The sequence below is a fragment of the Acinetobacter sp. F9 genome (genome assembly GCF_019195275.1).
Taxonomy (GTDB): domain Bacteria; phylum Pseudomonadota; class Gammaproteobacteria; order Pseudomonadales; family Moraxellaceae; genus Acinetobacter; species Acinetobacter pseudolwoffii.
The window spans coordinates 826,572-941,914 of record NZ_CP078068.1; the positions used below are offsets into that span (position 1 = coordinate 826,572).

The 115,343-nt window shown below is 43.4% G+C and carries 103 protein-coding genes, 10 tRNA genes, 1 other RNA gene and 2 pseudogenes (1 of these 116 only partly in view); 58 read left to right on the forward strand and 58 right to left on the reverse strand.

From position 1 onward, the window contains the following. Positions 1-316: 316 nt before the first annotated feature. The 7 genes and pseudogenes from KT990_RS13590 to KT990_RS04065 all read left to right on the forward strand — a co-directional run. Positions 317-745 (forward strand): annotated as a pseudogene (locus KT990_RS13590) (transposase); the annotation flags it as partial. A 104-nt stretch (positions 746-849) separates the two neighbouring features. Further along, positions 850-1,139: pseudogene (locus KT990_RS13655) on the forward strand (transposase); the annotation flags it as partial. Between the two features lie 307 nt (positions 1,140-1,446). Continuing rightward, positions 1,447-1,932 carry an NUDIX hydrolase gene (locus KT990_RS04045; RefSeq protein ID WP_218209203.1) on the forward strand — a complete coding sequence of 162 codons (486 nt, stop codon included), beginning with the start codon at positions 1,447-1,449 and terminating at the stop codon, positions 1,930-1,932. A 4-nt stretch (positions 1,933-1,936) separates the two neighbouring features. After that, positions 1,937-3,076, forward strand: a complete 1,140-nt coding sequence (gene mnmA, locus KT990_RS04050) for a tRNA 2-thiouridine(34) synthase MnmA (protein ID WP_085064280.1) — start codon at positions 1,937-1,939, stop codon at positions 3,074-3,076. A 7-nt stretch (positions 3,077-3,083) separates the two neighbouring features. Beyond that, on the forward strand, positions 3,084-3,815 hold the full coding sequence (gene hflD / locus KT990_RS04055) for a high frequency lysogenization protein HflD (protein ID WP_005107369.1): 732 nt from the start codon (positions 3,084-3,086) through the stop codon (positions 3,813-3,815). A gap of 54 nt (positions 3,816-3,869) precedes the next feature. Continuing rightward, complete coding sequence (gene purB / locus KT990_RS04060; RefSeq protein WP_218209204.1) at positions 3,870-5,258, forward strand: adenylosuccinate lyase; 1,389 nt, start codon at positions 3,870-3,872, stop codon at positions 5,256-5,258. Positions 5,259-5,347: 89 nt separating this feature from the next. Further along, complete coding sequence (locus KT990_RS04065; protein WP_180050035.1) at positions 5,348-5,980, forward strand: DUF2238 domain-containing protein; 633 nt, start codon at positions 5,348-5,350, stop codon at positions 5,978-5,980. Positions 5,981-6,045: 65 nt separating this feature from the next. Here KT990_RS04065 and KT990_RS04070 read toward each other — a convergent pair whose 3' ends face one another. The 10 genes from KT990_RS04070 to KT990_RS04115 form a co-directional block, all read right to left on the reverse strand. After that, complete coding sequence (locus KT990_RS04070) at positions 6,046-6,282, reverse strand: hypothetical protein (RefSeq protein ID WP_218209205.1); 237 nt, start codon at positions 6,280-6,282, stop codon at positions 6,046-6,048. Between the two features lie 27 nt (positions 6,283-6,309). After that, positions 6,310-6,771, reverse strand: coding sequence for a hypothetical protein (locus tag KT990_RS04075; RefSeq protein WP_005096462.1), 462 nt, complete (start codon positions 6,769-6,771; stop codon positions 6,310-6,312). A 109-nt stretch (positions 6,772-6,880) separates the two neighbouring features. Beyond that, on the reverse strand, positions 6,881-7,843 hold the full coding sequence (gene sohB / locus KT990_RS04080; protein ID WP_218209206.1) for a protease SohB: 963 nt from the start codon (positions 7,841-7,843) through the stop codon (positions 6,881-6,883). Positions 7,844-7,962: 119 nt separating this feature from the next. After that, positions 7,963-8,568, reverse strand: a complete 606-nt coding sequence (locus tag KT990_RS04085) for a hypothetical protein (RefSeq protein WP_218209207.1) — start codon at positions 8,566-8,568, stop codon at positions 7,963-7,965. Positions 8,569-8,654: 86 nt separating this feature from the next. After that, a complete protein-coding gene (gene pstB, locus KT990_RS04090) occupies positions 8,655-9,569 on the reverse strand; it encodes a phosphate ABC transporter ATP-binding protein PstB (protein WP_218209208.1) in 915 nt (304 codons plus the stop codon). 13 nt (positions 9,570-9,582) lie between these two features. Then, entirely contained in the window at positions 9,583-10,974 is a 1,392-nt protein-coding gene (gene pstA, locus KT990_RS04095) for a phosphate ABC transporter permease PstA (protein ID WP_005096458.1), read from the reverse strand. Then, positions 10,974-12,353 carry a phosphate ABC transporter permease subunit PstC gene (pstC, locus tag KT990_RS04100; protein WP_218209209.1) on the reverse strand — a complete coding sequence of 460 codons (1,380 nt, stop codon included), beginning with the start codon at positions 12,351-12,353 and terminating at the stop codon, positions 10,974-10,976. Before pstC ends, pstA begins: the two co-directional genes overlap by 1 nt. A 104-nt stretch (positions 12,354-12,457) precedes the next feature. Continuing rightward, positions 12,458-13,489: a substrate-binding domain-containing protein gene (locus KT990_RS04105; protein ID WP_005171700.1), complete on the reverse strand. Its 1,032-nt coding sequence runs from the start codon at positions 13,487-13,489 to the stop codon at positions 12,458-12,460. 429 nt (positions 13,490-13,918) lie between these two features. After that, on the reverse strand, positions 13,919-15,451 hold the full coding sequence (locus KT990_RS04110; protein WP_005096455.1) for a pyridoxal phosphate-dependent decarboxylase family protein: 1,533 nt from the start codon (positions 15,449-15,451) through the stop codon (positions 13,919-13,921). A gap of 3 nt (positions 15,452-15,454) precedes the next feature. Further along, complete coding sequence (locus tag KT990_RS04115; RefSeq protein ID WP_218209210.1) at positions 15,455-16,828, reverse strand: diaminobutyrate--2-oxoglutarate transaminase; 1,374 nt, start codon at positions 16,826-16,828, stop codon at positions 15,455-15,457. 476 nt (positions 16,829-17,304) lie between these two features. Between KT990_RS04115 and KT990_RS04120 the strand changes: the two genes are divergently transcribed. Together KT990_RS04120 and KT990_RS04125 are read left to right on the forward strand one after the other, a co-directional pair. Continuing rightward, the gene (locus KT990_RS04120) at positions 17,305-18,009 is read left to right on the forward strand and encodes an SIMPL domain-containing protein (RefSeq protein ID WP_159515942.1); all 705 of its coding nucleotides are present in this window, start codon (positions 17,305-17,307) and stop codon (positions 18,007-18,009) included. A 164-nt stretch (positions 18,010-18,173) separates the two neighbouring features. Next, positions 18,174-18,770: a phosphatase PAP2 family protein gene (locus KT990_RS04125; protein ID WP_005096450.1), complete on the forward strand. Its 597-nt coding sequence runs from the start codon at positions 18,174-18,176 to the stop codon at positions 18,768-18,770. A gap of 75 nt (positions 18,771-18,845) precedes the next feature. On the opposite strand, the gene proB is transcribed toward KT990_RS04125, so the two are convergent. Together proB and cgtA are read right to left on the reverse strand one after the other, a co-directional pair. Next, positions 18,846-19,979 (reverse strand): glutamate 5-kinase, encoded by a 1,134-nt coding sequence (proB, locus tag KT990_RS04130; RefSeq protein WP_074383013.1) that lies wholly within the window; start codon positions 19,977-19,979, stop codon positions 18,846-18,848. Positions 19,980-20,006: 27 nt separating this feature from the next. Next, positions 20,007-21,224, reverse strand: a complete 1,218-nt coding sequence (gene cgtA / locus KT990_RS04135) for an Obg family GTPase CgtA (protein WP_180000441.1) — start codon at positions 21,222-21,224, stop codon at positions 20,007-20,009. 265 nt (positions 21,225-21,489) lie between these two features. Between cgtA and KT990_RS04140 the strand changes: the two genes are divergently transcribed. After that, on the forward strand, positions 21,490-22,683 hold the full coding sequence (locus KT990_RS04140) for an MFS transporter (RefSeq protein WP_074383014.1): 1,194 nt from the start codon (positions 21,490-21,492) through the stop codon (positions 22,681-22,683). A gap of 122 nt (positions 22,684-22,805) precedes the next feature. Here KT990_RS04140 and KT990_RS04145 read toward each other — a convergent pair whose 3' ends face one another. The 7 genes from KT990_RS04145 to uvrB form a co-directional block, all read right to left on the reverse strand. Next, positions 22,806-23,012: a hypothetical protein gene (locus KT990_RS04145; RefSeq protein ID WP_180077293.1), complete on the reverse strand. Its 207-nt coding sequence runs from the start codon at positions 23,010-23,012 to the stop codon at positions 22,806-22,808. A 120-nt stretch (positions 23,013-23,132) separates the two neighbouring features. Continuing rightward, on the reverse strand, positions 23,133-23,321 hold the full coding sequence (locus tag KT990_RS04150; protein ID WP_228730814.1) for a hypothetical protein: 189 nt from the start codon (positions 23,319-23,321) through the stop codon (positions 23,133-23,135). 29 nt (positions 23,322-23,350) lie between these two features. Beyond that, positions 23,351-23,725, reverse strand: coding sequence for a winged helix-turn-helix transcriptional regulator (locus KT990_RS04155; RefSeq protein WP_005171768.1), 375 nt, complete (start codon positions 23,723-23,725; stop codon positions 23,351-23,353). Positions 23,726-23,912: 187 nt separating this feature from the next. Beyond that, complete coding sequence (locus KT990_RS04160) at positions 23,913-25,370, reverse strand: glyceraldehyde-3-phosphate dehydrogenase (protein WP_005096443.1); 1,458 nt, start codon at positions 25,368-25,370, stop codon at positions 23,913-23,915. A gap of 251 nt (positions 25,371-25,621) precedes the next feature. Next, positions 25,622-26,554, reverse strand: a complete 933-nt coding sequence (gene rarD, locus KT990_RS04165; RefSeq protein ID WP_218209211.1) for an EamA family transporter RarD — start codon at positions 26,552-26,554, stop codon at positions 25,622-25,624. Between the two features lie 163 nt (positions 26,555-26,717). Further along, on the reverse strand, positions 26,718-27,305 hold the full coding sequence (locus KT990_RS04170; RefSeq protein ID WP_180000024.1) for a lipocalin family protein: 588 nt from the start codon (positions 27,303-27,305) through the stop codon (positions 26,718-26,720). A gap of 145 nt (positions 27,306-27,450) precedes the next feature. Beyond that, positions 27,451-29,472 carry an excinuclease ABC subunit UvrB gene (gene uvrB / locus KT990_RS04175; protein ID WP_005096439.1) on the reverse strand — a complete coding sequence of 674 codons (2,022 nt, stop codon included), beginning with the start codon at positions 29,470-29,472 and terminating at the stop codon, positions 27,451-27,453. Positions 29,473-29,705: 233 nt separating this feature from the next. Here uvrB and KT990_RS04180 point away from each other — a divergent pair, with 233 nt between their 5' ends. Continuing rightward, on the forward strand, positions 29,706-30,494 hold the full coding sequence (locus KT990_RS04180; protein ID WP_218209212.1) for a hypothetical protein: 789 nt from the start codon (positions 29,706-29,708) through the stop codon (positions 30,492-30,494). A 296-nt stretch (positions 30,495-30,790) separates the two neighbouring features. Here KT990_RS04180 and KT990_RS04185 read toward each other — a convergent pair whose 3' ends face one another. After that, complete coding sequence (locus KT990_RS04185) at positions 30,791-30,970, reverse strand: hypothetical protein (RefSeq protein WP_004646507.1); 180 nt, start codon at positions 30,968-30,970, stop codon at positions 30,791-30,793. A gap of 446 nt (positions 30,971-31,416) precedes the next feature. Between KT990_RS04185 and KT990_RS04190 the strand changes: the two genes are divergently transcribed. The 4 genes from KT990_RS04190 (at position 31,417) to KT990_RS04200 (ending at position 34,852) form a co-directional block, all read left to right on the forward strand. After that, positions 31,417-32,469, forward strand: a complete 1,053-nt coding sequence (locus KT990_RS04190; protein WP_218209213.1) for an OmpW/AlkL family protein — start codon at positions 31,417-31,419, stop codon at positions 32,467-32,469. A gap of 154 nt (positions 32,470-32,623) precedes the next feature. Then, entirely contained in the window at positions 32,624-33,838 is a 1,215-nt protein-coding gene (locus tag KT990_RS04195; protein WP_180000824.1) for an MFS transporter, read from the forward strand. Next, entirely contained in the window at positions 33,831-33,965 is a 135-nt protein-coding gene (locus KT990_RS13600; protein ID WP_005096435.1) for a hypothetical protein, read from the forward strand. The genes KT990_RS04195 and KT990_RS13600 overlap by 8 nt, the downstream gene beginning before the upstream one ends. 557 nt (positions 33,966-34,522) lie before the next feature. Beyond that, positions 34,523-34,852, forward strand: coding sequence for a four-helix bundle copper-binding protein (locus tag KT990_RS04200; RefSeq protein ID WP_100534368.1), 330 nt, complete (start codon positions 34,523-34,525; stop codon positions 34,850-34,852). 139 nt (positions 34,853-34,991) lie between these two features. Here KT990_RS04200 and sthA read toward each other — a convergent pair whose 3' ends face one another. Further along, entirely contained in the window at positions 34,992-36,407 is a 1,416-nt protein-coding gene (gene sthA, locus KT990_RS04205; RefSeq protein ID WP_005096431.1) for a Si-specific NAD(P)(+) transhydrogenase, read from the reverse strand. Between the two features lie 213 nt (positions 36,408-36,620). Between sthA and lipA the strand changes: the two genes are divergently transcribed. The 3 genes from lipA (at position 36,621) to KT990_RS04220 (ending at position 41,405) form a co-directional block, all read left to right on the forward strand. Beyond that, the gene (gene lipA / locus KT990_RS04210; RefSeq protein ID WP_005096430.1) at positions 36,621-37,634 is read left to right on the forward strand and encodes a lipoyl synthase; all 1,014 of its coding nucleotides are present in this window, start codon (positions 36,621-36,623) and stop codon (positions 37,632-37,634) included. Positions 37,635-38,342: 708 nt separating this feature from the next. After that, positions 38,343-40,847 carry an acyl-CoA dehydrogenase gene (locus KT990_RS04215; protein WP_218209214.1) on the forward strand — a complete coding sequence of 835 codons (2,505 nt, stop codon included), beginning with the start codon at positions 38,343-38,345 and terminating at the stop codon, positions 40,845-40,847. Between the two features lie 168 nt (positions 40,848-41,015). Further along, entirely contained in the window at positions 41,016-41,405 is a 390-nt protein-coding gene (locus KT990_RS04220) for a carboxymuconolactone decarboxylase family protein (protein ID WP_218209215.1), read from the forward strand. A gap of 341 nt (positions 41,406-41,746) precedes the next feature. Here the strand turns inward: KT990_RS04220 and KT990_RS04225 are convergent, their stop codons facing one another. Next, on the reverse strand, positions 41,747-42,004 hold the full coding sequence (locus tag KT990_RS04225) for a hypothetical protein (RefSeq protein WP_005096427.1): 258 nt from the start codon (positions 42,002-42,004) through the stop codon (positions 41,747-41,749). Between the two features lie 137 nt (positions 42,005-42,141). Further along, the gene (locus tag KT990_RS04230) at positions 42,142-43,323 is read right to left on the reverse strand and encodes a trypsin-like peptidase domain-containing protein (RefSeq protein ID WP_218209216.1); all 1,182 of its coding nucleotides are present in this window, start codon (positions 43,321-43,323) and stop codon (positions 42,142-42,144) included. Between the two features lie 170 nt (positions 43,324-43,493). On the opposite strand from KT990_RS04230, the gene KT990_RS04235 reads away from it, so the two are divergent. From KT990_RS04235 to KT990_RS04265, 7 genes are all read left to right on the forward strand, one after another. Next, positions 43,494-44,252 carry a Nif3-like dinuclear metal center hexameric protein gene (locus tag KT990_RS04235; RefSeq protein ID WP_100328761.1) on the forward strand — a complete coding sequence of 253 codons (759 nt, stop codon included), beginning with the start codon at positions 43,494-43,496 and terminating at the stop codon, positions 44,250-44,252. Positions 44,253-44,405: 153 nt separating this feature from the next. Then, positions 44,406-45,032: a superoxide dismutase gene (locus KT990_RS04240; protein WP_180072055.1), complete on the forward strand. Its 627-nt coding sequence runs from the start codon at positions 44,406-44,408 to the stop codon at positions 45,030-45,032. A gap of 147 nt (positions 45,033-45,179) precedes the next feature. Further along, positions 45,180-45,255 (forward strand) — tRNA-Asn (locus tag KT990_RS04245). 5 nt (positions 45,256-45,260) lie between these two features. After that, positions 45,261-45,336: transfer RNA gene (locus tag KT990_RS04250), tRNA-Asn, on the forward strand. Between the two features lie 293 nt (positions 45,337-45,629). Beyond that, a tRNA-Asn gene (locus KT990_RS04255) sits at positions 45,630-45,705 on the forward strand. Between the two features lie 6 nt (positions 45,706-45,711). Next, positions 45,712-45,787 (forward strand) — tRNA-Asn (locus KT990_RS04260). Between the two features lie 62 nt (positions 45,788-45,849). Next, positions 45,850-46,293 carry a DUF2726 domain-containing protein gene (locus tag KT990_RS04265; RefSeq protein WP_005096422.1) on the forward strand — a complete coding sequence of 148 codons (444 nt, stop codon included), beginning with the start codon at positions 45,850-45,852 and terminating at the stop codon, positions 46,291-46,293. Between the two features lies 1 nt (position 46,294). Here KT990_RS04265 and KT990_RS04270 read toward each other — a convergent pair whose 3' ends face one another. The 6 genes from KT990_RS04270 to glnA all read right to left on the reverse strand — a co-directional run bounded on the left by KT990_RS04270 (position 46,295) and on the right by glnA (position 51,215). Further along, complete coding sequence (locus KT990_RS04270; protein ID WP_005096421.1) at positions 46,295-46,552, reverse strand: hypothetical protein; 258 nt, start codon at positions 46,550-46,552, stop codon at positions 46,295-46,297. 135 nt (positions 46,553-46,687) lie between these two features. Then, complete coding sequence (locus tag KT990_RS04275) at positions 46,688-47,926, reverse strand: alpha/beta hydrolase family protein (RefSeq protein WP_218209217.1); 1,239 nt, start codon at positions 47,924-47,926, stop codon at positions 46,688-46,690. Between the two features lie 111 nt (positions 47,927-48,037). Further along, positions 48,038-48,916, reverse strand: coding sequence for a 4-hydroxybenzoate octaprenyltransferase (ubiA, locus tag KT990_RS04280; RefSeq protein ID WP_100357214.1), 879 nt, complete (start codon positions 48,914-48,916; stop codon positions 48,038-48,040). 6 nt (positions 48,917-48,922) lie between these two features. Continuing rightward, positions 48,923-49,390, reverse strand: a complete 468-nt coding sequence (locus tag KT990_RS04285; protein WP_218209218.1) for a chorismate--pyruvate lyase family protein — start codon at positions 49,388-49,390, stop codon at positions 48,923-48,925. A gap of 35 nt (positions 49,391-49,425) precedes the next feature. Further along, positions 49,426-49,704 carry a hypothetical protein gene (locus KT990_RS04290; RefSeq protein ID WP_074383029.1) on the reverse strand — a complete coding sequence of 93 codons (279 nt, stop codon included), beginning with the start codon at positions 49,702-49,704 and terminating at the stop codon, positions 49,426-49,428. 95 nt (positions 49,705-49,799) lie between these two features. Continuing rightward, on the reverse strand, positions 49,800-51,215 hold the full coding sequence (gene glnA, locus KT990_RS04295) for a type I glutamate--ammonia ligase (protein WP_171063330.1): 1,416 nt from the start codon (positions 51,213-51,215) through the stop codon (positions 49,800-49,802). An 811-nt stretch (positions 51,216-52,026) separates the two neighbouring features. Between glnA and KT990_RS04300 the strand changes: the two genes are divergently transcribed. From KT990_RS04300 to KT990_RS04330, 7 genes are all read left to right on the forward strand, one after another. After that, positions 52,027-52,611: an anthranilate synthase component II gene (locus tag KT990_RS04300; protein ID WP_100355236.1), complete on the forward strand. Its 585-nt coding sequence runs from the start codon at positions 52,027-52,029 to the stop codon at positions 52,609-52,611. 9 nt (positions 52,612-52,620) lie between these two features. Continuing rightward, positions 52,621-53,667, forward strand: a complete 1,047-nt coding sequence (gene trpD / locus KT990_RS04305; protein ID WP_005096410.1) for an anthranilate phosphoribosyltransferase — start codon at positions 52,621-52,623, stop codon at positions 53,665-53,667. 20 nt (positions 53,668-53,687) lie between these two features. Further along, complete coding sequence (gene trpC / locus KT990_RS04310; RefSeq protein ID WP_005096409.1) at positions 53,688-54,494, forward strand: indole-3-glycerol phosphate synthase TrpC; 807 nt, start codon at positions 53,688-53,690, stop codon at positions 54,492-54,494. Between the two features lie 195 nt (positions 54,495-54,689). Next, positions 54,690-55,373 (forward strand): Smr/MutS family protein, encoded by a 684-nt coding sequence (locus KT990_RS04315; RefSeq protein ID WP_005096408.1) that lies wholly within the window; start codon positions 54,690-54,692, stop codon positions 55,371-55,373. A gap of 93 nt (positions 55,374-55,466) precedes the next feature. Then, positions 55,467-56,015: a GTP cyclohydrolase I FolE gene (folE, locus tag KT990_RS04320; protein ID WP_005096407.1), complete on the forward strand. Its 549-nt coding sequence runs from the start codon at positions 55,467-55,469 to the stop codon at positions 56,013-56,015. A 283-nt stretch (positions 56,016-56,298) separates the two neighbouring features. Further along, positions 56,299-56,736, forward strand: a complete 438-nt coding sequence (locus KT990_RS04325) for a hypothetical protein (RefSeq protein ID WP_005096405.1) — start codon at positions 56,299-56,301, stop codon at positions 56,734-56,736. A gap of 128 nt (positions 56,737-56,864) precedes the next feature. Continuing rightward, complete coding sequence (locus KT990_RS04330) at positions 56,865-57,425, forward strand: DUF4385 domain-containing protein (RefSeq protein WP_100534373.1); 561 nt, start codon at positions 56,865-56,867, stop codon at positions 57,423-57,425. 19 nt (positions 57,426-57,444) lie between these two features. Here KT990_RS04330 and KT990_RS04335 read toward each other — a convergent pair whose 3' ends face one another. The 5 genes from KT990_RS04335 to hemE all read right to left on the reverse strand — a co-directional run bounded on the left by KT990_RS04335 (position 57,445) and on the right by hemE (position 63,460). Continuing rightward, a complete protein-coding gene (locus KT990_RS04335) occupies positions 57,445-58,833 on the reverse strand; it encodes a diguanylate cyclase (RefSeq protein ID WP_218209219.1) in 1,389 nt (462 codons plus the stop codon). A gap of 163 nt (positions 58,834-58,996) precedes the next feature. Then, positions 58,997-60,883 carry a DUF4105 domain-containing protein gene (locus KT990_RS04340; protein WP_100534374.1) on the reverse strand — a complete coding sequence of 629 codons (1,887 nt, stop codon included), beginning with the start codon at positions 60,881-60,883 and terminating at the stop codon, positions 58,997-58,999. A 78-nt stretch (positions 60,884-60,961) separates the two neighbouring features. Beyond that, complete coding sequence (locus KT990_RS04345; protein WP_005096400.1) at positions 60,962-61,432, reverse strand: DUF3015 family protein; 471 nt, start codon at positions 61,430-61,432, stop codon at positions 60,962-60,964. Between the two features lie 146 nt (positions 61,433-61,578). Beyond that, positions 61,579-62,379, reverse strand: coding sequence for a DUF817 family protein (locus tag KT990_RS04350; protein WP_005096399.1), 801 nt, complete (start codon positions 62,377-62,379; stop codon positions 61,579-61,581). A 10-nt stretch (positions 62,380-62,389) separates the two neighbouring features. Then, positions 62,390-63,460, reverse strand: a complete 1,071-nt coding sequence (gene hemE, locus KT990_RS04355; protein WP_005096398.1) for a uroporphyrinogen decarboxylase — start codon at positions 63,458-63,460, stop codon at positions 62,390-62,392. A gap of 206 nt (positions 63,461-63,666) precedes the next feature. Between hemE and KT990_RS04360 the strand changes: the two genes are divergently transcribed. From KT990_RS04360 to KT990_RS04370, 3 genes are all read left to right on the forward strand, one after another. Further along, positions 63,667-64,887 (forward strand): L,D-transpeptidase family protein, encoded by a 1,221-nt coding sequence (locus tag KT990_RS04360; protein ID WP_218209220.1) that lies wholly within the window; start codon positions 63,667-63,669, stop codon positions 64,885-64,887. Positions 64,888-65,064: 177 nt separating this feature from the next. Beyond that, positions 65,065-65,763, forward strand: coding sequence for a pirin family protein (locus KT990_RS04365; protein ID WP_218209221.1), 699 nt, complete (start codon positions 65,065-65,067; stop codon positions 65,761-65,763). A gap of 301 nt (positions 65,764-66,064) precedes the next feature. Continuing rightward, positions 66,065-67,036, forward strand: coding sequence for a methyltransferase (locus KT990_RS04370; RefSeq protein WP_180085208.1), 972 nt, complete (start codon positions 66,065-66,067; stop codon positions 67,034-67,036). Positions 67,037-67,165: 129 nt separating this feature from the next. Here KT990_RS04370 and KT990_RS04375 read toward each other — a convergent pair. From KT990_RS04375 to KT990_RS04385, 3 genes are all read right to left on the reverse strand, one after another. Next, positions 67,166-67,255: transfer RNA gene (locus KT990_RS04375), tRNA-Ser, on the reverse strand. Positions 67,256-67,342: 87 nt separating this feature from the next. Beyond that, positions 67,343-69,379: an NADPH-dependent 2,4-dienoyl-CoA reductase gene (locus tag KT990_RS04380; RefSeq protein WP_218209222.1), complete on the reverse strand. Its 2,037-nt coding sequence runs from the start codon at positions 69,377-69,379 to the stop codon at positions 67,343-67,345. A 140-nt stretch (positions 69,380-69,519) separates the two neighbouring features. Beyond that, on the reverse strand, positions 69,520-69,873 hold the full coding sequence (locus KT990_RS04385; RefSeq protein WP_100534377.1) for a hypothetical protein: 354 nt from the start codon (positions 69,871-69,873) through the stop codon (positions 69,520-69,522). Positions 69,874-70,121: 248 nt separating this feature from the next. Between KT990_RS04385 and argG the strand changes: the two genes are divergently transcribed. Further along, positions 70,122-71,462 carry an argininosuccinate synthase gene (argG, locus tag KT990_RS04390; RefSeq protein ID WP_218209223.1) on the forward strand — a complete coding sequence of 447 codons (1,341 nt, stop codon included), beginning with the start codon at positions 70,122-70,124 and terminating at the stop codon, positions 71,460-71,462. A 64-nt stretch (positions 71,463-71,526) separates the two neighbouring features. Here argG and KT990_RS04395 read toward each other — a convergent pair whose 3' ends face one another. After that, positions 71,527-72,807 (reverse strand): GGDEF domain-containing protein, encoded by a 1,281-nt coding sequence (locus KT990_RS04395; RefSeq protein ID WP_100328772.1) that lies wholly within the window; start codon positions 72,805-72,807, stop codon positions 71,527-71,529. A gap of 151 nt (positions 72,808-72,958) precedes the next feature. On the opposite strand from KT990_RS04395, the gene pyrC reads away from it, so the two are divergent. The 12 genes from pyrC (at position 72,959) to KT990_RS04455 (ending at position 82,596) form a co-directional block, all read left to right on the forward strand. Next, positions 72,959-73,993, forward strand: coding sequence for a dihydroorotase (gene pyrC, locus KT990_RS04400; RefSeq protein WP_100534379.1), 1,035 nt, complete (start codon positions 72,959-72,961; stop codon positions 73,991-73,993). Beyond that, entirely contained in the window at positions 73,978-74,637 is a 660-nt protein-coding gene (rnt, locus tag KT990_RS04405) for a ribonuclease T (RefSeq protein WP_034608604.1), read from the forward strand. The genes pyrC and rnt overlap by 16 nt, the downstream gene beginning before the upstream one ends. Before the next feature lie 20 nt (positions 74,638-74,657). After that, a tRNA-Glu gene (locus KT990_RS04410) sits at positions 74,658-74,733 on the forward strand. 163 nt (positions 74,734-74,896) lie between these two features. Beyond that, on the forward strand, positions 74,897-77,425 hold the full coding sequence (locus tag KT990_RS04415; protein ID WP_218209224.1) for a TonB-dependent receptor plug domain-containing protein: 2,529 nt from the start codon (positions 74,897-74,899) through the stop codon (positions 77,423-77,425). An 80-nt stretch (positions 77,426-77,505) separates the two neighbouring features. After that, a complete protein-coding gene (locus KT990_RS04420; RefSeq protein ID WP_005096385.1) occupies positions 77,506-77,655 on the forward strand; it encodes a hypothetical protein in 150 nt (49 codons plus the stop codon). Positions 77,656-77,864: 209 nt separating this feature from the next. Further along, positions 77,865-77,940, forward strand: a tRNA-Glu gene (locus tag KT990_RS04425). A 112-nt stretch (positions 77,941-78,052) separates the two neighbouring features. Continuing rightward, positions 78,053-79,465, forward strand: a complete 1,413-nt coding sequence (locus tag KT990_RS04430) for an amino acid permease (RefSeq protein ID WP_100357224.1) — start codon at positions 78,053-78,055, stop codon at positions 79,463-79,465. Positions 79,466-79,546: 81 nt separating this feature from the next. Next, positions 79,547-80,452, forward strand: coding sequence for an alpha/beta fold hydrolase (locus KT990_RS04435; protein ID WP_100355246.1), 906 nt, complete (start codon positions 79,547-79,549; stop codon positions 80,450-80,452). A 131-nt stretch (positions 80,453-80,583) separates the two neighbouring features. Continuing rightward, positions 80,584-80,659: transfer RNA gene (locus KT990_RS04440), tRNA-Glu, on the forward strand. A 24-nt stretch (positions 80,660-80,683) separates the two neighbouring features. After that, positions 80,684-80,759 (forward strand) — tRNA-Glu (locus KT990_RS04445). Positions 80,760-80,805: 46 nt separating this feature from the next. Further along, positions 80,806-80,881: transfer RNA gene (locus KT990_RS04450), tRNA-Glu, on the forward strand. 293 nt (positions 80,882-81,174) lie between these two features. Continuing rightward, the gene (locus tag KT990_RS04455) at positions 81,175-82,596 is read left to right on the forward strand and encodes an iron-containing redox enzyme family protein (protein WP_218209225.1); all 1,422 of its coding nucleotides are present in this window, start codon (positions 81,175-81,177) and stop codon (positions 82,594-82,596) included. 63 nt (positions 82,597-82,659) lie between these two features. Here the strand turns inward: KT990_RS04455 and KT990_RS04460 are convergent, their stop codons facing one another. From KT990_RS04460 to KT990_RS04480, 5 genes are all read right to left on the reverse strand, one after another. Continuing rightward, positions 82,660-83,904 (reverse strand): NADH:flavin oxidoreductase/NADH oxidase family protein, encoded by a 1,245-nt coding sequence (locus tag KT990_RS04460; protein ID WP_218209226.1) that lies wholly within the window; start codon positions 83,902-83,904, stop codon positions 82,660-82,662. Positions 83,905-84,033: 129 nt separating this feature from the next. Then, on the reverse strand, positions 84,034-85,044 hold the full coding sequence (locus KT990_RS04465) for an ABC transporter permease (RefSeq protein ID WP_218209227.1): 1,011 nt from the start codon (positions 85,042-85,044) through the stop codon (positions 84,034-84,036). Then, positions 85,044-86,090 (reverse strand): ABC transporter permease subunit, encoded by a 1,047-nt coding sequence (locus KT990_RS04470; RefSeq protein WP_218209228.1) that lies wholly within the window; start codon positions 86,088-86,090, stop codon positions 85,044-85,046. The genes KT990_RS04465 and KT990_RS04470 overlap by 1 nt, the downstream gene beginning before the upstream one ends. Before the next feature lie 24 nt (positions 86,091-86,114). Continuing rightward, entirely contained in the window at positions 86,115-87,917 is a 1,803-nt protein-coding gene (locus tag KT990_RS04475; protein WP_218209229.1) for an extracellular solute-binding protein, read from the reverse strand. Between the two features lie 40 nt (positions 87,918-87,957). After that, positions 87,958-91,191 carry a LysM peptidoglycan-binding domain-containing protein gene (locus KT990_RS04480; RefSeq protein WP_218209230.1) on the reverse strand — a complete coding sequence of 1,078 codons (3,234 nt, stop codon included), beginning with the start codon at positions 91,189-91,191 and terminating at the stop codon, positions 87,958-87,960. A gap of 208 nt (positions 91,192-91,399) precedes the next feature. Here KT990_RS04480 and dnaQ point away from each other — a divergent pair, with 208 nt between their 5' ends. The 3 genes from dnaQ (at position 91,400) to nudC (ending at position 95,322) form a co-directional block, all read left to right on the forward strand. Further along, a complete protein-coding gene (gene dnaQ / locus KT990_RS04485) occupies positions 91,400-92,776 on the forward strand; it encodes a DNA polymerase III subunit epsilon (RefSeq protein WP_218209231.1) in 1,377 nt (458 codons plus the stop codon). A gap of 126 nt (positions 92,777-92,902) precedes the next feature. Beyond that, positions 92,903-94,546 (forward strand): hypothetical protein, encoded by a 1,644-nt coding sequence (locus KT990_RS04490; RefSeq protein ID WP_005096371.1) that lies wholly within the window; start codon positions 92,903-92,905, stop codon positions 94,544-94,546. Further along, on the forward strand, positions 94,546-95,322 hold the full coding sequence (gene nudC, locus KT990_RS04495; RefSeq protein WP_100357231.1) for an NAD(+) diphosphatase: 777 nt from the start codon (positions 94,546-94,548) through the stop codon (positions 95,320-95,322). Before KT990_RS04490 ends, nudC begins: the two co-directional genes overlap by 1 nt. A gap of 103 nt (positions 95,323-95,425) precedes the next feature. On the opposite strand, the gene KT990_RS04500 is transcribed toward nudC, so the two are convergent. The 4 genes from KT990_RS04500 to KT990_RS04515 form a co-directional block, all read right to left on the reverse strand. Then, positions 95,426-96,313 carry an alpha/beta hydrolase gene (locus KT990_RS04500; protein WP_100328783.1) on the reverse strand — a complete coding sequence of 296 codons (888 nt, stop codon included), beginning with the start codon at positions 96,311-96,313 and terminating at the stop codon, positions 95,426-95,428. Beyond that, a complete protein-coding gene (locus tag KT990_RS04505) occupies positions 96,303-96,989 on the reverse strand; it encodes a BON domain-containing protein (RefSeq protein WP_005096366.1) in 687 nt (228 codons plus the stop codon). Before KT990_RS04505 ends, KT990_RS04500 begins: the two co-directional genes overlap by 11 nt. A gap of 133 nt (positions 96,990-97,122) precedes the next feature. Further along, on the reverse strand, positions 97,123-97,536 hold the full coding sequence (locus KT990_RS04510) for a YraN family protein (RefSeq protein WP_218209232.1): 414 nt from the start codon (positions 97,534-97,536) through the stop codon (positions 97,123-97,125). Positions 97,537-97,551: 15 nt separating this feature from the next. Then, positions 97,552-98,511 (reverse strand): penicillin-binding protein activator, encoded by a 960-nt coding sequence (locus KT990_RS04515; protein WP_005096363.1) that lies wholly within the window; start codon positions 98,509-98,511, stop codon positions 97,552-97,554. A gap of 10 nt (positions 98,512-98,521) precedes the next feature. Here KT990_RS04515 and rsmI point away from each other — a divergent pair, with 10 nt between their 5' ends. Then, positions 98,522-99,364 (forward strand): 16S rRNA (cytidine(1402)-2'-O)-methyltransferase, encoded by an 843-nt coding sequence (rsmI, locus tag KT990_RS04520; RefSeq protein WP_005096362.1) that lies wholly within the window; start codon positions 98,522-98,524, stop codon positions 99,362-99,364. A gap of 87 nt (positions 99,365-99,451) precedes the next feature. On the opposite strand, the gene KT990_RS04525 is transcribed toward rsmI, so the two are convergent. The 7 genes from KT990_RS04525 to KT990_RS04555 all read right to left on the reverse strand — a co-directional run bounded on the left by KT990_RS04525 (position 99,452) and on the right by KT990_RS04555 (position 106,463). Further along, a complete protein-coding gene (locus KT990_RS04525) occupies positions 99,452-99,706 on the reverse strand; it encodes a hypothetical protein (RefSeq protein WP_005171865.1) in 255 nt (84 codons plus the stop codon). 175 nt (positions 99,707-99,881) lie between these two features. Further along, complete coding sequence (locus KT990_RS04530; protein WP_005171867.1) at positions 99,882-101,129, reverse strand: FAD-dependent monooxygenase; 1,248 nt, start codon at positions 101,127-101,129, stop codon at positions 99,882-99,884. Beyond that, on the reverse strand, positions 101,126-102,334 hold the full coding sequence (gene ubiH, locus KT990_RS04535; protein ID WP_005096358.1) for a 2-octaprenyl-6-methoxyphenyl hydroxylase: 1,209 nt from the start codon (positions 102,332-102,334) through the stop codon (positions 101,126-101,128). Before ubiH ends, KT990_RS04530 begins: the two co-directional genes overlap by 4 nt. Positions 102,335-102,451: 117 nt before the next feature. Further along, entirely contained in the window at positions 102,452-103,357 is a 906-nt protein-coding gene (gene yddG, locus KT990_RS04540) for an aromatic amino acid DMT transporter YddG (RefSeq protein WP_074383056.1), read from the reverse strand. Between the two features lie 478 nt (positions 103,358-103,835). Next, entirely contained in the window at positions 103,836-104,075 is a 240-nt protein-coding gene (locus KT990_RS04545) for a DUF378 domain-containing protein (protein WP_005096354.1), read from the reverse strand. A gap of 292 nt (positions 104,076-104,367) precedes the next feature. After that, a complete protein-coding gene (pepP, locus tag KT990_RS04550) occupies positions 104,368-105,702 on the reverse strand; it encodes a Xaa-Pro aminopeptidase (protein ID WP_005096353.1) in 1,335 nt (444 codons plus the stop codon). A 128-nt stretch (positions 105,703-105,830) separates the two neighbouring features. Then, entirely contained in the window at positions 105,831-106,463 is a 633-nt protein-coding gene (locus KT990_RS04555) for a UPF0149 family protein (protein ID WP_005096352.1), read from the reverse strand. A gap of 64 nt (positions 106,464-106,527) precedes the next feature. Here KT990_RS04555 and KT990_RS04560 point away from each other — a divergent pair, with 64 nt between their 5' ends. The 3 genes from KT990_RS04560 to ssrS all read left to right on the forward strand — a co-directional run bounded on the left by KT990_RS04560 (position 106,528) and on the right by ssrS (position 107,647). Next, positions 106,528-107,085 (forward strand): hypothetical protein, encoded by a 558-nt coding sequence (locus tag KT990_RS04560; RefSeq protein ID WP_005096351.1) that lies wholly within the window; start codon positions 106,528-106,530, stop codon positions 107,083-107,085. After that, entirely contained in the window at positions 107,082-107,369 is a 288-nt protein-coding gene (locus KT990_RS04565) for a cell division protein ZapA (RefSeq protein WP_004279505.1), read from the forward strand. The genes KT990_RS04560 and KT990_RS04565 overlap by 4 nt, the downstream gene beginning before the upstream one ends. 97 nt (positions 107,370-107,466) lie before the next feature. After that, a non-coding RNA gene (gene ssrS / locus KT990_RS04570) (6S RNA) lies at positions 107,467-107,647 on the forward strand. 189 nt (positions 107,648-107,836) lie between these two features. Here the strand turns inward: ssrS and KT990_RS13485 are convergent. The 3 genes from KT990_RS13485 to KT990_RS04580 form a co-directional block, all read right to left on the reverse strand. After that, positions 107,837-107,998 (reverse strand): YqaE/Pmp3 family membrane protein, encoded by a 162-nt coding sequence (locus tag KT990_RS13485; protein ID WP_228730815.1) that lies wholly within the window; start codon positions 107,996-107,998, stop codon positions 107,837-107,839. 309 nt (positions 107,999-108,307) lie between these two features. Next, positions 108,308-109,585, reverse strand: a complete 1,278-nt coding sequence (locus KT990_RS04575; protein WP_228730825.1) for a PQQ-dependent sugar dehydrogenase — start codon at positions 109,583-109,585, stop codon at positions 108,308-108,310. Positions 109,586-110,079: 494 nt separating this feature from the next. Next, complete coding sequence (locus tag KT990_RS04580; protein ID WP_218209372.1) at positions 110,080-110,562, reverse strand: VOC family protein; 483 nt, start codon at positions 110,560-110,562, stop codon at positions 110,080-110,082. 419 nt (positions 110,563-110,981) lie between these two features. Here KT990_RS04580 and KT990_RS04585 point away from each other — a divergent pair, with 419 nt between their 5' ends. Together KT990_RS04585 and lon are read left to right on the forward strand one after the other, a co-directional pair. After that, positions 110,982-111,563, forward strand: coding sequence for a 5-formyltetrahydrofolate cyclo-ligase (locus KT990_RS04585; protein WP_218209234.1), 582 nt, complete (start codon positions 110,982-110,984; stop codon positions 111,561-111,563). A gap of 147 nt (positions 111,564-111,710) precedes the next feature. Further along, positions 111,711-114,137, forward strand: coding sequence for an endopeptidase La (lon, locus tag KT990_RS04590; RefSeq protein WP_100328791.1), 2,427 nt, complete (start codon positions 111,711-111,713; stop codon positions 114,135-114,137). A gap of 60 nt (positions 114,138-114,197) precedes the next feature. Here lon and KT990_RS04595 read toward each other — a convergent pair whose 3' ends face one another. After that, complete coding sequence (locus KT990_RS04595; protein WP_180076037.1) at positions 114,198-115,145, reverse strand: M28 family peptidase; 948 nt, start codon at positions 115,143-115,145, stop codon at positions 114,198-114,200. Positions 115,146-115,296: 151 nt separating this feature from the next. On the opposite strand from KT990_RS04595, the gene rlmH reads away from it, so the two are divergent. Next, positions 115,297-115,343: the 5' portion of a 23S rRNA (pseudouridine(1915)-N(3))-methyltransferase RlmH gene (rlmH, locus tag KT990_RS04600; RefSeq protein WP_005096341.1), read on the forward strand. It continues 436 nt past the right edge of the window; only the first 47 of its 483 coding nucleotides appear in the window; its start codon is at positions 115,297-115,299; its stop codon lies off the right edge, out of view.

The following is a 115,343-nucleotide window of genomic DNA, read 5'->3' on the forward strand; positions in this document are numbered from 1 at the left end:
GCATATAAAAGTCTCAAATAGATAAATTCAAAGCCGCTTATTAAGTAGCTACAAACTCATAAATCAAATTAGAAGAGAATGAATTACGTTAAAATCACATAAATAATACAATAAAAGTTAATTAATTAGTATTTTTTATTATAATTCTTGAAAAGTGTGTTCTATTTGTTATTTTTATTCTCATACTGCTAGGTTACCCAAACCTGTCTGTAAAAAGTTTATCTAACCTGATTTTGATATAAAAAAAGAGTAGAAAAAAGCCCTAAATTTATAACATGTTGGTTTTAAAGAAAAAATTGTAAAAAAAAGCTTTTCAATGGCCCATATTACCGAATTATTTTGTATATTGGACGATTTTTGCAAAAAATTTAATGAGTCTTTAGAGAAATTTTTAATTTCTGATCAAAAATCTAGGTTGAAAAAGTCAGCCTTAAGCTTGTCTGAAGCAATGACGATTGTCATTTTATTTCATCAATCCGGGTTTAGATTCTTCAAATATTTTTATTGCCAAATGATCGTTCCATTCTGGAAATCCGCTTTTTCTCAACTTCTTAGCTACAACCGCTTTATTGAAAGCATGCCTCGTTGTTTACAAGCTTTGAATAGTTTCTTCCATCAAGTTAAAAGAAAAGATACAAGGATCAGCATTATTGATTCCACTAAATTGGTTGTTTGCCATAATCTTCGAATTCAAAGACATCGTGTATTTAAAGGCTTAGCGGGTCGTGGGAAAAGTAGTACCGGGTGGTTTTATGGTTCTATGGTTCTATGGTTCTATGGTTCTATGGTTCTATGGTTCTATGGTTCTATGGTTCTATGGTTCTATGGTTCTATGGTTCTATGGTTCTATGGTTCTATGGTTTTAAATTACATCTGATTATCAACAATTTAGGTGAAATTATTAATCCCAAACTTAGATCGGGAAATGTTCACGATGTTGCTGTACTGGAATCTTTAACTCAAGAATTAAAAGGAGTTTTACTCGGAGATAAGGCTATTTGAGCAAAGCTGAAGCTTTAGCAGCCAGAAGACTAAAAATATTGCCCCCATCACGCAGGAATATGAAAAACAAACCCGTTCATACTGAAGAAGAAAAACAATTGCCTTGTAAAAGAGAATTGATTGAAACAGTGAATGATCTGTATTAGCTCAAACCTGAGCTGACAGTTATACATTTTTTTATTGGATCTTTCAGGTTAAATTTGAGCTTTTAATTGATAATTCCCTGCCCCCCACTTCCTTTCTAGTACACTTTTTAAACTCATCCACTTTCTGATAAGCGAAGATCAAAACACATTAATAGCACTGATTCCTACATGGTAGAATCCCATTCATCTTAAAACCTCTAATCACAATCATTTAAACAATCAAAGAAACCCCCTCTCATCATAGCCACACACCCCAAAATTTTATACAATAGTGCATCCTTTTCCATGGTGCTGCTTTATGACCGCTTGGACTGCTCATGTCACTGTCGCAACTGTCGTTGAAAAAGACGGAAAATTCCTGTTTGTAGAAGAACATACAGAAGGTGTGACACACACGGTATTTAATCAGCCAGCAGGTCATGTTGAATGCGGTGAAACCATTATTGAAGCCGCCATTCGTGAAACCATGGAAGAGACCGGACATAGGGTTGAAGTGACTCATCTGTTAGGAATGTATACCTATACCCCACCGATGTTCCCGGATCGTACATATTTTCGTTTCTGCTTTTTAGCCAAATCCATTGACTATGACCCAAATGCCACTTTAGATACAGATATTGTCGGCGCAGTCTGGATGACGCTCGATGAACTGATTGAATCTGCTCGTGCGCGTAGTCCATTGGTGATTAAAGCCGTGCAAGATGCGCTTTCAGGTCAAAAATACCCTTTATCGCTCATTTACGAGCACCAAAATTCTCCCTTAATTTCAAATTTGGATGCCTAATCCTATGCAACAACGTGTCATCGTCGGTATGTCAGGTGGTGTAGATTCATCTGTTTCTGCTGCCCTTTTACTTCAACAAGGTTATCAGGTTGAAGGTCTTTTCATGAAAAACTGGGAAGAAGATGACGGCACAGAATATTGCACGGCGATGGATGACCTTGCCGATGCTCAGGCCGTTTGCGACAAAATCGGCATTAAGCTGCATACTGCAAACTTTGCCATGGAATATTGGGACCGTGTCTTTGAACATTTCCTGGCGGAATATGCGGCTGGCCGTACGCCAAACCCAGACATTTTATGTAATAAAGAAATTAAATTCCGTGCCTTCTTAGATCACGCGATTAACTTGGGTGCAGACTTTATTGCCACAGGTCACTATTGTCGTCGTGGTGAAACCATGACCAACTCACGTGGTGAAGAATATGCACCTTTATTACGTGGTGTGGACAATAACAAAGACCAGACTTACTTCCTGCATGCTGTCCATGGTCGTGAAATTAATAAGACCCTGTTCCCTGTTGGTGAAATTGAAAAGCCACAAGTCCGTAAAATTGCAGAAGAATTAGATCTGGTCACGGCCAAGAAAAAAGATTCGACTGGCATCTGTTTTATTGGTGAGCGCCGATTTAATGACTTTTTAAAGCAATATTTACCTGCTCAACCGGGAAAAATCGTGCTGGAAGATGGTAAAGAGGTTGGTGATCATCACGGCTTAATGTACTATACGCTCGGTCAACGCGGTGGCATTGGTATTGGTGGTATGAAAGGCGTCGCTGAAGGTGCCTGGTTCGTATTACATAAAGATATCGAAGGTAATCGCCTGGTGGTCGGCCAAGGCCATGAACACCCACTCATGCAAAGTACTACACTTTGGAGTGAGGCGATTGACTGGGTCGCAGGTGAGCAGGATATTCCTGAAACAGGTTTCCGTTGCACAGCAAAAACCCGTTACCGTCAGACTGATCAAGCATGTACTGTGTATCAAGATTCAGAATCACTGAATGGTGTTCGTGTTGAGTTTGATGAACCTCAACGTGCAGTGACCCCGGGTCAAAGCGTGGTGTTCTATTCAGGTGAAGTTTGTTTAGGGGGTGGTGTGATTCATCATACCAATGCACCTAAACCTGATTTTATAAAAGGATGAATTCGGCATGACGGAGTTACCATTTCAACCGGCCACAACGTTGAATACTCGTCAAAATCGTGCTTTGGCATTAGCGGGTGTGTTTCAGGCCACCCAGCTGACCCATATGACCGCATTGACGGGTCAGCAAAGCATTGGTGAAAGTGGTAACTTTTATTTTGAACAGTTGATTAGAGCCAGTCTTAATATCCGTCCCGGCAGCAATCAGAATGCCCAGACGCTCGACTTTTTTAATCAACTGGCCGATATTTCCTTAGGTTTAAAAACATTAGAAAGCAGCATTATTCAACCCTTCAATACTTCTCCAAAATCCAGAATTCCAAAACTTTCCAGCACTAAACTTCCCATGAGCTATGCGATGGCACTTCTTCAGTTAGAAAAGAAGGTCTATAGCAATCCCAAATTTGTTGAAATTATTGAACAGTCCCAACAGAAAATTCTCAGACAGCTCTCCTTCTTCGATAATAATTACCTGCACCCCAGCATCATTGCCAATCTCGCTCAAACCTATGTCGATACTGCCGGACAGATTAATCCGCGCATTATGGTGCGTGGTAATGCCGAAGCCTTTAAAGATGCCGGACACACCAACCGGATCCGCGCTTCTTTATTTACCGGTTTGCAAATGGCGCATCTGTGGCGTCAGCTCGGTGGCAGCTCTTGGGGCATGGTATTTGGCAAACGCAAGTTGCTACAAGATATTCAGAATCTGGCGCGTTTACAGTTTCAGGTGGTTTAACTGATGCTGCACGTGTTTCGTTTTACGTTTAATTCCAAAATCTAAGGAATCGATATGAACGCTTTAACTGCACTTTCTCCATTAGATGGACGTTACGCGAGCAAATGTGATGCTCTACGTCCCTTTCTTTCTGAGTTTGGTTTAATCCATGCTCGTGTGACTGTTGAAGTGCGTTGGTTACAAGCGCTTGCAAACCACCCGGAAATTACTGAAGTACCGGCGTTTTCAGGCGAAACTAATGCAGCGCTTGATGCGATTGTGAGCGATTTTTCTGAAAATGATGCTAATCGCATCAAAGAGATCGAACGCACCACCAACCACGACGTTAAAGCGGTTGAATATTTCCTGAAAGAAAAAATCGCCAATATCGATGAACTTAAAAATGCCGGTGAATTTATTCACTTTGCATGTACATCTGAAGATATTAACAACCTGTCGCATGCCTTGATGCTGAAAAGCGGTCGTGATGTACTGGTTGCATCTATGCAGCAAATCATTGATTCAATCGTTGCGCTTTCTGAGAAGCATGCAGACCAGCCAATGTTGTCTCGTACTCATGGCCAAACTGCAAGCCCGACGACTTTGGGTAAAGAAATGGCGAACGTGGCTTACCGCCTTGCACGTCAAATCAAACAGTTCAAAAATGTTGAGCTACTGGGCAAAATCAATGGTGCAGTAGGTAACTACAATGCGCACTACTCTGCTTACCCAGACATCAACTGGCCTGCGCATTCACAAGCATTTGTAGAGTCTTTGGGTCTAGATTTTAACCCGTACACTACTCAGATCGAGCCACACGATTACATGGCAGAACTGTTTGATGCGCTGCGTCGTTTCAACACTATTCTGATCGATTTTAACCGTGACGTTTGGGGCTATATCTCTCTTGGTTTCTTCAAGCAAAAACTGAAAGAAGGTGAAGTCGGTTCTTCAACCATGCCGCATAAAGTTAACCCGATCGACTTCGAAAACTCTGAAGGTAACTTGGGTATTGCAAACGCGGTACTTGCCCACTTAGGTGAAAAACTGCCAATTTCTCGCTGGCAGCGTGACCTTACTGACTCTACTGTGCTTCGCAACATGGGTGTTGGTTTTGCGCAAAGCTTAATTGCTTTTGAAGCTTGCTCTAAAGGTGTTGGCAAACTTGAGTTGAACGCTGCGCGTATCAATGAAGACTTGGACAATGCGCAAGAAGTATTGGCTGAACCAATTCAAACTGTAATGCGTCGTTACAACGTTGAAAAACCATACGAAAAACTAAAAGCCCTGACTCGTGGTCAAGCCATGACTCGCGACATGATGGTTGATTTCGTAAACGGTAACGAGTTAGAAGCGGTTCCAGCTGCTGATCGTGCGCGTCTAGCTGAAATGACACCTGCTTCTTATACAGGTAATGCTGCTGAACAGGCCAAACAAGTGGCTGAGCTGATTGCTAAAATCTAATTTAAAATAAGACCAAAAGGCGAAGCTCAGGCTTCGCCTTTTTATTTATAATGTATTTTATTCTAAAAACGATATTTCATCATAACGACATGATTGAGCAGCGACTTTCCGCCAAGCATTATGCGAGCCTGGGCATTTTAATTCTTGCTATTATATTGGCCAGTATTCATCCTTTAGAACTGGAAGCTTATCTCTTGCATCAGGCCGGTACAGCTTTCATGCTTATCATGCTGCTGGTCTGTCTATATAAAATTGGGCTGCATTTTTTAAGTTTTAATTTATATATCCTTTTCCTGATTGTTCATGTGATTGCTGCACACTATCTGTATTCCTATGTGCCTTATAACCAGTGGATTGAGCAGATTTTTGGCTTTCATCTGAATGAAGCAATGCATTGGTCACGCAATATGTTTGACCGTTTTGTTCATCTGGCCTACGGATTACTCCTTTACCCCATTTTCTATCGCCTGTTTCAGGTCTGGTTGCCGCAGCAAAAACCTGTGGTCATTTTCCTGCTGGTGATTCAGTTTGTGGTGGCCAGTAGCATGATCTATGAATGGCTGGAATGGTTGATCGCGATTGGCTTATCTCCCGAAGAAGCGGAGAACTATAATGGACAGCAAGGTGATAGCTGGGATGCGCATAAAGACATCTTGCTTGCCACATTAGGCGCGATATTTACGGGTAGTCTCATGCTCTTACAAAGAAGCCCACCGAAGTGAGCTTTTAAAATCAAAATCTCATTGAATTAAGGTTTGTACTCAACTATTACATTCATATTCTGCAATTATGGGAGTGGGCAATATTGCATCCAGTCATCTTTCATTTTTTGCAGTTCATTACCCGTCAACATTTCGCTGTAATAAATAAAATAGCTTGCATCAGGATATTGAATTTCATGTCTATACATCATCCCACGTAGAGAAATAGAAAATTCTTCTGGGAAATCATTCAAGTTCAATTCTTCAAACTCGTAATTAAAATAACAGTTTTGTGTTGCAAGATATGCTTCAGCTATAGCCATGTTTCTGCTCTAACAATAAAATATGCTTTATTTTATCCGATTAGCTGTAGGGATGTTTTGCATTTCAGTTGGTTCAATCCATTGAACAAACTTAGATTCTGACAAATGTGGATATTTGAACTTATCTAAATATTCAAAGCAGACCTTTTGAGCTTTCGGCATTTTCTCTAGATGCTGATCGAAGAGTAAATGGCGACTATATTGAGCACCATCAAAGCGAATAATCACACCTTCAAACTCCTTACCACCTCGAGTTTTATGCACCTGATAAGACTGCACCACACCACATGCCTTCGATGGAATAACAGGCGGATCATCTGGCTTTAACACAGCATATAGAATAAAGAGACATGTCCCTGGGATAAAACCCAGCCAAAATAAAAGTTTTTTTTGATCTTCATTTTGTAACTTGGCTTCAGCGTACAATGCACATGCTATCGGACAGATCGCGATAGTCAGAAAACCTAAAACAAGAATAAGGGTGAGCATGCCAGTAAAAGCCGCATTGAATTAGATCTTTTATAGCATACTAACAATAACCTAAGGCATAAAAAAGCTCACCGCAGTGAGCTTTAATATATATTCAATTTTAACTGAATTAGAGTTTAGGATCGCGCATCTGTACCAGATTTGCATTGGCTTTGCTTAAGCTTTCCATGACCTTATTCATTACGGTTGGAATCAATGAATCCGCAATTTGCGCTGCCTGTAAACCCAGCTTTTCACCCAAGGTTGGTTTCTTGCGGGTCTGGATCGAATAAACATCATGTTGCGTCAGCAAGTGCAGTAAATATTCATCTGAAGTTTGCAGTTTATCTACCAGATTTAAATCCAGTGCATCACGACCATACCAATGCTCACCGGTTGCCACTTTTCCCACATTCAGCTGCGGACGGTATTTTTCTACAAAATGTTTGAACAAGGCATGCGTTTGCTGTAACTCTTCTTCAAACTTGGCCTTCCCTTCTTCGGTGTTTTCACCAAACATGGTCACGGTACGTTTGTACTGACCTGCGGTATAGAGTTCAAAGTCGATTTTATTGTCTTTCAGCAGACGGTTAAAGTTAGGCACTTGAGCCACCACCCCAATCGAACCGACAATCGCAAATGGTGCAGACACAACTTCATTTGCGATACACGCCATCATATAACCGCCACTGGCCGCTACTTTATCGACACAGATGGTCAAGTGAAAACCGGCATCACGTAAACGTACCAGTTGAGCAGCGGCCAGACCGTAGCCATGCACCATACCACCCGGGCTTTCTAAACGCACCACAACACGGTCACGGCCCGCTTTAGCCGTGGATAAAATCAGGGTAATTTCTTCACGTAAACTTTCGACCGCAGAAGCGGCCATATCGCCTTTAAAGTCCAAGACATAGATTTTTTGATTGGTTTTCTTGCGTGCACGTGCTTCTTTTGACAGCTGTTGTGACAACTGCAAAAGCTCCAGTTTAGAGCCAGTCGTTTGCGCTATTTTTTTTCGTTGTTCATTGATACGCGCATTTAAATGACTGACACGGATTTCAGCGGGCAGTTTCGGACTATGAAATAACATAAAAAATCTATTCTCTATTTAATTCGGCTTATATCCTTAGATTAGGTCAATTCTGATTTTTTCAACAGCATTTATTGATCTTGTTGCCAAGCATGTCCACGACGAATCAATAATTTATATTAATTCATAATTTCATGAATCGCGAACAAACGAAAATACCAAATAAATAAAAGTGTATAGATTACAGCTATAATCAAAGCATTCATTGGCCACCAGGTTAATATAATAAAACCTCGATGACTTGTCCCCGAAGGGGTCATCAATGAATATACCGCAATAAAAAAAATGATCGTAATAAGCACAAAGAAGTATTCACCAAAACGCGTATGCATTAATGGTTTCTTGCCCTTCTCTTGTACTTTTAGATAACGATGAAATTTAAATTGAGCATGTGCTGTAATATAAACACGCCATTTTTGTTTAACTTCAATATTATATTTTTGATGCTTTAACATATAAAAAATCACAAAGCCCAAGAAAGTATTCACGATCACAAACACGTCATAGAGCCAACGATGATAGTTGGTCATTCCCTGACTTTGTGAAGTAATGAACAAGCCTTCATAAGGGACAATCAAGGCTAATATGATACTGAACAGCACCATCACTAAATCAAAATATTGATGCATATAAGCCGTTCCAAAAAGCACATAGAACATATCTTTCATCGCGATTTGCGTCAGTTTAGCTTTTTCTTTAAATTCAGGGGTCTGTTGCATTGTCATTATAATTTTTAAAAAACTTATAGAACATAACAAAAAAAAACAGAATCCTAAGATTCTGTTTTAAAAGATTTATTTTTAAAATCGTATTAACCAAAACGCCCTGTAATATAAGCTTCAGTCAATTGATGATCTGGTTGGGTAAAGACTTTTTCGGTCGCATTCACCTCAATTAAATCACCCAGATGGAAATACGCAGTACGGTCAGATACACGCGCTGCCTGTTGCATGGAGTGGGTTACAATCGCAATGGTATATTGAGTTGAAAGCTCAGAAATCAGCTCTTCTACTTTTGCTGTTGCAATTGGATCCAGCGCAGAACATGGTTCATCCATCAGAATCACTTCAGGCGAAACTGCGATGGTACGCGCGATACATAAACGTTGCTGCTGACCACCTGACAAACCTGTTCCCGGCTGATTCAAACGGTCTTTTACTTCTTCCCACAAACCGGCTTTACGCAAACTGCCTTCGACAATTTCTTCAAGATCGTATTTATCACGTGCAAGACCATGTAATTTCGGGCCGTAAGAAACGTTGTCAAAAATAGACTTTGGAAACGGGTTGGGCTTCTGGAATACCATACCGACTTGAGCACGTAGCAAGACCACATCCAGGTTTGGATCATAAATGTCCTGATTGTCCAGCATGACTTTACCGGTCACACGACAACTGTCAATGGTGTCATTCATGCGGTTTAGGGTACGCAGAAAGGTTGACTTACCACAGCCTGATGGCCCAATAAAAGCAATCACTTCATTTTCATAAATGTTCAGGTCAATGCCTTTAATCGCTTCCGCTTCACCATAGTACACATGCACATCAGATGTACTCAGTTTCACATTTGTCGACTTTTCATCTTTTTTGCTGCTACTTTGCATATCGAATTGGGAGACAAACGATGTTGCTGGCTTTGGTGTAGCCTCATCATTAGTGAATTGTGTCTGTTGTGGATTCACGGATTGATCCTTTTTTAAGGAGTTTTGAATAACAGTTGTGTTCATGATTCTGCCCCTATTACCAACGGACTTCAAACTTTTTACGTAACCAGATGGCCAGACTGTTCAAGCTGATCATCATGGCCAGAAGTACAATAATTGCTGCTGCGGTACGCCCTTCAAAGAAGTTACGTAACTCATTGCCCTGCCATAAGAAAATCTGCACAGGTAACGCTGTAGACTGATCAAATGGTGTGGCTGGAACGCTGGCAACAAAAGCACTCATCCCGATTAATAACAATGGTGCAGTTTCCCCTAATGCTTGCGCGACCCCGATAATAGCACCAGTTAAAATACCCGGCAAAGCCAATGGCAAGACATGATGAAAAACCGTTTGTAGTCGTGAAGCACCCAAGCCCAACGCTGCCTGACGAATCGAAGGTGGAACCGCTTTAAGCGATGCACGTGTGGTGATGATGACAGTTGGCAAAGTCATCAGACTCAGCACTAGACCACCGACCAGAGGGGCCGATAGCGGTAAATGCATCCAGCCAATAAAGATCGCGGCACCCAGCAAACCAAACACAATCGATGGGACTGCTGCCAGGTTGTTGATGTTGACTTCGACAATATCGGTAATCCAGTTTTTCGGCGCAAACTCTTCCAGATAGATCGCAGATGCCACCCCAATTGGAATCGAGATAAAGATCACGATCATCATCATGAACAGTGAGCCCATGAAAGCGCCTGCCAGACCTGACGTTGCCGGTGAACTACGCGAGTCAGGGCTGGTAAAAATATTAGTATTGAAACTGTTTTCGATTACACCTGAGGCTTTCATCTCGTCCGCCACCTGGCGTACTTCAGGACTGAGTTGTTGCTGTTCTGCTGGTAACGAACGATCAATATTACCCGCCAGCCAGACATCGACATTGGCATCTGCCAGAATTTTAACCTCTGTGCTTTGACCGACCAGACTTGGATCATTCATGACCATGTCACGTAAGCGATAAGCCTCAGAACTGGTATATAAATAACCCAGTTCATCACGCTGACTTTCCAGCTTGCTGTCTCTGGCGATCATGCCGTTGATGATCAGTGCATCCCAGTCCACCATGCCGACATCCATTTGCCAGGCAATCATACGCTCTTCAAACTGCGCCGGAGACTCCCCCGCAGCTGGCTTGGGTTTTGGACCAATCTCTACAATGGCCGGATCGAAATGAATCGGCAAACTCATGCTGCTTTGCCAGAAGGCAGGCAAACCTTTGGATAAAATACTGCCGAAGAGCAATACCACAAAGAACAGACCGGCCAATACCGCAGAGAAACCAAATAGACGGAATGTTTTTTCTTTACGATGACGTCGCCCCAAAGAGCTTTGAATGGTCTTCTTACGCTTTTCACGCAGCTCGGCAGCGACGGATGGATCAACACGCTGATCCACAGGCGTTGTATTTGAAGTACTCATTAGTCGTATTGCTCACGATATTTACGCACGATGATCAGTGCAACAATGTTCAAACCTAGGGTAATCACAAATAAGGTCAGTCCCAGGGCAAAGGCCACAAGTGCTTGCGGACTGGCAAAGTCGGTATCACCTGTTAATTGATTGACGATGGTAATGGTGACCGTAGATACGGCTTCAAGTGGATTGGCATGCAGCTGCGGACTGTTCCCCGCTGCAAGTACCACGATCATGGTTTCACCAATTGCACGGGATGCTGCCAACAGGAACGCACCAATAATACCCGGCAAAGCTGCAGGTAAAACCACCTGACGGATCGTTTCAGATTTGGTTGCACCTAGCCCCAGAGAACCATCACGTAAGGCACGTGGCACCTGGGTAATAATGTCATCGGATAGAGAAGATACGAATGGAATAATCATGATGCCCATCACCAGACCCGCGGTCAGCGCACTGGTGGCATTAATTTCGAGTCCGACCATGGCACCCATGGCTTTAAGAAATGGACCGATGATCATCAAGGCAAAGACACCATAAACAATCGTAGGAATACCCGCCAACACTTCAATCGTAGGTTTTGCCCAAGAGCGGAAGCGCGGTGATGCATATTCTGCCAGATAGATCGCAATCATCAGACCGACCGGTACGGCAACCAAAAGTGCGATCGCACTGACCATGAGCGTACCCCACAGCAGTGGCAATAAACCGTAACTGCCCTCGGCACTGCCAGAAGTACTAAAACCCGGGTTCCATTCGGTACCAAAGAAGAAATCCAGTGGACTGACGAAGCTGAAGAAACGCATCGCCTCGCCAAACATCGACATCACAATTCCGAGAGTAGTCAGAATCGCCACACCTGAACACAGTGCCAAGCCGATATTAATCATTTTTTCGACTTGGTTACGTGCGCGGAATTCCTGGCTAATACGTTTTTTGGCCCAGACCAGTCCGGCCAGTGCAGCCGAAATCACCACTGCGAGCTTGGCAAAAGTGCCGATGGTCGAAAACTTCGCCAGCTGCTCGGCAGCGGCCAGTTCATAGGCTGCAGGTGTATCACTGACACCAAAACCTGATGCAAGTGCCTGAACGCGATCAACCACAACGCCAAGACTTGCCTGATCCAGACTGGCCGAAATATCCTGCGGCAAATGGTTGAGTACCACCTGCTCCAGAAAACTTGGCTCAACCATATTCCAAACAATCAAAATTAAAAACGCAGGGATACCACACCACAGTGCCACCAGTGCACCATAATATCCGGGACGCGAGTGTAAGTTTGCAGAATTGCTTCCCTTACCTGCTAAGTTACGGCTTTTACTTAATCCGATTTGATAGGCTATGGCCATAATGGCCAATAACACACCTATAAGTAGCAGATTCATGTATTCTCCACTGTTTTCTCAATTTTCATGGTTTGAAAAAACTTGTTTATCGCAAAAAGCCGATGGTAGGTTGACCCTACCACCAGCGATTTCAAAATCATCGATTATTTTACAATGACCGCTTTACCAGCCTTGAAATTTGCAAGGACTGCTGCGCGTTCTTTATCAGACATTGAAATCAGACCCGCTTTTTCCAGCTTAGAGCCCTTACCAGATACCTTCTTGTTCAGGAAGTATTCAGTAAACTGTGGTAGGCCTTTGATCGATTTCAAGTGTTCGCCTTTCACGTAGAAGAACAATGGACGTGATACCGGATAAGCACCATTCAAAATCGTTTTTTCAGAAGGCGCTACATTATTCACAGTTGCAACACGTAAGCGGTCACGGTTCTGGTCATAGAAGCCCAGGCCAAACACCCCGACTGCACTTGGAGAAGTTTTCAAACGCGCCAGTGTCTCGGTATAGTCGCCTGCAATTTCAACTACACGGCCATCTTTACGGAATGTGGTACATGCTTTTTTCTTGGCATCTTTATCTAGAGACTTAATTGCAGCATACGATTCACAACCTGCATCCACCATTTTCTCCTGGAACACTTCGCGCGTACCATGATTCGAAGCAGGAATCACCAGCGTGATCGGCTCATTCGGAAGTGCTTTGTCAATTTGGTTCCAGCGTGTATACGGATTGGCGACCATTTTGCCATTTGATGGAAGTTGTGCAGCAAGTGCAGCGAAGACATGCTGTGGACGCAACTTATAAGCAGCCTTGTTAGCATTTGAAGCAAATACGATACCGTCATAACCGATTTTGATTTCTAATACTTGGTTAACGCCGTTCTTTTTACATTCAGCCAGCTCGGTAGATTTGATTTGACGCGAAGAGTTCGCGATATCAATGGTGTTATCACCCACGCCATTACAGAACTGCTTTAAACCACCTGACGAACCGCCAGAACCGACCACTGGTGTTTTGAATTGTGGGAAGGTATTACCGAATTCTTCCGCCACGATACTGGCATATGGAAGTACAGTTGAAGAACCTGCAATTTGAATCGTGTCACGAGCTGCATGTGCAGTCGTTACAGCAGCTGCCCCTGTTAATGCCAATGCTAAAGCTATATTTGTAAAGCGCATTCTAGTATCTCTCTCATTTATACAATTTGGAGTACGCCACTTTTTATTCAGTTTTGTACTTCTTTCGATACCTGCATTTTGATTTTAGAATATGACAGATAAGTTACAGCTTTATTACGATTTAGTGATTTTTAATCTAGCAGTTTTTTCTTGATTAAATTTTTATGGATTTCAATGATTAAGTTCTTTTTGTCATTCACTTCAATAAAAAATTTTAGACCAATGACATGTAACAATTTTTATAAACCTGAACTCAGGATAAATCCTGCTCCCTAGCGTTACATAATTAGATGACGATTTTATAACAGCTTAAAATAATTACAGATATTCGGTATTTTTCTGATGAATCTACCTATAGAAATTGATCATTCTATGACTCAAAAATAAAAAAAGGAGATCTTTCGATCTCCTTTTTTCACACTTAACCGCTTATGCGATTGGCGGTGTATAAGTCCCATCAGCGATTGAATCTTTGATACGATCCGCTTCTGCAAGCACCAGTGCCAGCAAGTTCTTCACGTTATCCAGCGTTGCAACCGGGCTTAAAGTCGTCATTTTCAAGGATTGAACCTGAGCGACTTTCGTCACACCAATATTCGCTTCACCACGTGCAAACAGCTCATCTGCCACGTTCTGGTTCAGTGTATCTAAAAGTTCAACCGGATAGCCCGCTGGAACCACACGGAACAGTACCGAGGCAAATTGCGGCTCAAGCAGAAGCTCCAGACCATCAGTCACTTTAATATAATCTGCCACATCACGCGTCAAACCAACACCGTGATCGATCATTGAACCATAAAGCTCTTCGCCTAATGCTTCAACCGTCATCCACAATTTCAACGCATCAAAACGACGCGTGGTTTGTAGTGACTTCGATACCAGGTTCGGCACACCATGTTCTTCATCATAGGCAGAGTTCAAGTACTCCGCTTCATAATGCATGAAACGATAGTTTGCTTCGTCTTTCAGCAAGAACGCGCCACACGAAATGGTCTGGAAATAATGCTTATGGAAATCGAGCGTAATCGAATCAGATAGCTCGATACCATCTAACATATCGCGATGATCATTAGACAGAATTAAAGCACCACCCCAAGCTGCATCGATGTGCATCCACGCGCCATATTGGTTGGTGATTTCACGGACTTTCTTCAGTGGATCGATTGCACCTGCATCGGTAGTACCCGCAGTTGCCACCACACATGCCACGATTTTGCCTTCGTTTTGAAGGTGCGCCATGGTTTTTTCCAGTGCGTCCATGTCCATGCGCGCATTTTCATCGACAGGAACAGTCACCACTGACTGGAAACCCATGCCCATCATCGCCATGTTCTTTTGCACAGAGAAATGTGCATTTTCAGAACAGATGACTTTGACATTACGCATCGCATCCGCAGGAATACCATCACGCTGAACCGACCACGGCTTACCGTTTTCGTCTTTCCAGTTTTTCGCGATGCAAGCATCACGTGCCAGCAGTACGCCCATCAGGTTAGACTGTGTACCACCAGAGGTGAATACGCCTGCCTGACCTGCGCCATAGCCTACTTTTTGACGTAACCAGTCGATTAACTGAACTTCCATCAATGAACCGGCCGGGCTTTGATCCCATGAGTCCATTGACTGGTTGGTTGCATTAATCAGCACTTCCGCAATCTGGCTGGTCACCATGGTTGGACAGTGAAGATGTGCAAGCGAATGCGGATGATGAACTTTTAAACTTTTATTCAGAAAAAGTTCAACCATACGCTCTAAAGATTTCTCTACACCCAACCCCTGTTTAGAAGGATTAAACGCAATCGCGCTGCGCAGCTCGTTAATGCTGCCACCCGTGTACATTTTGTCATTTTGCAACCATGCTGCAACCGCTTTGGTCGCTTGATCCATCGCTGACTGGTAGTCAGCGATGGATGCAGCATCATTACAAAGTAAAGCTTTACGATGTTCTGCAAAATCTACCATGAATTATGCGCCTCGAACTGCAACAAGAGCTTCAGCAACTGCTTTCTTAAAGCGAGCAATCACTTCAACACATTCGTCATGCGTGATGATCAATGGGCAAAGTAAACGAATTACCGTACCGTTACGACCACCTTTCTCAAGCAATAATTTATTGTTGAAACATGCCGTCTGGATCGCTGCTGCCAACTGACCATCAGCAGGTAAAGAACCCATGTGATCTGCCTTTTGGCGCTCGTCCACAATTTCAACACCAATCATCAAACCGCGACCGCGCACGTTACCAATACATGGGAATTCGGCAGCTAGTTGTTTAATCTCAGCTTGCAGGAAATCACCGCGTTCTTGGGCATTTTGCGCCAGGTTTTGTTCTTTAATGGTATTGATCGTTGCAAGACCTGTACCCATTGCCAACTGGTTACCACGGAACGTACCGGTATGACCTGCTGGCTGCCAAGCATCAAACTTACGTTTAATACCGAGGACTGCGAGCGGCAAGCTACCACCAACAGCTTTAGACATCACCACCACATCAGGTTCGATGCCCGCATGTTCAAAGGCAAACATTTTGCCTGAACGTGCAAAGCCCGCTTGAACTTCATCAAGAATCAACACGATGTTGTGCTTTTCAGTCACTTCACGGATTTTCTTCAACCATTTCACAGGTGCAGTTACCACACCGCCTTCTCCTTGAATCGCTTCAAGAATTACAGCTGCCGGTTTAGTCACACCGCTTTCTACATCTTCAATGAAGTTTTCAAAGAAATACGTTAAAGCATCAACACCCGCTTCACCACCAAGACCCAATGGGCAACGGTATTCATGCGGATACGGCATGAATTGAACGCCTGGCATCAAACCGTTAACTGCGTTTTTCGCAGACAGGTTACCGGTCATGGCCAATGCACCATGCGTCATACCATGATAGCCACCAGAGAAGCTGATCACCGAGCTACGACCGGTAAAGGTTTTCGCAAGTTTAATCGCGGCTTCTGTTGCATCTGCACCGGATGGGCCACAGAACTGCAAGCAGTATTCTTCTTGACCACCTGGAAGATAAGAAAGAAGTGCTTCAGTAAAAGCATCTTTTAAAGGCGTAGTTAAATCCAGAGTATGCAATGGCAAGCCGCTTGCAATTGTATCCTGGATACTTTGAATGACTGCAGGATGATTATGGCCCAATGCCAACGTCCCTGCCCCAGCTAAACAATCAAGGTACTCAGTACCTTCAACATCGGTAACCCAGCAACCTTGTGCTTTCGCTATCGCTAACGGTAATTTACGTGGATAACTACGCACATTCGATTCCATCTGACTTTGGCGAGTCAAGTAGTATTCGTTTGTGGAATTGGTGGCAGGGTTTACAGAAGTAACGCTCATATCGAATTACCATCTCTGATATGGGTGAAAGAAATAAGTCTGGTGACGTTTGGTCCTTTGACTCGGCGCTTTATAAAGAGGTTCTAGCTAGCAGTTTGTATTTAAATAACTAGGAGGCGGATGATACCGAATTTTTCAGGAAAATAAACAACTTTCAGTCGCATTTTGTCCTAATCTTTATCGAAAAAAAACATCACACCAACCTATAACCTGAATGATCATCTTACAGTGTGACAGCAGAAAGAAAAGCGGGTTCTTTTATGCTTTTTTGTAGCACAGCTAACATTCAGGCAAAAAAGCTTAAAATCCACCATTAAGCACTTAATTATTAACGATAAACATAAATCAAGTAAGAGTGTAAAATGAAAGAAAATTTAACACTCTTACCACAAATATTTCGTAAAAAGATCACAATTGAGATTTAATATTTTAACAACGGCTTAGATGGCCAATTTTAAGAAAAACAGGACAATTTCATGCGTCTCTTAGCACTTACCAGTTTTATCCTTGCATCTACCTTGGCCACAGGCGCATTTGCAGCTCCGGCCGAATCGCTGAATTACAATGTTGTGAATCTTTCAGCAGAGGCCAGTCGTGAAATCTCGAATGATGAAATGCATGCCGTGCTTTATATTGAAAAATCCAACAAACAGCCAGCTGAATTGGCTACACAAATTAACCAGCTAATGAATCAGGCCATTGCCACAGCGCGCAAATATCCAACTGTGAAAATCGAGACGGGCGCACAAAGCACTTACCCTATTTATGACAATGATAACCGCAAATTGAAAGAATGGCGTGGACGTGCCCAGATTCGTCTGGAATCGAAAGATTTTAAAGCAGCGTCTCAACTGATTGCTGAATTACAACAGCACTTCCAGACCCAGTCGATTAACTTCAAAGTTTCAGACGAAAAGCGCAAAAAAGTCGAAAATGAGCTGATGATTGAAGCCTCTAAAAACTTCCAGCAACGCGCACAGGCACTGACTCAAGCCTGGAACAAACCGAGTTATCAACTGGTAAACTTAAATCTGAATACCAATAACTATTCACCACAACCTGTACCGCGTATGGCCATGATGAAAGCTGCATCGGCGGATATGGCTGTTCCAGAGCAGGAAGTTGCTGCGGGTGAATCGCAAATGACGGTGAGTGCCAATGGTGCGATTCAGTTTAAATAAGATTTCATCATATTATTCGGATTTTTAAGAACCACCCTTTTGGGTGGTTTTCTATCATTTGAATATTCTTTAATAATCAAGGCTACAAATTCATACAAACTCAGGTAGGAATTGAGGTTTGACCGGTTTAGAGTAACGGACATTTGTACCAATCCTCTCTGCTCATGTCTCTTGACCAACTGAATCTTTACCTGTTTCATATCCTAAATGTACCTGAACACGCCTCGATCTGGATGATCCAATATGCCTCCCTGATTGCGCATGATCTGGTTTATCTCTTTCTGCTGATTTTTGCTATTGCCTGGTTCCGTGGCAGTTATGAAGTAAAAACTGGCATTATCAAGGCATTTATTTTTACAGCAATTACCTTGTCGATCAGCGAGGTATTGTCCGCGATCCTGAATACCCCACGTCCGTTTGTAATAGATATTGGTCGCACCCTGATCGAACATGCACCTACAGGTTCTTTTCCCAGCAATCATATGAGTATTTTTAGTGGGATTGCCCTATCTTGTTATTTTTCATCACAACGTGATTTGGGAAGAATTCTAATCTGGACAGCTTGGCTAGTAGCTTGGTCACGTGTTTATGTCGGTGTGCATTTTCCGATGGATATGCTGGGTGCATTCCTGATTGCAATAACAGTAAATTTAGCTGGATTACCATTGTGGTGGAAATATCAGGATAAACTCATGCAGTTTATTTTAACTATTCATCAGTCACTGTTTGCGCCATTAATCCGGATGGGCTGGATTAAATAAATCGCATTAAGATGTCATAAAAAATCCCGCTCGAAAGCGGGATTTTTTTATGATTGAAATTTAAATCTGAATGACTTAGTAGATCGCCATATGATTGCGGTGAATCATCTCGAGTGAACGCGCTTCACCTAAAACCTGATGCACTTTATCAGAAGCCAGACCACGTACAATATCTGCCGAACGCGAACTAAAGTTAACACGACCGACTGCAATTCGGTGACCTTGTGTATCCACACATTCCACCACATCACCGCGCTCAAAATGTCCTTCAACCGCTTTGACGCCGACAGGCAACAAGCTACGATGATTGTCTTTAATGGCCTTTACCGCACCATCATCAATCACCAAACGACCTGCCGTTTGCAGGTGTGCTGCCAACCATTGCTGATGCGCGGTCATCCGATCTTTGTCAGTCACAAACAAGGTTCCTAACAATTCACCAGACATCAGACGAGATAGCACAGCATCACTATCACCGCTTGCAATTAAGGTCGGACAACCGGACTTTGCAGCCAGTCGTGCAGCACGAACTTTGGTCAGCATGCCGCCGCGACCAAATTTACCACCACCACCGGCCATATCAAACAGGCTCTCATCCATCGCACGTACCGTATGGAATAGTTTGGCATCTGGATTCGAGCGTGGATCTGAGTCAAACATACCTTCCTGATCCGTTAAGATAATCAGAAGATCTGCATGCACCTGACCTGCCACCATGGCAGCCAGCGTGTCGTTATCACCAAAGCGGATTTCATCGGTAGAAACGGTATCATTTTCATTAATCACTGGAATCACGCGCCAGTCAATCAGGTTCTGCAAAGCATCACATGAATTGAGATAGCGGCGACGATCTGCCAGATCATCATGGGTCAACAATACCTGCGCCGTTCGAATCTGGTGTTTCTCCAGTACGCTTGACCAGGTATGAATCAGGCCCATCTGACCAATGGCAGCACAAGCCTGAAGACTGGGTAGATCGGTGGGTCGATTCTCAAGTTTCATTCGCACCATACCTTCAGCCACAGCACCGGAAGACACCAGAATAATCTCGTGTCCTGCATTGTGTAGATCTGCGATTTGTCCCGCCCAGTGCGAGATGGCATCTAAATCTAAACCTTGTCCGTTTGCTGTGAGTAAAGATGATCCGATTTTAACAACGATTCGTTTACAACCCTTGAGCTGACGCTGCCCATCTACCACTTCTATCATCTTGTCCTCAGACTCTTCTCTCAGAGATTAGCGTACGTAGTACACTTCCACATCACTATCATCATCGCCATCTTCATCATCTTCGTCGTCGCCCAGAATACCGGCAAGACGTTGCTGACGACGCATCTCACGATACGCTTCTTTTGCAGCGATGGTTTGTTCACGTGTTTCAGCTTCAAGCTGATCACGGAATGCTTTCATTTCTGCTGCATATTCTTGATCTTCAGCTTCGCGTTCACGCTGCTCTTCGATCTGATCCATCAGGTAGTAAACCACGTCTTTGGTACCTTCAGCGGTTAAGCCAGAAGTTTCAAAAACCGGGCCTTCCCACTGCAATTCTTCAAGAATATGAGTACACCATTCTTCACGTGTTTCTTCAGCCAATTGGTCGACTTTATTCAGCACCAATACGATCGGCAGTTTTGAAAGTGTTGGGGAGAAATTTTCTAACTCTTTCAAAATTGCTTTGGCATTATGCGCCGGATCTGAACCATCAATCGGTTGTACATCAACGATGTGTAACAAGATACGGGTACGTGCCAGATGCTTCAGGAAGCGAATCCCCAGACCTGCACCTTCAGATGCGCCTTCAATCAGACCCGGAATATCGGCCATCACGAATGAACGGTGACTGTCGGCATCGACCACACCCAGGTTTGGCACCATGGTGGTAAATGGATAATCTGCCACTTTTGGTTTTGCCGCCGATACTGCACGAATGAAGGTTGATTTACCCGCATTTGGCATACCCAGCAAGCCCACATCTGCCAGAACTTTAAGCTCCAGACGGATTTCACGGAATTCGCCTTTTTGACCATGCGTACACTTACGTGGTGAACGGTTGGTCGATGATTTAAAGTGAGTATTTCCTAGACCACCGTCACCGCCTGCTGCCACTTTCACGCGTTGACCATCTTCGATCAAGTCACCAATAATGTCGCCAGACTCGACGTCTACAATTGTTGTTCCAACTGGAACTTTTAATACGGTGTCTTCACCGCCACGACCAGCACAGTTCGCCCCACGGCCATTTTTTGCTCGTTCTGCACGGAATTTACGTGTATAACGATAATCAACTAGCGTACTGGTGTTGTCGTCAGCCTGTATATAAATACTGCCACCACGACCACCATCACCACCATCTGGACCACCAAATGGCACGAATTTTTCACGGCGAAAACTGGCTACGCCATTGCCACCGTCGCCAGCCTCTACGGTAATGACTGCTTCATCAACAAAGCGCATATTGCCAATCCTCTAAAAACTTTAAAACCCCATATTCTGCCATATTTTAAAGAATTTCTCGACTATATTTATATGCTATTCCATGAAGATCGCTTATTTAATCCTGTCATGTTATTGAACAGCCATTAATTTTTGATAAGTTTCAAAACTAAGCTCTATGCTTTTGTTTTAATATACTTTTTAATGATCACTTGATTGTTTTTAATTATTTCTGCTTTGTCGTGCAACTGCCTATAGTGTAGGCAATGTTAAAAGAGTCGGGCCTATGAGCAATTCAGAAAGGAAATCTGTCAGTCCATTGTCATCACAATTTGTATTATTGATGGCAATGGCATGTGGCTTATGTGCAGGCTCTGCCTATTTTAACCAGCCTCTGATCTATTCAATCGAGAAAAGTCTGGGCATTAGTACCAGTCAGGCCGGTTTTGCCGTGGTGATTGCACAGATTGGTTATGTCCTCGGCTTAATGCTTTTGGTTCCTTTGGGAGACTTTCTGAATAAACGCAAACTGATCGTTAACCTGATGGTCTTTGCAGCCATTTCGCAGATATTGCTTTCATTCAGTACGACTTTATCAATGTTATATCTGTTTACCTTGTGTGCCACCTTTGGCGCAATCTCGGCGCAGATCTTAATTCCTTTTGCATCGACCATTAGCCCACCTGAATCCAGCGCTGCTACAGTGGGTAAGCTGATGAGTGGGTTGGTGATGGGAATTATTCTGTCACGTACCTTTGCCGGCTTTGTTTCCACTTACTGGTCTTGGGAAGGTGTGTATTTATCCAGCGGTGTGATCACCTTGCTCTTTGCAGCACTCATGTGGAAAAAACTACCCGATACTCAAGCTCAGGCAGGCTTAACTATTGGTGACATTTACCGCTCTTTGTTTAGCCTTGCAGGTCAGAATCCACATTTAATCCGGCGTGCCTGTGCGGGTGCCTTGGGTTTTGGAATTTTATCGATGATCTTTACCTCGATGACTTTTGTATTAGGCAATGCACCTTATTATTTCACCGATTTCGAAATTGGGTTATTTGGCTTACTGGGCGTGATCGGGATTTATTCATCAAGCTGGTCAGGCAAAACCGTAGGACAAGGTAGAGAAAATCTGGTCGCCAAGCTATGCATTGTCCTGATGTTCGGCTCTACACTGCCCTTATATTTTGCCCAGCACAATATTGTAATCTATGCGATTGGTGTGCTGATGGCCTACTTTGGTCTGACAGCCTTCCATGTTTTGAATCAGAATCTGGTTTATCGGATTGATCTTAAATCGCGTTCACGTATTAATGCAGTCTATATGACGATTTACTTTAGTGGTGCCGCTTTAGGTTCGCTTGGTGCAGTCTATGCCTGGGAGCAGTTTGAATGGATCGGTTGCGTGATCCTTGGCTTTATTTTCTCGATTGGAATTTTACTGATTGATCGCTTGGATTTTAAGAAAATGCAAAATGCTTGATTCACAAAGGAATAAATCGATCGGTTTATTCCTTTTGTTATTCAGCTATTATGAAATATTATTTTTACTAAATCATTATTAATTTGTTTAAGTATCTGTGTAGCCCCAACTGAATATATAGGCTATTCATTTGAATACTCACACCATTTTTCCAAATCCTCCTCTTCATCAATAGCTTCCATTACTTGCAATAGATCATAATGCACTCTCTCAAATCGTAGAGTTTTTTCCACTAATTCATACTTATTTAACTCTCTAAGAAAATCAAAATATAGAATTAATATTGGATAAATATCCTCAAAATAATTTTCAAGTTCTTTCGTAACCATTGCTGTATCTTTTCGCTTTGGCCATGTTAAGGAATAGTTTTCTAGAACTCTGCAATAATGAATAAATTTTTTATATATCTCATTACTATACTCTGCAATTGTTTCAGCACTTTTTTGCTCTCACCAACTCGTATATGTCATCAACACGGCAATCGGTGCAAATATCCCTGCTGACCAAAGCAAGAGATTGGTCGCTAAAGCAATATCAACATCTAAAAGTTTGAAGATTGCATAAATCGCAATGCATAAAACTAAAATGATTGCATACACTGCCAGTAAAGTAGCCAACAGATTTTCTGACTTTTTCATCTCTTGCTACCCCAAAAGCAATTTAGCTTCTATTTGGCAACACGTTGTTTATTTTCTAAAATTTCTGGTAAACCACGTTCAATCCAGTGAATCATTTGCATCACTTTATCTGCAGCTTGTGAACCGGTAATGGTCAACTGATATTCCACTTTTGGTGGCACAACCGGATAAACCGTTCTGAGCACAAAACCATCTTGTTCCAGCACTTTTAAAGTCTGGGAGAGCATCTTTTCACTCACCCCTTCAATCCGTTGTTTCAGTTCACTAAAACGATGCACACCTTCACTCAGGCAACGCAACACCAAGACCGACCATTTATTGGCAAGATGTTCCAATATTTCACGTGATGGACATTCAGTTGATAAAACCTGCCCTAGTAACGGACTAATTGCATAATTTGTCATAAATCTATCTCGGGATTTTATTACTTACTGATTTTAATATACTTACTCTTTGTAAGCTAACAGATTAATATTTCGTCAGCAAGCTGATTTACATTTCGTGATTGAATCGAATCCACCCGACTTCAATAAAAAATAAGTATAAAAAAAGAGCCTCCATAGAGACTCTTTTTTAAACTACATCAACAAATTATGCATTTGTTTCTGCAGGAACTTTAGGATAGCTTACGCCGCCCATTTGTTCAGCAATACGTAATACCTGGCAGCTATAACCCACTTCGTTATCGTACCAAACATAAGCAGTTAAACGGTTGCCTGAAGTGATTGTTGCTTGCGCGTCAAATACACCTGCAGTGCGTGAACCAATAAAGTCAGAAGAGACCACTTCAGTCGAGTTGGTATAACCGATTTGACCTTGAAGGATCGAACCGATTGAAATCTGACGAATATATTCGTTTACTTCATCACGATCAACGTCTTGACCTAAAGTCAGGTTAAGAATTGCAAGTGATACATTTGGCGTAGGAACACGTACAGAATTACCTGTCAATTTACCTTGAAGTGCTGGCAGCGCTTTAGCAACTGCTTTCGCTGCGCCAGTTTCAGTAATAACCATGTTCAATGTTGCAGCACGGCCACGACGGTCCGCTTTATGGTAGTTATCGATCAAGTTCTGGTCGTTTGTGAACGAGTGAACTGTTTCAACATGACCATTTAACACGGTGTATTTATCATGCAATACTTTCAGTGTTGGAGTAATTGCGTTAGTCGTACAGCTTGCAGCAGAGATGATGCTATCTTCAGCAAGGATGTCCGCCTGGTTCACACCGTAAACCACATTCTTCATGTCACCTTTACCAGGTGCAGTCAAAATAACACGAGCAGCGCCCGGGCATTTCAGGTGTTGAGCAAGACCTTCAGCATCACGCCATTTACCAGTGTTGTCGATTACAAGTGCATTGTTAATACCATATGCTGTGTAATCCACTTCAGAAGGATTAGACGCATAGATCACTTTAATGAAGTTACCGTTTGCAATAATTGCTTCGTTTTCTTCATCTACAGAAATCGTGCCTGCAAATGGGCCATGAATCGAGTCACGACGCAGTAGAGATGCACGTTTTTCCAAATCACCATCAGATGATTTACGAACCACGATTGCTTTCAGGCTAAGACCGCGACCCAGACCTGATTGACCAATCATCAAACGTGCCAGGATACGACCGATACGACCGAAACCATAAAGAACTACGTCTTTATGTTCTACAGCAGCAGCATTACCTTCTAGAGATTTAACAGCGTCTGCAACAAATGCATCGATGTCGCCGCCTTTTTCTTTAAATTCAACAGCAAGTTTACCTAGATCAACTTCAGCAGAACCGATGTTCTCAACTTTCGCCAATGCTTCAAGAATTGGGAATGTATTTACAACCGAAAGTTCAACATCGAGTACGCGAGTACGGCGGTGTGCTTTCAAGATCTGAATCACAGAACGGTTAATTAAAGAGCGACCATAAACTGTAGCTACAATATTTTTTTCACGATATAACTGACCAACAAGGGCAATCATGCGTTCCGCAAGTTCTTCACGGTTTTTCCAGCGACCTTGGTGCTCTGCATGTAGGGCAACGATAGTGTCTTTGCTCACAGATACGTCCTCTAATTAATTGTAAATCTAGGCATAAATTTCAAAACCCGATAATTGTAATGGAATTGGAGGCAACTTTGAATCAAAAGCTCACCGAGACGAGTGGTTTTTAACGTATATTCACTATAAATCTGGGAAATAGTTGCAATTAGCTAAATGATTTTGCATTCAAAAATTTTAAAAGCATGCGTTTTCCCGTACGGAGCAGAAATTTGTTAAATGTTGTTTATTCATTCGATCTCTTTTTAATTTTAAGAGTCTAGTCGATCCTGATAGTTTGCCAGATTTTTTTTAAGCGCTAATTGCTGTTTACGCTGCTTAAATAGATGCAGAATTCCTTCAATCACCAGCACCAATACGGCAAGCCAAATTGGAATATAAGTCAGCCACTCGCCAGCTTCCACACGCTCCCCCAAAGCCATCGAGGCAAAGGCCAACAGCACAGGTTCCAGATAACTCAACAATCCAAAGATCACAAAGGGTAAATATCGGCTGGCGAGAATATAGCTACCGAGTCCCAGTGCGCTCAAAAAACCTAATACCAATACTGCCCAGATTAAATGAGAATGATTTAACATGAGCTGCATCGAGTCGCTATAAATAAAACCCAGATAAAATGCAGCGGGCAAAATCAGAAATAGATCCCACCAGAAGCCCCCCAGATGATCCGTAGCAAATTTACGCCGCATGAAGAAATACAAAGGATAGGCCAAAGCCACATAGACCGTTTCCCATGCAATTGAACCAATTCGCCAGATCTCATGCCCTACACCCAATACAGCCAAAGTGACAGCCACCATCTGGAATGATGATAATTTCTCTTTATAGAGCATACAGCCGACCAGCACCATCACCAGAGGCAACAAAAAATAACCGAGTGAGACTTCTAGGCCACGGCCATTAATAGGGCCCCACAAGAACAGCCATAACTGTGTGGTACATAACAAAGAGCTGATCAGCAACCAGATCAAAAACGCAGGTTGCTGTAAAACCCGCTTAAAGATACTGCTGATATGTTGCAGATCATCCGACCACCACATAAAGGCAGTTAAAAACGGAATCGTGGCCAGCATACGCCAGGCAAAGGTCTGTTCACTATCTAAAGGCTGTAAGAAAGGCGTAAATACATAGAGCACCCCGAAAACCACCGAGGCCAATACAGATAACGCAATGCCTTTATACATAGTCAAACTCTACTTTCATTCGCCGGCATTATAACGATTAGTACACTAGAAAGCTTGATGCTTCATCTATTTAAAGTGAAATCACTACCCTACTTTGAAATATATTTTTGCTCATAAAAATAAAAAACCATGCCTAAGCATGGTTTCGATTAAGAAGATATTTCTATCTTTGCGTTTGTTTGGTATGAATCACATCACTCAGGTCATAACCCACAGACTGTGCATATTGCAAATATTCGTTTACAACATTTTTATCTAATTGCGGATTACGTGATAGTATCCACATGTATTTACGTTTAGGCTCACCGACCAGAACGGTTTGATAATTCTCATCCAGTTTTAAGACCCAATAATCGCCACGCCCGACCGGAATCCAGCGAATAAAGTCGGGCAGGAAACTGACTTTTAATTTGGTATTTTGCGGTGGATCTTGCACAAATGCCTCACCCAAGGATTGGGTTGGCTGACCATCTTTTTTAGTACAGCGGTTATCGACCACAATATTGCCATTTTCATTCAAGGTATAGGTTGCAGTGACATCACGATCACATTTATTTTGAAAAGACAAAGGCTTGCGCGCCACTTCATACCAAGTCCCCAAATAACGGTCCAGTTCTACTTTTTCAACGGTCGGTAATGGCTCATTTTGCGCATAGGCCATCGTTGCCGCGCCCAAACCCAGAAGAACCGCACTACCCACAGCAATTTTTGCCAGCTTCAATCCAGTACCTGAAGAATTTTGAGTTGTCATAAAAATACCTATTATATGTTCACAAAATATTTATTTAAAAATTTTCTGTTCTTACAATAGCCTTATCCAAGCACTTGATTTGTTACATTATGTTTGGTTTATGATTGACTTTAGGTCATTGAAATAAAACTTCATGTAAAAAAAATCAATCAAACATCTGGGCTTTTAAGCGCAAAATTTCATCACGCAGACGTGCAGCCTGCTCAAACTGTAACTCTTTAGAGGCTTTCAGCATTTCCTTTTCAAGCTTGTTAATATGCTTCGCAAACATTTTCGGGTCTGCCATGATATGTCGTTCATCTGCACTGATCGCGCGCGCCTGATCAGAAGCTTTCAATTCAATTGAATCATCATCCAATATTTCACCGGTATCAATTTCCTTGATTACCTGACGGACTGCGCTACGCGGAGTAATACCATGCTCTTCATTAAACTGAATCTGCTTGGCACGACGTCGATCTGTCTCATCAATGGCTTTTTGCATTGAGTCAGTTATTCGATCTGCATACAAAATCGCCCTCCCTTTCAGGTTACGCGCAGCACGCCCGATAGTCTGAATGAGAGAACGCTCAGAACGCAGGAAACCTTCTTTATCGGCATCCAGAATCGCAACCAGCGACACTTCCGGCATATCCAGACCTTCACGCAGCAGGTTAATCCCGACCAGCACATCGTGTACGCCAGTACGCAGCTCATGAATGATCTTGACCCGCTCAACAGTATCGATATCCGAGTGTAAATAAGCGACCTTAATCCCGTACTCTTTCAAATAAGAGGTCAGGTCTTCTGCCATGCGCTTGGTCAAGGTGGTGACCAGTACCCGCTCATTGATATCTTTACGCAGATTAATTTCTGAAAGTACATCATCGACTTGCGTCAGTACCGGACGAATTTCAATTTCAGGATCGATCAGACCGGTCGGACGCACCACCTGCTCGACAATCTGCTGCGATTTTTCCAGTTCATAGCGAGCTGGCGTGGCGCTGACATAAACGGTGGTCGGGACAATGCGTTCCCATTCTTCAAATTTCATCGGGCGGTTATCTAGTGCGCTTGGCAAACGGAAGCCGTAATTCACCAGATTTTCTTTGCGCGAACGGTCGCCTTTATACATGGCACCAATTTGTGGCACAGTCACATGCGATTCATCAATAATCAGCAAGGCATCATCGGGAATATAATCGAACAGGGTTGGCGGCGCCTCGCCTGAAGGACGTCCAGACAAATGACGTGAGTAGTTTTCGATGCCATTGGTATAGCCCAACTGCTGCATCATTTCCAGATCATAACGGGTACGCTGTTCAATCCGCTGCGCTTCCAGCAATTTGTCATTTTCACGAAAGAATACCAGTCGTTCTTTGAGTTCTTCCCGAATGGTTTCAATCGCGCGGGATAAATTGTCTTTTGGCGTGACATAGTGACTTTTGGGATAAATCGTCACCCGCGGGACTTTGCGCACCATTTTCCCAGTCAAGGGATCAAACCAGCGAATCGAGTCGACTTCATCATCAAACAGTTCAATCCGGATGGCATCCTGATCCGATTCTGCCGGGAAAATATCGATAATTTCGCCACGAATACGATAAGTACCGCGCAGGAATTCCAGTTCATTGCGCGAATACTGCATTTCGACCAGACGGCGAATAATGTCATCACGACCAATGCGATCGCCTTCCACCACATGCAGCAACATGCTCATGTAAGCATTCGGATCACCCAAACCATAAATTGCAGAAACTGATGCGACAATAATTGCATCACGACGTTCTAATAATGATCGGGTCGCGGAAAGACGCATCTGGTCAATATGGTCATTAATTGCGGCATCTTTCTCGATAAAAGTATCTGAAGATGGCACATAAGCTTCCGGCTGATAATAATCATAATAACTGACAAAATACTCGACGGCGTTATTCGGAAAAAATGCTTTAAATTCGCCATAAAGCTGTGCAGCCAGCGTTTTGTTATGTGCCATGACAATGGTCGGACGCTGGGTCTGTGCAATTACATTGGCCATGGTATAAGTCTTACCCGACCCGGTAACGCCCAGTAAAAGCTGATCATGAAAGCCCTGTTCAATACCCTTGACCAGCTTTTCAATGGCCTGTGGCTGATCACCTGCGGGTTGATAACTGGTTACTAATTCAAAGGGTTGCTTATCAGTCACAGCTACATGTCTCAACTCGAATGCGGATCAGGAATTTTAGCAGATTTCAGACTTGCCGGAGCAGATTCCATAGCCAAAATACCGAAATCCAACAGATGATGACAGTCGAGAAATATGTTGAGAATTCTCATATTTAGTCAGTCTTTCAACATTCAGGCCATCCCTGCTTTTTACTTGACCCCAACCCCGATCAAAGGCAACATGAAGATCAGGATGGCCTCGAATAGACAATTATGACTTACTACTATCACGATGAAAGTATTGTTAAATCCCTTCCGGAAAATACTGTGTTTGTTTTTGGCAGCAATCTGGCGGGACAGCATGGTGCAGGTGCAGCAAGAACAGCGCTTGAGCATTTTGGTGCAGTCATGGGCGTCGGTCGTGGCTGGTCGGGTCAAAGCTATGCCATTCCAACCATGAACGAGCATTTGCAGCAAATGCCACTGTCACAAATCCAGCACTATATCGATGACTTCAAGATTTACACCAAAAACCATTCTAAAAATAAATATTTTATTACGTCTTTAGGATGCGGGATCGCAGGTTATAAAGTCGAAGAAATTGCACCGATGTTTAAAGGCATTTCACGCAATGTCATTTTCCCGCAATCTTTTCGCCCTTTTGTGGAAAAGCCTCTACCCAAATTAAGCGCAAACTTCTTACATACGATTTTTCGCGATTCAGTCATTTTAAATCCTGCGACTGATGAGCTGATTGAAGAATTGCCATTGACCGAAAATGAAAAAAGTCTGGCGAGGATTATTTTAAATACCCAGATCTATCCGACCGACAGCAATGGGCGGGAACGGGTCTTCGAAATTGAAGATATCCTGCATAATCTAAATACCAAACTGATCGATTTTCAGAGTCATTCGGAAGGTGCCATGCTGTTTGGGGGTGTAATTTTAGCGCTACTTGAGCTGTATAATATTAATGAAAAAGACTTTATTGATGTCTGGCAAGAACAGCGAGAAATTGCCCCACCAAAACCGGAAAATAAAGCACGTAAAAGCATTCGCTAATAACTTATCTCTCTAAAAGCCAATTTCTGAATTGGCTTTTTTTATGGGCATAAGATGTGCAAGATCAATAGATCAACTAATTATTTTATTCTGCTTAGCGGATGAGCTTTTTGAGATGCTGCATGTATTCGATCAAGATCATGCACATGAGAAATGAGAAATGAGAAATGAGAAAAATCTGACCAGGGTTTTATCTGCTCGAGAAATAAAGAAATAGATGAAATATTAATTGCTGAATATCTAAAAATTTACACAAAAAAAGCCATGACTCATCATAGCTTTTTGAGTTCGACCAATTAGCGTTTACCCATTGAACGACGCGTACCGCGTGGCGGCATCCAGGTACGGTCAGCATAACGCTGCGGTCTTGGTCTTAAATCTTCCAGAACTTCTTCCGCAGCATTTTGCTCCGCTTGTTTGATCGGGAAAGGTAAATTAACCAGAGGCTTTTTTTTGGGAGGTGTTTGGGTGCTCATATGATTCACTCAATAATATATGCGCCTATTGTACAAAAAAACTCAAGCAACTGGGTAGCAGGATCTTGGATAAATTCTGTTAGTGCTATTTGGAGCTCAAGCACGGAAAGCAAAAATCAATTCATTCCTAAACGACTTGCTGCAAAAATCGGCCTCATTCAGGAACAAAAACCTATATTGAGGACTTAAAAAATCGAAATTCTGCTGAGATAAAAACCAGATTTTTCTCTACTTAAACTAACTGTCTACATTTTAAAAGACTTATTTTACAGATGTTTCTTTGTTAACAGCTCAAACCTTGCATACAAAAAACACACAAAAGCTACCAATCTTAACCGATGGTTAACCTTTGATCTATTGTTCTATAACTGAATTTTTTAATGAAGTTCACATAATTAGTGAACTAGAAAAACGAATAAATACACTGGACATGGAGTTCCAAATCAATGAAAACAATGCTGGCATGTATGGCAGGCCTTGCCACTTTACCTATGGTCGCCCACGCAGATTCGCCTTATTTTAGTCTACAGGATGGAGATGGCTTTAAACGCTTTTCTGTGTCTGTGGGTGCACTGCATGTGATGCCACAAGGTAAGGCCCAAGCTTTTGCAGTCAATACTGCGGTCAAAAATGGTGAAGTAAGTGATGTCGGGGCAGTCAAGTCAAGTACTGTACGCGACAATATTCGTGAAGGTTATAAAATCCCGCCTTTACTCGATTTAGCTTTAAACCTACCCGAAATCTCGGCTCCCCTCAGTGGGCAAGCCACCATTCAAGGTTTAGAACAATGGAATAATCCAGGGACTGGTCTGGAAGCCGATGATGTCACCACCTTAGGTATCATGACAAATTACTATTTTACTGATCATATTTCCTTTGAAGTGAAAGCTGGTATTCCACCCAAAGTGGATTTAAAAGGCAGTGGTAAAATCTATGCCCCATTTTCGGCCATCGCAACCCCCCTGGGGGGTGCCTTAGGCAACCTTGAATTGGCCAATGATCTTCTGATTACGGACTTGGAAGCCTATGGCCCTGCTGCCTCGGCCCGTGCCTGGACACCTGCCGTTGAATTCCAGTATCACTTTGGTAAAACCGGAGTGAATAAATTTCGTCCTTATGTCGGCTTAGGTGTGATGTATGCCTATTTTAATGAACTGGAAATCAACTCGCGTACCGAGCAGGACCTGATTGCTGCTGGACATATGATTGCCAATATTAAACAAGGCAATGCTGGTGCTTCCCTTGAAGGTAAGCTAAGTGAAGCCGATCCTAAAGTAAAACTTGAAGCCTCAGATATCTTTGCCCCTGTCGCTACGGTTGGCTTCAGTTATGACTTTAATGATACCTGGTTTGCGGTCGGCTCAGTCTCCTACGCACATCTGAAAAATGATACAACCATTACCGTCACTGATAGTACGTTGGGTGAACTGATTCGTTCCAAGGCAGATATTGAGATTAATCCGATTCTGGCCTATGCCGGTATTGGCATGCGTTTCTAAGTTCAATATCAGGTTTCAGAAAAACGGCTTCGGCCGTTTTTTTAGGCTTAAAATATTGATAAAAAAAATTTATCTTTCGATCAATTTTTATTTTATCGCCTCCTTTACCTGAATCGAATACTATAAGCGCTGACTTTATCTGCCTGCCTGCCCTATGTCCGATACTCCATTTTCCAAAGCGCTTATTTTTATGCTGATTGGCTCCGCTATCATTCTGGCATTGTCATTGGGCGTACGTCATGCATTTGGTCTTTATCTGGTGCCGATGAGTGATGAATTTGGTTGGGGACATAATGTTTTTAGCTTGGCGATTGCCATGCAAAACCTGATCTGGGGAGCAGTACAACCCATTACTGGAGCCTTCGCAGATAAATATGGCAGCAAGATTGTCGTTGCCGTAGGTGGGGCACTCTATGCCGTGGGCTTGCTACTCATGGCGATCAGTTCTACTGGACTGCTGTTAAATCTGAGTGTGGGCCTGATTTTAGGTCTGGCCCTGTCTGCAACATCTTTCCCGGTTTTACTGTCTGCTGTAGGACGTGCTGCACCACCAGAAAAACGCAGTCTGGCGATGGGTATTGCCAGTGCGGCCGGATCTTTTGGCCAGTTTATCATGCTGCCTTCGACCCTGTTGCTGTTACAGAATGTTGGTTGGTCAGGAGCATTGGTGGTCAGTGCGATTTTGATTGCCCTGATTGTACCACTGGCCTGGATGCTGAAAGCACCAATGTATATTCATCCAAATGCAGCATCTACACCCAATAAAGTGTCCCTCAGTTTTAAACAGATTCTGCTGGTAGTGAAAAATCATAAACCCTTCTGGTTTCTGTCTATGGGCTTTTTTGTCTGCGGTTTCCAGGTGGTATTTATTGGCATTCACCTGCCGGGTTATCTGATTGATCACGGTTTTAATGCCACCACAGGGACTATTTTTCTGGCATTGGTGGGTCTATTTAATGTGGTCGGCACCTATACTGCGGGCTGGCTCGGGGGTAAATATTCCAAGCCGCATTTGTTGATGGGTCTCTATGGCTTACGCGGGATCGCAATTATTGCCTTTCTCATGCTGCCACTGAGCACATGGACAGTCTATGCCTTTGGTGTCATTATGGGATTACTCTGGCTATCGACCGTTCCGCTCACCAACGGCATTGTGGCGAATATGTTCGGGGTGAAATACCTGACCATGCTCAGTGGTATCGTGTTTTTTACCCATCAGGTCGGCTCGTTTTTCGGTGGTTATCTTGGCGGAGTCAATCATGACTTGAGTGGTAATTATAATGCTGTCTGGATGCTGTCGATTGCCTTAAGCATTTTTGGCGTATTGGTACATTTCTGGGTCAATGAGGAGCAAATTGTGCATGACTGATTCTATGCTCATACTCAAAATCTCGATTGCTGTGGCGCTCTTGCTTTTATTCGCTCTGTCGGTGGCATTATGGATCCAGACACCGCAGCTGTTTGAATACTTTAATCAGGCCTTTTGTGCGCATTAAACTGCTGAAATTTACTCAGCTAAATAAACACAATTCACAGCACAATAACTTAAATGATTCATAATCAATAGAATAATAAAAATACAAGGTTATTCATAAACTGACCATTACTTTTTTAATTTTATTTCAATCTGGAAATTTTCTTAGATGCTCATGAACAAGAAAATTCCGAGACTTTACACTCCCGTTGTCTTTTTCCAGCCGATCAGTACCATTTGCTTAAACGGATCAGTCTTGCCAGTAGTCGCCCGTTTTAATGAGAAACATCATAATAAAAAAGGGATAATCCAGCCTTCCAGAAGAATTAGATCAGCGAGGTATACACTTTCACCATTGAGGAACTAACCACCTCAATGGTGTTTTATTTTTGGGATATTGCCAGTTCTGCTCGAGTGAATTTTATTTTTCAAGCTTGATGAATATAAGATTCTTTCGTATATCCTTTTACATAACCAAGTTATTCTTTACTTTTTCTCACCTAATTAACCTAGTGTGTTTTCCTTTTTCTGCTTAGCGTATTCAGTCATGAATATGTTTATCGCCTTAAGGAGAAAAAGATGAATACCAGTCATTTGTCAGATTGTGTTCAAACCTGTATGAGCTGCTCCCTCACCTGTACTGCTTGTGCAGCTGCCTGCTTAAAAGAAGAACATGTAGAAATGATGCGTGAATGCATCCAGCGTTGTCTGGATTGTGCCGATATTTGTCAGCTCTGCGCGCGTATGGAGCAGAAGCAATCGCCTTTTATGCAGGAAATCTGCGAGCTGTGTGCCAAGGCTTGTGATTATTGCGCAGAGGAATGCAGTCAGCACCAACATGAACATTGTCAGCAATGTGCAGAAGCCTGTCGCCGTTGTGCAGAAGAATGCCGAAAAATGGCTGCTTAAAAACCAAGTTAATCAACTTTATCTTCATCCGAATTGAATTGGTCAATGCTTTATCTTCTAGCTGATTTAAAGCATTTAAAACAAAAAACCCGCAAGCCTTCACTTACGGGTTTTTTTAAATCCAAGGCAAACATCTCGCTTAGAATAAACGATTCATACCATTGAGTGTCGCTACACGGTAGGCTTCCGCCATGGTCGGATAGTTAAACGTGGTTTCCACAAAATACTTGATCGTATTGTTTGGACTGTTCATCACCGCCTGACCAATGTGGATAATTTCAGATGCATTATTACCGAAGCAATGTACACCCAAAACTTCCAGCGTTTCACGATGGAACAAAATCTTTAATTCGCCCATAGTGTCACCGGTAATTTGCGCACGCGCCAAATGACGGAACGAGGCCTGACCGACTTCATACGGAATTTTTTCTTCAGTCAACTGCTGCTCAGTTTTACCAATCGAAGAAATCTCGGGAATGGTATAAATTCCGGTTGGAATATCAGTAACGGGGGCAACGTCTGGCTCACCGCTCATATTGGCACCCGCGCAACGACCTTGGTCATAAGCAGCAGATGCAAGCGACGGCCAACCGATTACATCACCGGCAGCATAAATATTTTCAACTTCAGTCTGATATTGATCATTTACAGTCAATTGACCACGGCTGTTTGGTTTCAGACCTACATTTTCAAGACCTAAACCATCGGTATTGCCTGAACGGCCGTTACACCACAAAATTGCATCGGCTTTAATTTTTTTGCCGCTTTGCGTGTGCATCACCACGTGATCATCAAATGTTTCCAGGAAGTCGATCTGTTCATTGTGACGAATCAGCACCCCTTGCTCACGCAAGTGATAAGACAGCGCATCGGAAATTTCATCATCCAGATAGCTTAACAGTTTGTGCTGGGTATTGATCAAATCAACTTTATGCCCAAGACCAATAAAAATCGATGCATATTCACAGCCAATTACACCTGCGCCATAAATAATGATTTTCTGGATAGAAAAGTCCAGATCCAGAATTTTATCTGAATCAAATACACGTGGATGATTAAAATCAAGAATTTCTGGGCGATACGGACGCGAACCGCTGGCAATGACCAGTTGCTTAAACATCAAGGTTTCTTTAATGCCATCTGGACTAAATACAAAAATAGTATTTTGATCCTGAACATAGGCTCGACCATGATAGATATCGATCTTGTTACGGTCATAGAACCGTGAATGTGTATCTACTTGTTGTTGAATCACTTTATGCGCATGACGCAATACTTGCTTCATGGTGAACTGTTTCCAGTCCCCAACTTTCTGAAACAGTGGATCACGTTGATAACGGATAATACTGGATACCGTTTGACGCAATGCTTTACTTGGAATGGTACCTACATGGGTACAGTTACCACCTAGCTGTTCACGCATCTCAACGATTGCAACACGCTTACCAGATTTGGCAAGTTTCATTGCCGCGCCTTCGCCCGCAGGGCCCGAACCTAGAACTACCGCATCATATTTAACGAAAGTCCCACTAACGACCTCTTTTTTACGTGGCATTCAACGCTCCTCAAAATTAAAAAATTCACTTTAATCTACCTGCTTATTATGACGTAAATCCTGTTGATTTTGTGTATTTAACTCACATATATTGGTTGATGAGAACATTTTTTAAATGAATACCCCTTTTTGCCCTATTTATAGCTAAGTTCGTTATAATAAACGCGCTATCTTTGATCATCTCCCCCTTCAAAAACAGTGGAAAAGTTGAATATGTCTGAAAACCGTAAACCTGAACAGGGTGTCAAACTTCGTGGCGCAGAGAAAGTCGCTCGTATTCCTGTAAAAGTGATCCCTACGGTTGAAACACCACGTAAGCCGGACTGGATTCGCGTAAAGATGGCAGCGCCGGAAGAAGTACAACGGATTAAAACAACGCTTCGCGAGCAAAAACTACATACTGTCTGTGAAGAGGCAGCCTGTCCAAACCTGCCTGAATGTTTTGGTGGCGGTACCGCAACCTTTATGATTATGGGTGATATCTGTACCCGTCGCTGTCCATTTTGCGATGTAGCACATGGTCGACCAAATGCCCTGGATGCAGATGAACCGCGCCACATGGCCGAAACCATTGCTAATCTTGGGTTGAAATATGCCGTGATTACCTCTGTAGACCGTGATGACTTACTCGATGGTGGTGCGCAGCATTTTGTCGATTGTATTAAAGAAGCACGTGCTTTAAGTCCAAAAACTTTACTTGAAATTCTGGTACCGGACTTCCGTGGCCGTATGGATATTGCACTGCGCATCATGACCGAATGTCCACCCGATGTGTTTAATCATAATATTGAAACAGTGCCGCGTTTATATAAGGCGATGCGTCCAGGTTCTGATTATCAGCACTCTTTAAACCTGTTAAAAATGTTTAAAGAATATTGCCCGGATATTCCAACCAAATGTGGCCTGATGGTCGGTATTGGTGAGACTGAAGAAGAAGTGCTTGCCTTACTTGACGATTTGCATGCACACGGCGTGGACTATGTGACGATTGGTCAGTATCTACAGCCTTCTAAAGAACATGCAGCGATTGATCGCTTTGTGACCCCTGAAGAATTCGAACGTTATACCGAACATGGCCAAAAACTGGGCTTCCGCAATATCTGGGCAGCACCCATGGTTCGTTCAAGCTACTTTGCCGATCGTCAATACTACGGCGAACCGGTTCCAGCAGTGCGTCGTAAAACTGACCCTGCCAAGAAAATTGCTGTTCAGGCCATTGAAGCTTAGTCCTGTTTAAACCAATGAAATAAAAGCCCTCTCAAGTAGAGTAATGCCAGTCAGTTAAGCAATTGACTGGCATTTTCTTTTTTAAATTCAGTATTATATTTGATAGATAGCAAAGTCATCCGCAACTATTTGAGGCATCAGGTGTATTGCACCGCAAGATTAAAAAAATGATGGTTTCCATGACAAATTGACGAGTCGATAGTGGCTGACGAGTTTTGCAGTGAGGGATCACAAGATGCCTTCCTTGCGAAGTTTCGCTTCTCATTTGGGCAAAACCAAAGTAACAAATGTTTTACAAATATTTGATTTAAAAAGTTAAGACTCCATCGTGAACGACTAAAAAGTTAAAGAGTCTATTTCTAAATTCTTTAACTGATCAGCATTACTCTCCAGTAGAGGGCTTTTTAATATCCATTATTAAAATTTTACTGAGCGTTAAACCCCATTTTTTATTTGAGATAAAGATTAAGTCATTACTTATCTTCACATTTCTTTGCGCGTTCTCACTTGAAGATTGATCATTTTTCCAACAACCTCAAAATAGATGCAAGACTTAAACATATCGTTGCCATACTTAAAAAGATCATTCTCACAAATCCAATGCTAAACCTGTCTGATTCTCGAACGACTAAAAATGAATGAACGGTGGTGAAATATCCGAGAAATCCAGACAAAGCCGGTGTTGTATAAATCTGGAGAAATATAACAATGTCATTTATTTTCGCTGTGCTACTGCTATTACTGAGTTTATGGGCAGTTTTCTATTTTCAGCTCTCGCGTAGTGCGGGTGCAATCGTGCTGATGGTCGTGTCAGTGGTCTGTGCCTTTCTTAGTCCGTGGTCACTGATTCTTGGTATCCCACTCATCCTGATCAGCCTCGTGGTGATAATCGACCCTCTGCGCATGTCGTTTATTTCCAGACCGGCCTATAAAGCACTGGCCAATGCCATGCCGAGCATCAGTCCGACAGAGCGTGAAGCACTGGACTCCGGAACCAGCTGGTGGGAAAAAGAACTGTTTATGGGTGCGCCGAACTGGGAAACCTTTAATAGCTATCCTTATCCAAAACTCTCGCTAGAAGAACAGGCTTTTCTGGACAATGAAGTTGAAACCTTGTGCAGCATGCTGGATGAATGGGAAATTCACGAGCAGAAAGCGCTGCCTGATCATGTCTGGCAATATATTAAGGAGCATGGTTTTTTGGGCCTGATTATTCCCAAAGAATATGGTGGTCGCGCATTTAGTTCTTTTGCCCAAAGCCGGGTGATGAGCAAGATTTCCTCTCGCTCCCTCACCACGGCCGTGAGTTGCATGGTACCGAACTCTCTCGGCCCGGGTGAACTATTGCTGCATTATGGTACTGAGGAACAGAAAAACCGTTACCTGCCGGGCCTGGCGCGAGGTGAAGAAATTCCCTGTTTCGGCCTGACCAGTCCGGAAGCGGGCTCTGATGCAGGCGCTATTCCCGATACTGGCGTGGTCTGCTACGGCCAGTTTGAAGGTCAGGAAGTCCTAGGCTTGCGAATGAATTTTTCCAAACGCTGGATTACGCTAGCACCCATTGCAACAGTGGTAGGTCTGGCCTTTAAAATGTATGACCCGGATCATCTTTTGGGCGAACAGACTGAATATGGTATTACCTGTGCCCTGCTGCCTGCCAGTCACGAAGGGGTCCAAGTAGGTCCTCGTCATAATCCCGGCCCACCATTCATGAATGGTACAGTTGAAGGTAAAGATGTATTTATTCCTCTGGACTGGATTATTGGTGGCGTAAAAAATGCCGGTAAGGGCTGGCGCATGCTGATGGAATGTCTGGCTGTGGGTCGTGGCATTTCCCTACCGGCACTGTCTACTTCTGCGGCAGAAATGACTTATTTAAATGTCGGGGCTTTTTCCCGAATCCGTCAACAATTTAAAATTTCAGTCGGCAAGTTTGAAGGTGTTCAGGAAGCCAATAGTGAAATTGCCAGTGATACCTATATGCTGGAAGCTTTCCGTTATCTGGTGACTTGTGGCCTTAATCAGGGCGGCAAGCCTGCTGTAATGACAGCGATTGCCAAATACTATGCCACGGAGGGAATGCGTAAGGTGGTAAATCACGGGATGGATGTGGTCGGTGGCCGCGCCATTCAGATGGGGCCACGTAATTTTCTGGCACCTTATTATCAGGCAATTCCTGTCTCCATTACCGTTGAAGGTGCGAATATTCTCAGTCGCTCCCTGATGATTTTCGGTCAGGGTTCAATGCGTTGCCATCCTTATCTCTATGAAGAATTACAACTCTTACAGGCTGAAGACCCGGCAGCAGCACTCAAGCCTTTTGATCATTTACTGTTTAAACATCTGGGTTATACCTTTAACCGTACCGCCCGTTCCTTTGCCTACGCATTTACGGGTGGTTCAAGTACAGCACCTCAAAGTGCAGTTGAGTTTACCCGACCTTATTACAAGGTCATTAACCGGCTGAGCGCCAACTTTGCCTTAACCGCAGACATGTGTCTGGGTTTGCTGGCAGGCGATATCAAACGCAAAGAAATGCTGTCCGGACGTCTCGCCGATATTCATGCTCACCTGTTTATTGCCTCCTCTATTCTGAAGTATTTTGAGCATAGCAAAAAGACTGAAGCTGAACGTTTGCATGCACAGCTTGCAATAGAAAAGTCACTCTATACAGCGCAGGAAGCATTTTATGATCTGTTTGCTAACTTCCCGGCCGGTGCAGCAGCAGGCATGGTCAAGCTGTTATGTTTCCCATTTGGCCGTCCTTTACACAAACCCTCAGACCAGCTTAAACAGCAGGTTGCAAATAGCATGATGGAAGATAACGCATTCCGTCAGGTATTGAAAAAGCATGTCTATTACAATACCCATGAAACTGATGTCACTGGACGCATGGAATCGACTTTCGCTTTGCTACTGGATATTGAACAGCTTTGGGATCGCTTTAAAAAAGCTGAAAACAAAGGTCTGTTTAAAGGTTTAAGCTTTGCCGAGCATGTGACAGATGCACAGCAACATGGCTTTATTAATGATGGAGAAGCAGAAAAACTGCTTCACTATAATGCACGTCGTTATGACAGCATGCTCACAGATGTCTTTGATCTGCATTTACAGGAAGTATTGGAGCTGGAGAACCCCCATATTCGTAAAGCAGATGCGACAGGAACCGATACTTCTGTTCAAACCGATCCTTCACACTCAACTTCGCCTTAAATCAAACTTTGACCAAAGGTGTCATAAATTCCAAAGTGGGATGTAGTTGAATATTTCACTTTAGAACCTTTCCAAGTGGCTTTTTAGCCACTTTTTTACGACTATGGCACGATGGTATTTCGCATAAAAAGTACTAAGCTAGAGCTATAAGAAAATTGAGGGTAAACCATGTCACAACAAGATTATGAAAATGGCCTGAAAGTGCGTACTGATGTCATGGGCGAAAGCTTTGTCAAACGTGCACAGGAAAATACCGTGCTTTTTACCCAGCCTCTACAAGACTGGATTAATGAACATGCCTGGGGTTCAACCTGGCAACGTGAAGGTGTATTACCACGTAAATATCGTTCTTTAATTACCATTGCTTTCCTTACGGCTCAAAAAAGCCCCACTGAACTAAAAGGCCATGTTCGGGGCGCTCTTAACAACGGTGCGACGGTTGAGGAAATTCAGGAAGTGTTACTCCATAGCCTGCCATATTGCGGTGCACCAGCAACTCAGGAAGCATTTCGGGCGGCACTTGAAGTGATCCAGGAATATCAGGTGAATCAGGAATAATTTGGTTGCAGATGAAATTGAGCCGTTTTAGAAATAAGCTCACAATTTAATTTTGCAGATGATTCATAAGTTACTTAGGCTAAATAAAGCTCAGCTGATTTTAGTTGCTTACCCTGATCTCAGCCTATCCGTCAAATGAATATGTACCGAGAAGTTGTAGATTCTCGGTACATTACACTAATGATTCTAAAATAAAACTGATAGATTTTTTAGAGTTGAGCACCTACTTATAAAAACTCGCGTCTTTGATCACATACAACCCGATCACTCATAAGATCAAGATCAGACAGATCCAGTAAAATAGTGGCTCAAAATAAGCCTTAGTTCAATGAAGATTCACACTAGAGCCAGTACACATTAAAGCTATAATAAAACTCCAGCACTTCAAAACGTACGTTATAGCCCAGTTCAGTCAACTCGGCTGATAAAGCCCGAATATCTTCCAAAGGCAAATGTTTGGGAAATACAGTAATGACTGCGGTATTGCCCTGTTTCGCATTTTCTTCAATTAGCTTGGCTAGACGCGGCTTATAGACCTCAATATTTAAATTAGCCACATCTGATAAAACCTTGGCCTGATCCGCCGTCATAAAAGTCATTTTTTATTTTCTCTTTTGATGTAATTTCATCAAGTTAAATGATTTAAACCAAAAACCGTATTTCATTTTTGTATCAGGTAACTAAAAAATAACAGGCAAAAAAAATCCCTCTGCAGAGGGATTTTTTAAATAGAAACTTACTGACCGGGCAGTGGAATATATTGGGAAGAACTGTTTTGTGCTTTACGCTCAGTCACTACTACATCCAGCATCATGGTTTTTCCGGCACGCTCTACTTTAATCTGAATGGTACTATTCGGCTTTTGCAGGGCAACAAAATTAATCAAATGCGAAGCCGAACTGATCTCTTCCTCATTCACTTTCATAATTTTGTCGCCACGCTGGATGCCCGCTTTCGCTGCCGGTCCATCTGCCAGCACTTCTGCGACGGTCACCCCTTTCTCTTTAGGTTGCAGTACATCATCACGTTCTGTCGGTAATAAACTGATTCCTAACCAGCCACGAACGACACGGCCATCTTTCAGAATAGCATTCATCACCTGCTGACAGATTTTGGCTGGAATGGCGAAACCAATCCCCAGTGAACCACCAGTTTGCGAGAAAATTGCCGTATTCACCCCAATCAAGTTGCCGGCGACATCGATCAAGGCTCCGCCTGAATTTCCCGGGTTAATTGCAGCATCGGTTTGCACAAAGTCTTCATAGGTATTAATGCCCAGATCTGAACGCCCTGTTGCTGAAATAATCCCTTGCGTTACGGTTTGACCCACACCAAATGGGTTACCAATGGCCAAAACGACGTCACCGACTTCATTGCCACTCAATTTAAAAGGCAACACGGGTAATTGATCCAGTTCAATTTTAATCACTGCCAGATCGGTATCTGGATCCATTCCCACAACTTTTGCTTCAGCACGTCGTCCATCCTGCAATGCCACCACAATCTGGTCTGCCTGTGCAATCACATGATTATTGGTCAGGATATAACCATCAGGACGTACAATCACCCCGGAACCTAAACTGTTCTCATTCGGACTTTGTCCATACTGGTCAGGCAACTGATCGCCAAAAAACTCACGAAAGACCGGATCGGTCAACAAAGGATGAGCCTGCTGTTTGACTTTTTGAGTGGTAAAGATATTGACTACAGCCGGCGCTGCTACTCTCACCGCAGCACTATAGGAGACCACGCCTCCTGAGCGCGACGTATCAATCAACGGCTCTACTTTTTCAGCAGGCATCTTGACACCATCTGGTGCAACCGGTGCTTTTGGTTTTTGTAGTTGTTGCCACCCCAAAAAACCGATAATGACCAAAATCAGTAACACCCAGGGTAACCATGTAAAGGTGCGGCGCACGTTGTTATCCTCTAAAATATTTTAATTCGTTGATGACTAAGTAATTTGTGTTCTATTGTAATGCGAAATACATAACTAAACACAAAAAATTCCACAGAGTTTTGTGCAGCTTTAGTTACAATTAAATATAAAGATAAATATTGGCAAATTTTTAAACGAACAGGAATTTTATGGCGAATTTAAACGATATTATTCAGTGGTGTGAACAGACTTTGGCAGCACGTGAATTTAAGGACTATGCACCGAATGGCTTGCAGATTGAAGGTAAATCTGAGGTCAATAAAATCCTGTGTGCCGTGAGTGCTTCGCAAAGTGCGATCGAAGCGGCAATTGAGCAAGGCGCAGATTTACTGCTGGTTCATCATGGCTATTTCTGGAAAGGTGAAGCCTACCCGATCACTGGTATGCGCGGTAAACGAATTAAAGCCTTAATTCAAAATGATATCTCTCTGGTTGGCTATCATCTGCCTTTAGACAGTCATCCAACTTTAGGCAATAATGCGGCGATTGCAGATTTATTAGAACTGGAAAATATCGAACAGTTGGATCCGAGTGAACGCCATCCGATTGGCAATATTGGCTATTTAAAACAACCGATGCGTCCTGAATATTTTAAAAACCATGTTTCAGAAAAACTTGGCTTTGATGCAATTCATCTTCCTGCGGACAAAACTCAAATCCATAAAGTCGGTTTCTGTACCGGTGGTGCGCAGGATTATATTCATAAAGCAGCGCTACAAGAGTGTGATGCTTATATTTCTGGTGAAGTGAGCGAACGCACCTTCTATGAAGCTCAGGAACTGAATGTACATTATTATGCCTGTGGCCATCATGCCACTGAAAAATATGGTGTACAGCGCCTGGCCAAAGCGATTTCAGAACAGTTTAATATTGAGTATGCTTATTACGAATTAAACAATCCGATTTAATTCTCGCTGACAGCATTTTCCACGAGCTTTATTTATATATTTTCAGGATTTATTGTGTATTGTTATTTATACGTAATGCCCATTTGGTCCGATTATCTATTACAATAAAGCCACTTATTGTTAAAACCCAGCTAAATGCAAGGAATTGAGAACATGACAACCATTACTTTACCAGCATTACCTTATGGCTACGAAGATCTTGCTCCACACATCAGCAAAGAAACTTTAGAATACCATCACGACAAACACCACAATACTTATGTGGTTAACCTGAACAACCTGATCGCTGGTACTGAGCTTGAAGGCAAAACTCTAGAAGAAATCATTACAGCAACTGCTGGTGATGCGTCTAAAGCAGGTGTTTTCAATAACGCTGCCCAAGTTTGGAACCACACGTTCTACTGGAACTGTATGGCTAAAAACGGTGGCGGTAAAGCAACGGGCACTTTGGCTGCAAAAATTGATGAAGCTTTCGGTTCTTACGAAAAATTTGCTGAAGAATTTGCTGCTGCTGCAACCACTCAGTTCGGTTCAGGTTGGGCTTGGTTAGTGGCTGACCAAGTAAACGGTCAACTGTCAATCATGAAAACTTCAAATGCTGATACGCCAATGGCACATGGCAAAATTGCAGTATTGACGATTGACGTTTGGGAACATGCTTATTACATCGATTTCCGTAATGCACGTCCTAAATACATCTCTACTTTCCTGGAAAGCCTAGTAAACTGGGATTATGCAAATGCGAAATATGCAGGTCAGCCTGCAGGTGTTGAGAAATAATTCTTTATTTCTTTGCTAAAAAATCACCCATTTCGGGTGATTTTTTTATTTTTAAGCCCCAAATGAATATTTATAAAGCAAACAATTCATTTCTTTACATTAATTGATTGACGACCTTGGGTTTCCTGCCTAAAATGCCGATCAGATTCTCCAATAGCTCAGTCGGTAGAGCGACGGACTGTTAATCCGCAGGTCCCTGGTTCGAGCCCAGGTTGGAGAGCCATCTATTCTTCCATAGCTCAGTCGGTAGAGCGACGGACTGTTAATCCGCAGGTCCCTGGTTCGAACCCAGGTGGAAGAGCCAAGATTCTAAAAAACCCACTCATTGCGAAGTGGGTTTTTTTATATCTGCTTTTTTTAAATTGAGATCGGTAGTGATATCTGTATATACAATCAGCTACCTTATATTCTCTGATCCAGATCACTTACAAAAATTAAGGCTGATAACAATCTGACTGCTCCGACTGTTTACATAAACATAACAGTTTGAACTCCAAGCCTTTTCGACTATTTTTAAAACACTTGATTCAATTTCTTCGGCTTTTTTCTAAAAGTGCCTTGACCACTTTTCAAATCTCTCTATAATCGCTGTCAGATTCTCCAATAGCTCAGTCGGTAGAGCGACGGACTGTTAATCCGCAGGTCCCTGGTTCGAGCCCAGGTTGGAGAGCCAATCTATTCTCCCATAGCTCAGTCGGTAGAGCGACGGACTGTTAATCCGCAGGTCCCTGGTTCGAGCCCAGGTGGGAGAGCCAAGATTCTAAAAAAACCCACTCATTGCGAAGTGGGTTTTTTTATTCGTCCCTATTTGTGATCTGTGTTTAATTTGAGTCAGTTTATATTTTTTGTGATTGGCTGCCTGGCAACTTTTGCGTTAGTTTGCCTGCTCTTCCCACATCTGTTCACCCGTCAAAAAAAATTCTATCCAAAGCGTGTGATTACTGCTTTTGAAAGCAGGATGTTTACACGCCTAAAAGAAGCCTTTCCTCATCATCATATTCTGGCTCAGGTTGCCTTTAGCGCCTTGATTACGCATGACCAGATGAACATGCGTAATCAGTTCAATCGTAAAGTTACAGATTTTGTGGTGCTTGATCGTGACTATAATGTACTGGCCATTATTGAACTGGATGATCCCAGCCACATTGGCAAAGAGCAGGAAGATGCTGAACGGGATGCTATGCTGATTGCAGCAGGCTATACCGTGATTCGATACACTCAGATTCCAAGCATCAGACAACTGCAAAGAGATTTGAGATAATTTAAGGTAAGGTTACTGCGCTTTCGGATGCAGCTTGGGTTGAATTTGTATCTTGCTCTGCTTTGAGCTTTTCCGCAGCTTCTCGCGCTTCGATGCGGGCAATCATTTCTGCCTGCTGCTGTTTATATTTTTCCTGATTTTTAGCATCACTATTTACCGCAAGAAAAGCCATACTCACCAAAAATATCGGTATACATAATACCAGCGCACCTAAAATTACCAGCTTTTTAACACTGCGGGGCTGCGGCTGCTCAGACATAACAAACCTACTTTAATTTCGTCATTTAATTGCACTGCTCAATATAACAAAATAAAGTCATAGCTCAAGTCTTTGAAAAGTTTTACTGTAAAAAAGGAGCCGAAGCTCCTTTGTAGATCTTAATAACTCTATTCTTTACTTAGCTGGCATATGCTCTTCAATAAATGCAACCAGTTCAGCATTCTTTTCTACAATTGCTTGAGTATGTCCTGCACCCTCAACCCCTAGGAAAGTCACGTCTGTACCCAAAGCTGCCAAATTCTTTTGCAAAACATCTGTAACATCATAAGGTACTGCCATATCTTCCTTACCCTGAATAATCATGACTGGTACACTGATTTTTTTAGTCGCGGGTTGGTTCTCCACCAAAAATTCTTTCACAGATCTGTTTTGATCAAAAGCATCTATCAACCCCGGATATTCAGCTACTGTTCTTCCAGGATTCTGCCGCAACCATTGATCGATATCCGCACTAAACTCTGTCATTAAATCGCCTAGACACAAGCCATTTTCACCAGTGGTTCCTTCTGCACGCTCAGCAACCAGTTTTGCACTGGATTCAAAAATATTCTGATATACAAAATTTGGCTCATAAGCTTTAATTCCAACTGCCACATATGCTGCATAAGCAAGTAATTCTGAATACACAGCTTTGGCAGTTCCTGCCGGAACAACATCAGCACCCTCACCGAAAACTAATCGATTTAAAGCTTGTGGGGCAACTGTACCAATAATATAACCTAGGCTGGAGGCTGGTGCCGCAGCAACCGCTGCCTTATAGTTTGGATCATCTCCTGCAAATTCTGCCGTTGCAAGCGAAGCATGCCCCCCTTGTGATTGACCCACAGAAACCCAAGCTCCATTAAACCTATTCCCTTGCTGTTGCTTAAATCCTTTCACTGCATAAATTGCAGATTGTGCCGCACTCTCTAAATGTAAATAAGGATGAATGCCCTGTGTACCCAATCCTTCATAATCAGGAGCAACAATCACATAGCCTTTGGCAAGCAGACTCTCAGCCATGGCTTTAAAGCGTGGGTTAAAAGTATTTCGACTTGGCGCACAACTATCACCGCTCCCTACTGTACCGTGCTCCCAGACAACAACACGCCAACCATCTCGTGGTTGTTGTGTTCGCGGATAAATTACCAAGGCAGTAGCTTCTGCAGTCCTATTCTGTACATTTGGCATGTTATAGCGCATAACCCGAATACTTGATGCTTGAGACATAACATCTTGGGTATACGTTTGTTCACCGAGAAAAACCTGAGGCTGCGGGACAAAGAAATCATTATCATCATCGTTACACGCAGATAAAAATAGTACCGAGGAACACAGCACACCTAACATCAATTTCTTATAACTGTTCTGCATATTTCTATCCTTTTATTGTTATTCCCTATCTCTTAATCGAGATCACTCAAAATTAATCATAAAAAAAGCATCCTTTATAGGATGCTTTTGTTGTTATCCGACATGCGGTAATTATCTTAGAGCAAACAATATTCCCACAAAAATAATGAGGCCAATCCAACGGTTATGACGGAATGCCCAAAAACATAGCTGTGGATTTTTATCGCGAGTTTTAAACCATTGGTAAATAAAATCAGCAGCAACCAGCAAAAGTGCTAACAAGCCAAATGGAATCAATAAATTTTCCAGCCAAAGTGCAGCACCTATCAATAAAATACTGCTCGCCTGCAGGGTGCTAATAATTGAAATATCATGCTGGCCAAACAAGATTGCAGTCGACTTCACCCCTATCTTTAAATCATATTCACGGTCTGCAATCGCATATTGAGTATCGTAGGCCACAGTCCAGGCCAGATTACCAAAATACAATAACCAGCAAGTCAGATCAGGTGTTTGCCCAACAGCGGTATAGGCCATGGGTATGGCCCAGGAAAATGCTGCACCCAAAAATACCTGAGGCAAATGGGTATAACGTTTCATAAAAGGATAAATAAACGCTAACAGCAAAGCCCCAAATGACCAGTAAAAAGTTTCGATCGGCAAGAAAAATAGCAGACAGGCGCTGGCAGCCACCAAAACCAGAAATACCATCACCGCTTCTTTGGCGCTGATGACTCCGGTCGCTAGTGGTCGGTTTTTAGTACGCTCCACATGCGCATCGACTTTACGGTCAGCAAAATCATTGATGGCACAACCCGCCGCCCGCATAAAAATCACACCCAAAATCATGGGAATTAAAATTTCAATGCGTGGCATCCCCTGAGCCGCAATCCATAACGCCCACAAGGTTGGCCAAAAGACCAGTTCAGTACCAATCGGTTTATCAAAACGACAAAGATAATAATAGGCGCCAAGACGCTCACGCCAGGTTATTGCTTGTGCAGTTGCCATATAAAGTCAAGCCCTTGAATTTTGTATAAAGTGTTCAAATGCCGGTAAAAATGTTTCTTGTACGATAAATTTACAGCCGTGCCAAGTATAGCAGCTCTGACGCGTCCAACCCTCTTCTAAAAGAATGACCCGACGCTGGTAAAGTGGATTCGTCCGTTGAAACAGGAACCAGCCAATTGGCTTAGTCCCAATATGCTGAAAGATTCGGGCTTTTTTCTGCAGGCTTAAAATTGGAAAAATACTCTTTGCTTTCACCCAGGGCGACTGTTCTGAACCATAGAGATAGCTTTCCCGCACCCAGGAAGTATGCTGATGTGACATCTGCATCCATTTGGCATTGGCGAAGCTTAAACGCTGAAAATGCTCTTGAATAGGCTCAACATGAAATTGTCCCTGCGCCAAGCCGGTCAATTGCTGTGTCAGAGAACCTGATGCATACAGCCATGGTTTTAGCTCAGCAGACATAGTGGGCATCAAGGCATGCTGATTTTTAGAAAAATACGTCATGTTTAACAGTTATCTGCTTTAGCAATCACTTCAAATTTGCCTTGGGGTGTTTTAATTAAAATTAAGCCTTCAGCGCTTAAATAAAACTCTTTTGGATAGTCAAATGTAAGTGCCAGTTCAGGATTTTTCAGTTCAACAAACTGTGCTTGTTTATAACCTTCAATGGTACGCCCTACTTCCAAATACGTAACTTCAGAAAAATTTAACTTAAAACCTTGCGCATGGTCTTTAGGATCATTCCAAGGAAAAAATCCGGTATGTTTTTTACGTGGTTTAGTCATAACAATCTAATTCAACATTCTTTGCTTTATATTAACCCAGTATAGAAAAAACCCGCGACATGCGCGGGTTTTTTACAGTGAAATTCTTGAAAGAATTACAGGCTGTAGTACATCTCGAATTCAACTGGGTGAGTGGTCGTGTTTAAACGACGCACTTCTTCAGTTTTAAGTTCGATATAGGCATCAAGCATGTCTTTCGTGAACACGCCACCTTTCAGCAGGTAATCATGATCTGCTTCAAGTGCTTCAAGCGCCATATCCAGACTATGCGCCACAGTCGGGATTTTCGCTTCTTCTTCAGGAGGAAGATCGTACAGGTTTTTGTCAGCCGCTTCACCTGGATGAATCTTGTTTTGGATACCGTCGATACCTGCCATCAACAATGCCGCGAAACCGAGGTACGGGTTCATCATTGGATCTGGGAAGCGAGCTTCAATACGCTTGCCTTTCGGGCTTGACACGTAAGGAATACGGATAGATGCAGAACGGTTACGCGCTGAGTAAGCCAGCATAATCGGTGCTTCGAAATGCGGAACCAGACGCTTGTACGAGTTTGTAGAAGGGTTGGTTAATGCATTCAATGAACGCGCATGTTTGATAATACCGCCAATGAAGTACAATGCCATTTCTGAAAGGCCTGCATATTCATCACCAGCAAACAAGTTCTTGCCATCTTTAGAGATCGACATGTGAACGTGCATACCAGAACCGTTATCGCCAACCATTGGTTTAGGCATAAAGGTTGCTGTTTTCGCATATTGATGCGCAACGTTCCAAACCGCATATTTAAACTGTTGAACTTCGTCCGCTTTACGAACCATGGTGTTGAAGCTTACACCAATTTCCAACTGGCAAGATGCAACTTCATGGTGATGTACTTCTACACGACCTGGGCCCATGATGTCTTCAATTTTGGCACACATATCTGCACGCATATCATGTGAAGAATCAACTGGAGGAACCGGGAAGTAACCACCTTTTACGCGTGGACGGTGACCAGAGTTACCACCTTCGTAGTCATTGTTGGTTGACCAGGCCGCTTCTTCAGCGATCAATGTATGGCGCGCGCCAGACATATCGATTTCCCATTTCACTTCGTCAAATACGAAGAATTCTGGTTCTGGGCCAAAGAATGCTGTATCACCAATACCTGTCGATTTTAGGTATTCTTCAGCACGGCGAGCAATCGAACGTGGGTCACGGTCATAACCCTGACCTGTAGAAGGCTCAATCACATCACAAGTCACAACAACTGTAGGCTCGGCAAAGAACGGGTCGATGAAACCGGTTTCTGCATCTGGGCGTAAAATCATGTCAGATGCTTCGATGCCCTTCCAACCAGCAATTGAAGAACCGTCGAACATTTTACCGTCTTCAAAAGTATCTTCGTCGATTGTATCTGCTGGGTAAGTCACATGTTGCTCTTTACCTTTAGTATCCGTAAAACGGAAATCGACCCATTTCGCGCCACTTTCTTGGATGAGTTGAAGGACTTTGTTCGCCATGCTCATTTTGCTCCGATGAATTTTTGTTGCACTCGTTACGTGCGTGTTAGTAGTTGGTAGTCATTAAGCAATTACCGTACCAACTATTCAAAGTATAGATAAAATCTTGAAATCTATATAAGAAATCATGAAGTGACAAAAATACTTTGCGACTATTATACTAGTTGAGAAACTAAATGCACTATATTCAGGCATTCTTCATTTATTTTATTTCTGCTTTATTTTTTAGCGCACCTAAATAGTGCAATCACCTATAGAAGTGTATTAAAAACATAGTTTTTTATATAAAATTTGCTACTTTTTCGTGTATTTGTTTAAAAAACACCCATATGTTGCTAAAAAATTGACTGTTTTCTTATGGTCTGAGACAAACAGAGATCTGCAACATGCAGTTGCTCAGTGAATATTTTGAGGCATTTTCTTTAAATATACTTTCTACACCATAGTCTATATAAATTTCTATTATTCAAGTGATGCTTTTTTCAACAAACTTTAGATCAATATTGCTGATTATTTTTAACTTATCAATTTTTCCCTAAAAAATATAAATTCTAAAGTTTCCTTAAGTAAGTCTATTACTTTAAATCATGATTAAAATTTTATTTCAGTTGATACAGATGCTTTTAAAGCAAATAAATTGAGCAAAATTGTTGCGCCGAATACGGCTATTTTTTGCTATGATGAATAGTGCTTTATTTTCACACAATGAAATCAATGATTTAGTCGTGTCACACCTGTGCTTGCAATAAGCGCAAATAAAGTACGATCTGGACAACTTTAGCACAGTTAAGTGCATTAATTTCAATAGGTTAAGCTCATGCTTTTAATGGTCGACAACTATGACTCCTTTACTTACAACATCGTTCAATATTTTGGCGAACTGAATCAAGAAGTAAAAGTAGTCCGTAATGATGCCGTGACATTGGAAGATATAGAGCGATGGCAACCCAAGTATTTAGTGATTGGCCCCGGCCCATGCTCGCCGAGTGAAGCAGGCATTTCGATTCCTGCGATTCAGCATTTTGCTGGAAAAATTCCGTTATTGGGCGTTTGTCTCGGCCATCAGAGTATTGGTCAGGCATTTGGTGGCAACATCATACGTGCCAAACGTGTCATGCACGGCCGTCTGTCGGATATGTACCACAGCGATACCGGGATTTTCAGTAATCTTCCGTCGCCATTTCCTGCAACGCGCTATCACTCCCTGGTGATTGATCAAGCCACCTTGCCTGAATGTCTGGAAGTGACCTGCTGGACCAATGAAGCCGATGGTTCTATGGAAGAAATTATGGGGGTAAAACATAAGACATTGCCGGTCGAAGGCGTGCAGTTCCATCCTGAATCGATCCTGAGCCAGCATGGCCATCAAATCTTTAAAAACTTTCTCGAAATTTATGCCTAAGAACATCTTATGAATATTCAACAAGCTTTAAACAATATTACCAAAAACATTCACCTGACTCAGGATCAAATGCAAGACGTGATGCGTGCCATCATGTCAGGTGAAACCACTGATGCCCAGATTGGTGCCCTGCTCATGGGTTTACGCCTTAAAGGCGAAAGCATTGATGAAATTACCGCAGCCGCACGGGTCATGCGTGAACTGGCTACCAAAATTGATGTCAGCGATATTCCTTATTTAGTCGATATTGTCGGTACAGGCGGTGATGGTCAAAACCTGTTTAACGTCTCTACCGCGTCTGCATTTGTGATTGCAGCAGCAGGCGCAACCATTGCTAAACATGGCAACCGTGGCGTTTCAACCAAATCAGGCTCGTCAGATTTACTGGAACAGGCTGGGATTAATCTTGACCTGAATATGCAGCAAACCGAGCGTTGTATCCGTGATGTGGGGGTCGGGTTTCTGTTCGCACCGAATCATCATACAGCCATGAAATATGCAATCGGCCCGCGTAAAGAATTGGGTATTCGCAGCATTTTCAATTTACTTGGCCCGCTGACCAATCCGGCCGGCGTCAATCGCTTAGTCATTGGCGTGTTTTCCAATGAACTGTGCCGTCCAATTGCAGAAGTAATGAAACAGCTCGGTGCTGAACATGTGATGGTGGTGCATTCTCGCGACGGGCTGGATGAGATCAGTCTTGCCTCTGCAACGTATGTGGCAGAGCTAAAAAATGGCGAAGTGACTGAATGGGAAATTACCCCTGAATTGGTTAATATCGAATCTCAAACCTTGACTGGTTTAATTGTAGAAGATTCTGCACAGAGTCTGGCATTAATCAAGGATGCATTGGGCAAGAAAAAATCAGAGATCGGTGATAAAGCGGCCAATATGATTGCCCTCAACGCGGGTGCAGGTATTTATGTCTCCGGTTTGACCAGCAGCTATAAACATGGTGTTGCATTGGCACATGACATTATTTATGGCGGCCAGGCTCTGGAGAAAATGAGTGTGCTGTCTGAATTTACCAAAACCATTAAACAATACGAAGCTTAATTCGGTCAGGAATTTTGATCATGGTGGATATCGCAAATACAATTTTAGGCAAGATTGTTGACCGTAAAACGGAAGAATTTGCTCTACGTTTAAAGCAGAAAAGCTATAAAGATCTGGAAGAGCTGGCTCAAGGTGCATCAGCTGTGCGTGGTTTTGCCCAGTCTTTAATGTCAAAACGTCCGGGTGTAATTGCTGAAATCAAGAAAGCCTCACCATCTAAGGGGATTATTCGTGAGAATTTTAATCCTGCAGAAATTGCAGCACAGTATCAAGATGCTGGTGCCGCATGTTTATCTGTCCTGACCGATGTGGACTTTTTTCAGGGTGCAGATGAAAATATTCAGATTGCCCGTTCGCATTGTGACCTGCCGGCGCTGCGCAAAGATTTCCTGATCGATCCTTATGGAGTCATTGAAGCACGTGCCTTAGATGCAGATTGTATTTTACTGATTGTGGCATGTCTGTCAGATCAGCAACTGGAAGAAATGTCGAAGACTGCTTTTGAGCATAATTTAGATGTTTTAGTTGAAGTACATGATGAAGCTGAACTGGAACGTGCGCTGAAACTTTCAGATCGCTGCTTGCTGGGTGTGAATAACCGTAATTTAAAAACCTTCGATGTCGATTTAGATACCTCGATTCGTTTAAAGAACTTACTCGATCCCTCTCGCCTGTTAGTCACTGAAAGTGGTATTGCTACCCCTGCCGATGTGGCGATGATGCAACAGCATGATATTCATGCCTTTCTGGTCGGTGAAAGTTTTATGAAACAGCCTCGACCTGATCATGCATTCCGTAACCTGTTTGGTGAGCCTGAATCGGTTTAACTATTGACTAGTTTAATACTTAGACCAAGCCCAATCTCAGGATTGGGCTTTTTTATTTTCAGGATTGATAAGAAAAGAAATAGCATCATGTGAATTCATAAATACCGAGACATGCCATGCAAGCAATTCATTTCTCCTTTATCTATTTTCAGACTATAATTCTGTTAAATTCCGCATCTTCCTTGTTTTTACATTATGAGTAAACACGATTCTTCATTATCTAAAGATCAGTACAACCTGCTGAAATCTTTTAAGAAGCAAATTACACAGCCGCATAGCCCTGCGGTTGTTGCTGCACCCGTTGAAAAGACTGTCGAGCAAGAAGCTTTAGAAGAACTGGAATTATTCCGCAAACAAATGCAGGGCGTGCAAAAAATTGAATCGGGAAATACCGTTCAATTGGACAAACCGCGCAAGAAAAAACCGGATGCACAAGTCCTGGCAAAGCGTGCAGCGGCGACTGGCCCGATGGAAACAGATGCCATGGCATTATCGGACACGCAGGCCATGCTCAATCCTGTCGGGAGTCAGGCCAACTTGAGCTATCGCATTGCCACCTTGCAGCATAAAGTGTTTGAAGACTTAAAAGCCGGCAATTTACGCTGGTTTGAAGCTGTGGATCTGCATGGCTGTACCGTGGAAGAAGCGCGTCAGGCGGTGCTACAAATTATCCAGATCGCCAAAGATGAAAACCAGAACGTGATTAAGATCGTACACGGTAAAGGCCCGGAAGCGATTTTAAAAACCTATGTGAATGGTTGGCTGCGTCAGCATCGCGATGTTTTGGCTTTTGTCAGTGCGCCTGAAAAACAAGGCGGTACTGGTGCAGTTCTGGTTCTGCTAAAACGTGCAGAAAAGAATCCAAAGTTTAAACAGTAACCGGTTTTCGCCTCAAAACAAGGCATTGTAAAAGTTTTCTGCTACAATGCCGTCCTTGTTCATTCTCAGTTTAAGTGAATACGTCATATGACTATGCAGCAATCCTACGCAAACATTCTTACTGCCGTTGGCGAAGATCTCAATCGCCCTGGTCTCAAAGATACGCCTGTGCGTGCTGCCAAAGCATTTTCATATTTAACCTCGGGTTATAGTCAGACACTTGAAGAAGTCACCAACAAAGCGGTCTTTCCTTCCGACAACCGTGAAATGGTGCTGGTCAAAAACATCGAATTCTATTCCTTATGTGAACATCATTTATTGCCATTTTATGGCCGTGTCCATATCGCCTATTTACCAGAAGGTCATGTCTTGGGCCTGTCCAAATTTGCCCGTATTACTGAAATGTTTGCGCGTCGTTTGCAAATCCAGGAAAACTTGACCCAGCAAATTGCAGAAGCAGTGGCGGAAATCACCAAAGCACGTGGTGTCGCCGTGATGATTGATTCTGCACATATGTGCATGATGATGCGTGGTGTGGGCAAACAGGAATCGACCACACGTACAGTCTCTTTTATTGGTGATTTTAAAACTGATAAAGAAACCCGCCGTGAGTTTTTAAGTGCAGTGCCAGAAAGCTACTAAGCCTTAAAAGCCAATTATTTAAAGCCTCGATCATTCGGGGTTTTTTTAATTTCTTATAAACTGCTCTGGTCAGAGAATATCGATATCACAGCTGCTGTTGACCAAATTTGCATTCGTTATACTTGCAGCTAAACAATTGCTGCTTATCTTTGCAACAAGCCTACATTTAGATACATGATAAAGTTTTAATCCAGTTAGTCCTCGCTTAAAGTAAATTGACGTTGATATACAGCAAACAGCTTTATATCTTTCTGCTTGATTTTTAATGACAAGGAAAATGACCATGGCGAATAGCAAAAACAATCAGGACAAAGACAGCAAGAAATCTGCAAAAACTGCTAAAAAGACGCAAGATGAAAAACTGAAGAAGTCGAACAAAAGCAGTGACAAGGACAGCGATCGCAAAGTCAGCAAAAAAGCTGAAAGTGCTAAATCTAAAGCAGCATCTTCTAAAAAAGAGAATGCCAGTAAAGATGAAAAAGTAAAGGCGAAGAAAAGTGCGAGTTCTAAAGGCAGCGATAAAGCCAAAGACCTGAAAACATCTTCAGCGAAAAAACCGGCTAAAGCGAAAAGCAGCAATAAGAGCAAAGATGAAGACAGCAAGACGAAAAAATCTTCTTCAAAAAAATCAGCACCGGCCAAAAAGCAGTCAAGCACTTCGTCCAAGAGCAAGTCTGATAAAGCCAAAACCTCGAAGACCAGTTCGAAAAAGTCAAAGTAAAATCCAAGCCCCATGACTGGGGCTTTTCTTGATCCTGATCTCGGGTGAGTAGATCAGTAGAATTATTTTATATTTTTTAGTGTGTTCTTTATTGAGTGATACCGACCCTTCTAAATATAAGCAAAGATATGAGTCCAGCAGCCAAAAATCCGCCGCCAAAACGTCAGTCACGGGTGGTGTCGAATAGTTTTGATTATTCTCTGGACTTCGAAAAGATTAATTTTCGCAAACGGCCCGAGTTGTACCGAATTGGCCGAGGAGAACAAGGCGTATTATTGGTGGAGCCTTATAAATTTGAAATTCTGCCGCACTGGCGCTTTGCGGATGAAGAAAAAGCCCAAGCCAGCAGTGACAAAATTTATCAGCTATTCCTAGCTTATTTAAAACAAGATGATTTTATCGGTGCGGACATGGCACGCAAGTTTTTACAGATGGGTTATACCCGTGCCCGCCGTTACGCCAACCATAAAGGTGGTAAAAAATATGATGGGCCGGTTCCGGAAGATAAGAAAGGCTTAAGCGGCGCACATGGCCGTTCAGAATTGCCACGCAGCCACGAAGATCCAGTCAAAGCAGCGGCCGCCAACATTTTTAAACAAAAATGGAATGATGCGAAAAACCATCCAGACTATATTCAGCAAAAGCGAAAATTTCAGGAATTTATCCAGCAACACATGGCAGATGAATAGAACTTTTAAGCTAGCTGGATCATTGCTGCCCTACCGGATTTGAGGGCGACTGTGCCATATAGACCCGGTTACGACCGGTATTTTTCGCCATATACAGTGCGGCATCCGCAGCATCTAAAAATCGCTGATAATCCGGATGCCCGTCATAGAGCGTACATCCAATACTGATCGTGATTTTAAACTGTTGTCCTTGCGCGGTTTTAATCATGCCATTTTCAACATATTTACGAATACTTTCGGCAATACTTAAGGCACGTTGTTTATCTGTGTCGACCAGCAACAATAAGAATTCTTCCCCACCGACCCGGAAGGCATAATCACTGCCCTGACTGTATTTTTGCAGCGCTTCGGCAATAAATTTAAGTGCCAGATCACCTGCGGCATGTCCAAATTTATCATTGATACTTTTAAAGAAATCGGCATCCATCGCAAGTAAAGACAAAGGTGTATGATTTTTACGGGAAAAAGTGATTTCACGGGAAATCACCGTATTTAAATAACGGCGATTTAACAACTGGGTCAATGAATCATTGCCTGATTCAATATATTCCGCAACCTGAAATAACTGATCGACCAGCAGTTGAATTTCACGGTTTAAGTCACGGATTTGTTGAATCAGCCCCAAGACATTATTTTTATCCGTACAATCCATGATGGTCTGATTAATTGCATCAATCTGATAAATCCGCTCAATGATTAAATCGACCTGGTCCGAACCGGTAAAAGCATAAGAGGCTTTATGGATAAACCATAAACCGAACTCAGATTTGGACAACATCGGATGCTTTAAATTGTCAGGGCTCGAAAAGACCTTGAACATCAGTTCATTTTCCCAGTCCAGCAATGAGCTGCGCTGTTTGTCTTTTTGTACCGCCACATCCTGCATGGCTGAAAAAACACGGTAACTGTGTTTGATTTCCTGATTCACGGCTGTTTTGGCTTCATAAGAACGGCACATGATTTCTGTGGCAAATCCCATGATTTGCACAATATAACTGCAGGCGGTCAGCATGCTGTTTTGAGAAGATGCTTGCAACAGTTCAAAAACCTTGCGTTCAATTTCACGGACACCGCGCATGATTAACCAGGAAGGGATACCGACTCGGGCATGTACATGTCCAACCATCGCCTGCTTTTGTACGGCTTGCGCATAACTCTTGTTGATCGGTACGCTAAAACTTTCTGACAGCCATTGAATCAGGGTATTACGCAAACGCTGCTGAACCATCTGTTCGGTCAGGAACTGGGCCGATTCTTTTTCTAAGAGCATATTCTTATAGAATTCTTCGACCAGAATAACCGAATGTTCCTGAACAAAATGAAATGCATGCAATAGATCATCTGCTGAATAATTCTGACAGATCTGCTTCCATTGTTCGGCCAGCATTGCCATGCATTCATTATTCATACGACCCATTCCCCAAAACACTGCAATTTGCACTAACATTATGTGACAAATATAACAAAATTCGGGTGCATTAACTAAAATATCGACAAGATTATTCCAATTATACTGATCGATGATTCACAGGAAAAGTTTCGTAAACTAGCCCTTAAAATATATAAGCCGTTTAAAAATAACGGATCAGGCCCAAACTCCATTGATCCCAGTCTTTCGCCTGTTGTTGCTGATATTCCCAAGACAATCGAACCGCATTCTGTGCAGTAAAGGCATATTGCAATTGGGTATTTAGCTTCAGATGCCAGCGATGCGAATCTTCCCAATAAGGCAGTTCCACTTGCACCAGACTGTTGATCTGATCAGTCCAGATATTCTGGCAGCCCAAAGTTGGCCCTGCTCCTACGCGCCAACCCTGATCGAGCGCCTTGCCCGCCTGAACGTGAGTTTGCATTTGTGCATAGCACAAATGTTCGCGGCTCGCATTTGCCCAGCTATAGCCCGCTTGGGTCTTAAAACCGGCGACGCCATGCTGTTGCTCTTCGCTAAACTGGCCATGACGGTCTAAGGCTTCCTGTGTCCAGCCCAGATTAAAACCCCAAGATAAGGGCGTATTAAATGGATTAATCGGGTTATAGGAATTGACGGCCAGTAAATCCAGATGTTCCAGTTTGAGTTCACTATTACGATATTGTAATGCCCCATCCAGAAACAGCAGTTGTGTGCCGGTACGCAAACCACCCTGTGGATCGATTAAATCATGATAGGCATGCCGATGCCCAAGCTGAACAAAGGATTCACCCTGAACCTGTCCGGCCTCAAAACTGATATTTCGTGCATGATGACTTTGTACTGGATCTGTTTTCGGACGCTCAGGTGCTTGACGCTGTTTCTCGATAGCCAGCTGACTTCTTAAGCCCAATAACTTGCGAAAACGTGGCTGGGCAAAGGACTCATCTACTTTCTGTCTGAGAAAATCCAGATATAGATGATCATAGGCCATTTCCAGCACTTTGGCCTGATCCTCTGCCGGATAAGTTTGCAACATTGAAGGCATGGTACCTGTTTCTGCATAAGCCAGCTGATGAGCCTTTTTTGCCAAAGCTTTGCCATGCTGTCTAGATTGAGCCAGCAACTGTGTTTCTAGGGCAGGACGATAAACTTTCTGTTTGATCAAGCCCTGCTGTTCTACCACTTTCAAGGTTTCGATCGGAATGGCAGTCGAATTAAACTGTTTTTGTAGATTCAACTCAGGACGCACCAGATCGAATAGCCCCAGCAGGCGATAAGCACAATTATCGTTGATAAAATAATAAGGGAAACTCACCTTCTGCATTTCCCAAAGATGCTGCACCAGAAACCGGGTCTCTTGTGGAGTTAAATTTAATTCATATTCCCATAAATCCCGGCTTTCAAAGTCGCCATATTCTTTGACCTTGCGATAATACGGCATCAGGGAATATTCACCCAGATATTGTCCGGTCAGTCCTTTCCAGGCAAATGACCAGTTGTCATTGCCGTCGACGGTTGCGGCATAGTTGACGGCATAGGAAATCAGGTTGAGCTGCTGTTGATCTTTGGGATCTAGACGCAACAAGGTATGCCCGAACATCGAACTGGGATTGCCCATAAAATCTGTGGCATAAATCAGCGTGGCCTGATAGGGCTTGACCTCAGCAATCCATCGATCAAAATCCGGACAACTCACTTCAGGTAATTGCTGTTCGGAAATATCCAGCTGCTGCATTAACCAGCTGCTTCGGGCCGGAAACTTACAACGGATGGACTGATTCGGTTCTGTACTGCCAAATAAGGCCTGAATATTATGCTGTATTTCTTTTTTGAGATCAGTCTTTCCCTGCTCTGCCAGAAAATAGCCTGAATAATCGACCTCGCTGTGGCCTTTAGAATTGGCATACATCAGACGCTGCCAGGTGGTGCTCTGATCTAGGCGTTTGCTTTTGGCCTGATCGAGATAATGCTGGATATCTGGATTAATTTCGTTTGCAAAACTTAAGGGACTGAAGGCCAGACCCAACATGAAGAACGCATATTTCATTCAGTTAACTTATTCTCGTCAATTTCTTTGAGTCATAAGAAAAACCCTGCCAGAGCAGCAGGGTTGTCAAAGTGCGGATCAGATGTAAGATTTCAATACTTCATCTTTGGCCATCACTGTTTGTAATGAACTCAGAACTTGAAGGGTATTCTGGTTTTGTTCGGAATAGATTTCAGAAAAATTCTGCTTGGAAATGTTAAAGAAATGGCCTTTGTCTTCAGATTTGATATTCAGAAGTTCGGCCAGAACATTCAGGCTTTCACCTTCACCCACTGCCATATCACGCGCCAGTGCTTCAGCATTTTCATTGGTAAAAGTCACCACTTGAGCGGTGACTGTTCCACCCTGGCTACAACCCAAAGTACCAAACGTGATCCCGAGCCATTGATTCGTGAAAAGAACGTTGGTGGTACCTGCTAAAAGTTTAGGAATAATACCAGTCTGACCGGCCCACACCTGACTTCCGATACCACAGCCGACATCTCGGTCAGCCATCGCCATACTTGAACCAGTCGCTAATACTGCCGCCAGCATAATTTTTTTCAACATACTTATTCTCCAGTTATTCTCATGCAATCTTTGTTATTACTCTCATTATGTAATTTGACTTACACACTCAGCAGAGTAGCGATAAGTCAGGTTTGGCGCAATCGAAAAAATGCATGCTTTACATAAACATAACCTGAATAATTCCATTACTCTTTCAGCGTCCAGTCGCCATGTAAATTGCGCTGCCCTAAAATCTTCAGTACCAAGACCAGACTCAGCAATAACAACAAATACCAGGACCCGAGTTTGCCCCAGCCCACCATATGCCATTGTTCAATCTGACTTGGATAGAGCCAGATCTGATAAAAGGTACTGATGTTCTCGGCAATCCAGATGATAAAGGCCAGCAGCAGCAAGATCGGTAACATTGGCAACTGAAAAGCGTGCTGATTCAACTGAAAACGAATTTTAGTTTTCCAGAACATCAGCACGCTCCAGACAAATAAAAGCATGCGATAGTCAGGAATAAAAAACTTGCTCATAAAGTTGATATAAGACAACACCGCCAGCAGCAACATATGGCGAAAGCCTGGCAACTTTTCAAATGAGACCTGATATAAACGCAAGGAACGCGCAAAAAAACTGCCGACCGCAGAATACATAAAACCGGCAAATAAAGGCACGGTCATAATTTTAAAGATTGCCGGTTGTGGATAATACCAGGAGGCAATCGCAGGATGGGTCAGAAAGATTTCCATCACCATGGCCATGAGATGAAACAGCGCAATCACTTTGGCTTCGGCCCAGGATTCCAGTTTGGTATAAAGCAGCAGCACCTGAATGAGCAGGGCAAAAAATAACAGATAGTCATAACGGTAAAAACCGTAAAACAGATCACTGCCCATGGCAGCAGTGAGTGCAAACGCCAGCAGGAGTAGAATCCCAAATAAGGCAGCCGAAGCTGCCTTATAGGTAAATTCAAACCCTGATTTGAATAGATCGATCAAGGTTTAAATCCTAAAGATATTTAGCACTATACTCATGTACGGTATCAATAAAGGCTTTTGGATTGGCTGGATCGACCCACTGGGTAATGCCGTGGCCGAGGTTTGCTACATAACCGGTTTTTTCACCATTGGCATAAGCATCATCCAGCATGGCTTTGGTCGCCTTAATAATAGTTTCCGATGAACCATATAAGGTCGCAGGGTCGAGGTTACCCTGAAGCGCAGCACGACCCGCAACGGTTTGACGTGCTACATCCAGTGGTGTGGTCCAGTCCAGACCAAAGGCATCTGCGCCTGTAGCGATCATCGGTTCCAACCACTGACCGCCACCTTTGGTAAACAGAATTACTGGAATCTTGCGGCCATCTTTTTCACGGTGCAAGCCAGTAACAATCTTCTTCATATAGTTGAGCGAGAATTCAATATATTCACGATGTGCCAGTGCGCCGCCCCAACTATCAAAAATCTGTACCGCTTGTGCACCTGCATCAATCTGCGCATTCAGATAATCAATCACGGCATCGGCTAGACGTTCCAGCAAAGCATGCAGCACTTCAGGCTGTGCATACATCATATTTTTGGTGAAACGGAAATCCTTGCTTGAACCACCTTCCACCATATAAGTCGCCAAGGTCCACGGACTGCCAGAGAAACCGATCAGAGGAACCTGGCCACCCAAGGCTGAACGAATGGTCGACACTGCATTCATCACATAATCCAGATCCGATTTTGCATTAAAAGCTGGCAGATTTGCGACATCCTGCTCGGTACGGACGGTTTTATGAAATTTAGGCCCTTCACCCACTTCAAAATACAATCCTAAACCTAAAGCATCAGGCACTGTCAAAATGTCAGAGAACAAAATCGCGGCGTCCAGATCATAACGGCGTAAAGGCTGTAAGGTCACTTCACAGGCCAGTTCAGTATTTTTGCAAAGAGAAAGGAAATCTCCTGCCTGAGCACGCGTTGCGCGATATTCTGGTAAATAACGGCCCGCCTGACGCATCATCCATACCGGAGTGGCATCTACAGGTTCACGCAACAAGGCGCGCAGAAAACGATCATTTTTTAAGGTCGTCATTTACTTTCCTATCTATCTTTGATATTCGCCATATCATAACAAAAAGGTTGTATTTTTAATAACTTCTGCTGACTTTAAAAACCGATCAGCTTAAGCGGCCAAATGTGATGTTTTACACAAAACAACTACTGCATCTCCACATTTTTTCTGTAATACTTATAGTGTTTTTTCACATTTTTAAAGAAATAATTTTAAGGTTGATTTACATGTTCGTTCGCACAATGCTCGCTGTGAGTTTAGGTTGCATTTTCGCAGGTACTGTTTTTGCTGCGTCTACTGCTGAACAACCATTAAAACCCCAAGTGGTGACTGATGTTTCAGTCCAGGATCCTATTGATCCACTCGCGACTGAAGCTTCAGCCGCCCAAGCACCGGCTGAAGCCAAAATTACGGCGCAAGAACAACAAGACTTAAATCAGGCCTCTGAAGCACTGAATGAGCTACAAGATACCGAAGATCAATCTGCCGACATTGGTGCAGCGCCAAATACCAAGGCCCCGACGAACTCTGCTGCGACCAAAGCTTCGTGGACTTTAGACGGCTTAAACAATGCCCAGTGGTATGAAAACATTGGTGCAGGTCAATTTCCGGTCTACGCACGTGCACATGTCATGCTCAACAATGCTCACGCTTCACCGGGTGCGATTGATGGTACCAGCGGCAAGAACACACTGAAAGCAATTGCGTCTTTCCAGCAAATGAATGGCATCAAGCCAAATGGCGTACTGACGCAGGAAACCTGGGACAAACTGGTGGCACGTCAGGGTTCCAAGCCGACCTTTGTAGAATACACCATCACTGAAAAAGATCTGGCCGGGCCATTTGCCAAATCGATTCCTTCAGATTATGCGCTACAGGCGAAAATGAAAGGTTTGTACTACACCAGCGCATCTGAAATGCTCAGTGAAAAGTTCCATATGGATGAAAACTTCCTGAAGAAGTTGAATCCAGGTGCTAATTTTAACAAAGTCGGCCAAAAGATTCTGGTGACCAATGTTCGTAATGAGCTACCAGAAGGTATTCACTTGATTGTTGCACATAAAGGTGCCAAACAACTGTACTTATTTAACAGTAAAAATCAAATGATCGGCTCATTCCCTGCCAGTATCGGCAATACCAGTACGCCTTCACCAACGGGCACTTATAAAATCACCGGCGTTGCACCAAATCCTTGGTATAGCTACTCGCCAAGTAACTTTGTTCAAGGTAAAAACACCAAACCACTGTCTCTACCACCAGGTCCAAACGGCCCGGTCGGTAATGTCTGGATTGGCCTCAACAAAAAATCATTTGGTATTCACGGCACACCGAATCCGTCCATGATTTCTAAATCCTATTCACACGGTTGTATCCGTCTGACCAACTGGGATGCCAATGATCTTGGCCGTAAAGTCAAATCTGGCGTAACTGTTCGTTTCCTGGAATAATGATCCGTAAAATGCTTTGAATAAAATGGCCCGCTTTTCAGTGGGCTTTTTTATGACTTGATTTTAAGCTGATATATCGTTGCAAAAATGCAATGATATGTCGCCCATTTGAGATTTTTTTGAGCTTAAAACAACAGTATGATGATCTCAAGTTGAAAATAAGATCGAGATGAAATCATGAAGGCTTTTCTACATCCTAGCGAAAATCGTGGTCATGTAAAAATGGGCTGGCTGGAGTCTAAGCACAGCTTCTCATTTGGTAACTGGTATGATCCCAAGTATATGGGGATCAGTGCCTTACGTGTTATTAATGACGATTTAATCGCTGGGCATCAGGGTTTTGGAACCCATCCCCATGACAATATGGAAATCCTGACCTGCGTACTGAAAGGAACCATTACTCATCAGGACAGCATGGGTAATCATGGCGGCATTGCTGCCGGTGAATGGCAGCTCATGAGTGCCGGAACAGGTATTCGTCATAGTGAAATGAATCAGGGTGATGAACAGGTACATTTACTGCAAATCTGGATTATTCCCAATGAACAGGATGCCAAACCGAATTATCAGCAAATTCGCCTGGATCCGCATGAGCAGCCCAACCAGTGGCATTTGATTTGTGGACCGAATGGCAATGCGCCGATGCATATTCGTCAGAATACTGAAGTCAAAACTGCGGTAATTCAGCAAGGTCAAAGTTTGCAAGTGCAGGCCACCCAGCAGATCAATTATATTCATGTAGTTTCTGGCACTGTGCAGATTGCAGAACATAGAGTTGAGGCGGGTGGTGCAATTGCTTTTCTGGATGACTCAGAGATTCAAGCCATCGATGATGCGCAAGTGATCTGGTTTGATTTACCAGAAGTGCCTCACTAAGTTTTAAGGCTCTCGCCCATCATGGCTATTAATCACTTTGATGAATAGCCATTTTTTATGAATTGAGAATAAAAGTAGACAGAAGCTTTATCAGAAGATAATTTTTTAAAAACAGCTATAAAAATCACACCAATTCACATCAGTTTTTTACTTAAAATTCTGGCATTTCAGGCGAAGATGAAGCTGATTCATTTCTATTGAATGAACGCATCGCGAATGGCTGATCTGGTCATGGTCTTATATGGGATTCAACGTCTATCCAGCTTTGTATTGATTTTACGTAAACCAAAGAGCAACGCTTATGAACCAGATTTTAGAAATTCAGAATCACCAGCAACATGCTCTGCATTTTTTACTAGCGTTTTTAAAACAACAAAACTATCAGTTCACAGCTATTACTCCGTTGTCGCATCAACGGATTTTGGATCGTAAAAGAAACGAGAAAAATCAGGAAATAACCCTGCAGGATATATTTGGCTGGAATCTGGAATTTAGCAAAACCGATCTTGATCCGGTTCTTTTTTCCTTGCTGGCAAAACAGCAACTTCTACAGGTTCAGGATGAGCAATACACCAGTCTGGTCAGGGTCGCCTCACTGGAAGGTGAACTCTTTATTCACTCTTCCTTTCCAACCACACAACAAGATGCTGTTTTTTTTGGTCCGGATACGTATCGCTTTGTCTATCATCTCAAGCAATATCTAGCCACCGAACCTCGCCCTTTCAAACGGGCTGCTGAAATATGCTGTGGCACCTCTGCTGCTGCCATCAGTATCGCCAAATATTTTCCAGATCATGAGGAAATCTTTGTAGCAGATCTAAACCCCAAAGCCTTGCTCTATAGTCAGCTCAACATTGATTTTTCGGGTTTTACTTCAATCTCTCCTGTACAGAGCAATTTATTTTCCAATCTTGAAGGTCAGTTTGACCTGATTTTTGCCAATCCACCTTATTTAATTGATCCTGAGCAACGGCAATATCGTCACGGAGGTAATGAGCTCGATGGCAATGAATTATCTTTTAAAATTATAAAACAAGGCCTGCAAAGGCTAAATTCAGGCGGCCGTTTATTTTTATATACCGGCGCCACCATCACACGAAATGGCAATCGATTTTTACAGTATCTGCAAGACCTGATGCAGCAGCATCAAAATATTCACTGGTCTTATGAGGAAATTGATCCGGATATTTTTGGTGAAGAATTAGAGCAACCTGCTTATCAGCATGTGGAAAGAATTGCTCTGGCTCTGATTAAGATTGAAGTATGCGATTGAAGAATATCTGTTTATAAATTATCGACTTTTTAAATATCGGACCTCTTCAAGATCCGTTTGTTTTAAATCATTCTGTAAAATTCATCAGCAATAAAAAACCCCAATCTTTCGATTGGGGTTTTAAAAATTTGGCGGAAGCGGTGAGATTCGAACTCACGGAGGACTCACACCCTCGTCGGTTTTCAAGACCGGTGCATTAAACCGCTCTGCCACGCTTCCATGGGCGCAATAATACGGCGCTTTTATGCAACTGACAAGTGAAAATTACAGTGAATCTGATTAACTGCATATAGTTTCATCAAATCCCTACAATTTGGCGGCCAATTCGGCTCCTTCACGAATGGCACGCTTGGCATCCAGCTCGGCAGCCAGTTTAGCCCCACCAATAATATGATATTGTGCCAAGGTATTTTCCCCGGCAAGTGGCATCAAATCTTTTACCGACTCCTGTCCTGCACACACCACAATACTATCCACACGCAATAATTGAGCGTGGCCATCCACCTCAATCCATAAGCCTTCATCTGTGACAGATTTATATTGCACACCGCGCAACATGCGCACCGCGTGTTTTTTTAATTGGGCACGATGTACCCAGCCTGAAGTCTTGCCTAAGCCTGCGCCAAGCGGTGTCTTTTTACGTTGTAATAAATAAATTTCACGAATAGGTGCTTCAATTTCTGCACCTTGCATGCCGCCTTCACTGACATAATTTGGATTCGGGTCTACACCCCATTCACGTTTCCATTCATTCACAGCTTGCGGCTGTACCTGATGAGGCGGCTTTAACAAAAACTCGGACACATCAAAACCAATACCACCTGCACCAATGACTGCAACACGATCTCCGACTGGCGCACCGCGTAGTACTTCTGCATAAGACAAGACTTGCGGTGCCTGACTGCCTTCGATCTTAAGCGCTCGCGGCACGACACCAGTCGCGACAATGACTTCATCAAAACCTTCACGTTCCAGCTGTTCACGGTTCACTTGGGTATTTAATCGCACATCAACGCCGGTTTTTTCCAATTGGACTTTAAAATAACGAATCGTTTCGTGAAACTCTTCTTTCCCCGGAATGACTTTAGCCAGATTAAACTGTCCACCCACTTCATAACTGGCCTCAAACAGCGTCACATCATGCCCGCGACTGGCTGCGACTGTGGCAGCAGACAGCCCTGCAACACCACCACCGACCACTGCAATACTTTTGGCTTTTTTGGTTTTGATATAGACCAGTTCGGTTTCATAGCCGGCACGTGGATTGACCAGACAGGTTGCGCGCTGGTTTTTAAAGGTATGATCCAGACAAGCCTGATTACAGGCAATACAGGTATTGATTTCATCAACACGATTGGTCGCGGTTTTATTGACCCAGAAGGCATCTGCCAAGAATGGACGCGCCATCTGCACCATGTCTGCCTGGCCGGAAGCCAGAATTTCTTCAGCGGTATCTGGCATATTGATCCGGTTCGATGCAATGACCGGCACCGCCACGTGCTTTTTCACTTCAGCGGTATAATCGACAAAAGCTGCACGCGGTACAGAAGTCACAATGGTGGGAATACGTGCTTCATGCCAGCCAATACCGGTATTGAGTAAAGTAATCCCCGCCTTTTCCAAAGCTTTAGCCACGGTAATCACATCTTGCATGGTATTGCCATCATGTACCAGATCCAGAAGCGACAAACGGAAACAGATAATAAATTTTTCGCCAATTTCCTCACGAATCGCTTTGACAATTTCTACGGCAAAACGCATCCGGTTTTCGATCGGGCCACCCCAACGGTCAGCACGCTGATTGACATGCCGGCTTAAGAACTGATTCAGCAAATAGCCTTCAGAACCCATGATTTCTACGCCATCATAGCCGGCTTTTTTGGCAATACTGGCCGTTCTGACATAATCCTGAATGGTATTCAGAATCTGTTTATCTGACATTTCACGTGGTTTAAAGGGAGAAATCGGCGACTTGATCGGGCTGGCCGAGACCACAAAAGGCTGATAGCCATAACGTCCGGCATGCAGAATCTGCAACAGAATTTTGGCACCATGCTTATGCACTGCATGCGTCACCAAACGATGCGGCGCAATGTCCCCCAAAGTATTCATGGTACCGCCCGCCGGTAACAACCAGCCTTGACGGTTGGGCGATATTCCACCCGTAATCAGCAGACCTACGCCACCCTTTGCACGCTCACCAAAATACGCAGCCAGTTTGGGATAATTATAAAAACGATCTTCTAGGCCAGTATGCATCGATCCCATCACCACCCGGTTTTTAATGGTGGTAAAACCCAAATGCAATGGCTTTAAAATGTTGGCATAGCGCGTCGTAGTCATAACAAATCCCTGATTATATTTGGCTGAGCAAGTCATTCCCTTACTTTAACTGATTTTCAGTGGCTTTTTATGACCCGGAGTTCAGCATTTTCAGGCACAAATATCAATCTTTAGAAGAGGATCACTTTCTATTTGGCGGATTAATCCTGCCATTGTCGCGCGCTAGATTTCCATAATGCAATCACGCCCAATACTGTACCAATCGGAAAACTCAGGAGCATCAGGATGGCCATAATTCTGGATAAAGTCCGTCCTGAACCATTGCCCTGTTTGACTTTGATGCTGGCCTGTATATTAAAAAATACCAGGCCGCCTAAAAGCAGCAGCACCATACCTAAACTCAGCGTAGAAATACTGGCTTGCTGATATTCCAGATATAAAAATACCAGTGTACTAAAACCAATCAGACCGGCATAAATCCCATGCAACAGTGCCAGCGTTTCATTCTTGGTTTTAGGATTTAAATTAGGTAAGGGTGGGATATGAGTCGCCATGCATTTATTCCTGTTTTATCTGAGTTTTTAACTTTATTCGGCTGAATATAGCGAATTTTTAATTTTTTAGCAGGATTCTGCTCAAAATCGTGCAATTTATGATTATTTAAGCCTATTGAATATAGATTTTAAAACGAGTTTTTCTTTTCTAAAGCAAACCTAAATAAATTAATGATACAATTGAGACAATATGTATTTTTTCAGGCCACCAATTCTGGCGTGCCTATTTCATATCATTAGGATGAACAATGTCTGATAATGCAACTATCTTGCAGAATGTCCCAGTAGGTAAAAAAGTTGGTATTGCCTTCTCTGGTGGTCTAGATACTTCTGCTGCTCTTTTGTGGATGAAACAAAAAGGCGCTGAACCTTATGCTTACACAGCGAACTTAGGTCAGCCAGACGAAGACGATTACGATGCGATTCCAAAAAAAGCTGAAGCTTATGGCGCAGTAAAAGCACGCTTAATCGACTGCCGTTTACAGCTTGCATTAGAAGGTATTGCTGCAATTCAATGTGGCGCGTTCCACATTTCAACTGGCGGTGTTCCTTACTTTAATACGACTCCTCTTGGTCGTGCTGTTACAGGTACCATGCTTGTCACTGCCATGAAAGAAGATGACGTCAATATTTGGGGTGACGGTTCTACTTACAAAGGTAACGACATTGAACGTTTTTACCGTTATGGTTTGTTGACCAACCCTGCGCTTAAAATTTACAAGCCTTGGCTAGACCAAACCTTCATTGACGAGCTGGGTGGCCGTGCAGAAATGTCACAGTTCCTGATCGACAATGGCTTTGACTATAAAATGTCAAAAGAAAAAGCCTATTCAACTGACTCAAACATGCTGGGTGCGACGCACGAAGCCAAAGATCTTGAATACCTGAATGCAGGCATCAAAATCGTTGAGCCAATCATGGGCGTTGCGTTCTGGAAAGATGACGTAGAAGTAAAAGCTGAAGAAGTATCGATTACTTTTGAAGAAGGCTTCCCAGTTGCGATTAACGGTCAACGCATCGAAGATCCAGTTGAATTTATTCTTGAAGCGAACCGCATCGGTGGCCGTCATGGTCTAGGTATGTCGGATCAAATCGAAAACCGTATCATCGAAGCGAAATCTCGCGGTATCTATGAAGCTCCGGGAATGGCACTGCTTCACATCGCTTATGAGCGTCTGGTAACGGGTATTCATAACGAAGATACGATTGAACAATACCGCATTAACGGTTTACGTTTAGGTCGTTTGCTTTACCAAGGCCGCTGGTTCGACTCTCAAGCGCTTATGCTGCGTGAAACTGCACAGCGCTGGGTGGCTAAAGCCGTGACCGGTACTGTGACTTTAGAACTGCGTCGTGGTAATGATTACACCATCATGAACACTGAGTCGCCTAACCTGACCTATGAAGCTGAGCGCTTGACCATGGAGAAAGGTGATTCTATGTTCTCTCCAATGGATCGTATTGGTCAGTTGACCATGCGTAATCTGGACATTACCGATACCCGCGCAAAACTTGGCATCTATACAGAAACTGGTTTGCTTGCAGTGGGTACAGCATCTGCTGTTCCACAACTGAAAGACAAAAACTAAGTTTTGTTTTTGTTAAAAAACCGCTCTTGATGAGCGGTTTTTTATGGATAGTTGTTCTTGATGTTTAAAGCATCGAACCATTGGCGGTATCTGAGTTGACGGAACGAAGTGATTGATAATAAATCTGATTGCGCCCAAGCTGCTTGGCACGATACAACGCCTGATCTGCAATTCCCAATAATATATCTTTATCAGTATATGTTTCACCACGATAGACGGTAATGCCTAAACTGATGGTAATATGTTTCGCAACCAAAGATTTTTCATGGGGAATTTCCAGACGGTCAATCGCCTTAAAAATATTTGAAGCTACGGCATAAGCACCATGTGCATCTGTTTCTGGCAATAACACAACAAACTCTTCCCCGCCATAACGCGCCACAAAGTCCATATGACGGATCGCATTCTTGATGGTTCTGGCAATGGTTGAAATAACATCATCGCCTTTCTGATGCCCATAAAAATCATTATAGTTTTTAAAAAAGTCCACATCGATAAACAGAATCGCCAAGGCAGTGTCTTCACGACGGGCCCGTTCAAAATACACTTCAAGCGTTTCATCGAAGGTTCTCCGATTGGAAATCTTGGTCAGTTCATCATACTGGCTTAAATGTAATAATTCAGTGGTATGAATACGCTGGATCTGCTCACTGATTCTGGCCCGGATACTATATAAAAAAATCACACGCTCACGCGCGAAAATCATATGACTAATTACATAACCCAGTAAGCAACTCCCAATCAGAATTCGCCCAAAAACCAGCGGATTAAAGTCTATAGCCATGATTGATAATACAATAATGGTCGTTGCTGCAGCGACCAGTCCGGTGACCAGCATCTGTACAGGCTTAATACCGGTCAGGATATAACCCAGAATATAAATAATGGTGACGATTGCCATCGACTGGTGTTGTAACGCTGGGGTTTTAACCAACATCGTGATACAGGAAATCGACACCAGCATCCAGAATACCAGCAGCATTGAAGCTTGCGGAAAAAAGCGCTTGATCTTGGGTAAACAGGAAAACATATAAAAGAGAATTAATGACATACCGCCATTCAGTAGCCCGAACATAGACAGCACAAAATCATGCACGAAATATTCTTTACTGATAATCCAGTAATCTGTGGGGATCATCACCACCAGAAAAATAAAATAAGCCAATACCCCACCCCAAACATATTTTTCGACATGTTTGCGGGCACGTTCCAGATTTTTTGTCCAGAATTCCTGTTCCAGATGTTGAGGGAAGACCGGGCCTACACGCTGACTTTGGCGTGTAATTAATTCTTCTATGTTTTCCTTGTCATCTTGTAATTTCGCTAAACTGTACTTGTATTCCATTGCAAGTATTTATGTAATTTTTTTAGTAATTTTAAAATAACATACTTTTTCAAATTAATTTATAGATATCCCTTATTTTGTAGCCCTTTCTCATTACCATTTTTGCTATAGATGGATTATCATTTGTTTTATTTGTTCGACTGAATTTGCCTTGAATACGATTACGATTCTCCAGCCAGATGATTGGCACGTTCACCTGCGTGATGGTTTAGCACTTCAACGTACTGTTCCCGATTTAGCCAGACAGTTTTCTCGCGCAATCTGTATGCCGAATCTGGTACCACCCGTTAAAACCGTTGAAGAGGCCAATGCCTATCGTGAACGCATCATGGCGCACGTACCTGAAGGGATAAATTTCGACCCGCGTATGGTGCTGTATTTCACAGACAACACCCCGGCAAGTGAAGTTAAAAAGATCAAAGAATCTGCGCATGTCAATGCCATCAAGCTCTATCCTGCGGGTGCAACCACCAATTCTGATAGTGGTGTCAGCGACATGAGTAAAGTGTATGGCGTAATTGAGCAGCTTGAAGAACATCAGGTGCCTTTATTGCTGCACGGTGAAGTGACGCATAACCATATCGATATTTTTGACCGTGAAAAGCGCTTTCTGGATGAAGTCCTCGCACCCTTGCTCAGACAGTTCCCTAAGCTGAAACTGGTGTTAGAGCACATTACTACCAGCGAAGCTGCAAACTTTGTGCTTGAGCAAGACCGTAATGTTGCTGCCACTATTACGCCGCAACATTTATTGTTCAACCGTAATGACATGCTGGTGGGTGGCATCAAGCCGCATTTCTACTGCTTGCCAATTTTAAAACGTCAAACCCATCAGCAAACCTTGCTGGAAGTGGCGACTAGTGGCAATCCTAAATTTTTCCTAGGCACCGACAGCGCACCACATTCAAAAAATGCAAAAGAAAATGCGTGTGGCTGTGCAGGATGTTATAGTGCGCCGACTGCCATTGAGCTGTATGCTCAGGCATTTGATCAAGTAGGTAAAATTGAACGTCTGGAAGGTTTTGCCAGCCACTTTGGTGCAGACTTCTATGGCCTGCCACGTAATACCAGTACCATTACACTGGTTAAAGAAGATCAAGTAATCCCTGAAAGTTTAGACTATTTGGATGGTGAACAGATTATTCCGCTCTATGCGGGTAAAACCATTCAATGGAGAAAAGTGTGACAAATGAAACCCTCCCAATCATTGGTCAACGTTTTCGTGGATTCTTACCTGTAGTTGTCGATGTCGAGACGGCAGGTTTTAATGCACAGACTGATGCATTGCTGGAAATTGCGGCCATTCCGATTGTTTATAATGAGGATGGCCAGTTTGTGCCGGGTCAAGCTTACCATGCACATATCAATCCTTTTGAAGGGGCCAACCTCGATCGTAGGTCACTGGAATTCATCGGCATTGATCCGTCAAATCCGATGCGAATTGCCATGGCTGAAGATGAGAAAACCGCATTAAAGCGTATTTTCAAATCGGTCAATGACGTGCGCCGTCAGCAAAACTGTACCCATGCGGTTTTGGTGGGTCACAATGCACATTTCGATTTAGGTTTTGTTCAGGCAGCAATTGCCCGTACCGGCACCAAAAACCAGAACCCGTTCCATAGTTTTTCTGTGTTTGACACGGTGACCTTGAGTGCGGTGATGTTTGGTCAAACCGTACTGGCGAAATCCTGTATTCAGGCCGGGATCGATTTTGATGGCAAAGAAGCTCACTCTGCGTTATATGACACACAGAAGACGGCTGAACTGTTTTGCTATATTTTAAACAAACTCGCGCCTCACCTGCTTGACACTCTGGTGGCGGATCAATAAGATACCGCCATCTTCTAAACGTCCCTATCGTCTAGAGGCCTAGGACATCGCCCTTTCACGGCGGTAACCGGGGTTCGAATCCCCGTAGGGACGCCATATATTTTCCTCCCTTTTCATATTTTTATTTTTCAGCGACTTAAGCTGCTTAAATCTTACACATTTAAAGCCCAATTAATGCAAATAATTCTCATTACTATTGATTATAGCAATTAAGTTAATGATAATCGCTTTCATTATCTTTCAAAGATTTAACCTTCTCATGCGTTTTGCCTACTCTTCACTTTCACTTGCTATATTGGCAGCTTTATCAACCTCTAGTTTCGCAGAAGAATCCAGTTATCAAGAATCTGTCCCCAATGAGGCAACACTTAAGTTCAACACGATTATTGTCGAAGCTCAGCAAGGAAATGAAGTTGGGAAAACGGTTTATAGCAAAGAAGATTTAGCAAAAACGCCGAATAGCTCAAAGAATATAACTGATTTTTTAAAGGTGAATCCGAATGTGCAGTTTAGCCAATCACAGTTAGCAGCAGGCTCACAAGGTGAACTTAAACCCTCTGAAATTTCTATCAATGGTGCTCAAACCTTCCAAAATAATTTTATTGTGAATGGCGTATCCAATAACCTATTAATTAACCCTGCTGATGGTCCAAGTAACTACAATACATTTAGCACTGGCTCTCAAGCGATGGCTGTCAATACAGACTTACTGTGTGATTTGGAAGTACTCGACAGCAATGTTTCTGCTGAATATGGTCAGTTTACCGGTGGCGTGGTCAATGCAAAGACCTGTGCACCACAAACTGAAATTAGAAAAATTCATGGTACTGTCACATATGATTACACAGAAAGTGACTGGGCTCGCTTTAATGCTGTTAGCCCATTAGAAGAAGAGCTCTTTGAAGAGCCGACTGAAGCCTATCAAAAGGAATATACCAAACAAGGTTTAAGTGCCAATATTTATGGCAAGCTTTCAGAGCAATGGGGGTTTAATAGTTATGCATCAAAACGTAAATCTATTATTCCTGTAATGAGTGGTTTTGATGACCCGAAAAAAATCGATCAAGAACGCAGTAATACCAACATTGGTTCAACCTTCTTCTATAACCCAAGCGAGACAGTGAAAGCTAAATTTGGATTTGATTATGCTTTACTTGACAGCTTGAATTATGCTGAAAGCCGTCGCAACTCAGCCAGTACGCTTGACACAGAAACGACAACAATGTTTTCAGAGTTAGAACACCACATAGGATCTGTAACATTAACGCATAAACTCAACTTCCAAAGTGCTGATAATGTCCGAAACTCAGAAAACAACTATGGTTTTATTTGGCATTATGCTGAAGGCAGTAAAGATTGGACCGACTCAAAAACCGTATCTGAAGGTACGCTTTTTGGTCAGCTAGAACAAAATCAAACTGCGCTCAACTACGACTTAAAAGCAGCCTTTGATCCATTCAAAATTGGTACGACTCAGCATAAGATTACAGCGGGTACAGGATACACTCATGCAGAAGTGGATTGGAAACGTGCCTCTGATGTATATATGTCAAATGTTTCAGCTGTCAATATGAAAAATTTAGCTAACAATACCTGTTTAGCTGATGATGCTTTATGCGATGCGACACCCACGATTCAAGGTTGGACAGGACAATATGTCGCTGCAGGTTCATTGTATAAAGCTGGACAATTCTCTGCTCAACAAGACCGCTTCAATGCTTTCCTTGAAGACAACATTCAATGGAACGATCAATTATCGACCCGAGTAGGTGTCCGTGCCGACTACGACTCTTTAAGCGGTAATTTCAATATTTCTCCACGTAGTTCCGTGTCTTATAAGCCCTTTGCGAATGACAAACTGCAATTTTTAGCAGGCTGGAATCGTTACTATGGTCAGCAAACATTAGGCACCGAACTCAACGATGGTATTGGTGAGTTGATGTATAAATTCTCACGTGAGAATCCGCAGGCGGACTGGGTCACATCTGCAACGAACTCAGCAAATGCCACGCGTCGCTCTGACCTAGACACACCATTTAGTGATGAAACTGTTTTGGGTATCAACACCCAATTACATTCTTGGGATTTAGGTCTTAAGTGGGTGAATCGCAAATACCAAGATGAAATTTCACGTACCCACACCGATATCCCAAAAGATGGTTTCAACTTCTCTTATGAATATAGCAATGATGGTCATGGTGAAGCCGACATCTACACACTCACATTAAAAAATCGTGAAGCTTTGAAATTCGCTAGTACACAGCATTTCATTGCTTTTGGTTTTGACTATAGCGATGTATTCCGCAGTTATACCGATTATACCGACAAATTCATAACCGCAGATCAAGATGAACTCGTGTCCTATAACGGTAAAATTATGCATTGGTCAGAGCGTCCTGCACAAAACTTCAACCAACCATGGACTGCCCGTGTAAATTGGGATATTGCTTTCGATCACGCACCAGTAAAACTTTCAAACTTCTTTAGCTATAAAGACAGTTACGACGATATGATCACAGTGACCAGTAAAGATGACAAAGTAGAATATGAAGGTAATCTTCTTGATACTTATATTGCTTCTGAAATTAAACCTAAATTTATCTGGGATATGCGTACAACTTATGATTGGAAACTTTCAAAAGATTTACATGCAATCTTTGGTTTAACTATTAACAATGTAACTAACCGCACCAACACGTATACCACCAAATCAACAATCGCAAGCAAACCAAGAGTTATGACTGAAATCGGCCGCCAGTTTATCGCCGATGTCACTTTCAAATTCTAAGTTTTATAGAGAGCACTCCGGTGCTCTTTTTAATTTGCTTAGGCTATAATTAATGCAATTTCGTACTTTGTCTATGTGCCATGTTAAAAAAGATCTTACTGGTTTTACTGATTTTAGCTCCTTCACTGCTTTATCTTTATATCGTGAACCGTGAAGAGAAAGTAGAAACACCTGCCGAGCAGACTGCTCCTGTGCATAACCCGACAGAATACCAAACACCCGATCATTAAAATCTGGCTGTTTTAAACTCCTGCCAGCCGCGGGAGTTTCATTTTCCGCCTAAATGACGAGCAAATAAGCCCAATCATTCGATTTATTTAAGCCCTCAATAAAATTAATGCATTACTCCTGTTTAATGTTTGAACTTTTAGCGCTTTTTTATATAAAAGCCTTTTGACAAAAACCAATTGAGTCCTTAATATACGCATCACCTCGCAACGTCCCTATCGTCTAGAGGCCTAGGACATCGCCCTTTCACGGCGGTAACCGGGGTTCGAATCCCCGTAGGGACGCCATCTATTGATCGCATACGATCAAGCCTTATTCAAAATTATTATTAATACATTGCAGATTTGTAGTTTTTCACTACAATAACTCGCTTCATTCTTCTGATTTTTTTCAACTCCTATGCACTCATCTCCGAATGATGCTACGCATCAGGGCAATTCTGCGCCTTTAAAACGCGCTATGAGTACTCGACATCTGGTCATGATTTCGCTTGGTGGCGCAATCGGAACAGGCCTATTTTTAGGGTCGGGTGAAGTCATTGCACAAACGGGGCCTGTAGGTGCCATTATTGCTTATCTCCTGGGCGGCATTATCGCTTACATGGTTATGCTCTGTCTGGGCGAACTTGCTGTTCATATGCCAGAATCTGGTTCATTTGGTGCTTATGCCAAACGTTATATTGGACCGGGTACAGGCTATACCATCACTTGGTTATACTGGCTGACCTGGTCTGTCACTCTGGGAACCGAATTTACTGCAGCCGCCTTGCTGATGCAGGAATGGTTCCCGGATATTTCCATGTGGTTATGGACCATTATTTTTGGTGTCTTTGTATTTAGCTTAAATATGATTTCGACCAAATGGTTTGCCGAATCCGAATTCTGGTTGGCACTGGTGAAAGTAGTCACTGTTGTTGCCTTTATTGTTTTGGGCTTACTGGCCATCTTTGGTGTTTTGGGCTATCAGGGCTACGAAGCTGCGCCTCTATTTACCAATCTGACTGCCCAGGGCTGGTTCCCTGAAGGTCTATTCCCGATTTTTGCGACCATGCTGATCGTGAACTTTGCCTTTTCGGGTACAGAGCTGATTGGTGTTGCGGCGGGTGAAACTGAAGATCCTGCGAAAAATGTCCCTAAAGCCATTAATACTGCGATTTTCCGCTTATTAATTTTCTTTGTGGGGACGATTATCGTGGTGACGGCCTTACTCCCGCATCAGGAAGCTGGCTTGGCAGCTGAAGGTGTCAGTAGCAGTCCATTCGTAACGGTATTCCAGCACATCGGTATTCCTTATGCTGAAGACATCATCCGCTTTGTGATTATCACTGCGTTACTTTCTGCTGCCAACTCGGGCTTATTTGCCGCTTCTCGTATGATGTGGTCATTGTCCTACAGCAAACAGTTACCTGCCGTATTCTCAAGACTCAATGCTCGCGGTGTACCGTATATTGCAGTCATGGTGACCATGCTCGGTGCATTGCCAGGCCTGCTGTCTGAACAATTTGCGCCAGAAACCATCTTTACCAACCTACTGGGCATTGCGGCGTTTACCATGGTGGTGGTCTGGATGAGTATTTGTTTAAGTCAGTTCAACTTCCGCCGGCAGTGGTATAAACAGGGTCGCACGGTCAAAGAACTGGGCTTTGCAGCACCATTGTTTCCGATTGTGCCGATTTTAGGCTTCGTGTTCTGTTTTATTACCTGTGTCAGTATGGTCTTTGATCCATCAATGCGCATCAGCTTCTTTGGCTGTCTGCTGTTTATTGCAGCCTGCTATGCCAGTTATTATGCGTTCTACCATAACAAGTCTTAAGCATCAGCTTTAAAAGAGCGACTTCGGTCGCTCTTTTTTGTCTATACTGATTGTATATTGGGCAGCTTCAATGGTGCGTCGATGAAAATTGTGTTTATTCACGGCATGAACAAGCAACAGTATACGGCGCCTTCATTACGCCAACATTGGCTGCATCTTCTCAAAAGAGGCCTCAGAAATAACCCGCAACAGCAAGCCCGTTTTAGCTATTTAAAACGGCATATCCGTATCCCTTTTTATGGTGATTTACTCTCTCGACATCATTTGCATAATCTACTCAATGCCAGCACCTTAATGCCGCAGCAATGGCCGCATTTCCCTTTTCTACATCCGGCACAGCGGCAAGCCGTACCACCAACCAATCAGTGCAAATATCAAGTTTGTGATGTGCCCCAGTTAAATCCAGATAAGACATTCAACTTTGATCAAAAGCTGAATTTTATTACAGCATTAAGCAAAGATATTGCCTTGCGGGATTTTGCGGTACTCATTAATTATTTCCCCAGTTTACACGCCAGTTTTTTGCATAAGTTCCTGCTGGAAACCTATCTTTATTTGGCCAATCCGACTTTTATGCAGGAAGTTCATCGGCGCATTCATCATCAACTGCATAGCAGCAAACCACAGATTCTGGTGGCACATTCGCTGGGTAGCGTGATCGCCTATAACTATTTGCTTCAACATCCAGAACTGAATATCCAGCGTTTTATTACCCTCGGATCACCGCTGGAATTTCGTGTCATTCAGGCGCATCTTCCGCAACCGATGATAAGACCTGCTGCAATTTCAGGCGATTGGATAAATTTCTATTCACATGATGATTTTCTCACCGCATTTCCACTCTCAGCAGCTTCATTTAATTTTCAGCCTGCCATTATCAATCAGGAAATTCGTACCTTTGTACAACGTCCACATTATATTGCGGGCTATTTACAGCATCCCCAAGTGTTAGCTGCCATGCTGGAATTGCTTAAAAATTCAGCTTAATTTAAATCATTTTCCATTATTTCAACAATATTGTTTTAAATTTACGCACTCAATCCAGAAAATAAAAATTTTTATAGAAATGCGTTTGACACCCCCCTATTTTCACCCTATTATACGCCCACCTCTGAAACGTCCCTATCGTCTAGAGGCCTAGGACATCGCCCTTTCACGGCGGTAACCGGGGTTCGAATCCCCGTAGGGACGCCAATTTTCAGAAGTACATTTTATTAAGTCCCTATCGTCTAGAGGCCTAGGACATCGCCCTTTCACGGCGGTAACCGGGGTTCGAATCCCCGTAGGGACGCCATTACTTCAAGTTAAAAGTAAAGGTTTTAAAATTTATCTTCTGTACTGTCCCTATCGTCTAGAGGCCTAGGACATCGCCCTTTCACGGCGGTAACCGGGGTTCGAATCCCCGTAGGGACGCCATATTCGAGATGGCAACATCTCAACAAAAAAGCCCGGGCATTGCGACTTGGGCTTTTTTGCATTCTGAATATTTAAATATAATTTTTTACCACTCATTAAAATATGCTCTTCGTTACATAGGCTGCCATGTAATTCATATTTTACAATTTGCATTCTTTTAACATTTCTATTCATATAAATATCCGTTCATTTTCATTTAAAGCAATACACCAATAAATTAGAACAAAAATTCAACATCTAGACGTCAAGTCGCACGTTAAGGTAACTGAAGAGATATCTGCAAGGATCAGATTATGTTCGTCAGCACAGAGTTAAGTTTGCCTTTATCGCCAAATAATAATCATAATTATCAATTTAAAAGCTTTAAGGATTGGGTCGACTTTTTTCAAGATACTGAAATCTCGACGAATACCAAAACCGAACAGGCTGAATCTTATTTGAGCGATCTGCTTAAAAATCTCAATATAGATCCACTCGGATGGCTGGATCAACCGGGACAAGTTGAACAGCATCTTTTAGAACAACATCATCAAATTTGTGCCAAGTTTCAGGCTTATCTGGGACGGCGTAAACAACATCAGGCCCGGGAGTATTTCCCAACGGTTTCACATGCTTTCGAATTTCTGTCCAAGGTTGCACCGGTTAAACTGGTCGATGGTTCTTGGTTATATTCCACCGTACATAACTGCAATCAACCCAAGCTGAAAGATTTGATCTATATCTATCTGGAAGAACTGGGTCTGGGACATCCACGTGCCAATCATGTCACCATGTATCAGCACCTGTTAAGTCACTATGAGCTGAACAGTTATGCCGAACAACTGGATGCCAGTTATTATGAGCAGGCCGCGGTACAGTTAGCACTGGCTTATGCGCCGGCCAAATACTTGCCTCTGGTGATTGGTTTTAATCTCGGCTATGAACAGTTGCCGCTGCATCTACTCATTACCAATTACGAATTGGCTGAACTCGGGATTGATCCCCATTATTTCAATGTGCATATTACGATTGATAATGCCCACAATGGCCATGCACAAAAATCCCTGCAAGCCTTTATCCAGCATTATGAGAATGCGGAAGATCCGGAGACTTATCTTGATTTGATCAAGCAAGGCTATCTGCTCAATGACATCGGTAAAAGTTCTTCCCAGATTGTGAAAGAGCTGGATATTGAGCGCATGGCCTTAAAAGTATTCCAGAACAAGGCACTGATTGGCCAATATATTCATAATCAGAAATGTCAGTTTAGTGGCAAGACTATCAATGACTGGTTATCAGATCCGGTACAAATTTTCAAGTTCCTGAACGTGCTGATTGAGAAAGGCTGGATTATTAAAGATGCTCCTGTTGAACAGAGCCGTTTCTGGAAAATGATTGATCATCCTGAAGGTAAAATGTTTGGTGTGTTTAATGCGACTGAAAAACAGATCATTAAAGACTGGATTCAGGGGGCAACTTTAGCAACTCGGCTGTCTTCACGTAGCGCAGCGCCGTCTCAGGCGAAAGTTGAACCTGCTTTAAGCCGTATGGATCAACAGCGTTTAAATCAGTTAAAAAATCGCTTTATGCGCTGTGAAGGTGCGGAACAGAAAATTGACTTGCTGATTCCCTATACTTCACCGCATATGCATCATACTGAAGTGGGTTTATGGGCAACCCGTCAACTGGGACAGTTATTATTTCCTTTCCAGACCCAGGCGATGCATTATTCTTAACTATGTGATGAATAAAAAACCGGGCATTCTAATTGCCCGGTTTTTTATACTTAGATGATAAATTTAAGCCGATTTACGCGAATTCAACTGCCCTTTAATTACGGCTTTAACATTGCCTTTAAGGTAGTTCAAAAAGACTTTTAACGGTGACAGTTTTGGATTCGGCTGTTTACCTTTGGCAATTTCCTTAAACTGCGCGGCATACCAGATAATTTCCATAATCGCCATTTTGTCAACCAGCGGAATACCGGTTTTAATTTTCTCAACCGCATAACGTACATCTTGCCCTGCAATTAAACGATCACCCAGATCCGGCTCTACCGCAAAAGGTCGGGCGATGCCAACAAAATCACATGCACCACTGTCGAGTGCAGCATTCATGCCGTCGACGGTTCTAAAGCCACCAGTCACCATGATATGGCAATTGACTTCCTGACGGATCTTTTCGGCAAAATCGAGGAAATAGGCTTCACGGGCAATGGTTGAAGCTTTGCGTTTGTCTTCTTTTACACCAGCCATGGCAGGCGCTTCATAACTACCGCCGGATACTTCAATGATATCAATCCCGGCTGCATCCATCGCCTTAAAGACATAGATCACATCTTCTTCACTCATACCACCGCGCTGAAAGTCAGCGGAATTCAGTTTGACTGAAATAATGAAATTTTCTGAACTTGCAGCACGGACAGCCTGATAGGTTTCCAGCAGAAAACGGGTACGGTTTTCAATACTGCCACCCCATTGATCCTGACGCTTATTGGTCAGCGGTGACAGAAACTGGCTAATCAGATAACCATGTGCCCCATGCAACTGGACGCCTTCAAAACCGGCCTTTTCACAAATTTGCGCTGAAGTGGAAAAGCGCTGGATAATCTCCAGAATTTCAGTTTCAGTCAGCGCACGCGGTGTGCCGAAGCTGACGGCCAATGCCGAACTAAAAGGCACGGCCGACGGCGCAACTGTTTCTTTATTTAAGCCTTTGGGACACTGACGACCCGGATGTGACAACTGCACCAGTTGTACCATACCCTGCTGCTTGCCCACTTCCGCCCAGACTTTAAGCTGCTCCAGATCACGCTCGGTTTCTACCACCACCACGCCCGGCTCATTCTTGGCACGAAAGTCCACCATGACATTGCCGGTAATGGCACAGCCCAGTCCACCTTTGGCCCAGGCTTCATACAACTTGAAATGTGCCTGATTGGGCTGGCCGGCATCATTGGCCAGCGCCTCACTCATAGCGCCTTTAATAATACGGTTTTTGAAATTGGTATGACGAATTTGAATGGAATCGGCCAATTGGGTCATGATCTGTCCTGATATTACTTTTATTTTGTACTCGTTTATAACGCAAGTCAGGATAATTGACAATTCAACTTGTCAAATTTACACAATTTTCATCTACTTATTTTTACGATGATTAAAAAGTTTCGTGATTTATTGTCTTGGATCAAAAGCATCACGCACTGCTTCGCCAATATACATCAGCAAACTCAGCACAATGGCCAGACTAAAGAAAGCTGATAAAGCCAGCCACGGCACATTTAAATTATTTTTGGCTTGCAGCAACAGCTCGCCCAAGGAAGCTGTTTCCGGTGGTAGCCCATAGCCTAAAAAATCCAGAGCTGTCAGTGCGGTAATATTGGCAGTCAGCATAAAGGGAAGTTGTGACAGACTTGAACCGATGACATTCGGCAATATATGCCTGAACATGATTCGCCCATCTCCTGCACCCATACTTCGTGCCGCCCAGACGTATTCCAGATTGCGTGCACGCAGAAACTCAGCCCGTACCATGCCCACCAGAGTGGTCCAGCCAAACAACAGCATGATCAGAAATAGCCAGTAAATATTGGGACTAAACAGACTGACCAGCACCATGACCATAAATAGCATCGGCAAACTGCTCCAGACTTCGAGCAGTCGTTGCCCGATCAGGTCGATCCAGCCGCCATAATAGCCCTGTACAGCCCCCAGCAAAATTCCAATCGCCGCCGACAATAAAGTCAGTGCAAAACCAAATAAGAGTGAAACCCTCAAGCCATACAGAATCCGCGCCAGCACATCACGACCCTGATCATCTGTTCCGAGCCAGTTTTGTGCACTTGGTGGCGAAGGCACCGGTACAGTCAGTTCCAGATTCGGGCTTTGATATGAAAATGGAATAATTGGCCAGATCGCCCAGCCTTTTTCTGCAATCAACTGTTGAACGGCAGGATCTTTATACTCGGCTTCGGTTTCAAATACCCCACCAAAAACGGTTTCCGGATAAGATTTTAAGATAGGCAAATACACTGCATGATCATATTTCACCAGCAAGGGCTTATCATTGGCAATCAGTTCTGCGCCCAAGGACATGATAAAAATAAGGCCAAACATAATAAAACAGCCAAATCCCAGCTTGTGCTGCTTAAAGCGTTGCCAGCCTAATTGCATCAAGGACGACATTAGGAGGATCCCCGACGTGAACTGAAATGAATCCGTGGGTCGATCAGTTGATACAGCAAATCGCTTAATAATCGCAATATCAGACCAAGCAAAGTAAAGATAAACAGAGTACCGAAAATCACCGGATAGTCGCGTTGGATGATCGCCTCAAAACCCAGAACACCCAAGCCATCGAGATTAAAGATAATCTCAATAAACAGGTTGCCGACGAAAAACACCCCAATTAATACTTCTGGCAAACCTGCGATCAACACTAATATCGCATTTCGAAACACATGCCGATATAGCACTGCATTTTCATTTAAACCTTTGGCCCGCGCAGCCAGAACATATTGCTTACTCAACTCTTCCACAAAGGAAAATTTCACCAGATAGGTCAAACTGGCAAATCCACCCAGCACCATGGCCAACAATGGCAATGCCATATGCCAAAAATAATCCTGAATTTTCCCGAAAAATGAGAGTTCGGCAAAATTTTCAGAGCTGAGTCCCTGTAACGGAAACCATTGCAGAAAAGATCCACCGGCAAAAAATACAATCAGTAAAATCGCAAAAATAAAGGCTGGAATGGCATAGCTCACCGCCAGCATTAAAGAGGTGATCTGATCAAAAACACTGCCATGTTTTCTGGCTTTGCCGATGCCTAAAGGGATAGACACCAGATAGATGATTAAGGTACTCCACAGGCCTAAAGAAAGCGATACCGGTAGTTTTTCCCAGATCAGCTCAGTCACAGCCTTGTCTTTAAAAAAACTAGTGCCCAGATCAAACTGGGCATAGCGCCTTAGCATGTCCCAAAAGCGGATATGGGCAGGCTGATCAAAACCGTATTGAATATTGATCTGCTCGATCATCTCAGGGGTGAGGCCTTGCTGCCCCTGATACTGTAATCCGGTATGTGTCAAGCCATTGACCTGTTGTGCCTGATAAATCGCTTGTTCCACCGGCCCACCCGGTGCCAGCTGGATCACCATAAAGTTAATCAGCAAAATGATCAGCAAGGTTGGAATCATTAGCAACAGACGCTTGAGTATATAAGTGCTCATGGCACTCCCTGATAGGCTTGGAGCTTAATGCTGTTTGAAATAATTGGCCACATGTGGAGCCTTTGCTGCATCGACCCACCAGTAATCAATGCCCGCGGAGAGCTTAGGTTTAAGCTTGGGCTGCTGATACATGTTCCAGTAAGCATACCAGTATTCACCCGTACCATAAGTCGGAATATGATAATAACCTGCCCGCAGCAAACGGTCTAAAGCTCGGGTACTGTCAATCACCTGCTCCCGGTTCTGCGCCTGAATTACTTGCTTAATCACCGCATCAATAGCAGGATTCTGAATACCGGCATAATTATAGTTACCGACCTGCTTGGCAGCCTGACTGCTCCAGAACTGTTTTTGTTCCTGCCCCGGTGTCAGGGACTGTGGCATGCTGTCGACAATCATATCAAACTGGTAATTTCGTAGCCGTTCATAATACTGCGCAGTTTCGACCATACGAATATTCGCCTGAATCCCCAAACGTTTTAAATGACGCAAATAAGGCATCAGATGACGCTGCTGTTCCACCTGATGCAGCAAAAATTCAATCTTGATCGCTTGACCGGAAGCATTGACCAATTGCCCCTGTTGATAACGATAACCGGCTTTTAACAGCAATTGACGGGCTTTTAATAAATTCTGCCGGTTAAACCCTGAGGCATCGGATTGAGGATATTGCCAGTCCTGAAGTACAGCCTGACGCTGAACCGGATGAAGCTTCTGCAAATGAGGCTTTAAAATTTGCAGCTCTTGGGCACTCGGCCGTCCACGAGAAGCCAGCTCGCTATTGGAAAAAAAGCTGTTCAGACGTTGATATTCACCATAGAACATGGCTTTATTCAGCCATTCAAAATCGTAAGCGAAACTTAAGGCCTGACGGAAGCGAATATCGGCAAAGGGCTGACGCCGGGTATTAAAGACCAGACTCTGGGTCGGGACCGGATTTTGATGCCGAAAACGATAACGTTTGACTTGTCCTTGCCGAACCGCAGGAAATTGATAATCCCTGATCCAGCGATTGACCTGTTTTTCCTCATGCAAAGTAAATTGGCCCGATTTAAAGGCTTCGAACTTGATTTCCGGACTACGATAATAACGATACTGGATCCGGTCAAAATTATAACGACCGCGATTCACCAATAGATCTTTGCCCCAATATTGAGGATTGCGCTGATACGAAATACTGCGGCCGGGATCTATGCGTTCAATCACATAGGGCCCTGAACCCAGAATCGGTTTCAGCGTCAGGTCTTTAAAATCACGCCCTTGCCATTGCCGTTTAGAATAAATGGGCATCTGCGCGACAATCATGGCCATTTCCGGATTATGCCCGGATTTAAAATGCATTTTGATTTTTAAAGGTGACAGCACTTCCAGCTGATGTATATCTGCCAGATACATTTGCAAGCCAAAATTGGACTGGGTCTGATAAAGCTCAAAGCTATATTTGACATCTTCCGCAGTTAAGGGCTGACCATTGCTAAAGCGCGCTTTCGGATTTAAATGGAAAATGATAAAGGCGGTTTTCTTGGGGTCAAAACTGACTTTTTCCGCCAGCAAGGGATAATACACCCCGGGCTCATCCAGTGATTTCGACAGCAAACTGTCAAAAATATAGTTGATCCCTTCAGTGACATTGCCTTTGCCATTCATGCTATTTAAATTATCAAAGCTGCCATCGGCCGCCAAAATCAGTGCACCACCTTTGGGGGCTTGCGAATTGGCATAAGGTAAGGATTGCAGATGGCTATATTTCGGTGGGCTATGTAGCGCAATATAAGGTGTGGTGATCAGGGCTGCCCAACTGGTATTCATTACCAGCGGGACAACCATGCTTAAAACAAATAAACTAAAAAATCTCACGATGAATGAATTAGTTTGGCACTTTAATCACATCCCCAATACGTAATTGTGTATTCGGTTTGAGATCATTCATTTCCGCCAGTTGATTGCTGTTCATGCCGTAACGTGAGGCCAGACCGATCAAGGTATCGCCGCGTTTGACTTTATAATCAGTCACCAGTTTTGGAATCTGGATGGTTTGACTGACACGCAATCCGGCACGTGGACTGAGATTATTTAACTCGGCCAGTTCGGTGACCGTAATTCCTAAACGGCTGGCAATCGCATTCAGGGATTCGCCTGACTTGACGGTATAAGATTCAGTTGCTCTAGAAGACACAGGCTTAGCTGCCACTTTCACGTCTTCTGCTTTTTTATCCGTCGGAACATCACCCACAATTTTTAAACGCTGACCAATACGGACGTTGCCATTGGCATTCAGGCCATTTAAATCGGCCAGATACTTGACCTGAAGATGATACTGACGCGCAATAGAGCTTAAGGTTTCACCCGATTTCACCACATGCGAATCAGATTTCACATGTTTCGACACCGTTTCAGCCACAGACTCACGCACGGGTTCAGCTGCCTCACCCGTCAGCTTTAAACGCTGACCGACGCGCAGGCCGGCATGACGAGAAATACCATTCAGACTCGCCACCTGATCCATCGACAGATTGTATTTTGCGGCAATGCCGGTCAAGGTATCGCCCGATTGAACTGTATAAGTTTCAGGCACCTGACTGCCGGCCGGAATCTTGATGGTCTGGCCTATACGTAAACCACTATTGGCCGCAAAACCATTTAAAGCTGCCAGCTCAGACACACTGAGCTTGCTTTGACTGGCAATGCTATACAGGGTTTCACCGCGTTTGACCTGATAATTTTCAGTTGCTGTCTGATCAACTTTAACATTTTCAAATGTCTGTTCAGTCTTTTGGGTCGATGCGGTCAGTGCTTCAACTTCCTGAAGTGGCACATTGATTTTCTGTCCCACCATCAAACTGCTACCCGCAGTTAAACCTGAGGTGAATGACGCCAGTTCAGCATTTGACAGTCCATAACGATCGGCAATCAGTTTCAGATATTCACCGCGCTTGACTGTATAGGATTTGGTTTGAACTTTGGCAGCTTCAGCTTTTTTAGCATCTTCTACTTTGGCTTTAGATGCAGCCGTTTCTTTCAGCGACAGCTTCTGACCGACAAATAAACCACTGTTGGTACTTAAACCATTAAAATCAGCCAGCTGTTTGAGACTTAAACCAAACTGGCTTGCCACACTGGTTAGAGAATCATTGGCCTGAACCACATAAGATTCCGGCTTTTCTTTGGCTTTGGTTTGTTCCTGCACCGGCTTGGCATCATACAAATAAATCGTGGTGCCTACATATAGCGTAGAGTTTGGATCGATCTGGTTCCATTTCGCTACATCACGCCAGTTCACCCCATTTTTTGCTGCAATCAGTGCCAGATTATCCCCCGGTAAAACCTTATAGGTACTACGCTTGCCCTTAGGCGCGACCACCACCACTTCAGAATCAGTCTTGACGTAATTTTTACCCTGGTTCAACTGGGCTTCGACCGAAGTCGCTGTGGTATTGTCAGCAACTTCTTTCGGATAAGAGAAGCCTTTGGTAAGTTCCTTGCCTTGCTGCTCAGCCACAGACAGGCTGGTTTGAATAGCCGTCAGCTTGATTTTACCATCATAAGGATCGACAATTTCTGTGCCTGCCGGCGCCAATGCTTTCAGCTCTTCAACTACCTGAGCCTGTTCTGCCGGTGTTGCAACAGGCTGCAGAACTTCATCCACAGTTTTGTTAGTTTCCTGCGCGGTGACGACCTGCTGAACTTGCTGACGCTCGGCTGCAGAAATCGGTGGTTCGACCTGAATCTGTTTCGCTGGCGCTGCCGGTGTCACTGCGACCGGAATACGTGGCGCACTTGGAATCGGCAAATCACTTTGGGCAGCAAAACTGGCCAAGGCAGATGAGCCTCTAGGCGTTGAAATCTTTTTCGTGGTCTGTGCCACTGTATTTGCCGTTGTCACCACAGGTGCAGTCGTTGCAGGTCGAGTACTGGCAAGAACGGGTGGAGTCTGTTTTGCCGGCGTAGTCGCTTTCGCATTTAATACGGGAGGCGCAGCTTTGGTCGGCACCACTGTGGTGGTGCTTTTCGGCAGGTTGCTGGCACTACTCGTAGATAATCCGCCGGAACCAGATAGTTTTTTCAGCTTTTCATCGACTGAAGGACTGAGGTCAGCAGGAATCAAAATACGACGCGGACTGGTAGGGTCAATATGATCACCACGATGCCCCGGGTTCAATTGATACAGCTCCGCACGGCTCAAACCGGTGATGGCTGCAATTTCATTTAAATTGGCCACGCCTACAGGCACTTCACGGAAATGCGGACGGTTGGCAATTGGTGGCAGGCTCACCCCATACTGACCTGGAGTTTTAATAATTTGTGCAACTGCCAGGAAACGTGGCACATAGCTCATGGTTTCTTGTGGCAATTTGAGTGACCAATAGTCGGTCGGCAGACCTGCTGCTTTATTGCGGTTAATCGCCTGCTGAATACGTCCCGGGCCGGCATTATAAGACGCCAGCGCCAGCTCCCAAGAACCAAACTGGTTATATAAACTGCCTAAAAACTCATAGGCTGCACGAGTCGATTCCACCACATCACGACGACCGTCGTATAAAGGGGTCTGTTTTAAACCATAAATACGGCCTGTGCTTGGAATAAACTGCCATAAACCTGCCGCTGCTGCACTACTGGTCGCTGCCGGGTCATAGGAACTTTCAATAATCGGTAATAGCGCCAGCTCGGTCGGCATACCACGGCGTTCTGCTTCTTTTACCGTGTAATATAAATAACGTGAGGCACGCGCACTTAAACGGTCCAGATAAGGCTGACGTGAAATAAACCAGCCGCGCTGCGCATCAATCCGCGGATTCCAGACACTTAAATCCATCTTGAAACCCACAGTCATGCGTTTCCAGACATCACCATGTTTCAGAACCAGTAAACGGTCGCCTTCAACTGCACGCATATCGGTTGCAGAAAGCAGATCTTCCAGTCCATCCAGACCGCTTGCATCCAGATATTGTGATCCAACTTGCTTGCTTGCTGCTGTTTGGGATGTGCTTTGCGTAGATGAACAGCCCGTCAATCCCAGAGAAGCAAGTGCAGTTCCCAGTACAGAAAATTTTAAAAATGTTGGTAATGTCGGCTGCCACAAGATTGCGGTTGGTTTATACATAAAGAAATCCAAACAACTCGTATATAAATTTATTTTTTAGATCTGCCATTGTAGTGAAGCATGTTGCAGACACAAGGCAATAATTTACCGTGATTTCACGTTAAATGTTACAAGAAATTAAAAAATCCGGGACATAGAGATTGATCGACTGCATTTGCGCTATACAATAAGCCTTCCAGCTTGTTCTCTTTTGATCGGATTTTAATTTATGTCACACACTATCACACTTTATGTTGATGGCGCTTGTCGCGGCAACCCGGGTTTAGGCGGTTGGGGTGCGTACATTATTAATGGCCAGCAAGAACACAAAATCTGTGGCGGTGAAGACCATACCACCAATAACCGCATGGAACTGACAGCTGCCATCGAAGGCATTCTGTTCTGTGACAAACAGGATAAGCTGGTGATCTATACCGATTCCAATTATGTCAAACAAGGCATTACCGAATGGATTCACGGCTGGAAAAAGAAAAACTGGAAAGACGTCAAAAACCCTGACCTGTGGCAAAAACTGGATGCAGTCTGTCAGGGACGAGAGATTGAATGGCACTGGATCAAGGGTCACGCCGGGCATGCCGGCAATGAAATGGCCGATCAGCTGGCCAATCAGGGCGCCGATGAAACCCTGAAAAAATCCAAGCAAAGCCCTTCAATGTCTGAAGATAAAAAAAAATCTGAACCCGACTGGCTGCTAGATGATCCTTTCGGTCTGGATCTGGCCGAGAGCGAAGAAGAGCTGGACGATATGCAGGAAGAAGAAATCATTGAATTGAATGAAGTTGCCGACCCTGAGCAAAGTGATCCAGCGCTTCAAGAGGTGGATGCAACCGTTGCCAATAGTTCGCAACTACATCCCCAGATTGTGATTACCCCCGCAACCTTACAATTGCATGGCCCGCGACAATTGATTCTGGATACCGAAACCACCGGTTTTTATTATCAGGATGGTGACCGGATTATTGAAGTTGGCGCGCTGGAAATGATCAACCGCAAACTGACCGGCAGCTCGATTCATATCTATATCAATCCGAAAACACCGGTCGGCGACTCGGTCAATGTCCACGGCATTACCGATGAGTTCCTGCAAGACAAACCGTTATTTGAGGAAATCTCTCAAGTATTGTTTGACTATTTGCACGGTGCCGAAATTATCGCGCATAACGCCAGCTTCGATATGAACTTCCTGGATATGGAATTCAAACGGGCAGGTTTTAAAGCCCTGTCCGAAGTTTGTGAAGTAACCGATACCCTGGCAATGGCCAAGTCCAAGCATCCGGGGCAGAAAAACTCGCTGGATGCCTTAGTGCGCCGCTACGAGATTCCAAAGCGTGACCGTACGTTCCACGGTGCCTTGCTCGATGCGGAAATCCTGTCTGATGTTTATCTGGCGATGACCGGTGGACAGGTATCTTTTGATATCGATGCTTTGTCTCATTCTGACGATCAGAACAACCGTTCAGGCATGGCCAGAGTTGAAATTGAACTGCCGGTGATTCTCCCCTCAGAACAAGAATTGCAGGAACATGAGAAATGGATCAAACAATTCGAAGAAAAACATGGAACTGCTTGCCTTTTCTCGAAATAAAATCTACATTTCCGAGCATGCTTTAGGTTAAAAACTACAGTTCTTCAGTTATAGTAAATACAAAGAGGTTCCGCAGCTTTAAGCGGGGCTCATATATAGATAATACTTCAGGAAAGGTGCAGATCCATGTCTTACCAAACCTCTATACATTTTGATCCAACAGCCTTACTGATAATAAAAAATGAGGTTGATAACTCGATCAAGTTAGTCGAATCAGCAGTAAGCACCTTGGTAGAAGATCAGACTTTACCTTTTGGCATTGATGATGCATTAAATCAGTTCGAACAATGTGCCCAAGTTCTGGCACTCATCGACATGTCCAGCCTGGCAAAAGTCGCTCATTATTCAGCAGAACTGATGCGCAAGATTATGGGGAACCCGGCACAGGTCAATACGCAGGACGTCATTGCCCTGAGTGAAGGCACCACCATGCTGAAACGCTATATCGAATTTATCTGCCTGCGTGAAGTAAAAATTCCACAGTTCCTGCTCGACACCCTGAACCGTCTGGAAATTGCGCTGGGTAAACCGCTCACCAGTGAAGGTCAGCATATTGAATCCCTGCTCGACCTGATCACGCCTGACTTTCAGTTACCACAAGCACCCGGTCTGGAAAAATCCAAATATGTTCAGCGCCTGTACAAGCTGTCCCTGAACAAGCTGCTTAAGCAGGAAGAAAGTGAACTGGATCTGCAGGCGATTAAACTGGTGGGGGCTTATCTGGCTGGGCTCGCTCAATCGCACACCAGCAAACAGTACTGGAATCTGGTTTTCGTTGCATTCAGCAATATTGATCACTTGCTGATTAATGAGCCACGTCTGCGCACTCTGGTGAGTATCGAGCGCAACATGGCACAATATTTTGGCTCGCCGGACAGCTTCAAGGCTTCACTTGCAGACCTGGCCAATGTCCTGAGTCTGTGTATTAGCCAGGAAGATGATACTGCACAACATATCCGCAGTCAGCTCAATATTGGTGAAGACCTGCTGACCGATATGCAGTTACAGGTCTTTAGTCGCCACCTGTATGGTCCAGACTTTGAAACCATGCATACCATTAGCGAACTGGTGACCACAGAAATGGCGCAGATTCGTAATGACATCGAGTTTAACTATCAGAACATGAGTCCTGAAAAAACTCAGGAATTGCAGGCACAGCTCAATAATCTGGCCAACATCTTCAAAGTATTGAACCTGAATGAAGCCTATCATGACCTGAACCGTCAAGCTACTTCACTGAGCCAGACTGAAATCCTGAAAGATCCGGGTTTTGCCCAGCAGTTGATGAATGTGATTCTGTCTGCCATGAACTCGATTGGGGTACTGGAACGTCATCACACCTCGAGCCGTTTGCAGCTGCGCGTCAACAACATGAATATTTCTCTGGACCGCCTGGATGAAGCACATGCTGCTTTACTCACTGAAACCAAGGCCCTGATCGAGCTTTCCAGCCAGATTCTGAGCAACTATCTGCAAGATCAGGACTTGGCTGCACTCGAACCTGTGCCAGTACAATTCTGTGAAATTGGCGGGGCGATGCTGTTCCTGAATGCAGAACATGTTCGTACTGCATTCACCACCACTGCAGCATTCATCAAGAACCGTATTGATCTATCAATGGCATTAACGCCGGAAGAGATTCATCGTGCTCTGGATACTCTGGCGAGTGCCGACATGATGATTGATAACTTAAAGAACAAACAGCCTGTTTTACAGGCTATGTTTAAGGTAGCATTGGACAGTAGTGAAAAACTCAAAATAGTTGCCTAATGTCCAAATTATCACTTGCTTATATTTTTCAGCAGCAGCAACTGCTGGTCGATCAACATTTTCAGCTTCCACAGGTTGAAGCCCTCGCAAGTGATTTGTTACTCCACACGGGTGATCAAGTGATTGCCCGTGACCTGCTTCCCGATGAGCCGATTCCTACAGGCTTGCAACTGGTACCCATCCGCCAGTTATTACAGTTCTGGAATACCCAGCAATTCGAACAGGCCAGCCGTGCGGTACAGCTTTTAGAATGGCGCCGGAATCACAAATTTTGTAGTCATTGCGGTACGGCCACCGAAGCACATCCGCTTGAACATGCGATGCTCTGTCCATCCTGCAATTATCGTCAGTATCCACGGGTTCAGCCTTGTGTCATTACTGTCATTACCCGGGGTGAAGACGAAATTTTGCTGGCCAAAAACGCGCGTAATACCAAAAGCCAGATGTATGGCCTGATTGCCGGTTTTGTTGAAGTTGGCGAAACGCTGGAAGAGGCAGTACGTCGTGAAACGCTGGAAGAAGTCGGTTTAGAGCTCAAGAATATTCAGTATCTGGCTAGCCAGCCCTGGCCGTTTCCAAGCAATCTGATGATTGCCTTCAAGGCTGAATATGCCGCGGGTGAAATCGAATTACAGCAAGAAGAAATTAGCGATGCGCGATTCTTTAAATTCGATCAGCTGCCTGAAATTCCGTTCAAGGGCAGTATTGCCCATGCCATGATTATGCATGTGACTCAAGGTACGGCTGTCGCAGACGATACCAAGACCTGGCTCTAGCTCTTATTGAGCTCAAGTTTGGCTGAACCAATAAAAAAAGAATCCAAGGGAGATAATCTCCTGGATTCTTTTTTATGCCTTACTACTGGGTTAAATCCCGCTATCAGTCTCGAGATCTAAATGCATCCTCGAGTGCCCAAAGCACCTGCGCTTTGGTCTGGAAATAGCGACTGAACAAACTAGATAATGAACCTACGATTGTAATATGGCCAAGTTTCGGAATATGAATCAAATGGCTATGATTGCCCTTTTCTCGCAATACCCGATCTAGATCCTGACTATTAAAATGGCCAACGATGTTGTCCTTTTCGGCAATAAACAGATAATGTCGGGTTGGGCTATTTTTAACAAAATAATAAGGCATGACCTGCTGATATGGCACCGTCTGATCAAAAGCATCAGCACAAATCGGATCATTTTTATAATCAAAATGATAAGGCCCCGCCAGACCAATAATCGCACGGATTAGACTGTGGTCAATGCTGGCAGATTGCGGATGATACAGTGCAGACATGACATTGAATGCCCCAGCCGAATGTCCCATCAAAACCAGGTTTTCAGCACAGATATCTAACCGGCCGGCAGACTGCTGCAAGTGGTTCAATAATAAATGCAGATCATGAATATAGGCTGGGAAAATATGTTGTGGTGCCAGATGATAATTCATCACCACCACATCATAGCCTTCTTTGGCAAAGGCCTCACCAATGAACTGATAATCCTTTTTATCCCCATGCAACCACGCGCCGCCATGTACAAAAACAATCAGGGGGCGATGGGGCAAAGGCTGCTGGCTACGGAACAGATCAAAGCGTTGCCGTGATTTTAGACCATAAGCCAGCTGAGTTTCGATCGTGTAACCCTGTTTAGGCGTTAAACGATTCAACGCATAACTGCCAAAATCATAGAGTCTAAATGCTTTATAGCGTTGCTGGACTTCCAGAATCTGATTCGACAATTGGTTTTTAAAATGACCGACCTTATGGAGCATCGGTTGGTTCAACCGTATCAGGATCTATCGCAACCGGCGTCTGTTCGATACCGGGCTGTGCATAAGCAGGTGCTGCAAAGTTCTGACTGCTCAGATTTGAAGACTGTTCAACATTATCAATCAGGGTCACAATTTTGGTGACATTGCCCACTTGCTGCAATACCTGATTCAGGTCAGCAATTTCTGCGCTGTTCAAACGTCCCATCACATACAGCACGCCATCTTCAGTATGCACATGTACTTTACTGTCCGCAACCACAGTGGCTTTCATGATCAGGCCACGGGTATTCGCTGTGACCGCAGTATCCTGCATGATGGTGCTATAGCTGATCTGGTTGCCTACAGTAATAAAATTATGTACCGCTTTGACATCGCTCATGGATTTGACATTGTCTTCTGCCAGCTGCTTGAGATGTGCATCGGGCACCTGACCGGTCAGCAAGACATTGCCATGAAAACTTTCAATATTGACCCGGGCCTGTTTGAAGCGCGAATCTAGTTTATAAAGATTAATTTTTGCAGTACGGACAATCGAGGAATCAATAAACACCTGCCCCAAGGTACGCGCCCCACTCTCAGTTCCTACAGGAGCCGTACCTGTGCCGCTAGAAATAAAACTGGCACAACCTGATAAACTTGCGACACACAGCATTGTTATTGCAATACGCTTAACCACTCAGCAAGACTCCTTCATTTTATTACGTCTTTTTCAATCTAATAATCTGTCTTCAAGCTCAGATCATGGCAACTCTGCTTGAACTTTACAATGATCTTGAGGCAAATATAAGCATCTTTAGACCTTATTTTATTCACAGATTAATAAACTCTTGATCAAAAGTAAAAGCATTTTCAATCCATTCCAGATCATAAGGGTATTGCGAAAAGTCATGCTGTAGGGTTTTTGCAAATTGCTGTTTAAAATCAAAACAAATCACGTCAAAACGATAGTAATAGTGTGCAAATTGTGGATTTTTCTGAATAAAGCACATTGCCGTCTTGAGCATCTTGCCCTGTTTTGCTTTCGACACCGACTCGATCGCTTGCGCATATCTGGTGTGTGCACGAGCTTTGACTTCAACAAAGATCAGCTCCTGTTCACGTACCAGAATCAGATCCAGTTCACCATAACGGCTGTGATAGTTGGCTGTAAGCAATTGAAATCCCTGCTGCTGCATCAGTTGGGCGGCTTGCTGTTCTGCCCATGTACCTAATTGCTGTCGCATTATTCTCTTTCCCTGTTAGAGCAGCTTTACACCTGTGCCACTGTACTGAAAACATTGCGGAGTACGCTGGACACCGTGTTCAGTGATCTGAATCCGGCCGGTTCTGCCCTGAAATTCAATCGTTTGCAGCCGCGGCTGAGATAAATACTGCTGGGTGATGTGCCAGGCATCGCCGCCAAAAGCAATCAGGCGCTGATAAGACAGATTAACCGGTTCCTTGGCATAAGCTTGCAGCACATCCGGCCAATCCGCTAAGTAAAGCACTGGAACATCACAAAACTTGATCCCTTGTGGCAGCTTGTGCTGTTCGCTCATGGCATTGGCTACGGTATACATCCGTGAACGATTTAATTCAGGCATGACAGCCATCCATTCTGCATTGCCCAGAAACAATAATCCCTGCTTGGGCATTAAAAATCGTGGTGGTTTATCTACGATTTTAAATTTCAGATCACTCTGGCTCAGCAAGGACATCAACAACAGTTCATGCTCCGCTTCACTGCCCGGCTGGCGTAAAATCAGCAGTTGCCGAATCCCGTCTTTGAATAAAAGTGCTTTTAAGGCAGCGGCATCATCTTTCTTGGATAGACTGAACTGCCAGACATTGGGAGAGACATCAGCCACTTCATTCAGGCTGAGGGTACGTACTTTGGGTTTGCTGTTCAGCAGTTGTTCCACGTCGCTACGTGCCAATGGCCCCACCACCATTCTGGTCTTTTTATTGACATGCTGTTTAAGTAGCTGGGAGATATTTTTCTGATTGGCATTGACCCATTTCAGCGGAATCTTGTGTCCTGAAGCGGTATAGGCACTGAGAAAACCCTGTTTGATACTCGATGCAGCTCGCGCCAAAGGCCCGGATTCGGGTAGAATGATCAACACTTCTGCTTGAACGCTGCTGATGCAGCTGACTAAACACAAGCCTAATATTTTATTTTTCATCTTCCATTTTTTATTATTCAATTTATTCCACATGGAGAAACCTATGAGTGCTCAGTTATTTGTTGTTGCGACTCCAATCGGGCACTTAGATGATATTAGTTATCGTGCAATTCAGGTGTTGAAGTCGGTGAGTCTGATTGCTGCTGAGGATACACGAACTTCGGCACAGTTGCTTAAACACTTTAATATTCAAACACCTTTGACTGCATGTCATGAACATAATGAAAGCAACAAAATTGAGCAGCTGATCCAGCGTCTGCTCAATGGCGAAGATATGGCCCTGATCAGTGATGCTGGCACGCCCCTGATTAGCGATCCTGGTTTTAAATTTGTTCGGGCTGCTCAAGCGCATAATATCCGTGTTATTCCTGTGCCCGGTGCTTGTGCTGCGATTGCGGCCTTAAGTGCGGTCGGCTTGCCGAGTGACCGTTTCAGTTTTGAAGGCTTTCTGCCATCCAGACAAAGTCAGCGCCTGCTGAATCTGGAAAAACTCAAAGATGAAACCCAGACCTTAATTTTCTATGAAGCACCGCACCGGATTCTGGAATGCGTTAAAGATATGGCGAGCATATTTGGAGCAGACCGTCCTGTTGGCTTCGCGCGTGAAATTACCAAGACTTTTGAAACCATCAAGAAAATGACTTTAGGTGAACTGGTCGAATTCATTGCTAATGATCATAATCAGCAAAAAGGTGAAATTGTTCTGGTGATTGGCGGAGCAACCGAAGAAAAAGATCTGGATCAGGAAAAGCTGGATAAATTATTGAATCGCTTATTACAGGATCTGTCAGTCAAAGCAGCTTCACAACTGGCAGCAGATTTAACCGGTATCAAAAAGAAAGTGGCTTATCAACGTGCTTTAGAACTGACATCAGCCAACGATTAATATTCTAGCTATCTATCACTTTTATTTTTGCAAAAAAACACCACAACTGATGTGGTGTTTTTTTATAAATCCAAGTCAAGGAATGACTTATTCTTTAGCTACTGACTCATCTGCCGGTACTTCAACGATACGGCCGCCACTTGCGAGAAAAGCCGCAATTTCGTCTTCAAGTGCCTGACGCTTCTTTAACTTTGCAGTCACGGTCAAAGTTTCAGCTTCTGCAAGATCGTTATCATTGACGACCTCTGTACTCTCTGTTGCGCCTTTTTCAGCTGCTTTTGCTTCATCATCGTCAACGATTGAATCTTCAACGTCGTCATCATAATCATTCATGTCTGTCATTTGTATCTCCCCCAAAATGAGCGCTCGCTTTGTATTTAAAGCCAGGTGTCGAATTAAGTGAAATTTAGCAATCTATGTGGCATTCGCCTAGTACCAAATATTAAAAAATCGTATTTTTTTTAAACAAAATCGTTACTCTTTATGGATGTTTGTTTAAAAAATTTACATTTCAACGTTAAGCTGCATAGCGTGTGTCTTTAAGTAAACTCAGACCATTGGCCTGTGCCATAAATGCATCTTTTAACATTGGCTGATTTTCTACCTGTTTCAGACCGAAATTACGTGCCCAAACCATCGGGAAAAATGAAGTCGTTTCCATCCAGCCAATCGCAGACATGCTGTGCATCATGGCATCGTTTTGTCCTTTACGGCGGTGCTCATAACGCTTCAGGCTTTGCTCATGTGCCCAAACACCACGTGACTGATCATGCAGCAATACATCACAGAGCACGGCAGCATCCAGACAGCCAATATTCACCCCTTGACCTGCCAGCGGATGAATCACATGGGCAGCATCACCAATCAAAGCCAGACCATCTTGAACATAGTGTTGGGCGGCACGTGCTTTTAATGGAAAAGTCGCACGTGGTGTCGCTTGTACGACCTCACCGAGCATATGATGACTTTCACGGGTCAATAGCTGTGTAAAGTCAGCATCTGACAACCCTGCATATTCTTCAGCATAATCATCCGGCAAAGTCCAGACGATGGATTGCCAATGTCCCTGCTCTTCTTTTTTTAAGCTGGCCATCGGTAAAAAAGCCAGAGGGCCAGTTTCCAGAAAAATCTGGCGCGCCATATGCTGATGTGGCTGTACAGTTTGAATCGCACAGCTGATCCCGGCCTGTTGGTAATCCAGCACATCAATGTCAATGAAAGCTTGCTCACGGACAAAGGAGTTGGCACCATCTGCACCAATCACCAGTTTGGTTTTAAGCTGTGTGCCATCGGCCAGATGAATGATCCAGACACCGACTCCACGTTCTACCCGGCTGACTTTAACCTGAGTACGGTAATCCTGTACATCGTCAAGCATCTTTTGCTGAATAGCCAGATTCAGGATACTCGGCTCTACCATCGAGCCTAAGGCCTGTTCTACTGAGGGTGTTTTTTCTGAAGGCTGGCCGAAATTAATGTCACCATAGCCATTTTTATTCCAGACCTGCATACCGGTATAAGGTTGCTGACGTGCCAGTTTATTCCATACGCCGACTATTTTTAATAGATGAATGGTTGCCTGACTCAGTGCCAAAACACGTGGATTTGCCACATCTAATGTCTTATCTGCGTCTAAAATTGGGGCAGCGTCTAAAACTGTAGGCTGCACACCACCTTGCGCCAGCAGAAGTGCAGTCAGTCCACCAACCAGTCCACCGCCAATAATGACCACATCCAAGATTTCGTTATTTTGATTTAAGCTCATGCTTTTAATCCCATGGCATAATTCGCAACCAAAGGTTTAATGCCTGGAATATTTTCAAAGCAGATTAAGCCTGTGTTACGCATCAGTTTGAGGAATGGATTCTGGTTACTAAAACCGCGTACCACTGAATCACAGAATTTAATGACCCGCTGCTGATCTTTCAGGCGTGATTTTTCGTAGTCCTGTAGCATGGCTGCATTGCCTAAATCAGCACCCTGCTCAAGCTGCTCTGCCAAATAGCGATTAAGCACATAAGCATCGCGCATACACAGGTTAAAGCCCTGTCCGGCGACAGGATGGATGGTATGGGCAGCATTGCCCATCAATACCACACGGCCAACGGCCTGTTTTTCTGCCAGGACTTGAGAGAGTGGGAAGCTAAAACGGCGACCGGTTTTCTGGAATTTTCCGGCACGATCACCATAAGTGTCCTGCAAGGCATCAAGAAAATGCTGATCATTTTCATCGCCCAACCATTCACCTTCTGTGCCTTTTTTTACCGGCCAGACAACGGAACGGCGATATTCACCCGGCAATGGCAATAACGCCAAAGGGCCTAAATGACTGAAACGCTCAAAACCGACATGACCATGGGGCTTCGAGGTTTGTACTGTGGTCACAATCGCGACCTGATTATAATCGTGTTCTGAAGTACCAATGCCCAATGCTTTACGGCAGAAAGAATCACGACCGTCTGCGGCAATGACCAGTTTAGATTGTAAAGTCAGCTCAGATTCACCACGCTGCGCCTGAATATAAGCACAATCGGCATCTTGGGTCAGCGATGTGACTTGTACACCATCAATCAGTTCAATCAGCGGCTGTTGTTTCACTTGGGTCAGCAGCACACGGCCGAGCCAGGCATTTTCAATCACCTGACCGAAACTTTCGACTTTTTCCTGTTCTGCTTTTAGGCATGCCTTACCAAAGCTGCCTTGTTCGGTAATATTGACTTCCAGAATTGGTGTGGCATGTTGCTGTAGTGCATCCCAAAGGCCGAGTTCCTGATAGATCTGTACACTACGGCGCGACAAGGCACTGTTACGCGCATCAAAACTGGAATGATACGGGGCAAGATGTTCATCATCATAATCTGGATATTTGATGGCTTCCAAAAGTTTGACTGCAATATTGGTTTTCGCCAACATCAGTGCGAGGCTTAAGCCCACCATACCACCACCGACAATGATGACTTCTTGTTGCATGCTGTAATCCTTTCAATGTCGTATCTAAGTCAATAGATACTTATAATCATGATGGATTTTATATTAGCTCAAAAAAATTCTTTTTTATAATGAAATAGCGTGTCTCGCCTCTGATGTTTATTGTTTCCGGGTGGCCAACCAGCACAGAATTGCTCCAGCCGTAACCATTGCCACACCCTGCCAAAAACCAAAAGACAAAGACGTACTCAGCAATAATGCTGCAAATAAAGCAGATAACACCGGAGTAAAATAGGAAGCACCCGCCATTAATGTCATGTTTCCAGAAATAATTCCAATATTCCAGGCACCATATCCCAAACCTAAAGCTCCGGCTGCCATAATCAAAGTGACGGTATTATCATAAGTAAAATTAAGCGCTGCTCCATTCATCAGGAAATATTTGATCCAGAGCACAACCGCAGCAAGGGCAAAGAATATCGTGACCAAGTTTTTACCTTGAGAAGTTTTTACGGTCACGGAACAATATGCAGCCCACAAAACCGCTGCAGCAAAAGCTAAACCATAACTAAGAGGATTAGCTTTCAAATTGCTCCATATTTGTAAGAGATCAAAGCCGGTATCTCCGCCTAAAACCCAACAAATTCCAACCAAGGCCAATAGGCAACCAGGAAGAATTAAGAGATTGGCTTTAACGTTGTTAAAAATGATTGCAAATAATAAGGTAAAAGTCGGCCATAGATAATTAATCATCCCGACTTCAATGGCTTGCCGACTATTTTGAGCATAACCAATAGAAAGGGCAAAACATAATTCATAAGCAACAAATAAAAGACTTCCCCACCATAAATAAGGCTTTGGAATAGTAGAAAGCTTGGGTAGACCGATGGTAAAAAATAAAATAATGGATGCCACACTGTAAATCAGGGCAGCACCTGCGACCGCTCCAAAACTCTCACTGACACTACGAATTAAGCCAACATTCGTACTCCAGAAGATGACCGCAGAAAGACCAATTAAAGTCGCGACATTTCGATTAAATACCGGTAGAGCGTTTAAGAGCATGGGCTATTTACTCAGAATCAAAGATATTCAGATATATGCTTTTGTAGTTTTAAAGATTAATTTTTCGACTCATTCAGATCATGCAATGAATCAGAGTGATAGTAAATAATGCAGACTTAAATTTTAGATAAGAACTGTAACTTTCAGCTAAATTTATAGTTTTGTATGACTAAAATTGGCACAACATTTATTTTTTTAAATCGTCGCTTAGCTTTTAAGGAGAACTAAGATCTACAGCTTGGAGGTAAAAAAACCATTTGTTTATGGACGTTTTTTCCTCATAACTCCGCTATTTTATGGCTATCCAAACACCCAAAATGCCGTCTCTGTCAGCCAGTCATCTAGCTCAAATCACCATAATAAAAACGGAGCCTCAGCTCCGTTTTATTGATAACTATTCCATCCACTCAAGCCGAATTTTAATTATTTAAAATCAACCTTGTAGGGATGTAAGTCATATAGATTAATCGTTGGCGTATTAACGCACCACTCGGCTATGCGGCTCAGTGTGATGCACTGTTTTTCCTAATTTCGTACCGGTATAGATCAGGTACAATGCCGACAAACCAACCAGTACATAAACAATTCGAGAAAGCGCAGTCATATCACCAAAGATTGCAGCAACCAAATTAAAGTCGAATGCACCAATTAAACCCCAATTGATGCCACCAATAATTGTTAAAGCGTAAGCAATCCAGTCAATCGTATTTAGTCTCATAAGTCTTCTCCTGCTGTTCTTTAAGTTTATTTAAGGATCAGAGAAAGTATGAGAAGCAAAGCGCATTTAATATGTAGCTTTGATGCTAAAAACCGATTTTCTGTGTTGAATTCCTGTCAATTTTTAAGCTGCAAATTTTAACTGGGTGAGTTTTATTTGACTTGTTCGTGATAAATGTAATTGAAATCTTTTTTACTATCGTTGCGCAATCTCTCAAAAGATCTGGCTTCAAATCTATTAGAGCAGTCATAAAAAAAGCCGATCTAAGGATCGGCTTTTCATGTCTCTAAAATTAAGCAGCCTGTGCTTTCGCCATTAATGCTTCAATGTCTTCTACCGTTTTCACGACTTTCGCGGTTAACACCAACGGGCCATTTGCAGTGGCCACGACATCATCTTCAATCCGGATGCCAATGCCACGCCATTTTGCATCCACAGTTTCATCATCAGGTGCAATATATACACCCGGCTCAACGGTGACCACCATGCCTTCTTCATACGGACGCCATTCACCATCGACCTTATACGCGCCAACATCATGCACATCCATACCAAGCCAGTGACCCGTGCCATGCATGTAGAACTGGCGGAAAGCTTCTTTTTCTATAATGTCGTCGATATCACCTTGCATCAAGCCAAGATCAAGCAGACCTTGCACCAGGATGCGCACAGCAACATTGTGCGGTTCTTTATAGGAGTTGCCAATTTGCACGGCATTGATCGCAGCGATTTGGGCATCCAGTACCACGTTATACAAGGCTTTCTGTTCCGGACTGAATTTACCATTCACTGGAAAGGTACGGGTAATATCTGAAGCATAAAGCTGATATTCAGCCGCGGCATCAATCAACACCAAATCACCATCTTTCAGCGCTTTATCATTTTCTACGTAGTGCAGGATGCAGGCATTTTCACCGCCACCGACAATACTGTTATAGGCCGGAACACCGCCATTCTTGCCGAAAATATAATTCAGCTCGGCTTCGAGTGCATATTCCATCATGCCCGGACGTACTGCTCGCATCGCTTGAGTATGTGCATCTGCCGAAATATCTGAAGCAATTTGCATCAGTTCAATTTCATTGTCATCTTTATGCAGACGCATTTCGTCAATAATACGATCCAGCTGAATCACTTGAGCAGGTGCAGACGTACCACGCCGGCTTTCACCACTTGCAGTCGCAATCCATTTCGCTACACGTGCATCAAAATCCGCGTTGTGGCCAATGCGATAAAATAACTGGTCTTTATTTTGTAATTTTTCCAGAATTCCTTCATCTAGCAGATCAATCGGATAGGCTTCATCTGCATCATAATCCTGCATCGCCCCATCAATCCCTGCACGATAGCCATTCCAGATTTCCATTTCCCGGTTACGTTCCCGGCAGAATAAACTATAGCTATAGCCTTCTTCTTCAGTGTCAAAGGTTTCAATCACAGCCACAGCTTCAGGTTCTGAAAATCCGGTTAAATAGAAGAAACTACTGTCTGCACGGTATTTATAATCTGCATCACGGTTACGCATCGCCACCGGACTGGTCGCGATAATCGCAATACTGCGTAAACCAATTTCCCCTGCGAGAATACTGCGACGTTCCTGAAAATCAGCTTGTGTTAATTTCTTCATTACACCTTACTTCTTGTCAATTCATGCTTTTATTGAAATATTCTCTTGAAAACAGAACATATATTCTAATGAAACAGCAAAATATATGCCTGATTTCAAGCAGTGTGATGACATAGCTAACTATTTAGTTAGCTTGGACGTTTAGGCGAGAAAATTTCGACCACGCTTTGCGCCTCTGTAGCAGAAACCTGAGGCTGCACTTTTTGTGTCAATTGCTGCAAGAGTGGCGTTTCCTCAACCTCTACTTTTTTACGTCCCAAAGACAGGCTCACTGGAATCAGGCGCACAAATTCATACAATTCCTGATAGCTTTCTTCACCTTCGGCATCATCGTCTGAGTCTTCAAATTCAACCGCTGCAACATCTTGTAAATGTTCAATCAGTTCTACTTCGTCCTGACGAATATGACCAGAAGCCAGACCAAAACCTAACACCACGCCTGCGCACCAGTCCGCCAATGCCTGCACACGTTCTGAGAGCACATGCTCATCATCTGGAAGCAAAGGTAAATAATCCAGTTCATCTTCAGACAATGCATGGAAAACATCTTCAGCTTCGCCAGTCAACAGTTCTAATGCTTCGGCATCCAGTTCAGGCACATCCAGTGTTTCTAAAATCTGTAACCATTCTTCACTGCTCGGTGCCTGGGTGACACAAACAATCCCGGTCAGCAAACCATGCAGTTCACTCGGGCTAGAAATTTCCTCAATTGAAGAAAAATTGCGGTGCCATTCGGTCCAACCTGAAATATCGTCTTGCATTCGTTTATCCAATCTCTATACTGCTTATATATTACCTCTGTTTGCAACACTGTGCGACCTCGATATGTTAGAAGAATTACAGCGTCTACAAGTGCAGATTGGCGTGTTAAAAACGCGACTCGCACGGCTTGAAAGTGAGAATTCCAGTTTGCGCGAAGAGCAAGACTCTTCCATGGTGCAACATCAACAGCAAATTGAACAAAAGAACAGCGTGATTGCGCAAAAACAACAAGAAAATGAACACCTGACCGAACAGCTGACAGATTCTCGTGCCCAGTTTCAACTGCTCAATAATGATGCAACTGCACTGGCAGACCGTTATGGCCGTCTGGAAAAAAGCTGTACCGATCTGAAAAACCGTTTTCAGGAAATTCTGGCTGAACGAAATGAACTGCGGGTTTTGAAGGAAAAGATGCTGATCGAACAGCGTCAAGCCCAACAGGAAATTCAGCGCCTCAATCAGGAATCTGAGCGTTTAACCCAGAAAAATGAAAATGCCAAAGCCAAAGTTGAGGCGATTATTCAACGTCTGGCAATTCTCGGCACTGCGCAGGATCATCATGCACAAGAAATCCAACAACTGGCCCATCCGACTGAAGTAACTGAGGAAGCCTCATCATGAGTGAACAAATTGCAATTGATCTCAGAGTATTGGGGCATAGTTTCCGTCTGGCCTCTACTCCTGACAAGCAGGAAGAATTAGAGCGCGCGGCACAGTTATTGAATGATAAATACGATGAATTTCGTCGTAAAGCACCACGCATGGAACCCAGCAAGCTGATTATCATGGTGGCACTTGAGCTGATGCAGGAAGTCTTGAACATGAACAGATCACTGCAACAATATGCGCATTGCGAGCGTTTGTTACAAACCATTTTAGAAGAAGTTGAGGAACTAACAGAATAATCTCATATTCTGTTTAAACTTCGGCCATTTGGCTGAACTGTTTACAGTTCATGAACAGCATAGAGTTGCCACACCGACATTATCGTTTATAATTAACTTATCTCTGAGGTGTTCGCCAGCGGGTCTATATCCCTGCCGATACTTATATCTCCGGATGCGTTCTGCATATTTAGAGTGTATGCCTGCCTTCGTGCAGGAAACCCAGCAAGTATGCGTCGCGTCCACCTTGAACTCATCGGGTTCAGGGTAACGACATGCAGCGGCATCTTCGGAGTACTTTAATTTTTTGCTTAAAATATACTTATAATTCTCTTAAAATCCTTTCTAAACTTTCTCTCAGTTTTATATTTCAGTATTTATCTCGGTCATTTCTCAAAGTTCATTTTATTCATACCATTATCTGGTAGGCCTATAAAATGCTTAACAAGAAAATCGCTTTAACTTTCTTTTAAATACACATTGAATTTTCAAGTTATTTGATCTCGATCTAAAATAAACATGGCCCAGATTGCGGCAGAAATCCAGCCTAAAATTGAAATCTGCAGCATGAGACATATTGTTGCTTCAACCGGTTTGTGAATGGTCATAAATAAGGACCAGGGGAAAATAAAGGCAATCATCAACTTCATTTTAAATACCCTCTTGTGTTCGTGTTTGCAATTTTAATATCCAGTTTTTACTGGACTCTGTGTTCGCTCTTTTTAGTGTTATCAAAAAAAATATGCATGCTGTATCATTCTAAAAAACATCTCAAAAGCCTAATTCAGTTAGCTTAAATGCAGCTTAAAAATTATTTTAAATCAGCTTGGCGAACTTATATTTTCAGTTATCGTCTTGACGTTTTTATGAAAAAGACCTTGCTTTCACTCGCGCTGCCCAGCAGCTTTTCACTCGACTGAAACCCCTCATCTTTGGGCTGTTTAGGTGAAAACTGATTGCTACTTGGCAGCCGTATTCAAGGGTGATACCCGCCAAATCACGTTACCGACATCATCAGCCACTAAAATAGCGCCTGCAGAATCTACGGTTACACCAACAGGGCGCCCAAATGCTTTGCCCTGCTCGCTTAAAAATCCGGTTAAGACATCTTGGGGCTGACCGAAAGGCTGGCCATTTTGAAAGGGAACAAAAATCACTTTATAGCCACTATGCGGTTTGCGGTTCCATGAGCCATGCTGGCCAATCAGTGCACCATTTCGATAATGAGGCATTAGATCTGCTGTATAAAAACTTAAGCCCAATGATGCTGTATGATTACCCAAAGCATAGTCTGGTGGAATTGCCCGTGCCACCCGTGCAGGGTTTTGCGGCTTGACCCGTGTATCTACATGTTGGCCATAATAACTATAGGGCCAGCCATAAAAAGCACCGTCTTTAACCGAGGTGAGATAATCTGGAACCAGATCATTGCCGAGCTCATCACGCTCATTGACTACCGTCCAGAGTTTGCCACTCTGTGGTTGCCAGTCCATACCATTCGGATTACGAAGTCCGGTTGCAAAAGGTCGTGCTTGAGTATTGGCCAGGTCAAATTCCATGATCAGTGCCCGACCTTCTTCTTGATCCAAGCCATTTTCAGCTACGTTACTGTTGGAACCTACCGTAATATAGAGTTTGCTGCTCGTAGGATTGGCAATGACATTTTTGGTCCAGTGATGGTTTAAACGACCCGCCGGTAAATCCAGTACTTTGGTGCCGGTTGCAGTAATTTGAGTAGCACCTGCTTGATAAGGAAAGCGCATCAGGGCATCAGTATTGGCCACATACAACATATTGCCGACCAGTACCATGCCAAATGGAGAGTTGAGATTCTGTAAAAATACAGTTTTTTGTTCAGCGACTCCATCACCATTACTGTCACGAAGCAGACTAATGCGGTTAGCACTCGGATGCGATGAGCCGGCTCGCTGCATTACCCATTTCATGATTTTGCCTTTAATTCCTTTGCTATCATCAGGCTTGGGTGGTGCATCGGTTTCGGCCACCAGCACATCACCATTTGGCAATACATAGAGCCAGCGCGGATGCTGCAACCCTTTGGCAAATGCCTGAACTTTTAAACCTGTAGCGGGAGTGGGCATTTTACCCTCAGGCCAACCTTTGGCAGGTGCAATATTGACTGTAGGCAGCAAGCTGGATTTTGGTTTGGGTAACTGTGGCTGGGAACCATAACTGTCAGCAATTGGCGACTTGGATGGCATAGTACAAGCCGTCATCGCCAGCAGAAGTGCCAAGCCTGCACCAGGCAAAAAAAAGTGAACCGGCTGAATAGGCATTTTTATCTCTTGTTATTTTTTATCGTCATCGACTTACTTTAAAAAACAATTGGAGATGCTACTAGCGGCTTGATGTTTTTTCTGGTTATGAATTGGTTATCAATTTTGAAGTAGATTTGTTTTTTTGTCGTAGCAGCATGATGCACAAGAGCTAAAAGAATTCTGATCAGCCATTCGATTCAGGGATTGTTGTAGTTCATCCAAGCAAAGCTCTGTTTTAAGGTTTCAGATACTGTTCAAAATAAAAGCCCATCTTTTGATGAGCTTCTACGTGCAAATCAGACCTGAATGATCCTAAACCTAGAGAATCTATGAGTAAGAGAGTCAGATATTCGTCTGAAATACTTCAAAAAACAATTAAGGGAACTCATCCAAACAGCTGGGTAATATTACACAGCCATATGAACTGCAACGGCTCATTGAATTTTCGCATTTCAACCACGAAATGCCGCTTCAATCGCGGAGATGTCAATTTTCTTCATGGTCATCATTGCATCAAAGGCGCGTTTGGCGGCGGCACGGTCAGAACTGGTCACTGCCTGAATAAGCACAATTGGCGTAATCTGCCAGGAAATGCCCCACTTGTCTTTACACCAGCCACACTCGCTTTCCTGACCGCCATTGCCAACAATTGCATTCCAATATCGGTCGGTTTCTTTCTGATCTTCAGTTGCCACCTGAAATGAGAATGCTTCGTTATGCTGGAATGCCGGGCCACCATTTAGTCCAATGCAGCTAATACCCAGCACCCTAAAATTAACGGTGATGACATCGCCTTCTTTTCCAGAAGGATAGTCTCCGGGTGCAAGGTTGATCGCGCCAATTGAGGAGTCAGGAAATGTCTCGGCATAAAATCGTGCAGCAGCTTCAGCGTCATTATCATACCAGAGGCAGATGGTGTTCTTCGCAATATTCATCATGTTCAATCTCCATTGATTTAGGTCTTACGCGCTCTGCCTAGGCACAATGTGTTAGATCTATCGGGTTAATCAGAGATCTGATCCCTTCTCTATAATTCACTCAAAAACACAAAAAATCGATTTTAGATTTGTACCTTTATTAATCAAAATCTATTTCATGATCATTAAAAGAATGACTTGAAAACGCATGCTTCACAGAAAATAAAAAAATTATGACATTTTAAGCAGCCAATAATTCAATGCCTTTAATTGACCAATTTTAATCAAGTTTTTAGAGATGAGATTCATTATGAAATTTGCTGAACTTAACCAAGTTGCTACCTCGTCATATGAGAATCAAGATCACAATTATTTTTTACTTTTCCCGAATTCCCACTTAGACTAGAGCACACTTTTGTCAGATCTGCTTTTGCCCTATGACCATTCAAGAATTAAGAAGATACCTGCGTAAAACACGTCGTCATCTTTCTAAATTTGAGCAAAGGCAAGCTGCACAAAAAGTTTTAAATCGCCTTATACGCAGCCCGCAATTTATTCATGCCAAGCACATCGGCATTTATCTGCATGCTTTTGGTGAGATTCATACCCACACCATTATTGAACGCTGCTTTAAACTGGGAAAACAGGTCTATCTGCCTGCGATTTGCGACATGAATCAACAGCTGGTCTGGATTCGAATCAGCCAGCATCAATATCGCAACAAGCGCTTTGCCTATCATCGGCTGGGAATGCGGGAGTCCATGACGACACGTGGTACTCATGTTTCTAAGCTGGATTTATTGATCATGCCGCTGCTGGCCTGTGATCATTCAGGGACACGAATCGGGATGGGTGGCGGTTTTTATGATCGAACCCTGGCTTCTGCGCCCGGGCGTCCATTCCGTCTGGGACTGGCGCATGACTTTCAACTGCTTAGCCAGCCCTTAAAACGGGAAAAATGGGATCAACCCCTCGATGCTTTAATTACCCCGACTGTTTTTTTACGCTTCAAACGTTAATTTTGCAATTTCCCGGTTGTGAACTACTTTAAAATCACATAATTAGTCATTTTTTGCACAATTTAATCCTAACTCCCCTTGTATTTTTTAAATTACCCATCACTATTAAAAACATGGCAACACCGTTGTCACTCATTAGGAGTGCTCATGTCTGAAATTATTATGAATCAAGAAACCTTAGAGCCTCAGGTTCCAAGTGTACTACCCCTTTTGGCGCTGCGTGATGTGGTGGTTTATCCGCACATGCAAATTGCGCTGTTTGTCGGTCGTGAAAAATCGATCAATGCAGTTGATGTGGCTCGTAACAGTGACAATCTAGTATTTGTGGTTGCGCAAAAAGATTCGCTTACAGAAGAAATTGATCACGACAATTTATATCAATACGGTACTGTCGCGAAGATTGTGCAAGTTGTGAATCACGAAAATGATGAAAACTGTATCAAAGTCCTGATTGAAGGACTGCATCGTGCCAAGCTGAAAACTATCATTGACGAAAATGAGTATCTGACAGCAGAGCATGAACTCAGCCCAATGACGGTTACGGTTGATGAAGACACTCAAGCTGTACGCTTGCAAGAATTACGTGCGCTTTTCGCTCAATATGCAGAAGCGAAGCTACGTAATGCGCGTGAACTGATCACCGCAGCCAACAAAATTGAAGACCTGTTACAGTTATTGTTCTTTGTCGCAACCCGTGTGCCATTGAATATTGATGTTAAACAGAAATTCCTGGAACACGACGAATTCGAAGCACATCTGACTGAGCTGATGACCTATCTATTGCAACAATCTGAAGAACAGCAGATTGAGCAAACCCTGCATGATTCGGTTAAACGCCAGATGGAAAAGAACCAGCGTGAATACTTCCTGAATGAAAAAATGAAAGTCATTCAGCGCGAGCTTTCTGATATGAACGGCGGCGCGGAAGATGATGTCGCTGAAATTGAAAAACGTCTTGCTGAAGCAGATCTCCCTGAGCATGTGCGCAAGAAAGCTGAAAACGAATTCCGTAAACTGAAAGCGATGCAGCCTGCTTCAAGTGAAGCGGCAGTGGTTCGCAACTATCTGGAAGTCATTCTGGATACACCGTGGAATAAAGCCAGCAAAGTCAGCATTAACCTGAACAAGGCACAGGAAATTCTGGATGCAGATCACTACGGCCTGGATGATGTCAAAGACCGTATCGTGGAATATCTTGCGGTTCAGTCACGTGTGAAAAAATTGCGTGGCCCGATTCTGTGTTTAGTCGGCCCTCCGGGTGTTGGTAAAACCTCACTGGGTGAGTCGATTGCCAAAGCAACTGGTCGTGAATTTGTACGTATGGCGCTGGGTGGTGTACGTGACGAAGCCGAGATTCGTGGTCATCGTCGTACCTATATCGGTGCGATGCCAGGTAAAATCGTGCAGTCATTGACTAAAGTTGGCGTGAAAAACCCGTTGTTCTTGCTCGATGAAATCGACAAGATGGCGCAAGATTACCGTGGTGATCCGGCGTCTGCAATGCTCGAAGTCCTCGATCCATCACAGAACAATAAGTTCAGTGATCACTACCTAGATCTGGATCTGGATCTGTCTGAAGTAATGTTTATCTGTACCGCAAACAGCATGAACATTCCTGAAGCCTTGCTGGATCGTATGGAAGTGATTCGTCTTCCGGGTTATACCGAAGAAGAAAAAGTCAATATTGCAGATCGTTATCTGGTACCAAAAGCCATTAAAAATAATGGCCTGCGTGCTAAAGAATTAACTGTGCATGAAGAAGCGATTCGTGACATCGTGCGCCGTTATACCCGTGAAGCCGGTGTACGTAGCCTTGAGCGTGAAGTATCCAAAATTGCACGTAAAGTGGTCAAAGAAGCGGTGAGCAAAAAAGCCAAAAACCTTCAGATTGAAGTGACAGCAGGCAATCTTCCAGATTACTTGGGCGCACATAAATTTGACTATGGTATGGCGGAAGAAGAAGCACAAATCGGCCGTGTCAATGGTCTGGCTTGGACTTCGGTGGGTGGCGAATTGCTGACCATTGAGGTTGCAGCCGTTCCAGGTAAAGGCAAGTTCATTACCACCGGTTCTCTTGGCGATGTCATGAAAGAATCAATTACCGCTGCCATGACTGTGGTACGTACCCGTGCAGATGAGCTTGGCATCGAAGCGTCCCGCTTTGAAGAAACCGATGTGCACGTGCATTTACCGGAAGGTGCGACACCGAAAGATGGTCCATCCGCAGGTTTGGCATTGACCACTGCATTGGTATCTGCATTTACCGGGATTCCGATTCGTCCGGATATCGCGATGACAGGTGAAACCAGTCTGGGTGGTCGTGCATTACGTATTGGCGGTTTGAAAGAGAAACTTCTTGCAGCCCATCGTGGTGGCATCAAGCTGGTCTTCATTCCACAGGAAAACGTACGTGATTTGGCGGAAATTCCTGAAAATGTAAAAGATGGTTTAGAGATTAAAGCCGTGAAATCGATTGATGAGATCTTACCGCTGGCCCTCATCTCTTTGCCAAAAGCCTTGGTGAAAGCCCCGATTGTAAAAACCAAAGAAGAAGCGAAAGCAGCCCGTCATTAAGATGAGCTGATTTGCCAAAACCCTGCTCCGGCAGGGTTTTTTATTGTGTAAAGAAATTGATTAAGGTTGCAAGGCCATCGCTACCAGCCCATCAATCACATAGGTCATCTTTTTCAGATCCAGTTTATCCAAGGTGTCCAGCTCAGTATTATAATAAGGGTTACGATAATGCGCCGTATCGGTAATTAACATGGTCGAATAATTGAATTTGGCATAATTCAGATAACCAGAAAAATTCATATCCTGAGCAAAAGTTGGACTAATAAAACGTTGACATTCCAGACGGTTAAGACTTTGCATGGCAGTACAATAATCTCCGGTCATTCCGGTCGAGGCCAAATGACCAATCGCGGCAATAAAGTTCCCATGATCTGGATAAATCCATTTCAACCCCACCGGATAAGTCTGCACCAGATTTTCATCAAAATAGCCAATTGAATCCAGAATCACCACACCTTTCAGCTTCTGCTTTTTTTTCTTGAGCGACTTGGCATGAATATAGCTGCCCATATGTTCTGTCTTGAAAAAAGGCGGCTCTTCCAAGGTATAAAAAGCAAATTCGATCTCATGTTTGAGCTTGGATTTTTGCAAGGCCAATAATCTTGCGGTTTCCAGTAAACCTGCCACTCCCGAGGCATTATTGTCAGCACCATATCGATCACTAAAGACATCATAATGCGTGCCCATGACCATTTTGGTTTTGGCCTGAGCATTTAAATGGCAAATGACATTTCGATAGCTTAGGCTATTAACTACATAGACCTGAAACTGACAGGGAATGCCAAAACGCTGCATCTGTCCTTTAATCCATGCAGACACTCGATTCAGTTCTTTAACATTCTTGTAATTTCGAAATTCATCGACACTCATGATCTGGCTGAAAAATAATTCCAGATGAGAAATTTGAGCGCGTGTGTTGGTATTGGCAGCACTGAAACTTGAGCCGATTAGACCGGTGACCAACAGCAGCAAAGTACAACATCCTTTTATGATGACCTTAGTCCGCATTTATTATTATCCATTCCTTTATCAAGCGGAGACTTGAACTCAGGACATTAAAGCAGCACTAAATCCTTCATTTCAATTTCAATTTGTTTCCTGACTCAACTTCGTGTTGTTTGATCGTTATAATGAAGTATCCAATTATTGATCTGTCTGTATGAAAATCCGTATCCTGACCATTGGTCAAAAAATGCCAGCATGGGT

What these genes read in the sequence shown, in the direction of transcription:
- KT990_RS04045 (WP_218209203.1), top strand. Translation starts at nt 1,447, where the DNA reads ATGACCGCTTGGACTGCTCATGTCACTGTCGCAACTGTCGTTGAAAAA.
- mnmA (WP_085064280.1), top strand. Translation starts at nt 1,937, where the DNA reads ATGCAACAACGTGTCATCGTCGGTATGTCAGGTGGTGTAGATTCATCT.
- hflD (WP_005107369.1), top strand. Translation starts at nt 3,084, where the DNA reads ATGACGGAGTTACCATTTCAACCGGCCACAACGTTGAATACTCGTCAA.
- purB (WP_218209204.1), top strand. Translation starts at nt 3,870, where the DNA reads ATGAACGCTTTAACTGCACTTTCTCCATTAGATGGACGTTACGCGAGC.
- KT990_RS04065 (WP_180050035.1), top strand. Translation starts at nt 5,348, where the DNA reads ATGATTGAGCAGCGACTTTCCGCCAAGCATTATGCGAGCCTGGGCATT.
- KT990_RS04070 (WP_218209205.1), bottom strand. Translation starts at nt 6,282, where the DNA reads ATGGCTATAGCTGAAGCATATCTTGCAACACAAAACTGTTATTTTAAT.
- KT990_RS04075 (WP_005096462.1), bottom strand. Translation starts at nt 6,771, where the DNA reads ATGCTCACCCTTATTCTTGTTTTAGGTTTTCTGACTATCGCGATCTGT.
- sohB (WP_218209206.1), bottom strand. Translation starts at nt 7,843, where the DNA reads ATGTTATTTCATAGTCCGAAACTGCCCGCTGAAATCCGTGTCAGTCAT.
- KT990_RS04085 (WP_218209207.1), bottom strand. Translation starts at nt 8,568, where the DNA reads ATGACAATGCAACAGACCCCTGAATTTAAAGAAAAAGCTAAACTGACG.
- pstB (WP_218209208.1), bottom strand. Translation starts at nt 9,569, where the DNA reads ATGAACACAACTGTTATTCAAAACTCCTTAAAAAAGGATCAATCCGTG.
- pstA (WP_005096458.1), bottom strand. Translation starts at nt 10,974, where the DNA reads ATGAGTACTTCAAATACAACGCCTGTGGATCAGCGTGTTGATCCATCC.
- pstC (WP_218209209.1), bottom strand. Translation starts at nt 12,353, where the DNA reads ATGAATCTGCTACTTATAGGTGTGTTATTGGCCATTATGGCCATAGCC.
- KT990_RS04105 (WP_005171700.1), bottom strand. Translation starts at nt 13,489, where the DNA reads ATGCGCTTTACAAATATAGCTTTAGCATTGGCATTAACAGGGGCAGCT.
- KT990_RS04110 (WP_005096455.1), bottom strand. Translation starts at nt 15,451, where the DNA reads ATGGTAGATTTTGCAGAACATCGTAAAGCTTTACTTTGTAATGATGCT.
- KT990_RS04115 (WP_218209210.1), bottom strand. Translation starts at nt 16,828, where the DNA reads ATGAGCGTTACTTCTGTAAACCCTGCCACCAATTCCACAAACGAATAC.
- KT990_RS04120 (WP_159515942.1), top strand. Translation starts at nt 17,305, where the DNA reads ATGCGTCTCTTAGCACTTACCAGTTTTATCCTTGCATCTACCTTGGCC.
- KT990_RS04125 (WP_005096450.1), top strand. Translation starts at nt 18,174, where the DNA reads ATGTCTCTTGACCAACTGAATCTTTACCTGTTTCATATCCTAAATGTA.
- proB (WP_074383013.1), bottom strand. Translation starts at nt 19,979, where the DNA reads ATGATAGAAGTGGTAGATGGGCAGCGTCAGCTCAAGGGTTGTAAACGA.
- cgtA (WP_180000441.1), bottom strand. Translation starts at nt 21,224, where the DNA reads ATGCGCTTTGTTGATGAAGCAGTCATTACCGTAGAGGCTGGCGACGGT.
- KT990_RS04140 (WP_074383014.1), top strand. Translation starts at nt 21,490, where the DNA reads ATGAGCAATTCAGAAAGGAAATCTGTCAGTCCATTGTCATCACAATTT.
- KT990_RS04145 (WP_180077293.1), bottom strand. Translation starts at nt 23,012, where the DNA reads ATGGTTACGAAAGAACTTGAAAATTATTTTGAGGATATTTATCCAATA.
- KT990_RS04150 (WP_228730814.1), bottom strand. Translation starts at nt 23,321, where the DNA reads ATGAAAAAGTCAGAAAATCTGTTGGCTACTTTACTGGCAGTGTATGCA.
- KT990_RS04155 (WP_005171768.1), bottom strand. Translation starts at nt 23,725, where the DNA reads ATGACAAATTATGCAATTAGTCCGTTACTAGGGCAGGTTTTATCAACT.
- rarD (WP_218209211.1), bottom strand. Translation starts at nt 26,554, where the DNA reads ATGTATAAAGGCATTGCGTTATCTGTATTGGCCTCGGTGGTTTTCGGG.
- KT990_RS04170 (WP_180000024.1), bottom strand. Translation starts at nt 27,305, where the DNA reads ATGACAACTCAAAATTCTTCAGGTACTGGATTGAAGCTGGCAAAAATT.
- KT990_RS04180 (WP_218209212.1), top strand. Translation starts at nt 29,706, where the DNA reads ATGACTTACTACTATCACGATGAAAGTATTGTTAAATCCCTTCCGGAA.
- KT990_RS04185 (WP_004646507.1), bottom strand. Translation starts at nt 30,970, where the DNA reads ATGAGCACCCAAACACCTCCCAAAAAAAAGCCTCTGGTTAATTTACCT.
- KT990_RS04190 (WP_218209213.1), top strand. Translation starts at nt 31,417, where the DNA reads ATGAAAACAATGCTGGCATGTATGGCAGGCCTTGCCACTTTACCTATG.
- KT990_RS04195 (WP_180000824.1), top strand. Translation starts at nt 32,624, where the DNA reads ATGTCCGATACTCCATTTTCCAAAGCGCTTATTTTTATGCTGATTGGC.
- KT990_RS13600 (WP_005096435.1), top strand. Translation starts at nt 33,831, where the DNA reads ATGACTGATTCTATGCTCATACTCAAAATCTCGATTGCTGTGGCGCTC.
- KT990_RS04200 (WP_100534368.1), top strand. Translation starts at nt 34,523, where the DNA reads ATGAATACCAGTCATTTGTCAGATTGTGTTCAAACCTGTATGAGCTGC.
- sthA (WP_005096431.1), bottom strand. Translation starts at nt 36,407, where the DNA reads ATGCCACGTAAAAAAGAGGTCGTTAGTGGGACTTTCGTTAAATATGAT.
- lipA (WP_005096430.1), top strand. Translation starts at nt 36,621, where the DNA reads ATGTCTGAAAACCGTAAACCTGAACAGGGTGTCAAACTTCGTGGCGCA.
- KT990_RS04215 (WP_218209214.1), top strand. Translation starts at nt 38,343, where the DNA reads ATGTCATTTATTTTCGCTGTGCTACTGCTATTACTGAGTTTATGGGCA.
- KT990_RS04220 (WP_218209215.1), top strand. Translation starts at nt 41,016, where the DNA reads ATGTCACAACAAGATTATGAAAATGGCCTGAAAGTGCGTACTGATGTC.
- KT990_RS04225 (WP_005096427.1), bottom strand. Translation starts at nt 42,004, where the DNA reads ATGACTTTTATGACGGCGGATCAGGCCAAGGTTTTATCAGATGTGGCT.
- KT990_RS04235 (WP_100328761.1), top strand. Translation starts at nt 43,494, where the DNA reads ATGGCGAATTTAAACGATATTATTCAGTGGTGTGAACAGACTTTGGCA.
- KT990_RS04240 (WP_180072055.1), top strand. Translation starts at nt 44,406, where the DNA reads ATGACAACCATTACTTTACCAGCATTACCTTATGGCTACGAAGATCTT.
- KT990_RS04270 (WP_005096421.1), bottom strand. Translation starts at nt 46,552, where the DNA reads ATGTCTGAGCAGCCGCAGCCCCGCAGTGTTAAAAAGCTGGTAATTTTA.
- KT990_RS04275 (WP_218209217.1), bottom strand. Translation starts at nt 47,926, where the DNA reads ATGCAGAACAGTTATAAGAAATTGATGTTAGGTGTGCTGTGTTCCTCG.
- ubiA (WP_100357214.1), bottom strand. Translation starts at nt 48,916, where the DNA reads ATGGCAACTGCACAAGCAATAACCTGGCGTGAGCGTCTTGGCGCCTAT.
- KT990_RS04285 (WP_218209218.1), bottom strand. Translation starts at nt 49,390, where the DNA reads ATGCCCACTATGTCTGCTGAGCTAAAACCATGGCTGTATGCATCAGGT.
- KT990_RS04290 (WP_074383029.1), bottom strand. Translation starts at nt 49,704, where the DNA reads ATGACTAAACCACGTAAAAAACATACCGGATTTTTTCCTTGGAATGAT.
- glnA (WP_171063330.1), bottom strand. Translation starts at nt 51,215, where the DNA reads ATGAGCATGGCGAACAAAGTCCTTCAACTCATCCAAGAAAGTGGCGCG.
- KT990_RS04300 (WP_100355236.1), top strand. Translation starts at nt 52,027, where the DNA reads ATGCTTTTAATGGTCGACAACTATGACTCCTTTACTTACAACATCGTT.
- trpD (WP_005096410.1), top strand. Translation starts at nt 52,621, where the DNA reads ATGAATATTCAACAAGCTTTAAACAATATTACCAAAAACATTCACCTG.
- trpC (WP_005096409.1), top strand. Translation starts at nt 53,688, where the DNA reads ATGGTGGATATCGCAAATACAATTTTAGGCAAGATTGTTGACCGTAAA.
- KT990_RS04315 (WP_005096408.1), top strand. Translation starts at nt 54,690, where the DNA reads ATGAGTAAACACGATTCTTCATTATCTAAAGATCAGTACAACCTGCTG.
- folE (WP_005096407.1), top strand. Translation starts at nt 55,467, where the DNA reads ATGCAGCAATCCTACGCAAACATTCTTACTGCCGTTGGCGAAGATCTC.
- KT990_RS04325 (WP_005096405.1), top strand. Translation starts at nt 56,299, where the DNA reads ATGGCGAATAGCAAAAACAATCAGGACAAAGACAGCAAGAAATCTGCA.
- KT990_RS04330 (WP_100534373.1), top strand. Translation starts at nt 56,865, where the DNA reads ATGAGTCCAGCAGCCAAAAATCCGCCGCCAAAACGTCAGTCACGGGTG.
- KT990_RS04335 (WP_218209219.1), bottom strand. Translation starts at nt 58,833, where the DNA reads ATGAATAATGAATGCATGGCAATGCTGGCCGAACAATGGAAGCAGATC.
- KT990_RS04340 (WP_100534374.1), bottom strand. Translation starts at nt 60,883, where the DNA reads ATGAAATATGCGTTCTTCATGTTGGGTCTGGCCTTCAGTCCCTTAAGT.
- KT990_RS04345 (WP_005096400.1), bottom strand. Translation starts at nt 61,432, where the DNA reads ATGTTGAAAAAAATTATGCTGGCGGCAGTATTAGCGACTGGTTCAAGT.
- hemE (WP_005096398.1), bottom strand. Translation starts at nt 63,460, where the DNA reads ATGACGACCTTAAAAAATGATCGTTTTCTGCGCGCCTTGTTGCGTGAA.
- KT990_RS04360 (WP_218209220.1), top strand. Translation starts at nt 63,667, where the DNA reads ATGTTCGTTCGCACAATGCTCGCTGTGAGTTTAGGTTGCATTTTCGCA.
- KT990_RS04365 (WP_218209221.1), top strand. Translation starts at nt 65,065, where the DNA reads ATGAAGGCTTTTCTACATCCTAGCGAAAATCGTGGTCATGTAAAAATG.
- KT990_RS04370 (WP_180085208.1), top strand. Translation starts at nt 66,065, where the DNA reads ATGAACCAGATTTTAGAAATTCAGAATCACCAGCAACATGCTCTGCAT.
- KT990_RS04380 (WP_218209222.1), bottom strand. Translation starts at nt 69,379, where the DNA reads ATGACTACGACGCGCTATGCCAACATTTTAAAGCCATTGCATTTGGGT.
- KT990_RS04385 (WP_100534377.1), bottom strand. Translation starts at nt 69,873, where the DNA reads ATGGCGACTCATATCCCACCCTTACCTAATTTAAATCCTAAAACCAAG.
- argG (WP_218209223.1), top strand. Translation starts at nt 70,122, where the DNA reads ATGTCTGATAATGCAACTATCTTGCAGAATGTCCCAGTAGGTAAAAAA.
- KT990_RS04395 (WP_100328772.1), bottom strand. Translation starts at nt 72,807, where the DNA reads ATGGAATACAAGTACAGTTTAGCGAAATTACAAGATGACAAGGAAAAC.
- rnt (WP_034608604.1), top strand. Translation starts at nt 73,978, where the DNA reads ATGGAGAAAAGTGTGACAAATGAAACCCTCCCAATCATTGGTCAACGT.
- KT990_RS04415 (WP_218209224.1), top strand. Translation starts at nt 74,897, where the DNA reads ATGCGTTTTGCCTACTCTTCACTTTCACTTGCTATATTGGCAGCTTTA.
- KT990_RS04420 (WP_005096385.1), top strand. Translation starts at nt 77,506, where the DNA reads ATGTTAAAAAAGATCTTACTGGTTTTACTGATTTTAGCTCCTTCACTG.
- KT990_RS04430 (WP_100357224.1), top strand. Translation starts at nt 78,053, where the DNA reads ATGCACTCATCTCCGAATGATGCTACGCATCAGGGCAATTCTGCGCCT.
- KT990_RS04435 (WP_100355246.1), top strand. Translation starts at nt 79,547, where the DNA reads ATGAAAATTGTGTTTATTCACGGCATGAACAAGCAACAGTATACGGCG.
- KT990_RS04455 (WP_218209225.1), top strand. Translation starts at nt 81,175, where the DNA reads ATGTTCGTCAGCACAGAGTTAAGTTTGCCTTTATCGCCAAATAATAAT.
- KT990_RS04460 (WP_218209226.1), bottom strand. Translation starts at nt 83,904, where the DNA reads ATGACCCAATTGGCCGATTCCATTCAAATTCGTCATACCAATTTCAAA.
- KT990_RS04465 (WP_218209227.1), bottom strand. Translation starts at nt 85,044, where the DNA reads ATGTCGTCCTTGATGCAATTAGGCTGGCAACGCTTTAAGCAGCACAAG.
- KT990_RS04470 (WP_218209228.1), bottom strand. Translation starts at nt 86,090, where the DNA reads ATGAGCACTTATATACTCAAGCGTCTGTTGCTAATGATTCCAACCTTG.
- KT990_RS04475 (WP_218209229.1), bottom strand. Translation starts at nt 87,917, where the DNA reads ATGGTTGTCCCGCTGGTAATGAATACCAGTTGGGCAGCCCTGATCACC.
- KT990_RS04480 (WP_218209230.1), bottom strand. Translation starts at nt 91,191, where the DNA reads ATGTATAAACCAACCGCAATCTTGTGGCAGCCGACATTACCAACATTT.
- dnaQ (WP_218209231.1), top strand. Translation starts at nt 91,400, where the DNA reads ATGTCACACACTATCACACTTTATGTTGATGGCGCTTGTCGCGGCAAC.
- KT990_RS04490 (WP_005096371.1), top strand. Translation starts at nt 92,903, where the DNA reads ATGTCTTACCAAACCTCTATACATTTTGATCCAACAGCCTTACTGATA.
- nudC (WP_100357231.1), top strand. Translation starts at nt 94,546, where the DNA reads ATGTCCAAATTATCACTTGCTTATATTTTTCAGCAGCAGCAACTGCTG.
- KT990_RS04500 (WP_100328783.1), bottom strand. Translation starts at nt 96,313, where the DNA reads ATGCTCCATAAGGTCGGTCATTTTAAAAACCAATTGTCGAATCAGATT.
- KT990_RS04510 (WP_218209232.1), bottom strand. Translation starts at nt 97,536, where the DNA reads ATGCGACAGCAATTAGGTACATGGGCAGAACAGCAAGCCGCCCAACTG.
- KT990_RS04515 (WP_005096363.1), bottom strand. Translation starts at nt 98,511, where the DNA reads ATGTGGAATAAATTGAATAATAAAAAATGGAAGATGAAAAATAAAATA.
- rsmI (WP_005096362.1), top strand. Translation starts at nt 98,522, where the DNA reads ATGAGTGCTCAGTTATTTGTTGTTGCGACTCCAATCGGGCACTTAGAT.
- KT990_RS04525 (WP_005171865.1), bottom strand. Translation starts at nt 99,706, where the DNA reads ATGACAGACATGAATGATTATGATGACGACGTTGAAGATTCAATCGTT.
- KT990_RS04530 (WP_005171867.1), bottom strand. Translation starts at nt 101,129, where the DNA reads ATGAGCTTAAATCAAAATAACGAAATCTTGGATGTGGTCATTATTGGC.
- ubiH (WP_005096358.1), bottom strand. Translation starts at nt 102,334, where the DNA reads ATGCAACAAGAAGTCATCATTGTCGGTGGTGGTATGGTGGGCTTAAGC.
- yddG (WP_074383056.1), bottom strand. Translation starts at nt 103,357, where the DNA reads ATGCTCTTAAACGCTCTACCGGTATTTAATCGAAATGTCGCGACTTTA.
- KT990_RS04545 (WP_005096354.1), bottom strand. Translation starts at nt 104,075, where the DNA reads ATGAGACTAAATACGATTGACTGGATTGCTTACGCTTTAACAATTATT.
- pepP (WP_005096353.1), bottom strand. Translation starts at nt 105,702, where the DNA reads ATGAAGAAATTAACACAAGCTGATTTTCAGGAACGTCGCAGTATTCTC.
- KT990_RS04555 (WP_005096352.1), bottom strand. Translation starts at nt 106,463, where the DNA reads ATGCAAGACGATATTTCAGGTTGGACCGAATGGCACCGCAATTTTTCT.
- KT990_RS04560 (WP_005096351.1), top strand. Translation starts at nt 106,528, where the DNA reads ATGTTAGAAGAATTACAGCGTCTACAAGTGCAGATTGGCGTGTTAAAA.
- KT990_RS04565 (WP_004279505.1), top strand. Translation starts at nt 107,082, where the DNA reads ATGAGTGAACAAATTGCAATTGATCTCAGAGTATTGGGGCATAGTTTC.
- KT990_RS13485 (WP_228730815.1), bottom strand. Translation starts at nt 107,998, where the DNA reads ATGAAGTTGATGATTGCCTTTATTTTCCCCTGGTCCTTATTTATGACC.
- KT990_RS04575 (WP_228730825.1), bottom strand. Translation starts at nt 109,585, where the DNA reads ATGACGGCTTGTACTATGCCATCCAAGTCGCCAATTGCTGACAGTTAT.
- KT990_RS04580 (WP_218209372.1), bottom strand. Translation starts at nt 110,562, where the DNA reads ATGAATATTGCGAAGAACACCATCTGCCTCTGGTATGATAATGACGCT.
- KT990_RS04585 (WP_218209234.1), top strand. Translation starts at nt 110,982, where the DNA reads ATGACCATTCAAGAATTAAGAAGATACCTGCGTAAAACACGTCGTCAT.
- lon (WP_100328791.1), top strand. Translation starts at nt 111,711, where the DNA reads ATGTCTGAAATTATTATGAATCAAGAAACCTTAGAGCCTCAGGTTCCA.
- KT990_RS04595 (WP_180076037.1), bottom strand. Translation starts at nt 115,145, where the DNA reads ATGCGGACTAAGGTCATCATAAAAGGATGTTGTACTTTGCTGCTGTTG.